This window comes from Psychromonas sp. KJ10-5, assembly GCF_055808325.1.
In genome coordinates, this window is the sequence record NZ_CM147864.1 from 749,730 (window position 1) to 865,072 (window position 115,343).

The 115,343-nt window shown below is 38.1% G+C and carries 92 protein-coding genes (2 of these 92 cut by a window edge); 68 read left to right on the top strand and 24 right to left on the bottom strand.

Translation table 11 applies throughout. The features are described from left to right. The 6 genes in view from fadR to serS are tightly spaced (at most 57 nt apart) and all read left to right on the top strand, a layout consistent with a single transcriptional unit that may run on beyond the window. Positions 1 to 332 carry the end of a fatty acid metabolism transcriptional regulator FadR gene (fadR, locus tag AC0L3W_RS03530; RefSeq protein ID WP_409439662.1) on the top strand. 373 nt of this gene lie to the left of the window's left edge, so only the last 332 of its 705 coding nucleotides appear in the window; its start codon lies off the left edge, out of view; the stop codon is at positions 330 to 332. A 57-nt stretch (positions 333 to 389) separates the two neighbouring features. Continuing rightward, entirely contained in the window at positions 390 to 2,921 is a 2,532-nt protein-coding gene (locus tag AC0L3W_RS03535; RefSeq protein ID WP_290039173.1) for a DNA translocase FtsK 4TM domain-containing protein, read from the top strand. A 2-nt stretch (positions 2,922 to 2,923) separates the two neighbouring features. After that, positions 2,924 to 3,538 carry an outer membrane lipoprotein periplasmic chaperone LolA gene (lolA, locus tag AC0L3W_RS03540; RefSeq protein WP_290039174.1) on the top strand — a complete coding sequence of 205 codons (615 nt, stop codon included), beginning with the start codon at positions 2,924 to 2,926 and terminating at the stop codon, positions 3,536 to 3,538. Then, entirely contained in the window at positions 3,538 to 4,866 is a 1,329-nt protein-coding gene (locus tag AC0L3W_RS03545; RefSeq protein ID WP_290039175.1) for a replication-associated recombination protein A, read from the top strand. The genes lolA and AC0L3W_RS03545 overlap by 1 nt, the downstream gene beginning before the upstream one ends. 41 nt (positions 4,867 to 4,907) lie before the next feature. Continuing rightward, a complete protein-coding gene (gene crcB, locus AC0L3W_RS03550; protein WP_113819150.1) occupies positions 4,908 to 5,294 on the top strand; it encodes a fluoride efflux transporter CrcB in 387 nt (128 codons plus the stop codon). 8 nt (positions 5,295 to 5,302) lie between these two features. Beyond that, complete coding sequence (gene serS / locus AC0L3W_RS03555; protein WP_290039176.1) at positions 5,303 to 6,589, top strand: serine--tRNA ligase; 1,287 nt, start codon at positions 5,303 to 5,305, stop codon at positions 6,587 to 6,589. A 104-nt stretch (positions 6,590 to 6,693) separates the two neighbouring features. Here serS and AC0L3W_RS03560 read toward each other — a convergent pair whose 3' ends face one another. The 3 genes from AC0L3W_RS03560 to rdgC form a co-directional block, all read right to left on the bottom strand. Next, the gene (locus tag AC0L3W_RS03560) at positions 6,694 to 6,897 is read right to left on the bottom strand and encodes a YaeP family protein (protein ID WP_290039177.1); all 204 of its coding nucleotides are present in this window, start codon (positions 6,895 to 6,897) and stop codon (positions 6,694 to 6,696) included. Between the two features lie 271 nt (positions 6,898 to 7,168). Further along, the gene (locus AC0L3W_RS03565) at positions 7,169 to 7,585 is read right to left on the bottom strand and encodes a SulA-like leucine-rich domain-containing protein (protein ID WP_290039178.1); all 417 of its coding nucleotides are present in this window, start codon (positions 7,583 to 7,585) and stop codon (positions 7,169 to 7,171) included. A 323-nt stretch (positions 7,586 to 7,908) separates the two neighbouring features. Then, the gene (rdgC, locus tag AC0L3W_RS03570) at positions 7,909 to 8,817 is read right to left on the bottom strand and encodes a recombination-associated protein RdgC (protein ID WP_290039179.1); all 909 of its coding nucleotides are present in this window, start codon (positions 8,815 to 8,817) and stop codon (positions 7,909 to 7,911) included. A gap of 365 nt (positions 8,818 to 9,182) precedes the next feature. Here rdgC and AC0L3W_RS03575 point away from each other — a divergent pair, with 365 nt between their 5' ends. The 19 genes from AC0L3W_RS03575 to AC0L3W_RS03665 all read left to right on the top strand — a co-directional run bounded on the left by AC0L3W_RS03575 (position 9,183) and on the right by AC0L3W_RS03665 (position 32,877). Beyond that, a complete protein-coding gene (locus AC0L3W_RS03575; protein WP_290039180.1) occupies positions 9,183 to 11,198 on the top strand; it encodes a TonB-dependent receptor plug domain-containing protein in 2,016 nt (671 codons plus the stop codon). 79 nt (positions 11,199 to 11,277) lie between these two features. After that, entirely contained in the window at positions 11,278 to 11,754 is a 477-nt protein-coding gene (locus tag AC0L3W_RS03580) for a YfiR family protein (RefSeq protein WP_409439661.1), read from the top strand. After that, positions 11,751 to 13,805, top strand: coding sequence for an EAL domain-containing protein (locus AC0L3W_RS03585; RefSeq protein WP_409439660.1), 2,055 nt, complete (start codon positions 11,751 to 11,753; stop codon positions 13,803 to 13,805). Before AC0L3W_RS03580 ends, AC0L3W_RS03585 begins: the two co-directional genes overlap by 4 nt. Positions 13,806 to 13,934: 129 nt before the next feature. Continuing rightward, positions 13,935 to 14,618: a phosphate regulon transcriptional regulator PhoB gene (gene phoB, locus AC0L3W_RS03590; protein ID WP_290039183.1), complete on the top strand. Its 684-nt coding sequence runs from the start codon at positions 13,935 to 13,937 to the stop codon at positions 14,616 to 14,618. A 72-nt stretch (positions 14,619 to 14,690) separates the two neighbouring features. Then, the gene (gene phoR, locus AC0L3W_RS03595; protein WP_290039184.1) at positions 14,691 to 15,980 is read left to right on the top strand and encodes a phosphate regulon sensor histidine kinase PhoR; all 1,290 of its coding nucleotides are present in this window, start codon (positions 14,691 to 14,693) and stop codon (positions 15,978 to 15,980) included. 266 nt (positions 15,981 to 16,246) lie between these two features. After that, positions 16,247 to 17,158, top strand: a complete 912-nt coding sequence (locus tag AC0L3W_RS03600) for an AAA family ATPase (protein WP_409439659.1) — start codon at positions 16,247 to 16,249, stop codon at positions 17,156 to 17,158. Beyond that, positions 17,159 to 18,151: a DUF58 domain-containing protein gene (locus AC0L3W_RS03605; RefSeq protein WP_409439658.1), complete on the top strand. Its 993-nt coding sequence runs from the start codon at positions 17,159 to 17,161 to the stop codon at positions 18,149 to 18,151. It begins immediately after the preceding gene. A gap of 1 nt (position 18,152) precedes the next feature. Continuing rightward, positions 18,153 to 20,141, top strand: coding sequence for a transglutaminase TgpA family protein (locus tag AC0L3W_RS03610; RefSeq protein ID WP_409439657.1), 1,989 nt, complete (start codon positions 18,153 to 18,155; stop codon positions 20,139 to 20,141). A gap of 4 nt (positions 20,142 to 20,145) precedes the next feature. After that, positions 20,146 to 21,903, top strand: coding sequence for a NosD domain-containing protein (locus tag AC0L3W_RS03615; protein ID WP_409439656.1), 1,758 nt, complete (start codon positions 20,146 to 20,148; stop codon positions 21,901 to 21,903). Between the two features lie 58 nt (positions 21,904 to 21,961). Next, positions 21,962 to 22,717, top strand: a complete 756-nt coding sequence (locus AC0L3W_RS03620) for a Nif3-like dinuclear metal center hexameric protein (RefSeq protein ID WP_290039190.1) — start codon at positions 21,962 to 21,964, stop codon at positions 22,715 to 22,717. 776 nt (positions 22,718 to 23,493) lie between these two features. Next, positions 23,494 to 25,125, top strand: a complete 1,632-nt coding sequence (locus AC0L3W_RS03625; RefSeq protein ID WP_290039191.1) for an ABC transporter substrate-binding protein — start codon at positions 23,494 to 23,496, stop codon at positions 25,123 to 25,125. Positions 25,126 to 25,250: 125 nt separating this feature from the next. Next, positions 25,251 to 26,171 carry an oligopeptide ABC transporter permease OppB gene (oppB, locus tag AC0L3W_RS03630; protein ID WP_113817703.1) on the top strand — a complete coding sequence of 307 codons (921 nt, stop codon included), beginning with the start codon at positions 25,251 to 25,253 and terminating at the stop codon, positions 26,169 to 26,171. A gap of 11 nt (positions 26,172 to 26,182) precedes the next feature. Next, a complete protein-coding gene (gene oppC, locus AC0L3W_RS03635) occupies positions 26,183 to 27,085 on the top strand; it encodes an oligopeptide ABC transporter permease OppC (RefSeq protein ID WP_290039192.1) in 903 nt (300 codons plus the stop codon). 19 nt (positions 27,086 to 27,104) lie between these two features. Continuing rightward, complete coding sequence (gene oppD / locus AC0L3W_RS03640; protein WP_409439655.1) at positions 27,105 to 28,070, top strand: ABC transporter ATP-binding protein; 966 nt, start codon at positions 27,105 to 27,107, stop codon at positions 28,068 to 28,070. Continuing rightward, complete coding sequence (gene oppF / locus AC0L3W_RS03645) at positions 28,070 to 29,059, top strand: murein tripeptide/oligopeptide ABC transporter ATP binding protein OppF (RefSeq protein ID WP_409439654.1); 990 nt, start codon at positions 28,070 to 28,072, stop codon at positions 29,057 to 29,059. The genes oppD and oppF overlap by 1 nt, the downstream gene beginning before the upstream one ends. Before the next feature lie 213 nt (positions 29,060 to 29,272). After that, positions 29,273 to 30,376 carry a 3-isopropylmalate dehydrogenase gene (leuB, locus tag AC0L3W_RS03650; protein WP_409439653.1) on the top strand — a complete coding sequence of 368 codons (1,104 nt, stop codon included), beginning with the start codon at positions 29,273 to 29,275 and terminating at the stop codon, positions 30,374 to 30,376. 71 nt (positions 30,377 to 30,447) lie between these two features. Continuing rightward, on the top strand, positions 30,448 to 30,981 hold the full coding sequence (locus AC0L3W_RS03655) for a YaeQ family protein (RefSeq protein WP_290039196.1): 534 nt from the start codon (positions 30,448 to 30,450) through the stop codon (positions 30,979 to 30,981). Between the two features lie 91 nt (positions 30,982 to 31,072). Beyond that, complete coding sequence (thiI, locus tag AC0L3W_RS03660) at positions 31,073 to 32,527, top strand: tRNA uracil 4-sulfurtransferase ThiI (protein ID WP_409439652.1); 1,455 nt, start codon at positions 31,073 to 31,075, stop codon at positions 32,525 to 32,527. Between the two features lie 167 nt (positions 32,528 to 32,694). Next, a complete protein-coding gene (locus tag AC0L3W_RS03665; RefSeq protein ID WP_220149623.1) occupies positions 32,695 to 32,877 on the top strand; it encodes a DUF1737 domain-containing protein in 183 nt (60 codons plus the stop codon). 47 nt (positions 32,878 to 32,924) lie between these two features. Here AC0L3W_RS03665 and AC0L3W_RS03670 read toward each other — a convergent pair whose 3' ends face one another. Further along, the gene (locus tag AC0L3W_RS03670) at positions 32,925 to 33,728 is read right to left on the bottom strand and encodes an ElyC/SanA/YdcF family protein (RefSeq protein WP_409439651.1); all 804 of its coding nucleotides are present in this window, start codon (positions 33,726 to 33,728) and stop codon (positions 32,925 to 32,927) included. A 277-nt stretch (positions 33,729 to 34,005) separates the two neighbouring features. On the opposite strand from AC0L3W_RS03670, the gene AC0L3W_RS03675 reads away from it, so the two are divergent. The 6 genes from AC0L3W_RS03675 to AC0L3W_RS03700 all read left to right on the top strand — a co-directional run bounded on the left by AC0L3W_RS03675 (position 34,006) and on the right by AC0L3W_RS03700 (position 40,509). Beyond that, complete coding sequence (locus tag AC0L3W_RS03675; RefSeq protein ID WP_409439650.1) at positions 34,006 to 34,776, top strand: methyltransferase domain-containing protein; 771 nt, start codon at positions 34,006 to 34,008, stop codon at positions 34,774 to 34,776. Continuing rightward, complete coding sequence (locus tag AC0L3W_RS03680; RefSeq protein WP_290039200.1) at positions 34,776 to 35,000, top strand: DUF2835 domain-containing protein; 225 nt, start codon at positions 34,776 to 34,778, stop codon at positions 34,998 to 35,000. The genes AC0L3W_RS03675 and AC0L3W_RS03680 overlap by 1 nt, the downstream gene beginning before the upstream one ends. 271 nt (positions 35,001 to 35,271) lie before the next feature. Beyond that, a complete protein-coding gene (gene wecB, locus AC0L3W_RS03685; RefSeq protein ID WP_409439649.1) occupies positions 35,272 to 36,393 on the top strand; it encodes a non-hydrolyzing UDP-N-acetylglucosamine 2-epimerase in 1,122 nt (373 codons plus the stop codon). Between the two features lie 2 nt (positions 36,394 to 36,395). Then, positions 36,396 to 37,646 carry a UDP-N-acetyl-D-mannosamine dehydrogenase gene (wecC, locus tag AC0L3W_RS03690; RefSeq protein WP_290039202.1) on the top strand — a complete coding sequence of 417 codons (1,251 nt, stop codon included), beginning with the start codon at positions 36,396 to 36,398 and terminating at the stop codon, positions 37,644 to 37,646. A 45-nt stretch (positions 37,647 to 37,691) separates the two neighbouring features. Further along, a complete protein-coding gene (locus AC0L3W_RS03695; protein ID WP_290039203.1) occupies positions 37,692 to 39,092 on the top strand; it encodes an undecaprenyl-phosphate glucose phosphotransferase in 1,401 nt (466 codons plus the stop codon). A gap of 616 nt (positions 39,093 to 39,708) precedes the next feature. Next, complete coding sequence (locus tag AC0L3W_RS03700) at positions 39,709 to 40,509, top strand: hypothetical protein (protein ID WP_409439648.1); 801 nt, start codon at positions 39,709 to 39,711, stop codon at positions 40,507 to 40,509. A 302-nt stretch (positions 40,510 to 40,811) separates the two neighbouring features. On the opposite strand, the gene rsmF is transcribed toward AC0L3W_RS03700, so the two are convergent. The 4 genes from rsmF to AC0L3W_RS03720 are packed head-to-tail and all read right to left on the bottom strand — an operon-like array spanning position 40,812 to position 46,196. Then, positions 40,812 to 42,257, bottom strand: coding sequence for a 16S rRNA (cytosine(1407)-C(5))-methyltransferase RsmF (gene rsmF / locus AC0L3W_RS03705; RefSeq protein ID WP_409439647.1), 1,446 nt, complete (start codon positions 42,255 to 42,257; stop codon positions 40,812 to 40,814). A gap of 55 nt (positions 42,258 to 42,312) precedes the next feature. Continuing rightward, positions 42,313 to 44,988: a PqiB family protein gene (locus AC0L3W_RS03710; RefSeq protein WP_409439646.1), complete on the bottom strand. Its 2,676-nt coding sequence runs from the start codon at positions 44,986 to 44,988 to the stop codon at positions 42,313 to 42,315. Beyond that, a complete protein-coding gene (locus AC0L3W_RS03715) occupies positions 44,978 to 45,610 on the bottom strand; it encodes a paraquat-inducible protein A (RefSeq protein ID WP_409439645.1) in 633 nt (210 codons plus the stop codon). The genes AC0L3W_RS03710 and AC0L3W_RS03715 overlap by 11 nt, the downstream gene beginning before the upstream one ends. Next, the gene (locus AC0L3W_RS03720) at positions 45,603 to 46,196 is read right to left on the bottom strand and encodes a paraquat-inducible protein A (RefSeq protein WP_409439644.1); all 594 of its coding nucleotides are present in this window, start codon (positions 46,194 to 46,196) and stop codon (positions 45,603 to 45,605) included. The genes AC0L3W_RS03715 and AC0L3W_RS03720 overlap by 8 nt, the downstream gene beginning before the upstream one ends. A 190-nt stretch (positions 46,197 to 46,386) precedes the next feature. Here AC0L3W_RS03720 and AC0L3W_RS03725 point away from each other — a divergent pair, with 190 nt between their 5' ends. Further along, a complete protein-coding gene (locus AC0L3W_RS03725; protein ID WP_409439643.1) occupies positions 46,387 to 46,650 on the top strand; it encodes a YebG family protein in 264 nt (87 codons plus the stop codon). A 37-nt stretch (positions 46,651 to 46,687) separates the two neighbouring features. On the opposite strand, the gene AC0L3W_RS03730 is transcribed toward AC0L3W_RS03725, so the two are convergent. Beyond that, positions 46,688 to 47,569 (bottom strand): glycosyltransferase family 2 protein, encoded by an 882-nt coding sequence (locus tag AC0L3W_RS03730; protein WP_409439642.1) that lies wholly within the window; start codon positions 47,567 to 47,569, stop codon positions 46,688 to 46,690. A 247-nt stretch (positions 47,570 to 47,816) separates the two neighbouring features. Between AC0L3W_RS03730 and thrS the strand changes: the two genes are divergently transcribed. From thrS to nlpI, 14 genes are all read left to right on the top strand, one after another. After that, a complete protein-coding gene (gene thrS, locus AC0L3W_RS03735; RefSeq protein WP_290039211.1) occupies positions 47,817 to 49,724 on the top strand; it encodes a threonine--tRNA ligase in 1,908 nt (635 codons plus the stop codon). Positions 49,725 to 49,734: 10 nt separating this feature from the next. Next, positions 49,735 to 50,292, top strand: a complete 558-nt coding sequence (gene infC / locus AC0L3W_RS03740) for a translation initiation factor IF-3 (protein ID WP_290039212.1) — start codon at positions 49,735 to 49,737, stop codon at positions 50,290 to 50,292. A 97-nt stretch (positions 50,293 to 50,389) separates the two neighbouring features. After that, on the top strand, positions 50,390 to 50,587 hold the full coding sequence (gene rpmI / locus AC0L3W_RS03745) for a 50S ribosomal protein L35 (protein ID WP_025564055.1): 198 nt from the start codon (positions 50,390 to 50,392) through the stop codon (positions 50,585 to 50,587). 16 nt (positions 50,588 to 50,603) lie between these two features. After that, positions 50,604 to 50,960 (top strand): 50S ribosomal protein L20, encoded by a 357-nt coding sequence (gene rplT, locus AC0L3W_RS03750; protein WP_028862951.1) that lies wholly within the window; start codon positions 50,604 to 50,606, stop codon positions 50,958 to 50,960. Positions 50,961 to 51,322: 362 nt separating this feature from the next. Further along, on the top strand, positions 51,323 to 53,548 hold the full coding sequence (locus AC0L3W_RS03755; RefSeq protein WP_290039213.1) for an ABC transporter permease subunit: 2,226 nt from the start codon (positions 51,323 to 51,325) through the stop codon (positions 53,546 to 53,548). Between the two features lie 16 nt (positions 53,549 to 53,564). Beyond that, a complete protein-coding gene (gene pstA, locus AC0L3W_RS03760) occupies positions 53,565 to 55,223 on the top strand; it encodes a phosphate ABC transporter permease PstA (RefSeq protein WP_473574578.1) in 1,659 nt (552 codons plus the stop codon). Positions 55,224 to 55,315: 92 nt separating this feature from the next. Beyond that, positions 55,316 to 56,134, top strand: coding sequence for a phosphate ABC transporter ATP-binding protein PstB (gene pstB / locus AC0L3W_RS03765; RefSeq protein WP_473574580.1), 819 nt, complete (start codon positions 55,316 to 55,318; stop codon positions 56,132 to 56,134). A gap of 13 nt (positions 56,135 to 56,147) precedes the next feature. Next, the gene (gene phoU / locus AC0L3W_RS03770; protein ID WP_290039215.1) at positions 56,148 to 56,852 is read left to right on the top strand and encodes a phosphate signaling complex protein PhoU; all 705 of its coding nucleotides are present in this window, start codon (positions 56,148 to 56,150) and stop codon (positions 56,850 to 56,852) included. Positions 56,853 to 56,980: 128 nt separating this feature from the next. Beyond that, positions 56,981 to 58,030 (top strand): tRNA preQ1(34) S-adenosylmethionine ribosyltransferase-isomerase QueA, encoded by a 1,050-nt coding sequence (gene queA / locus AC0L3W_RS03775; RefSeq protein WP_409439640.1) that lies wholly within the window; start codon positions 56,981 to 56,983, stop codon positions 58,028 to 58,030. 93 nt (positions 58,031 to 58,123) lie between these two features. Continuing rightward, entirely contained in the window at positions 58,124 to 59,248 is a 1,125-nt protein-coding gene (gene tgt / locus AC0L3W_RS03780; protein ID WP_290039217.1) for a tRNA guanosine(34) transglycosylase Tgt, read from the top strand. A 61-nt stretch (positions 59,249 to 59,309) separates the two neighbouring features. Beyond that, entirely contained in the window at positions 59,310 to 59,648 is a 339-nt protein-coding gene (gene yajC, locus AC0L3W_RS03785; RefSeq protein ID WP_113817674.1) for a preprotein translocase subunit YajC, read from the top strand. A gap of 110 nt (positions 59,649 to 59,758) precedes the next feature. Next, positions 59,759 to 61,621, top strand: a complete 1,863-nt coding sequence (secD, locus tag AC0L3W_RS03790; RefSeq protein ID WP_290039218.1) for a protein translocase subunit SecD — start codon at positions 59,759 to 59,761, stop codon at positions 61,619 to 61,621. A 12-nt stretch (positions 61,622 to 61,633) separates the two neighbouring features. Continuing rightward, complete coding sequence (gene secF / locus AC0L3W_RS03795; RefSeq protein ID WP_290039219.1) at positions 61,634 to 62,581, top strand: protein translocase subunit SecF; 948 nt, start codon at positions 61,634 to 61,636, stop codon at positions 62,579 to 62,581. A 172-nt stretch (positions 62,582 to 62,753) separates the two neighbouring features. Continuing rightward, positions 62,754 to 63,692 (top strand): lipoprotein NlpI, encoded by a 939-nt coding sequence (nlpI, locus tag AC0L3W_RS03800; RefSeq protein WP_290039220.1) that lies wholly within the window; start codon positions 62,754 to 62,756, stop codon positions 63,690 to 63,692. 99 nt (positions 63,693 to 63,791) lie between these two features. Here the strand turns inward: nlpI and nspC are convergent, their stop codons facing one another. The 4 genes from nspC to AC0L3W_RS03820 all read right to left on the bottom strand — a co-directional run bounded on the left by nspC (position 63,792) and on the right by AC0L3W_RS03820 (position 69,228). Further along, positions 63,792 to 64,931: a carboxynorspermidine decarboxylase gene (gene nspC / locus AC0L3W_RS03805; RefSeq protein ID WP_409439639.1), complete on the bottom strand. Its 1,140-nt coding sequence runs from the start codon at positions 64,929 to 64,931 to the stop codon at positions 63,792 to 63,794. Positions 64,932 to 65,004: 73 nt separating this feature from the next. Then, positions 65,005 to 66,225 (bottom strand): carboxynorspermidine synthase, encoded by a 1,221-nt coding sequence (locus tag AC0L3W_RS03810; protein ID WP_409439638.1) that lies wholly within the window; start codon positions 66,223 to 66,225, stop codon positions 65,005 to 65,007. Between the two features lie 115 nt (positions 66,226 to 66,340). Continuing rightward, on the bottom strand, positions 66,341 to 67,816 hold the full coding sequence (locus tag AC0L3W_RS03815) for a pyridoxal phosphate-dependent decarboxylase family protein (protein WP_409439637.1): 1,476 nt from the start codon (positions 67,814 to 67,816) through the stop codon (positions 66,341 to 66,343). Continuing rightward, on the bottom strand, positions 67,816 to 69,228 hold the full coding sequence (locus AC0L3W_RS03820) for a diaminobutyrate--2-oxoglutarate transaminase family protein (RefSeq protein ID WP_409439636.1): 1,413 nt from the start codon (positions 69,226 to 69,228) through the stop codon (positions 67,816 to 67,818). The genes AC0L3W_RS03815 and AC0L3W_RS03820 overlap by 1 nt, the downstream gene beginning before the upstream one ends. A 584-nt stretch (positions 69,229 to 69,812) precedes the next feature. Between AC0L3W_RS03820 and AC0L3W_RS03825 the strand changes: the two genes are divergently transcribed. From AC0L3W_RS03825 to AC0L3W_RS03835, 3 genes are read left to right on the top strand one after another with little or no spacing between them, the layout of a single operon-like run. After that, entirely contained in the window at positions 69,813 to 70,538 is a 726-nt protein-coding gene (locus tag AC0L3W_RS03825) for a response regulator (RefSeq protein ID WP_290039225.1), read from the top strand. Positions 70,539 to 70,554: 16 nt separating this feature from the next. Further along, complete coding sequence (locus AC0L3W_RS03830; RefSeq protein ID WP_290039226.1) at positions 70,555 to 71,982, top strand: ATP-binding protein; 1,428 nt, start codon at positions 70,555 to 70,557, stop codon at positions 71,980 to 71,982. Then, positions 71,982 to 73,241 carry an ABC transporter substrate-binding protein gene (locus AC0L3W_RS03835; protein WP_409439635.1) on the top strand — a complete coding sequence of 420 codons (1,260 nt, stop codon included), beginning with the start codon at positions 71,982 to 71,984 and terminating at the stop codon, positions 73,239 to 73,241. Before AC0L3W_RS03830 ends, AC0L3W_RS03835 begins: the two co-directional genes overlap by 1 nt. Before the next feature lie 54 nt (positions 73,242 to 73,295). Here the strand turns inward: AC0L3W_RS03835 and AC0L3W_RS03840 are convergent, their stop codons facing one another. Both AC0L3W_RS03840 and AC0L3W_RS03845 read right to left on the bottom strand, forming a co-directional pair. Next, positions 73,296 to 73,811, bottom strand: a complete 516-nt coding sequence (locus tag AC0L3W_RS03840) for a hypothetical protein (RefSeq protein WP_409439634.1) — start codon at positions 73,809 to 73,811, stop codon at positions 73,296 to 73,298. A 164-nt stretch (positions 73,812 to 73,975) separates the two neighbouring features. After that, positions 73,976 to 77,263, bottom strand: coding sequence for a glycoside hydrolase family 3 protein (locus AC0L3W_RS03845; RefSeq protein WP_409439633.1), 3,288 nt, complete (start codon positions 77,261 to 77,263; stop codon positions 73,976 to 73,978). A 782-nt stretch (positions 77,264 to 78,045) separates the two neighbouring features. Here AC0L3W_RS03845 and AC0L3W_RS03850 point away from each other — a divergent pair. The 9 genes from AC0L3W_RS03850 (at position 78,046) to AC0L3W_RS03890 (ending at position 90,921) form a co-directional block, all read left to right on the top strand. Further along, the gene (locus AC0L3W_RS03850; RefSeq protein ID WP_409439632.1) at positions 78,046 to 79,125 is read left to right on the top strand and encodes a BMP family ABC transporter substrate-binding protein; all 1,080 of its coding nucleotides are present in this window, start codon (positions 78,046 to 78,048) and stop codon (positions 79,123 to 79,125) included. A gap of 79 nt (positions 79,126 to 79,204) precedes the next feature. Then, positions 79,205 to 80,161: an isopenicillin N synthase family dioxygenase gene (locus AC0L3W_RS03855; RefSeq protein WP_290039231.1), complete on the top strand. Its 957-nt coding sequence runs from the start codon at positions 79,205 to 79,207 to the stop codon at positions 80,159 to 80,161. Positions 80,162 to 80,286: 125 nt separating this feature from the next. Further along, positions 80,287 to 81,819 (top strand): ABC transporter ATP-binding protein, encoded by a 1,533-nt coding sequence (locus AC0L3W_RS03860; protein ID WP_409439631.1) that lies wholly within the window; start codon positions 80,287 to 80,289, stop codon positions 81,817 to 81,819. Beyond that, complete coding sequence (locus AC0L3W_RS03865) at positions 81,812 to 82,942, top strand: ABC transporter permease (RefSeq protein ID WP_290039233.1); 1,131 nt, start codon at positions 81,812 to 81,814, stop codon at positions 82,940 to 82,942. Before AC0L3W_RS03860 ends, AC0L3W_RS03865 begins: the two co-directional genes overlap by 8 nt. Before the next feature lie 13 nt (positions 82,943 to 82,955). After that, positions 82,956 to 83,150, top strand: coding sequence for a hypothetical protein (locus AC0L3W_RS03870; protein WP_409439630.1), 195 nt, complete (start codon positions 82,956 to 82,958; stop codon positions 83,148 to 83,150). Between the two features lie 142 nt (positions 83,151 to 83,292). Continuing rightward, positions 83,293 to 84,549 (top strand): tyrosine-type recombinase/integrase, encoded by a 1,257-nt coding sequence (locus AC0L3W_RS03875; protein WP_409438750.1) that lies wholly within the window; start codon positions 83,293 to 83,295, stop codon positions 84,547 to 84,549. Continuing rightward, the gene (locus tag AC0L3W_RS03880) at positions 84,546 to 88,358 is read left to right on the top strand and encodes a tyrosine-type recombinase/integrase (protein WP_409439629.1); all 3,813 of its coding nucleotides are present in this window, start codon (positions 84,546 to 84,548) and stop codon (positions 88,356 to 88,358) included. Before AC0L3W_RS03875 ends, AC0L3W_RS03880 begins: the two co-directional genes overlap by 4 nt. A gap of 11 nt (positions 88,359 to 88,369) precedes the next feature. Continuing rightward, the gene (locus tag AC0L3W_RS03885; protein WP_409438753.1) at positions 88,370 to 90,427 is read left to right on the top strand and encodes a hypothetical protein; all 2,058 of its coding nucleotides are present in this window, start codon (positions 88,370 to 88,372) and stop codon (positions 90,425 to 90,427) included. Beyond that, a complete protein-coding gene (locus tag AC0L3W_RS03890; protein ID WP_409438754.1) occupies positions 90,427 to 90,921 on the top strand; it encodes a hypothetical protein in 495 nt (164 codons plus the stop codon). The genes AC0L3W_RS03885 and AC0L3W_RS03890 overlap by 1 nt, the downstream gene beginning before the upstream one ends. Before the next feature lie 21 nt (positions 90,922 to 90,942). Here AC0L3W_RS03890 and AC0L3W_RS03895 read toward each other — a convergent pair whose 3' ends face one another. Then, positions 90,943 to 91,803: a thymidylate synthase gene (locus AC0L3W_RS03895; protein ID WP_409438755.1), complete on the bottom strand. Its 861-nt coding sequence runs from the start codon at positions 91,801 to 91,803 to the stop codon at positions 90,943 to 90,945. A gap of 93 nt (positions 91,804 to 91,896) precedes the next feature. Between AC0L3W_RS03895 and AC0L3W_RS03900 the strand changes: the two genes are divergently transcribed. After that, positions 91,897 to 92,178 (top strand): hypothetical protein, encoded by a 282-nt coding sequence (locus tag AC0L3W_RS03900; RefSeq protein ID WP_409438756.1) that lies wholly within the window; start codon positions 91,897 to 91,899, stop codon positions 92,176 to 92,178. Positions 92,179 to 92,658: 480 nt separating this feature from the next. On the opposite strand, the gene AC0L3W_RS03905 is transcribed toward AC0L3W_RS03900, so the two are convergent. Then, on the bottom strand, positions 92,659 to 92,871 hold the full coding sequence (locus tag AC0L3W_RS03905) for a helix-turn-helix domain-containing protein (protein ID WP_409438757.1): 213 nt from the start codon (positions 92,869 to 92,871) through the stop codon (positions 92,659 to 92,661). 97 nt (positions 92,872 to 92,968) lie between these two features. On the opposite strand from AC0L3W_RS03905, the gene AC0L3W_RS03910 reads away from it, so the two are divergent. The 8 genes from AC0L3W_RS03910 to AC0L3W_RS03945 all read left to right on the top strand — a co-directional run bounded on the left by AC0L3W_RS03910 (position 92,969) and on the right by AC0L3W_RS03945 (position 105,906). Next, positions 92,969 to 93,532 carry a response regulator gene (locus tag AC0L3W_RS03910; RefSeq protein ID WP_409438758.1) on the top strand — a complete coding sequence of 188 codons (564 nt, stop codon included), beginning with the start codon at positions 92,969 to 92,971 and terminating at the stop codon, positions 93,530 to 93,532. Then, positions 93,523 to 94,926: a DEAD/DEAH box helicase gene (locus AC0L3W_RS03915; RefSeq protein ID WP_409439628.1), complete on the top strand. Its 1,404-nt coding sequence runs from the start codon at positions 93,523 to 93,525 to the stop codon at positions 94,924 to 94,926. Before AC0L3W_RS03910 ends, AC0L3W_RS03915 begins: the two co-directional genes overlap by 10 nt. A gap of 142 nt (positions 94,927 to 95,068) precedes the next feature. Then, on the top strand, positions 95,069 to 97,522 hold the full coding sequence (gene hsdR, locus AC0L3W_RS03920; protein ID WP_409438760.1) for an EcoAI/FtnUII family type I restriction enzme subunit R: 2,454 nt from the start codon (positions 95,069 to 95,071) through the stop codon (positions 97,520 to 97,522). An 80-nt stretch (positions 97,523 to 97,602) separates the two neighbouring features. Next, on the top strand, positions 97,603 to 99,093 hold the full coding sequence (locus AC0L3W_RS03925) for an N-6 DNA methylase (RefSeq protein ID WP_409438761.1): 1,491 nt from the start codon (positions 97,603 to 97,605) through the stop codon (positions 99,091 to 99,093). Then, on the top strand, positions 99,093 to 100,850 hold the full coding sequence (locus AC0L3W_RS03930; protein ID WP_409438762.1) for a restriction endonuclease subunit S: 1,758 nt from the start codon (positions 99,093 to 99,095) through the stop codon (positions 100,848 to 100,850). The genes AC0L3W_RS03925 and AC0L3W_RS03930 overlap by 1 nt, the downstream gene beginning before the upstream one ends. A gap of 2 nt (positions 100,851 to 100,852) precedes the next feature. Next, complete coding sequence (locus AC0L3W_RS03935) at positions 100,853 to 102,754, top strand: AAA family ATPase (protein ID WP_473574588.1); 1,902 nt, start codon at positions 100,853 to 100,855, stop codon at positions 102,752 to 102,754. Between the two features lie 151 nt (positions 102,755 to 102,905). After that, complete coding sequence (locus tag AC0L3W_RS03940) at positions 102,906 to 104,162, top strand: SIR2 family protein (RefSeq protein WP_409438764.1); 1,257 nt, start codon at positions 102,906 to 102,908, stop codon at positions 104,160 to 104,162. 13 nt (positions 104,163 to 104,175) lie between these two features. After that, entirely contained in the window at positions 104,176 to 105,906 is a 1,731-nt protein-coding gene (locus tag AC0L3W_RS03945) for an ATP-binding protein (RefSeq protein WP_409438765.1), read from the top strand. A 198-nt stretch (positions 105,907 to 106,104) separates the two neighbouring features. On the opposite strand, the gene AC0L3W_RS03950 is transcribed toward AC0L3W_RS03945, so the two are convergent. Beyond that, complete coding sequence (locus tag AC0L3W_RS03950; RefSeq protein WP_409438766.1) at positions 106,105 to 108,261, bottom strand: AAA family ATPase; 2,157 nt, start codon at positions 108,259 to 108,261, stop codon at positions 106,105 to 106,107. Next, positions 108,258 to 108,671 (bottom strand): VPA1267 family protein, encoded by a 414-nt coding sequence (locus tag AC0L3W_RS03955; RefSeq protein WP_409438767.1) that lies wholly within the window; start codon positions 108,669 to 108,671, stop codon positions 108,258 to 108,260. Before AC0L3W_RS03955 ends, AC0L3W_RS03950 begins: the two co-directional genes overlap by 4 nt. Positions 108,672 to 108,959: 288 nt before the next feature. Here AC0L3W_RS03955 and AC0L3W_RS03960 point away from each other — a divergent pair, with 288 nt between their 5' ends. Then, complete coding sequence (locus tag AC0L3W_RS03960; RefSeq protein ID WP_409439627.1) at positions 108,960 to 109,730, top strand: ABC transporter permease; 771 nt, start codon at positions 108,960 to 108,962, stop codon at positions 109,728 to 109,730. Between the two features lie 75 nt (positions 109,731 to 109,805). Here AC0L3W_RS03960 and AC0L3W_RS03965 read toward each other — a convergent pair whose 3' ends face one another. The 5 genes from AC0L3W_RS03965 to dbpA all read right to left on the bottom strand — a co-directional run. Next, entirely contained in the window at positions 109,806 to 110,930 is a 1,125-nt protein-coding gene (locus AC0L3W_RS03965; RefSeq protein WP_409439626.1) for a DUF2914 domain-containing protein, read from the bottom strand. 165 nt (positions 110,931 to 111,095) lie between these two features. After that, a complete protein-coding gene (locus tag AC0L3W_RS03970; protein WP_290039236.1) occupies positions 111,096 to 111,704 on the bottom strand; it encodes a DUF938 domain-containing protein in 609 nt (202 codons plus the stop codon). Between the two features lie 2 nt (positions 111,705 to 111,706). Then, a complete protein-coding gene (locus AC0L3W_RS03975) occupies positions 111,707 to 112,837 on the bottom strand; it encodes a GNAT family N-acetyltransferase (protein ID WP_409439625.1) in 1,131 nt (376 codons plus the stop codon). 222 nt (positions 112,838 to 113,059) lie between these two features. Further along, on the bottom strand, positions 113,060 to 114,466 hold the full coding sequence (gene ptsG / locus AC0L3W_RS03980; protein ID WP_290039238.1) for a PTS glucose transporter subunit IIBC: 1,407 nt from the start codon (positions 114,464 to 114,466) through the stop codon (positions 113,060 to 113,062). 350 nt (positions 114,467 to 114,816) lie between these two features. Further along, positions 114,817 to 115,343: the 3' end of an ATP-dependent RNA helicase DbpA gene (gene dbpA, locus AC0L3W_RS03985; RefSeq protein WP_409439624.1), read on the bottom strand. 862 nt of this gene lie beyond the right edge of the window; 527 of the gene's 1,389 nt are visible here — the last part of the coding sequence; its start codon lies off the right edge, out of view — the gene reads right to left on this strand; the stop codon is at positions 114,817 to 114,819.

Consider the following 115,343-nt stretch of genomic DNA (forward strand, 5'->3'; position numbering starts at 1 on the left):
TTTTAAAAGACGTGCCAGCGGTTGATGCTAGCAGCGAAGCATTCACTGAATTCGATTACCGTTTTTATCATCACGTAGCAGTATCATCGAATAATATGATTTATGTACTGATTCTTAATGGTTTACAGGATCTTTACCGTAAGGTTGGTATGTTCTATTTTTCGAACACTGAAGCGAAGCTAATTGCATTATCATTTTATGCCGATATTAAAAGAGTTTTTGAAGAAGGGAACGGCCAACAAATCATGCAAATAGTGCGAGAAACAGCTTTTGCAAGTGGCAAAATATGGCTACGTTTACGCGATCAACTTCCGGATGATTTTTTAGATTAATCGTATTATTATTTTTTATCATGCCTCTGGGCAATTTTTATATTTAGGGTTATTTTCTTGTCAAATAGCAAATTATTAAATCACCTGTCTGGGGTGCAAAAACTACTGGAAGTGGGCATTATCATTAGTGCCTTCGTTGCCATTTTTATCACTTTATCCCTATTCACGTTTTCGCCTGTCGATCCAAGCTGGTCTCAACAACAGTGGGTGGCAGAAATTCAAAACTCAGGTGGGCGAGTAGGCGCTTGGATTGCCGATATTCTGTTTTTTGGGTTTGGTTTCATGGCCTATTTAATCCCCGTCATTATTGTTTCCTTTACTTGGGCTATTTTATGGAAGCCTTCTTTTACATTAGACGTTGATTTTTTAAACTTAAGTCTGCGAATTGTTGGTTTTATTTTTACTTTCTTTAGTTTAAGCGCATTAATAGCATTGAATGTGAGTGACTATTTTTACTATCCATCGGGTGGTTTAGTTGGAGATATTTTAGCTCAGAGCATGTTGGGCTTTTTTAGCTTAGTGGCCGTTAACCTCATTTTATTAACTTTTTTAATCTCTGGTACCACTCTTTTATTTGGGTTTTCTTGGATACGTTTAATCGACGGAATAGGTGAGTACACACTTAATTTTATTGCTTGGTTAGGTAACTTACCTGCTATGTTGAATGAAATGAAAGAAAAGCGTGCGGAAGGTGAAGACCAACGATTATTTGAAAAACAGCAAACTTTACAAGATAAGTTAGAGAAGAAACAGCAAAAACAAGCAGAAAAAGAAAACAAAAGGTTGGCTAAAATAGCTGAGAAAGAATCAGAAACTGAACTTGATGAGCAAGATGAGGTGATCGATTTCAGCCATTCATTTGATCAAGAGAGTCAAGCTGATGATGCATTTCTTGGTACAAACTTCATTGATCAACAAGAAGATCAATTACCTGAATTGAATATTGATAATATCGAATGGCAAGCTGAACCTAATGAGAAAAAGGTTGAAGTTGAAGAAGTGCCTGTGGTTGCAAAGAAACAGGCGAAAACGGACTTTTCACACTTACCAGAGCATGCTCGACCTGCAGAAAGGTTTGTCGCTGAAACAAATATCGCACCTCTCCCTAGCATTGACCTGTTGGATAGACCTGACAAAAAAGAAAATCCAGTGTCTCAACAAGAGTTGGACAATGCTGCTCGTTTAGTTGAATCAAAACTACTTGAATTTAAAATAAAAGCTGATGTGGTTAACGTTTTACCTGGGCCTGTTATTACTCGTTTCGAATTAGATTTAGCGCCGGGGATGAAAGTAAGTACAGTTAGCAGCTTAGAAAAGGATTTAGCACGTGCTTTATCTGCAATGAGCGTACGTGTTGTTGACCAAATCCCAGGCAAATCAGTAATTGCATTGGAGCTACCAAACCGACATCGTGAGATAGTGTATATCTCGGAAGTACTGGACTGTACAAAATTCCATGAAAATAAATCTGCGTTAACCATGGTCCTGGGGGCTGATATTTCAGGTTCTCCTGTGGTCGTTGATTTAGCAAAAATGCCACATTTATTAGTGGCGGGTACAACCGGTTCAGGTAAATCTGTTGGTGTGAACTGTATGCTAGTGAGTTTATTGTATAAATCTTCTCCTGAAGATTTACGCATGATCTTAATCGACCCTAAAATGTTGGAGTTAAATGTTTACGAAGGCATCCCTCATCTACTTACCGAAGTCGTAACCGACATGAAAGATGCAGCCAACGCTTTACGCTGGTGTGTTGGTGAGATGGAACGTCGTTATAAACTATTAGCTGAAATCGGTGTCCGAAACTTAGCGGGTTACAACTCAGCGATTAAAAAAGCCAAAGCGGCTGGCGAGCCTATCTATGATCCGTTGTGGAAGCCAGGCGATAGCATGGCTGAAAGTGCACCGGAGTTAGAAAAGCTACCGACGATCGTAGTTGTGGTCGATGAGTTTGCTGACATGATGATGATTGTAGGTAAAAAGTGTGAGGAGTTAATTACACGTATCGCACAAAAAGCACGTGCTGCAGGTATTCACCTTATCCTTGCTACACAACGACCATCTGTCGATGTTATTACTGGTTTGATTAAAGCAAATATTCCAACACGTATTGCTTTCCAGGTATCGAGTAAAATTGACTCCCGTACTATTCTTGGTCAACAAGGTGCGGAAACACTATTAGGCCATGGTGATATGTTGTACATGCCACCAGGTTCAGGTATGCCGACTCGTGTACATGGTGCATTTGTCGATGATCATGAAGTACATAAAGTGGTTGCGGATTGGAAAAAACGTGGCCAACCAAATTATATTCAAGAGATTTTAGCTGGCGATGCAGACCTTGATATGCTGTTGCCTGGAGAACAAGCTGAAGGTGAAGAGGAAATCGATCCATTGTTTGATGAAGTGGTTGCTTTTATTACTGAAACCAGAAAAGTTTCTATCTCTAGTATTCAACGTAAATTCCGCATCGGTTACAACCGTTCTGCGCGTTTAGTTGACCAATTACAAGCTCAAGGTGTGATTAGTGCACCTTCTGGCGCTAATAGTAATCGTGATGTATTAGCTCCACCACCTGTTAAGGATTAAAAATGAAAAACAAATTAATTATCGCATTGACTCTATTGTTTTGTACCTTGTCTGCTGCACATGCGGACACTGACAGTGAATTATTACAACAAAAATTAGCTAAAGTGAGCACCATGCAAGCCGACTTTTCACAGCAGGTGATTAGTGCTCAAGGTGATTTAATTCAACAGAGTGTAGGTAAATTAACCATTGCGCGCCCAGGTAATTTTCATTGGCAGGTAACATCACCAGATGAAGAGTTGATAGTCTCTAATGGCATTGATATGTGGTTATACAGTCCATTTATTGAACAAGTGACGATTATGAACTTTTCTGATGCGATTGCAGGTACGCCGTTTGCTTTATTATCAGGTGCAGATACATCTGAATGGCAAAACTTCGATGTTAAAAAAGTAAATAACACATTTGTTGTGACTAATAATCAGAATAAAGTAAATGCGAATCAGTTTACGTTTATATTTGATAAAGCAGATAATATTAGCCAATTTAGCGTAAAAGAAACGCAGGGCCAAACCAGTACTTTTACATTAAGCAATAATAAAACTGCAACTAACCTTGCTGATGATTTCTTTGAGTTCGATATCCCTGCAGGTATTGAGATAGACGACCAACGCTAATGCAAGATCTGTTCTCCTTCGAAAATCAATTTCAGCCCTTGGCCGCCCGCATGCGGCCTAAAAACTTTGACCAATATATTGGTCAATCTCACCTTGTTGCAAAAGATAAACCACTACGTAAAGCATTAGAAGCGGGTTACGCGCATTCTATGATTTTATGGGGGCCACCAGGAACAGGTAAAACAACACTTGCAGAACTGATTGCAGAATATTGCGATGCACATGTGGAAAGATTATCTGCGGTTACTTCGGGTATTAAAGAGATTCGTGCAGCTATTGATATTGCCAAACAAAACCAAGTTGCAGGCCGCCGTACTTTATTATTTGTCGATGAAGTACATCGTTTTAATAAAAGCCAGCAAGATGCTTTCCTCCCTTATATTGAAGATGGTACCTTTTTATTTATTGGTGCTACTACTGAAAACCCTTCATTTGAACTGAATAACGCATTACTTTCTCGTGCTCGTGTTTATCTATTAAAAAAGCTAACAGAAGCTGAAATAGTCGAAGTGATTATGCAAGCATGTCAATCATCAATTGGTTTAGCAGAACAGAATATTGAATTTGCTGAAGGCGTATTAGATAAGCTAGCTCAGCTAGTACAAGGGGATGCACGAAAGGCATTAAATTATCTAGAATTATTAAGTGACATGGGCGAACAACATAATAACAAACTAGTTATTGATGTATCTTTATTAATGGAAATAGCAGGGCGAGAAGGTGTTAGCTTTGATAAACAAGGCGATCTTTTTTATGATTTGATTTCTGCTTTTCATAAGTCTGTTCGTGGTTCAGATCCAAATGCAGCTTTATATTGGTATGCACGAATGCTTGCTGGTGGTTGTGACCCTTTATATGTGGCGAGACGTTTATTGGCCATTGCTTCTGAAGATATTGGTAATGCGGATCCAAGAGCGATGCAAGTAGCTATGTCTGCTTGGGACTGTTTCACTCGAATTGGGCCTAAAGAAGGTGAACGAGCAATTGCACAAGCTGCGGTTTATTGTGCCTGTGCAGCTAAAAGTAATGCAGTTTATACGGCCTTCGCACAGGCTAAGCAAGCAGTAGAGGCTTATCCTGATTTAGACGTGCCAGTCCATTTACGTAACGCACCAACAGAGTTAATGAAATCATTAAACTATGGTGAAGGTTATCGTTATGCGCACGATGAACCTGGTGCTTTTGCTGCTGGAGAAGTGTATTTACCTGAAGCATTAGCTGGAATGGAGTTTTATCATCCAGTAGAGCGTGGCTTAGAAAGTAAAATTGCAGAAAAACTACGCTATTTAAAGAATAGTGATCAACAAAGTGATAAAAAACGCTATTAATCCATACTCAGTTATCAATGGTTTGTGTTTAAGGATGTAAAATGAACAATCTTATGGTGAATATTGCTTTTGTTGCTTTTGGCGGGGCATTTGGGGCAACTTTCCGTTATTTAATTGGTATTGGTATGGTTAGCCTCTTTGGAAAAGGTTTTCCTTTTGCTACACTTACAGTCAATGTGATTGGCTCGCTGATAATGGGCTGTATTTATCAGTTAGTTCAACAAGAAACAATCTCCTCTTCACCTTGGTGGCCATTAATTGGTGTAGGTTTTTTAGGTGCATTAACCACATTTTCTTCATTTTCCATGGATAGCCTGTTGTTAATCCAGCAGGGTGAGTTATTGAAGGCGATGTTGAATGTGGTGTTAAATGTGATGGTATGTTTATTGGCAGCATACCTAGGTACTTTATTAGTTTTGAAAAGTTAGGGAATAAGATGTTAGACGCAAAGTTTCTACGTAATGATATTGAGCAAACTGCAGAGTTATTAAAAAAACGCGGTTTTGATTTAGATGTTAATTTACTCAGTGAGTTAGAAGAAAAGAGAAAGTCGTTACAAATCAGCACTGAAAACTTGCAATCTGAGCGTAACACTCGCTCTAAAGATATTGGTCAAGCGGCAAAACGTGGTGAAGATATCAAGCCATTACGTGAAGCAATGAATGAATTAAGTGATGCGTTAGAAAAAGCAAAAGAAGAGTTTGCTGTGGTTAGTGAGCAAATCAAAACGATTTCTGACCGTGTCCCTAACTTGCCACATGAATCGGCACCTATCGGTAAAGATGAAAGTGAGAATGTTGAAGTATTAACGTGGGGAACACCTAAGCAATATGACTTTGCAGTGAAGGATCATGTTGAGCTAGGTGAAGCTTTGGGCGGTTTAGACTTTAAATCAGCAGTTAAAATTTCTGGCTCTCGCTTTATTGTGATGCAAGGACAAATTGCAAAATTACATCGTTCACTAGCACAATACATGCTTAATCTGCACACTAATGATCATGGTTATACTGAAATGTATGTTCCTTATTTAGTCAATGCAGATAGCTTATACGGTACTGGCCAGTTACCAAAATTTGGTGATGATCTATTTAATACTAATCCAGCAACGGAAGAGGGTATTGGTATGTCGTTGATTCCAACGGCTGAAGTGCCATTAACAAATATGAGCCGAGATGTGATTTACGATGAATCAGATCTACCAATTAAAATGACCGCACATACTCCTTGTTTTCGAAGCGAAGCTGGATCTTATGGACGTGATACGCGCGGCCTGATCCGTCAGCATCAATTTGATAAAGTTGAAATGGTGCAACTTGTTCACCCTGACAAAAGCTTTGAAGCATTAGAAGAGTTAACAGGTCACGCAGAGCAAGTGTTGAAAAACTTAGAGTTACCTTACCGTAAAGTAGTATTGTGTACTGGTGATATGGGGTTCAGTGCGACTAAGACTTACGATTTAGAAGTCTGGTTACCTGCTCAAGATACTTACCGAGAAATTTCTTCATGTTCTAACGTGGGTGATTTCCAAGCACGTCGTTTACAAGCAAGATTTCGTCGTTCTGGTGCGAAAAAGCCTGAATTGTTACATACATTAAACGGATCTGGTTTAGCTGTAGGTCGTACATTAGTGGCTATTTTAGAAAACTATCAATGTGCAGATGGTCGTATCGAAGTCCCTGCTGTACTGCAAAGCTATATGGGCGGTTTAACACATATTGGTTAAATTAGTCTAAAGCTAAAGGTATTAATTCATGAAAAAAGGAGCGTAATGCTCCTTTTTTTTCAGTGTTTTTTTATTTATAAAGATCAGCTTTTCTCAGTTATTCGCTAATCATCATCGTTATAATCACTCAATACTAAGTTTGCTGCTGCAAATGCAGCCGATTCTCTTACTTTTTCTGGTAAATTTGTATCCTGCGCAATTTCATCCAATGTATTAACCGCACAAGAAATTGCTTTAGGCACATAAGCTGTATCGCCACTACCAATAAGGTTAATGAGATTTTTAGTTTTTTCGCTATATTTGAACATAGTAGATCCTTATTACAACACATTTAGCTAAATTTTGATTCAGTCTTCTAGTGTAATTAATTTGCTGTTTTTTACAAAACTTACACGAATAAAACAGCCTATAAAGCGAGTATAAACAAGGCAACTTAGTAGCAAATGACCTGGGTCAAGTTTAGCTACATTAAATGACTTTTTACCATTGTTTACTTGTTGTTAATACTTCATGTCGACTAAGTATGCACATAACTTTGCAATGTCTGTTAGTAATAAAGTTTTTAATTTATAACATTGTTTATTGATTACAGTAGATAAAGCAACTTGTGTTGGTTTGTTGTGCATCTGTTTCGATGATCGAACGAGCTTGTGTAGACAACTCATTAACCCAAGTTACTACAGTGCAATAATTGTTACTTTTTAATAGCGCCGATAACAGCGTTAATTGATCATTTACTTTACTTGAATCAATCATCAACACACGACTTTTATCGATGCCTGCTGCTTGAAAGAATTGTGTGTTTGGCTTCCCCGGTGGAGCTAGAAACAGTATCCAGCCTTGATCTTCACCTGCTTGTATATGCGACAACAATTTTTGATAGTTGTTTTCTTGATAATGCACATTCACTAACTCAGTATTTACTGCCGTTGCTGGCTCATAATCCTGTAATAAAAATGGGTTAACTTGTGTTGTTGTCATTAATCTAGATAGCATATGATTCACCTGTATAAATAAACACTGTATGTAACAACAGTATTCTTATTTTTTGCATTGATCAAGTAAATTTTGTCTATATTGCTCATTTTTTGTGTTTTTTGATTAAATGTTCGACTAATTTACTGTGGTGGCGAGGTGTTTAGTGATCAGAATAGTCAGTAATTGGTTTAAAAATAATAAACGGTTGGATGGTTTTAGTATTTTAGAAGAGTATTTACGTTTAAGTATGTATATTAATCACGCAAATTAGTGGGCTTATTAGATATAAAAAAACCTGCTCAGGAGCAGGTTTAGTTGGATTAAATTAATGCTTTTACTGTTTACAAGCTTTGTTCGCCACCGAAAATTTCCACTAATGAAGGGACAAGTTGTTTTATCTCTCCGGTCATCAATATAAAGTCGGCATCAAAACGTGCTGCATAATCATCTGCTTCGATGTGTTCATTTTGTTCTTGCAATACGTCAGAGAATTTTAGACGTTTTAGTGCAAACTCTTCTCCAATCACAAAGGAGATACTATCAGCCCAATTTAATGCTAGTTTAGTAACAAACTTATCTGAGTCTAAATGTTTTTTAATCTCATCCGACAGAAGATCCTGTTGCTTACAACGAATAATACCGCCGCCTTCCAAGGCTGAGCATAGTTCTGCTTCATCTTCTAGTTGGAAGTTTGCAGGAATATTGCCTTCAACTAACCAATCGGTCATTACAACATCCGTTTGGTTTTGTAATTGAACAGGAACCACTGGCAAACTACCTAAGGTTTTACGTAGTAGCGAAATAAGTTCTTCTGCTTTACGAGCACTCGAACAGTCAACATATAACATGTTGGTTTCATTATCTATCCATGCGAAAGTTTGAGAGGTACGACTAAATGCGCGAGGCAGCAGTTGCATAATAATGTCTTCTTTCAAACTATCTTTTTCTTTTTTCTTTAATGCTCGACCTTGCTCTAACTCAATAGCTTCAACACGTTCATTCAATTGATCTTTAATGACGCCGGCTGGCAACATCTTTTCTTCTTTTTTAAGGCATATCAAAATTTGTTTTTGGTGAATGTGTGTGAACATGCTGCCATTTTTCCCCATTGGAAAAACCCAGCCTAGTTTTGAAATATCTTGGCTACCACAAGGTTTAAATTTAAATTCCTCTAGGTTTCTTTCTAGTGCGCTGTCGTCTTGTTCCATAGGACGAGTAAAACGATAAACTTGAAGGTTTTTAAAAAACATGAAATGCACCTTAATATGTAAGAGGTTAAATAGCTCTCGAGTGTAAATGATTTTATAACAAGCATCAAAACTTGCTTTCATGAGGTAACAAATATTTCATTATTGATTACCTATTTTGATATATTAATTTGGTTTTTATATATTATTTATGCCTATACTAGTGCAACAAGTTCTTTTTTATTTGGTAAATGATTAAACCTTACTCTTAGCTTCTCTTCGCGCCAGTTTAGAAAGTAAGTGGTTATTAATATGTCATAGAACAATTAAATGCATTATAAACTTAAATAAAATAGTGCTATCTTAACTGCATGATTTTATTTAGTTATTATCAGAGTTGTTATTTTATCAAGATACGGATTTTTTATATGGAAATTACTAAAGCAACTATCATGTCGAGTGTGAAACGTTATCAATATTTTTATACTGTTTTATTCGCACTATCTAGTACTGCATTCATTACTCATCCCGCTTACGGGAAGTCAGAGGAATATAATGAAGCCGATGATTTACCGAGTTTAGATTTTGATAGTCTAATGGCAGCGGATATTCAAGTGACGTCTGCTATGAAGCGTTTACAAAATAAATCTGACACTGCCGCTTCTATTTATGTACTTACTAATCGAGAAATAATCCAATCAGGTGTTACTTCCGTTGCTCAAGCATTGACTTTAGTACCCGGTATGCAAGTGCGAAAATTAGATAATAACCAATGGGCTATTACCACTAGAAGTACTGCGGGAAGACATTCTAGTAAATTATTGGTGATGATTGATGGTCAAAGCATTTATAACCCTGGTTTTGCAGGTGTGTATTGGGAAGCTATTAATGTTCCTCTGTATGATATAGAACGTATAGAGGTTATACGTGGTCAGGGAGGACTACTATGGGGAAGCAATGCGACCAACGGTGTGGTTAATATCATTACTAAACATACCGCGGATACGCGCGATAATATAGTGCAATTGGCTACTGGCACAAAGCAAGATTATAAGGTCGATTTTAGAGTCGGTGGCGATTTAGTCAATTACAGTTCCTTTAGAATTTCTGGTGGTGTTGAGCAAACTGATGAGTCGAGTAAAAGCGAAAAGGACTTGTCTGCACATGATGATGGCAAAAAACAAAATCTAAATGGGCGAGTTGATTTTAATATTAATGATGATTTAAGTTTATTAGCGCAAGTTTGGTATAACAATATTGATATGGGGCAAAACTTAAGGTTAGCTGATGTTAATACGAATCTATCAAGTTATGTTTATGACCAATATACCCTCGATTATTTACAATTAATGACACGGTTAGATCACCGTATATCCCCTGTTTCAAATCAAATGCTACAGGTTTCCTTTAGCTCTCAACGCGGCGAACAAGCTTATTATAGAGATAAATTTTTAACCACAGACATTGATTACCAAATGAATACGTTAATCAAACATACTCAGTTTGATTGGGGGGTAAACTATCGTTACAGCGATGTGTTTATTGAGGAGAACGATTTTTTTAGCAATCTCAGTAATCTCAATCATTATGATCACTTTGGTGGATTCATCCAATTTCAATTTAATCTGGTTCCTGACAAATTTAAACTGATTATTGGTAACCGTTCAGAAAAAAATAGTTTCACCGGGTGGGAGCATCAACCTATGGTTCGTTTTTTATGGACTCCTGAATCTCGTCATACTATTTGGGGAGCTGTTTCTCAGGGAGTACGTGTACCTTCATTTCTTGAATACAATAATATTGCTCGTGTTAATTCATCTTTAGGTATTAGAAGTGACATAATAGGTAATAATGATATTGATGCAGAAAAGTCATTCTCTAAAGAATTGGGGTATCGATACAGTGAAGATAACTGGGGAGTTGATATATCTCTATTCCATACGAAAGCACGTAATGTGTTGGTGATTGACCCAGACGTTAACGATACCTTTACTTACATTACCTATAATTTTGTCTCCGATGGTGAGCTAACAACCTATGGTGGAGAAGCAACGTTAAATTGGAGTCCTAACCGTAAACTTAATACTGAAATTGGCTATAGTTTAACTTCTTATCAATATGATCTGCCAGCAGGTACAACAGAAGCGATCGGTCATGATGCTTATATGCGTCAACTTATTGCAAAAGCCAATATTACTTTAACCGATAACCATCATTTGTCTTTAACTTATAGGATTGAAGATGGCGAGGCCTATGATACAAAAGATTACGCAGTATTAGATGCTAGCTGGCGATGGCAAATTAATGATACCGTTACTTTTTCATTAACGGGTAACAACTTGTTATATGGGAAACATATTGAATATGGTAATAGTAGTGAAGCTTATACGGTTGTCACTTTTATTGAGCCTAGTTATTTAGCTCAAATAACGGCAAAATTCTAGGTATATACCCATGTTTATTTTACGTAAGACTAGTCTTATATTGATATCGCTATTACTTTTCCTTATATCAGGAAATACTATGGCGAACTCAAGAGAAGATGCTATAAAATCTGGTTTTATATACAATTTTGCGCGCTATTCGCAAGGAAGCTGGTTTAACGCCAGTCAACAAAACAGTTACAACATTTGTAGCTTTAATCCTGACTTTATTGTTTCTGCAGCTAAAACATTGAAGGCGCTTTCTATAGAAAATCGGCCTGTTGAGTTAGTCCTGTTAACAGATGATAATCCAAGTCTGACTAACTGTAATACTCTATTCATATCAAAAGCAGATGCTGATGTTTGGCATGCTATATCGAAAAATGAAGTGATATCTTCCTTAATGCTAGTAGGAGAATTTGATGGATTTTTATCTTCTGGAGGTCATATTAATTTTTTTATAATTAGTGGCAAAGTCAGGTTTGAAGTATCACCAAGTCGATTAAGGAAATCCGGTATAAAAATGAGTTCTAAAGTGCTGCGTTTAGGTAGGATTTATCAAGGAGGAGAACAATGATTTTTCCTCGCACTTTGACAGGATCTTTGAATGCTAAATTATTAATGATTTTAATGATGGTCGCATTATTTAGTAGTATGACTATTGCTGCAATGTTTACTGTTTATGAGTTAAATTCAGTCACTAAAGCAGAAGAGTCAAAGTTAAATTCCATTGCCAAAATACTTGCCCCTAATCTTACCGCTACCCTTATATTCCAAGATGAAACAAGTGCTGCTGAACAATTAGAGTCATTATTAGGGCAAAGTAATATTGTCAGTGCCGCAATCATTGATAAAGATGGCGAGCAATTTGTAGGTGTGTCTACAGAAAAAAATAATAAGATAACGATTTTTAACAAATTGATGGTAAGTTCGACTCCTTTAATGATGAAAGGTGTTGAGTACGGCTTATTGACAATTAGTGCTGATTATTCAGTGATCGAACGTAGCTTACTGTTTTTCAGTTTCTTTTTACTGGCAATTTTAGCCTTAATTTTACTGCTCAGTTTTTTACTTTCTCTTTTCTTAAGAAAAATTCTTATTTATCCATTAACGCATTTAGCCAGTGTTGCAGAGCGTGTCACTAACACTAATAACTATAATTTACGATCTAAAGTGTTATCCAGTGATGAAGTGGGTAATCTCGCTAACTGCTTTAACTCTATGCTAGAAACTATAAAACAGCGTGATAACTCATTGGAAGAAACAGTACAGCAACGGACAAGTGCATTAGAAGTTGCTAATAATAAGTTAACCACTCAGGCTTTTAGTGACCCCTTATCCGGTTTACCGAATCGACGTTATATTTTAGATAAATTAGCCAACTTAGTGAGCTGTTCTGAACAGCATGAATTTGCATTATTAGGTTTAGATTTAGATGGCTTCAAAGAGATTAATGACACTATGGGGCACGATTATGGTGATTTACTGCTCATTGAAGTTAGTCGTTGTATTACACAGATTCTTGATAATGGATCCACATTAGCCCGTTTAGGTGGGGATGAATTCCTGATTCTAGTAGAAGGAAATGTAAGTGAAGCAGGTTTAAGCTCTTTAGCAAATACCATTAACCAGGAACTTGCAAAAGGATTTTTGATTGAAGGTAAGCATGTATTTGTAACCACAAGTATTGGTATTGCGCTATTTCCTGTAGACGGTCAAAGTGTCGAGAACTTAATCAAATATGCTGATCTTGCTATGTACAAATCTAAAGAAGCTGGACGTAATAGCCATCATTTTTTTGAGCAAAATATGCTTAATGCTGTTATTCAAAAACATCAACTAGTTGAGGATCTTCGTCATAGCTTAGCCAATGAACATTTTGAGTTATATTACCAACCTATTGTTAACCTTTTAACTAATAAAATGTGCAAAGCGGAGGCCTTGATTCGCTGGAATCACCCTGAGCGAGGCTTGATTCCACCTAATGAGTTTATTGCGATAGCTGAAGAGGTGGGGTTAATATTAGAGATGGGTGAATGGGTTGCTCGTACGGCTGCTCGTGATCTCGCTCAGTTTAAAAAGTTAGGGGCTGCAGACGATTTTCAAATTAGTATTAATGTTTCTCCAGTACAGTTTAAAGGCGATGGTCAGTGGATTTTGGATTGGTTTAAATACACAGAAACATTAGGTTTACCACGTGATGCGATTATCATAGAAATTACTGAGAACTTATTAATGGAAAGCGAAGACTCAGTCCGAGCTCAGCTTACTAAGTTAAAAAAACGTGGTATTGCGATTGCGATTGATGATTTTGGTGTCGGTTACTCTTCATTATCTTATTTACAGAAAATGGATGTCGATGTATTAAAAATAGATAAATCATTTGTTGATGAATTAGAAAATGAAAAAAATAGTCGTGAACTTTGCCAAGTGATTATTATGATGGCACACCATTTAGATATTCAAGTGGTTGCTGAAGGAATAGAGAATGCAGCCCAAAAGCAAATTTTAACCAATGCGGGTTGCGAGTTTGGACAGGGTTATCTATTTGCCAAACCACTACCCATTGAAACCTTTAAAAGACAGTATTTTATCCATAGTTCACCTATAGATTTAAGTTTGATATAACATTGTAATTATCTGCTTTAACTACAGAAACAACACTTTTATGACAGTTAGCATACAGTTGTAATATAAATGTAATAGTCAGTGGTAATAATACCCTTATTTAATATACATAATGAGTAGGTGAATTGAATGGCGAGTCGAATTTTAGTAGTTGAAGATGAAGTAGCAATTAGAGATATGTTAAGTTTTGTTTTAGAGCAACATGGCTATGAAACGTTAGAAGCTGATAACTACCAAGCTGCATTGACTCATTTACATGAACCTTACCCAGACCTTATTCTATTAGATTGGATGTTTCCTGGTGGTAGCGGTATTCAATTATTAAAATTTCTAAAACAAGATGAAATTTTACGTCAAATCCCAGTAGTAATGTTAACTGCTCGTGGTGAAGAGGAAGATAAAGTACGCGGTTTAGAAAATGGTGCCGATGATTATGTGACTAAGCCTTTTTCACCAAAAGAATTAATGGCACGTCTTAAAACCGTTATGCGCCGCGTTAACCCAACATCATTAGATGACACATTGAAAGTGGGAAAACTAAAGTTAGACCCCGTTTCTCACCGTGCTACATTAAATAATTCAGCGCTAGAAATGGGCCCAACTGAATTTAAATTACTACACTTCTTTATGACCCATCCAGAGCGAGTTTATAGCCGAGAGCAGTTATTAAATAACGTATGGGGGACGAATGTTTATGTCGAAGATCGCACTGTTGATGTGCATATTCGTCGCTTGCGAAAAGCACTAGTTGATCATGACCATTTAGTGCAAACTGTGCGTGGTGCGGGCTATCGTTTTTCAACTCGCTCATAACCTGCTTATTTGCAGTGGTTCATGATAGGAATAAATGACGAATAACAATCGTCCCAATGTAGAGTAGTGCATTTGAAAGTATATACATGGAAACAATTATCCTGGGCAATTTTCTTAATTTATGTGCCTGTTATTATTCTAGGTTTATTAACCGGTGTGTTAGTTGAATTATTATTAGTCTCTACAATAGTGCATATTGGCTGGCATTATTATTTCTTAAAAAAATTAAATGACTGGTTATGGGTCAGTAGAAGTACAGTGTTACCACAAGGCAAGTCTGTTTGGGAGCATGCTTATATTGGTATTCATAATATGCAACAAAGAAACCGTAAACGACGTAACCGTTTAGCGAATGTTATTAGTCGTTTTCGTGAAGGCTCTGAAGCATTACCAGATGCTGTTGTGGTATTTAAAAGTGATGGTGAAATTGTTTGGTGTAATCGACTTGCACAGTATCAGTTAGGTTTTAAATGGCCCGATGATGCTGGGGATAATATTACCAACTTAATTCGACATCCGGATTTTGTTGAATACCTTCGCAGCGAAGCTTATAACGAACCGTTGGATCTCATTTCGCCTATTAATATCGATAAAATTCTTGAGTTTAGGGTCATGCCTTATGCAAAAAATCAGCGCTTGTTGATTGTGCGTGACGTTACAAGTTATCGTCAAATGGATGAAACTAGGCGTAATTTTGTTGCTAATGTTTCCCATGAGTTACGCACGCCATTAACTGTATTACAGGGTTATATTGAGATTTTAGAGATGAGTGCTCAAGATAATAAAATGCAGTTAAAGACTATCAACGTATTAGATCAACAAACGGCAAGAATGTGTTCATTGGTTGAGCAATTGATGACATTATCGAAAATTGAAGGGGCAGCAACCTTAGATTTTTATGAGAGTATTAATATCCCAGCTTTATTAACTCAAATAGAGAATGAAGCTGTGACTTTAGGACGTAAAAAATCCCAATCAGTTCAATTTAAGGTTGATCCTAAATTGTCTGTGGTGGGGGATGAAATGCAATTACGTAGCGCCATGTCGAATCTAGTTTATAACGCCATTAACTATACACCGGAAGGCGGTAGTATTAAGGTATTATGGAAGAAGTTACCCGAGGGTGCTTATTTCTGTGTAATGGATACGGGTGATGGCATTGCCCCTGAACACATACTACATTTAACTGAGCGTTTTTATCGTGTTGATGCATCTCGTTCACGAGACACAGGTGGTTCGGGTTTAGGCTTATCGATTGTTAAGCATGCTTTATCGCATTATGACACACAACTGCAAATTGAAAGTAATGTGGGTGAGGGCAGTCAGTTTTCATTCATCATCCCTAATAGTTACGTTCATTAGACTAGAGTAAGGATTGATCACAATTAGTTGAATAGGCTTATCTACTATTTTTTGTATGGTAAATAATCATTATTCAACTAACTCTGACATACCTTAAGCATTAATAAATATCCTCATAAATAGATCTCTTATTAATTTTCAATTATTTAAATCACTTCATTAACGATAACAACTACTCTATTATGATTAGTATTATTTACGTTTAATATAACTTTAATACCGTTCATTAAATGCGTAGATCGGTATCATCATGATAGGGATAATCAATGCAACCATTGCTGAATGATATCGTCACAGCTGTTAGTCACGTTTTATTGGGAAAAGAAAAACAGGTAAAATTAGCCGTTGCCTGCTTGATTGGTCGAGGCCACCTCTTACTAGAAGATTTGCCAGGAATGGGGAAAACCACACTCGCTCATTGTTTAGGTAAAGTACTAGGCTTAGATTATCAACGCGTACAATTTACCAGTGACCTATTACCCGCTGATATTTTAGGTGCAGCGGTGTTTGATAAGCATCAATCACAATTTACATTTCACCCTGGCCCTATCTTCACACAGTTACTATTAGCAGATGAGATAAATCGCAGCACCCCCAAAACGCAAAGTGCTTTATTAGAAGCAATGGAGGAAGGTCAAGTAAGTATTGAAGGTGAAACGCGTTTATTACCTTCACCGTTTTTTGTGATTGCTACACAAAACCCTAGCTCTCAATCTGGTACTTTTATGTTGCCTGAATCGCAATTAGATCGCTTTTTGATGCGCCTCAGCTTAGGTTATCCTGATCATCAATCAGAGCGTTTATTGTTGCAGGGTATTGACCCTCGCCAACGCATTACTGATATGCAGCCTGTTATAACCCATCAACAGTTACATAAATTACAACAAGAGGTCAGCGGGGTGCGTTGTAGCGATGCGTTACTCGACTATTTACAAAAATTAGTTACCTTTACTCGTGAAGATGGACACTTTACCTATGGTTTATCTCCACGAGGGGCACTTGCATGGTTAAGTGCTGCAAAGGCATGGGCCTTATTAGCAGGACGTGATTATGTCATTCCAGAAGATATACAAGAAGTTGCTGCTGCTGTATTAGGACATAGAGTTCGAGGTGGTGACGTTGAGCATGAACATGATCTTATTGATTACTTATTAACATCGGTAGCGGTAATTGTTTAAATGAGTAAACAAAAAGAAGATTTTTCCGCCCCAATATCCGCTTTACAAAAGCGCTTTTTTAAATGGGTAGATAAACGTAACCCGATGGCAAAAGAAGTGCTTCTTAACAGAAAAAATTTATATATATTTCCAAGCCTAACTGGATTATGTCTATTTGCATTAAGTTTTATTCTTTGGTTACTTGGCACTAGTTATCAAAATAACTTGGTGCTGGCGTTAAGTTATTTATTATTAAGTTTAATGATAGTGGCGATCTTCCATACCTATGCCAACTTAGCTGGATTAACCATTAAAATACTTGGGGTTAAGCCTGTATTTGTTAATGACATAGCTCATTTTAGTTTACAGCTCAGTGGCCACCGTCATAGAAACTATGAAAACCTAATGGTTCGCTGGAGGCAAGGAGAGCCTGCTTGTTTTGATCTGCAAGGTGGTCAAATACTGTCGGTACAAATACCTTTACTTGCCAATAAGCGAGGCATATTACGACCTGGAAAGTTGCTTATAGAAAGTGCCTTTCCTTTAGGGGTGATCCGTTGTTGGACATGGGTAAATTTACAAACCTCAGCTGTTGTTTTTCCTCAACCAATCAAAGGGCCTTTTCCGACACAATTAAGTCGCGGTGAAACTGGTGAGCAAGGAAGTGGAGGGCAGGGGACTGATGATTTTGATGGTTTGAGAGTTTATCGGGCAGGTGATCCTATAAAACATATTGCTTGGAAACATTATGCGCGCGAACAAGGTTTATATTCTAAGCAATATACTGCGCAATTACAGCGTGATTGTTGGCTCAATTGGGATGAATTTAGTCTGTATCAGGGAGAACAAAGGTTAAGTGCTCTTTGCTATTGGGCTCTACATTTTGAAAGTATTCAACAACCCTATGGTTTATCCCTGCCTAATAAACAGATTAAACCGAACATAGGTGAACAGCACCGTTTAAATGTACTAACTTCATTGGCTCGTTTTAATATTGATGGAGGTACTCTGTAATATGCAAAATCCACAGGATATTTTCCAACAACAGAAATTGATCCGACATGATAACTTGCTATGGTTATTAGTTGCGCAAGGTGTGGTTATTTTACCTTTATTAATGCAACTCCCAATGTGGTTATGGGTGATATGGGGCGGATCCTTATATTGGAGATGGAAAATTCATGCAGGGCAACGTCAGTTTCCTGGCAGTATAAGTAAATTGGCTATTAGTATTGCAGCAATTGCTGGGTTGCTTCTAACTTATCAAGGTGCTTTTGGTGTGGAGGCTATGGTCGGCTTTTTGGTCTTTACTTTTATTATTAAGTTATTAGAGCTACGCAGTAGAAAAGACGGCTTATTAATCATTTTTATTGGTTTTATTGCAGTAGCGGCACAGTTTCTTTTTATTCAGTCTATCTGGGCTACTTTATATGCGGCTGTTTCTTGCATGGTATTGATCACCGCTTGGAAAACTATTTATGCCACGCGTGAATTAGCTGTAAAGCATAAATTAACAAGCGGTAGTATTTTATTGTTACAAGCGATACCGTTAATGTTGGTAATGTTTGTAGTGATGCCTCGGCTTGGCCCTTTATGGCATACGCCTTTATTAAATCAACAAGCACAAACAGGTTTTAGTGAAACTTTATCACCAGGTGATATTGGTAGTTTAGTGCAATCTACTGGCACTGCTTTTAGGGTAACTTTCCTTGATGATTCAACGCCAAGACAAAGTGAATTGTATTGGCGAGGGTTAATACTTGAAAACTTCGATGGACGAACTTGGACACGACCAAGACACCCTCACTTTACAGATATAGCCCCTATTGCTAAACAAGGTGATGTAGAAACGGTTAATTATGAAGTACTGATGGAAGCGCATCGTTACCCTTGGTTGTTTAGTTTAGCAAACCCTATCAAAGCGAATACCGGTGCAGTCCGTTCTCGAATAACCAGCAATGGTTTATTGGTTGCACGAGAGCCGTTAAACACTCGTTTACAATACCAAGTGGCGAGTGTGAACCCTCGAGATACTTTAATTCATGAATTATCTTCACAACAACGCGAGCAATTAACTACTTTGCCAGAAGGGTTTAACCCTAAAGCGGTGGCTCTGGCAAAAACGTGGCGTAATACCTTAGGCTCACCTGATGCAATTATTGCCAAAGCTTTAGCTTTTTATCATCAAGATTTCTACTATACGTTAAGTCCACCGTTACTGGGGGAGAATAGCGTTGATGACTTTTTATTTTCTTCAAAGCAGGGGTTTTGTGAGCACTTCGCTAGTAGCTTTACGGTGCTAATGCGTGCAGCTGATATTCCAGCAAGAGTTGTGGTGGGTTACCAAGGAGGTCGTTATGATGCTTCTGAGAATTATTGGAGTATCCGACAAGCCGATGCACATGCATGGACAGAAGTGTGGTTAACTGGGATTGGTTGGCAACGTGTCGACCCAACGAGTGCCGTTGCCCCACAACGTGTGGAGCAAGGAATTGATAATGCATTACAAGCAGCAGATAGAAGTCGTATAGCAGCAGGGCAATTTAGCGCGCCACAATGGTTAACTCATTTACGTCATCGTTTTGATGCTGCAAACTACTTATGGAGTCGTTGGGTACTTAGTTACGATGCGCAACAACAAAACCAATTACTTAAACAATTATTTGGTGGCAAAGAGCCTTGGCGGGTTGGTTTAATATTTTTAGCCATTATTTCATCGTTAATGGGCTGTTATATTACTTTGGTTATTCGCCCCAAATGGCAAGCTCGTAGCCCGTTACAAAAAAGCTTGTCTCAATTTGATAAAACCTGCCAGCAATGGAAATTACAACGTGCAGATCATGAAACCTTAGCACAGTTTTGTTTACGGTTAGGGACGAAACAGCCGCAATTATTAGAGGCTTGTCAACGCCTTGGGGCTTTATCTCAAGCTGCTTTGTATGACCCTAAGGAAGATAATCAGCAACAGTTAATGACAGCGTTAAAACGGTTTCCCAAGGAGTGATGATATGCTCAATAAATTTCATTTTTTGCTCTTAGGTCATCTATTTTTGTATATGGCGTTGATGAGTTCTCCTGTGAATGCTAATTCATTAATTTCAACATCTTTGAACAAAGTAATTGAACGTTTCGCTGTACCCGCATTCACACGTAATATATTTGTCGATCAACAGCTTCAGCAGGCTTGCCAACATTATGATCTGAATCGTCGTCAATGTGCCAATGATAAAAGTTTGCCCTTAGCTGTACCCAGTCTTACTGAAGCGACGGCAATGGCTAAGCCGGGAGATCTATTCTTGATTCGTGCTGGTCGTTATCAGCAAGTTTTACACTTGGTCCAAAACGGGACTGCCTTGGCTTATATTGGTTTTAGCGCATTTCAACATGAACCTGTCATTATCACTGGTGTTAACTCTCAAGATCAAGGCGAACAATACGGTGCTATATGGTTAGATGAAGTGTCTTATAATTTAGTTAATGGATTAACAGTAGAAAAGAGCATTGGATTTGGGCGCTTTATTAATGCCCATCACAATATTTTTTCTGATAACCACTTCAGTGGTTCTAGTCTTTATAATAACGGTAAAGGGGCAAGTAAACGTGGCGGTTTATACATTGCTTTTAGCCATCACAATAGCATTCTTAATAACCACTTTCAGAAGGGCACGGACCTATTAGCCTTAGTGCACTCCAACTACAATTTAGTAGAAGGTAACGAGATGTCATTAGCTGGCCATGATCTATGGAATATAAAATGTGGCAGTTTTAATGTCATTAGAGGTAATATATTTAGCAATAAAAAACAGAAAATTGGCTCTGTATTTGATTGTGAATCAGCAACCATGAATTGGCATGGCAATGGCCGCTTTAAACAAGTTCAGCCTGTTTTAGATACAAGTCAATATAATGTTATTGAGCACAATATTTTCAAAGACGCCGTACGCTACTATTCAGCCAGCGGCGGTAACGGTATTCAATACGCGGGGCAAAATGGAATTATTCGCTTTAATGTTTTTTACCACACCAACGTTGGTCTTAGTTTAGCGAGTTATCAAACAGAAGCTGCCTATAATTATGGTAATCGTATTTATAACAACACCTTCCATGATAATTGGTGTGTTGGTATCGCCGTGGGTCGTTGGCAAAAACGCTTTGAAGATAACCAGTTTGTTAATAATATTCTCTGGAACAACCAAGGGTTAAGTGCAAATCAATGCAAAGACATCAGTGCGAAGCAGGTTTTATTTATTGCTGGTGAAGGAGACCAATGGTTTTTAAATAATAATATCGGTAGTGAGCAAAGTAATAAAGTGATTGGGTTATGGGGTAGCAACAAACAAATGAGTGTGTATGATTTTGAAGGTAGTTTTATCCCTGTACAGTTTAAAGGTACTTTAGCGATTGACCCTCTATTTGTAGATCCGGTTGAATCTAATTATCACCTCTCCACGCACAGTCCGATGATCGATGCAGGTGTCTTATTAACCGCAATCCGTAGTGCCAGTGGGGCGGGTAAAGTCATCGAAGTTAGTGATAGTCAGTTCTTTTTTGACGGACAGGGGATCGCAGGCGTACACGGTGATAAGATCGTAGTTCGATCAAGATCCACGGGTAGATTACAATATGCGACGATTGTTAACATTACCCCTGAACAGCGTCTAATTCATCTCGATAAAGCAGTCACATGGCAAAAAGGCGATCAGGTTTCATTAGTTTATCACGGAGAAAATCCTGATATTGGTGCCTTTGAATATGTTCAAAAGTAATCTTTACCTTTATCATGATAGGTTATAACAACAGTCCTCTAATTTAAAAGTGAAGCCTATGAACAATCGTAAACTTGCTAACAAGCTAGATCAATTTTTAGAAATCCATCAATTTAAAGATTATTGCCCTAATGGTTTGCAAATTGAAGGAAAAGAGCAAGTAAAAAAAATAGTAACCGGAGTAACGGCCAATCAAGCTTTAATTGATGCTGCCATCGAATTAAACGCCGATGCCATTTTAGTTCATCATGGATATTTTTGGAAAGGTGAAGCGCAACAGATTGTTGGGATGAAATATAATCGTATCAAGGCATTAATCAAAAATGATATTAATCTGTATGCTTACCATCTCCCTTTGGATGTGCATCCTGAACTGGGCAATAATAAACAATTAGCTAAATTATTAGGTATCACAGATAGACGCCCATTAGAGCCATGGGACAAACGTAGTGTTGGTCGAGTGGGTAAGTTTGAACAAGCGATTACGCCACAGGCTTTATCAGAGACCATTACTCAGCAACTCGATCGTGAACCTTTATGGATCGACGGTGGCAAACCTGAGATTAAAACTATTGCTTGGTGTACGGGTGGTGGACAAGATTATATTACGATTGCTGCTGAACAAGGGATTGATGCCTTTATTAGCGGTGAAATATCGGAACGCACAGTACATATCGCTAAAGAGATGGGGATTCATTATTTTGCTGCAGGCCATCATGCAACAGAACGTTATGGTGCTAAAGCATTAGGTGAGTGGTTAGCCAATGAAATGGGGTTTGAAGTCACATTTATTGATATTGATAATCCTGTCTAAGATTCAAAATACTTTTATTTTATAATGGATAATGCATTTTTAATTATGCATTATTCACTCATGTTTTCTTTTATCCCCCCTTATAATTCATAGAGATAGTTAACCTTTTTATAGGTGTTTTATTCTTGTTTTATAGCTGAAGTGAGATAAACATAACAAAATATTATGATTCCTATAATAACTTATTATTATAAATGCTAGTTTGCCCAGTGTAAGTTCTTACACCAATTATATTAAATAAGTGATCTAAATTTTGCGTGGGAAAATGTCTTAGTTCATTCTTCAATGGCTATTTCCTTTATGAAATGTACAACGAAGAAATAAGCCATTTTAACAAGCAAAATAGATCAGTTAATTAGTGTGATTGGTTTTATTCAGTAAGGTGCTATTCAACCTTATTGTAGGGAATTTATCTCTATGCTAATCGAACTGGGTGATTGTAAATATCAGGATAATACAATCCCTTAACATTTTTTACATCATGGAATGATATTAACCATTATCGTATAGCAGTTAATTTATAAGCAGTGCCATCAACTGAATATGGCTTATCCATCTATTGGTTGAAATACAGGCGATTCTCATTACTATAAATTAATATGCCTCCCTATTTTGGTGCAACTTATCTTTTCTATTATGTGTTTTGTTTTTATCTTTATGATTTATATGTGTTTTCTATTTGACTCTTATCTTGCTTACCTTACTGGAGTTAATTAAATATAAACTGAAATATATCTTCAAAATGCACAAACCGAATACAATTAAAGGAATTAAGCGTGAATAAAAATAATATAACAAAAGCGTTACTCGCCGGTTTAAGCCTTTCTTTTGCAGCTTCTTCATTTACAGCGATTGCTGCTGACGTACCGGCTGGTACTAAGCTCGCTGAGAAACAAGAACTAGTAAAAGGAAATGGTTCAGAGGTGGCGTCAATTGACCCACATAAAACACAAGGTGTACCTGAATCTAATGTTATTTTAGATTTGTTAGAAGGATTGGTGACACAGGATGCTGAGGGAAATACTATCCCTGGCGTAGCCGAAAGTTGGGAAACTACGGACAATAAGACCTTTATTTTCCATCTCCGTAAAAATGCTAAATGGTCTAATGGTGATCCCGTCACAGCGCATGATTTTGTATACAGCTTTCAACGTGCAGTCGATCCCGCAACAGCGTCTCCTTATTCATGGTATTTGGATATGACCACCATGTTAAACGCTGCAGATATCATTGCCGGTAAAAAAGATAAAAGCACATTAGGTGTTAAAGCAATAGATGACTACACCTTCGAAGTTAAGCTCGCGACACCTGTTCCTTATTTTGTCATGATGATGGGACATACCACCATGATGCCAGTACATAAAGCGACGGTTGAAAAGTATGGTGAGCAGTGGACTAAGCCTGAAAACTTTGTAGGTAATGGCGCTTTTGTGATGAGCAAATGGGTGGTGAATGAGCGCATTGAAATGACACCGAATAAAAACTATTGGGATAATGATAAAACGGTTTTGACTAAAGTGACTTATCTGCCATTAGAAAACTATGTCGCTGAAATGAATCGTTTTCTTGCCGGTGAAATAGATATGACTTACGACGTGCCAAATGAGCATTTTAAACGTTTAAAGAAAGAGCATGCAGAGTCACTCGCGATCAAAGGCGACCTGTGTACTTATTATTACAGTTTAAACACGCATAAAGCGCCTTTTGATGATCTACGTGTCCGTAAAGCAGTGTCTTATGCCATTGATCGTGATGTAATCGCTAAGTTTTTACTAGGTAAAGGCGAAAAGCCTGCTTATGGATTAACGCCTGAAATTGTGGCGCATTTTGATCCGGTATTACCCCCTTATGCAAAACTCACTCAAAAAGAGCGTAATGCAGAAGCTAAGAAATTATTAGAAGAAGCCGGTTATAACGCAGCTAATCCACTTAAGTTTTCGCTACTTTACAATACCAGTGAAAACCACAAAAAGTTAGCCGTTGCAATCGGCTCAATGTGGAAGAAAACCCTAGGTGTTGAAGTGACTTTAGAAAATCAAGAGTGGAAAACTTACCTAGAAACTAAAAACCAAGGTAACTTCCAAGCTGCACGTGCTTCATGGTGTGGTGACTACAATGAAGCTTCTACTTTCACTTCGTTAATGGAAGGTAACAACACCACTGGTGGTGTACATTATAAAAGTGCAGAGTACGATAAGCTAACGGAACAAGCGATTCTCAGTACTTCAGAGGAAGAGCGCCAGAAGCTATATTATGCACAAGAAGCATTACTTGCTAAAGATATGCCGATTATTCCAATCTACCAATATGTTAAAGCTCGTCTACTCAACCCGCATGTCGGCGGTTATGCCCATCATAATGCCGAAGATAAAAACTATTCTAAAAATATGTATATCATCGCAGATTAATCGCTGAGGTTTTATACCATTTAAGGTGAGAGGTTAACGCCTCCCATTATCTATTTTGTATCATATCAAGCACGCTGATCAACATGATTAGTGTGCCTGTTGTGATCTATTAAATTGAGAATGTTATGTTTAAATTTATCTTAAAGAGAGTGATCGAGGCTATTCCTACACTGTTAGTTTTAATTACTGTTTCTTTCTTTTTGATGCGCTTTGCACCAGGAAGTCCTTTTTCCAGTGAACGTGAACTACCCCCGCAGGTAATGCAAAACATCAATGCAAAATATGGTTTGGATAAACCTGTTTTTGAACAATACACCACCTACTTAACCAATGTGCTACAGGGTGATTTAGGGCCATCATTTAAATACCAAGACTTTACCGTTAATGAGCTGGTGGTTGCTGCTTTACCCGTTTCAGCAAAAATTGGAGCTTTTGCTTTTATCTTTGCCCTCGTGTGTGGTGTTGCAATTGGTACCATCGCGGCACTAAAGCAAAATACGTGGCTTGATTATGGCTTAATGTCAACGTCGATGCTCGGCATTGTCATGCCATCCTTTGTATTAGCACCTGTACTTATTTATATCTTTTCCATTGGCTTAGGTTGGTTCCCAGCTGGTGGATGGTTTGATGGATCGTTGAAGTACATGGTGTTGCCAGTGTTAGGGATGGCGATGATGTATGTGGCAACCTTTGCGCGTATTACACGCGGTAGCATGATTGAAACACTTAATAGTAACTTTATCAGAACTGCACGTGCAAAAGGCTTAAGCTTCTCTTATATCGTACTGCGCCACGCCTTAAAACCTGCCATGTTACCTGTTGTTTCTTATATGGGGCCTGCCTTTGTGGGGATTATTACTGGTTCCGTTGTTATTGAAACTATCTTTGGTTTACCTGGTATTGGCAAACTATTTGTTAACGCTGCATTTAATCGAGATTACTCGTTAGTAATGGGGATCACCATTTTAATTGGATTATTGTTTATCGTATTTAACGCCATTGTAGATATTTTATTGGCGTATGTTGATCCAAAAATTCGCTATTAAGGACTGAGTAGATGTTTACAAAAAAACAAAATGTGGAGGCGGTGGAAGCCTTTTCTAGCAACCTAGAAATACAAGGTCGTAGCCTTTGGCAAGATGCACGAATTCGTTTTATGCGTAACAAAGCGGCGATGGTCAGTTTAGTTATCTTAGCCGCGATTGTATTAGCCGTTATTTTTGTGCCGATGATGGCTGAGTTTGCCTATGATGATACCGATTGGTACGCGTTACATGAAGGACCATCTGCAACGCATTTATTTGGTACCGATAGCTTAGGCCGGGATCTCTTTGTTCGTACCTTTATTGGCGGACGCATCTCCATGATGGTAGGTGTACTTGGAGCGGTTGTTGCTGTGATTATTGGTACTGTCTACGGTGCAACGTCTGGCTTCATTGGCGGTAAAGTTGACCGAATTATGATGCGTGTTTTAGAAATCCTCTATGCTATTCCTTTTATGTTCTTAGTGATTGTATTAGTCACCTTTTTTGGGCGCAATATTGTACTTATTTTTGTGGCTATTGGTGCGATTGCTTGGTTAGACATGGCGCGTATCGTGCGTGGACAAACACTGAGCTTACGTAGCAAAGAGTTTATTGAAGCGGCACATGTATCGGGTGTGAGTAAATGGAATATTATTCGCCGCCACATTATTCCTAATGTGTTGGGGATTGTTGCCGTTTACTCCACGCTACTAGTACCTAGTATGATCTTGACTGAATCCTTCTTAAGCTTTTTAGGGCTTGGTGTGCAAGAGCCAATGACCAGTTGGGGAGCGTTATTGCAAGAGGGAGCACAAAGTATGGAAGTGGCAATTTGGCAATTAGGTTTTCCGGCTGCTTTTATGGTGATCACGTTATTTTGTTTTAACTATATTGGTGATGGTCTACGTGATGCGTTAGATCCAAAAGACCGATAGTTGCATTAAGGAAACAAAAATGAGTTTATTAGATGTACAAGATCTCCATGTGGAGTTCACTACCCAAGACGGTAATGTTACAGCCGTTAACGATTTAACGTTTTCACTGCAACCAGGCGAGACACTGGGGATTGTTGGTGAATCGGGTTCAGGTAAATCACAGACAGTGTTTGCTTTAATGGGATTATTGGCAAAAAATGGCATTATTTCTGGTAGTGCAAAATTTGAAGGTAATGAAATTCTTAATCTACCGGAGAAACAATTAAATAAAGTCCGTGCTGAGCAAATTGCGATGATTTTTCAAGATCCAATGACATCATTGAACCCTTATATGAAAGTCAGTGCGCAAATGATGGAAGTGCTTATTTTGCATAAAGGGTTAAGTAAAAAAGCCGCTTTTGAAGAATCCGTTGAAATGCTAGAAGCGGTTAAAATACCAGAGGCACGCAGTCGTATTAATATGTACCCTCATGAGTTTTCTGGGGGGATGCGTCAACGTGTAATGATTGCAATGGCGCTACTGTGCCGCCCTAAATTACTCATTGCAGATGAACCAACAACAGCACTCGATGTGACCATTCAAGCGCAAATTATGGATCTCTTAAATGAATTAAAGCATAAATTTAATACGGCGATTATTATGATCACCCATGACTTAGGCGTAGTGGCAGGGAGCTGCGATAAAGTGTTAGTCATGTATGCCGGACGTACGATGGAATATGGATCGGTTAACGAGATATTTTACCAACCAAGCCATCCCTACACGGAAGGGTTATTAAAAGCGATTCCTCGTTTAGATAACCAAGCAGATGAATTACCCACCATTCCTGGTAATCCACCTAACTTATTAAACTTACCACAAGGCTGCCCTTACCAAGATAGATGTCATCGAGTGGTACAGGGGGAATGCGATCAAACTCCACAGTTAACGGCGTTTGCTGAAGGGCGTTCACGTGCTTGTTTTTCTAATTGGGAGTCATGGTAATGGAAACAGATAAAAAATTAATACTCGATATTAAATCATTAAAAGTACAGTTTAATATCCCTTCTAAATCACTGTTACCTTGGGCAAAACCGATCCCTTTAAAAGCAGTGGATGGTATTGACCTTAAACTCTATGAAGGTGAAACATTAGGTGTAGTAGGGGAGTCTGGTTGTGGTAAATCAACACTCGCTCGAGCCATTATTGGGCTAGTGCCAGTAAGCTCAGGGCAAGTGGTGTGGTTAGGAGAAGACCTAGCTACCTTAAGTGAGCAAGCAATGCGTGATAAACGTAAACAGATTCAGATGATTTTCCAAGACCCACTCGCGTCGTTAAATCCGCGCATGAACGTGGGAGATATTATTGCTGAGCCATTACGGACTTTTTATCCTAAGTTAAGTAAACAGGAAGTGAAAACACAGGTGAAAGAGATCATGGATAAGGTCGGTTTATTACCTAATGTGATCAATCGCTACCCACATGAATTCTCTGGTGGTCAGTGTCAGCGGATCGGGATAGCACGTGCCCTGATTCTAAAACCAAAAATGATTATCTGTGATGAGCCTGTGTCTGCTTTAGATGTATCAATTCAAGCACAGGTGGTGAATTTACTGAAATCATTACAGAAAGAGTTAGGGTTAAGCCTGATCTTTATTGCTCATGATTTATCTGTCGTGAAACATATCTCTGACCGTGTGCTAGTGATGTATCTCGGTAATGCTGTCGAGTTTGGTACTTGTGATGAGTTATTTGCCGATCCGAAACATCCTTACACTAAAGCACTGATGTCTGCCGTGCCAATTCCTGATCCTAATATTGAACGAAATAAAAAAGTACAAATGTTAGAGGGGGATTTACCATCACCGATGAATCCACCATCGGGTTGTGTATTTAGAACACGTTGCCCTATTGCCGTTGATAACTGCAGTCATTGTGAAACACCGCTTAAAGGTAGCGAAACTCACGCAACTGCTTGTATTTTAGAAGTGTAATTTACTAACCGGTATTACCACGTGATCTAAAGCAAGATGATAAACACCAATCAAAGTATTTTGTGATTGGTGTTACTTCCCTATTTCAAACATCAAATCTTCTTATTATTTTCATTAAATTGTAAAAAATGTCTTCATGCATTGAAATGCTCGCCATTTATACCTTATTATGTGCCCCAAGAAATACAATCGAATATCATTTAGGGAATTATAATGACTACATATAACATTGCTTTATTAGCTGGTGACGGCATCGGTCCTGAAGTTATGAAGGAAGCGGTAAAGGTTTTAAAATTAGTTGAAGAGCGTAACGCTGACGTTAACTTTGAATTAAACGACGTATTATTTGGTGCTGCTGCTTACTTTGCAACTGGCAAATCTTTCCCTGAAGAAACAAAAGCGGCTTGTGATAAAGCAGATGCTATCTTAAAAGGTACGATTGGTTTAAATCACGAAGACTCTCAAAAAATCCCTGTTGATGAACAACCTGAACGTGGTGCATTATTACCATTACGTCGTCGTTACAATACTTATGCTAACTTCCGTCCTGTTTACTTACCAAAAGGCCTAGCACACTTTTCTCCATTAAAAGAGTCGGTAGTGGGTGAAGGTATCGACATCATGCTAATCCGTGAATTAGTAGGTGGTTTATACTTTGGTGAGAAAGAAACAGGTGTTGATGCCCAAGGCAAGCGTTTCGTACGTGAAGTTTTAGAATACGATGAAGATCAAATTCGCCAAATTATCCGCGTTGGTTTTGAAGTTTCAATGAAACGTAAAAAAGTAATGCACAACATCCATAAATCAAACGTATTGAAATCAAGTGTTTTATGGAATGAAATTGTTGAAGAAGAAAGCAAAAACTTCCCTGAAGTTGAAGTAATCAACATTCTTGTTGATGCTGCTGCAACTTACCTATGTCTAAAACCAACTATGTTTGACGTAATGGTAATGGAAAATATGTTTGGTGACATTTTAAGTGACCAAGGTGGCGGTATCTTAGGTTCTCTAGGCCTTATGCCTTCTGCTTGTAAAGGTCCTGAGAAATCTTACTACGAACCATCACACGGCTCTGCACCAGATATCGCTGGTAAAGGTATTGCTAACCCATACTCAATGATTGGTTCTGTTGCACTAATGCTAGAAATGAGCTTTGGTATGGAAAAAGAAGCGAAAAACCTGTGGGCTGCAATGCAAAGTGTATTTGCAAATGGTTACTCAACATCAGACCTATCTAAAGAAGGTGAAGCGAACTTAGTAAGTACTGCTGAATTCGGTGATATGGTTTGTGAAGAATTAGCTAAAATGCCTGTATAATCATTTTTAATAAATGATTAGATAATGTTAAACCACGTTATATAACGTGGTTTTTTTTTGGAGAAAGTAAAATGGCATTAAAGCCGACTATTATTAAAATGAACATCAATGTGTCTAATTTAGATGATGATGTTTATGAAACGATCCCATTGACGATTGCTCAACATCCATCGGAAACCACTGAGCGTATGGTTACTCGTACGCTTGCTTTTGTATTGAATAATCAAGAGTTTCTTAGCTTTACTAAGGGATTAAGTGAAGCCGATGACCCTGATATTTGGGCAAAAAACTACAGTGATGAATTTTTGTGTTGGATTGATGTAGGGGAGCCTGCATTTGAGCGAATTAGAAAAGCCTGCCATCAAGCCAAAAGTGTGAAAGTGTATACTTTTAATACTAAGTCGAATGTGTGGTGGAAACAGTCAGAGAAAGAGTTCAACACAACTAAAGCGCAGGTATATCAATTTGAGTTTGAGCAAATTCAAGCCTTTGCTGCATTAGTAGAGAGAACGATGGATTTTAGTATTACCATGACTGATAATGTGTTCTATATTGCCACTGATAAAGGCAGTTGTGAAGTTAACCTAGTGACATTAAAAAGTTAGTCATAGGTAAAACATTGCACACTACAATTCACAGCGTATAATCCGCACTTCTTAAAATTAACACAGTCCTGAATCCAAGAGTGGTACCCCCATGAAATTTATCGTTAAGCTTTTTCCTGAAATCATGATGAAAAGTAAACCTGTGCGTAAGCGCTTTAGCAAGATGCTACAGGGAAACATTCGTAATGTACTAACTCGCCATGATCAAGATATTAAGGTAATTCTAGAGTGGGATAAAATCATTGTTCGTAGTGAAAACAATGATCCAGATAATAAAGCGAAGGTGATCCATTATCTGAAAAGCACGCCAGGTATTGCACACTTTTTAGAAGTTACTGAATCCACTTTCACTGATATTCATGATATTTATGAGCAAACAAAAAACTGTTTTGGCGATAGCTTAGCAGGTAAAACATTCTGTGTTCGTGCTAAACGAATAGGGACACATGACTTTGGTTCAAATGAAGTTGAACGTTATGTTGGTGGTGGTTTAAATCAACATACTGAAGCGCTTTCGGTTAAATTAAAAAATCCAGAGGTGACCGTTAATATTGAAATAAACGAAGATAAATTGTTTATGATTGACCAACGTCACCAAGGTTTAGGTGGATTTCCTCTAGGGACACAAGAGTCAGTATTATCGCTTATTTCAGGTGGTTTTGATTCTGGCGTATCCAGTTACAAGTTATTGAAACGTGGTTCACGTGTACATTACTGTTTCTTTAACCTTGGTGGGGCTGCACATGAAATTGGCGTGAAACAAGTGGCTTATCATCTGTGGGAGCGTTTTGGTGCTTCACATCGTGTTAAATTTGTTTCTGTGCCTTTTGAACCGGTTGTAGCAGAAATTCTTGAAAAAGTAGATAACGGTCAAATGGGCGTTGTGTTAAAACGTATGATGATGCGTGCCGCGAGTAAAGTGGCTGATAATTTAGCGATTGAAGGTCTAGTAACCGGTGAAGCCTTAGGGCAAGTGTCAAGTCAAACACTTCGTAACCTTTCAGTGATTGACCAAGTAACGGATACCTTAATTCTGCGCCCATTAGTGGCCACTGATAAACAAGAGATTATCGATTGTGCTCGTGACATTGGCACTGCTGAAATATCTGAAACGATCCCTGAATATTGTGGTGTTATTTCACAGCGTCCAACAGTTAAAGCTGTGATGAGTAAAATTCAGAAAGAAGAATCAAACTTCAATATGGATTTAATTGATCAAGTAGTTGCTGATGCAGTGACATTGGATATTAAAGAGATTGCTGCAGCTGCTAAACAGCAAGTGCCTGAAGTTGAGTCTGTTTCTGCATTCGCAGAAAATGAAATCTTACTCGATATTCGCTCTGCAGAAGAGGAAGATGAAAAACCATTAGAGATTGACGGTGTTCAAATTAAACATATCCCTTTCTTTAAACTCGCGAATCAGTTTGAAAAGTTAGATCAAAGTAAAACTTACTTACTTTATTGTGAACGAGGCGTGATGAGTCAGTTACAAGCTTTGTACTTAAAAGAAGCGGGTTATGAGAATGTGAAGGTATATAGACCTTAGTCAGTCATAAGATTAAATCAGTTTATGAGATAAAACGGCATTAAATATGCCGTTTTTTTATTCAATCAGCTTTTTAATTCAAAGTTTTTTAAAAATTAATAGGTGATTTAATATAAAAAGTCGTATCCTGAAGCTACTTCCATAAATCATTAAAAGGATATCCAAATATGCCACATTCAATTGATAACTATAGATTAATTACTGGTAAAGATGATTCAGAGTTTTGTAAACGTATTACTAAAGCGTTAAGTGAAGGTTATGAGCTTTATGGGTCTCCAACAATGACATTTAATGGGCAACATGTAGTCGTAGGCCAAGCTGTCATTAAAAGACCTTCTCAACTGGTATAAATAGCTAACTACCCCAAGTAAGCAGGCCTAGTTAAACTAGGCTTGTTTTATTCTACACTGCTTTGTACTGGTAATATCTCTTCTTTGCGCAATTTCTTAAGTATCCATTGCTGTAACTGTCCCAAATATTCATGCATCGAGAGCTCTGATTTATAAAGCTGATAAGCTGATGGAATGTAAGTATACCAAGGTAAACCATTCGTATCGTCTTTGGCAAGGTACATCGCCGGAGCCGGGGTTGGAGACTGATGGAAACGTTTAAATAACTGCATTGCTCGTGGCATATGTGTTGCAGAAGTAACTAACGCTGCTTTCTTACCATCGATAATTAATGACATTACTTTCGCTTCTTGTGCTGTATCTTGAGTGTAATCTAATCTAATAATCTTCTGTTTTGGTATGTTTAACTCGGTGGCCAATTGCTCTAATAGTTGTGCATGGCTTTTCGTATCTCCAAAACCAGATCCAGAAACAATAATCATCGCATCAGGGTTTGCATAGTGTAAACGAAGCACTTCACTAAAACGGCTTAAAGCAGTCGCTGAAAGTTGTCCAGTAACGGGTAAGTTCGGGTCATCTATGCCAGAAGATCCTAGCACTAAGATATAATCAAAGGATTGGTCAGCTGCTAGCAAAGGTGGATATTGACGCTCTAAAGGTTTAGTTAAATGGTATGCAGCAGGCAGTAAACTGAATGAAAGTAAGATCAGAAAGCTACAAAGTGTGAGTATTTTTGCGACCACCTGACGGTCACTAAAAAACAACATTAAAAGGCTGACAAACAGTAATAATAAAGCGAAGGGGAGAGGCATTAATAATCCACCAACCCATTTTTTTATTATAAATTCCATCGAGATTCCTTTTGTTATTTATTGTGTTGTGAAATGATATTTATCAATAACCTAGCGTAAATACACCTGTGATTAGATTGATACGGTTCATGTACCAATTTAGCTCACTCACTTCTACCTATTTAGTTGAATGTTTGCGTTACAATATCATTATTTATTGTGTGAAGTGAACTGAAATTATTTGCTGACTCCGTGAGTATTGCTCTTATCAAGATAGATTATTTTTGGTTAAAATCACGTATAATGGACTATTGAATTAGAGAAAAGAGACATTGCAGTGAATGACCATAACTTCGACCCAATTGCAGAAAAATTTGTAAAAAATATTTATGGCAGCGACAAAGGTAAGATCCGTAAAGAAGTGGTTTGGCGGGAGTTACAAGATTGTATTAAACGTTTAAATAAACCGTGTCTAAGGGTTTTAGATGCTGGTGGTGGCTTTGGCTTTTTTAGCCAAAAAATGGCGGCATTAGGTCATCAAGTAGTATTATGTGATATTTCCGGTGAATTATTAAAAGTTGCTAAAACACAACTTGATGGTCAACCTTATCAACAGAATGTCACCTTATTACACTGTCCTATTCAATCATTATCTGAGCATGTTACTGGGCAATTTGATCTGATTTTAAATCATGCTGTTTTAGAATGGCTAGCCGATCCGCAAGCGACTTTAACTAGTTTATTACAGTGGCTTAAAGATGATGGATTAATGTCATTAATGTTTTATAACAAAGAAGCCCAACGCTTTTTTAATTTAGTCTCAGGTAATTTAAATTTTGTAGAATTGGGTATGCCTCGCAAAAAAGTAGTACGTTTATCACCAACTAATCCGTTATACGAAAGAGATGTGTTAAATTGGCTTAAGCAAGCCCGTATGATGACTGTGCAGAAAACAGGTGTTCGGGTTATTCATGATTACATGAAGTCACCTGACGTTGCTGAAAATAGTTTTGAACAACTATTAAAGATGGAAATGAATTATTGCCATCAGGAGCCATATGCTTCATTGGGCAGGTATACGCATTTAACCTTAAAGAGGGAAGGATAATGCAGTCCTACCATTTCAGAATTAATATTAATTATCAAGAGTTTGAAAAACTATATAGAGTGCCTAATACGGTGGTTAAAGTCCGCAGTGAGCAAGGAAAAACCATTCAGTTACCTGCGATGCGCTTTGTACCATTTTTTACACAACTAGGCGTAAGAGGGTACTTTGAGTTACAACTAACTGATGAAAATAAATTTCAACAGTTAATTTTTCTCCATGCTTAGTGTTTTCTTCATTTGACTTTTATTTGCTATTTTTTGTCTGGGTAATTGTTGTACCCTTAACTGAGTAGTTGCTCTGGTTAGTATAATTATCATGCGTCTTTACTTTGAATTTGACTTTTTTTATATATAATACAAGGAGTTTTCTGTTACTAAAGTAAATTAAGTTTCCCCTCATATTGGTTTTCAGTTGTTTTTGGTTGGGAAGCATTATCAATTTTTCCCAAATTATTTGCTTTATTAGTACCGCCAATATCGTTTTATAGGATTTTTCATGAAAAAAGTATTAACCGTTTTTGGAACTCGTCCAGAAGCGATTAAAATGGCGCCATTAGTACATAAACTAGCGGCGGAGCCAACCATAGAGAGTAAAGTCTGCGTCACAGCACAACATCGTGAGATGTTAGATCAAGTGTTACAACTTTTTTCTATCAAACCTGACTATGATTTGAATATCATGAAAGCCGGGCAAGATCTTTTTGATGTCACTGAAAATATTCTACATGGTTTAAAGCAGGTCTTGGATGATTTTCAACCTGATGTGGTGTTGGTACACGGCGATACTACTACCTCTTTTTCTGCTTCATTAGCGGCTTTTTATAAACAGGTCAACATAGGGCATATAGAAGCAGGTTTGAGAACTGGCGACCTTTCTTCACCATGGCCAGAAGAGGCGAATCGTCGATTAACTGGTGTGTTAACACGATATCATTTCGCTCCTACGGAGTTATCTAAACAGAACCTATTGAAGGAACAGGTTGATGAAGCGCACATTAGTGTGACAGGAAATACAGTGATTGACGCACTGTTATGGGTGAAAGATAAGTTAGAATCAGATAGGGCTTTGCAACGCAGTTTAGACGTTCAGTTTCCCTTTTTAGATGCCAATAGAAAAATGGTTTTAGTAACAGGTCATAGACGTGAAAGTTTTGGAGGTGGATTTGAACGCATTTGTGAAGCGTTATCAAATATTGCCCAAGCCCAACCGGATATACAAATTGTCTATCCAATGCACCTTAATCCTAATGTTCGAGAGCCGGTTAATCGTTTATTGAGTCAGTTTGATAATATTTACTTAATTGAACCTCAAGATTATTTACCTTTCGTATATTTAATGAATCGTTGCTATTTGATCATTACTGATTCAGGCGGAATTCAAGAAGAAGCCCCTTCATTAGGAAAGCCTGTATTAGTCATGCGTGACACTACGGAAAGACCTGAAGCCATTGTAGCTGGCACAGTTAAATTGGTTGGGACTGATGTACAATGCATCACAGAACAGACACTTGCACTATTAACAGAAGTTAACAGTTATCAAACTATGGCCAAAGCCCATAACCCTTACGGAGATGGTTTAGCCAGCGCTCGAATAGTAAATGAATTATTAAAGGATTGATTATGCCATTTCAAACGGTTTCAGTTATTGGCTTAGGATACATTGGATTACCTACCGCTGCAGTGATTGCTTCACGTGGTATTGATGTAATCGGTGTTGATGTTATTAAAGAAGCAGTAGAAACAATTAATGCAGGGAAAATCCATATTGTTGAACCCGATTTAGATATCGTTGTTCGCAGTGTTGTGACCACGGGTAAATTGCGTGCAACAACGCAAGCTGAACCGGCAGATGTATTTATGGTGGCAGTACCAACTCCTTTTAAACAAACTGCAGACGCAATACACTCTCCTGACTTATCTTATATTGAGTCTGCTGCAAAAATGATTGCCCCAGTATTAACCAAAGGTAATCTCGTCATTTTAGAATCAACATCCCCTGTAGGCACCACTGAAAAATTAGCGGGATGGTTAAAATTAGCTCGTCCAGACTTGTCTTTCCCACAGGATAAAGGTGACCTAGCTGATATCAAAATTGCGCATTGTCCTGAACGCGTGTTACCCGGGCATGTCTTGCAAGAGTTAGTCTCTAATGACCGAGTGATAGGTGGTATGTCCAGTGCTTGTAGTCAATTAGCGACTCAGCTTTATCAGAAATTCGTACGTGGTGAATGTATCGTCACTAATGCGCGTACGGCGGAAATGGCTAAATTAACAGAAAACTCATTTCGTGATGTCAACATTGCTTTTGCCAATGAATTATCAGTAATTTGTGATAAATTGAAAATCAATGTTTGGGAGTTAATCAGGTTAGCGAATCGCCATCCTCGAGTGAACATATTAAACCCAGGGCCTGGTGTCGGTGGACACTGTATTGCCGTTGACCCATGGTTTATTGTAGATAGTTGCCCTGAAGAGGCCAAAATAATTAAGCAAGCGCGTTTAATCAATGATGACAAGCCACATTATGTTGTTGAACAAATATTACGTGCAGCAGATGAGTTTAAACGTCCGGTTATTGCTTGTTTAGGCTTAGCGTTTAAGGCGGATATTGATGATTTACGTGAAAGCCCTGCTTTAAATATTGTTGAAGATCTCGTAGCAAAAGGGTTCGCTGATATTATTGCTGTTGAGCCTAATATTAAAAAACTACCTGAGTCACTATCAAAATCAGGGCTACAATTAACTTCACTTGAAGAGGCATTAGACAAAGCCAATGTAATTGTGGTGCTAGTTGACCATAAACAATTTAAAGCGACGGATCGTACTAAATTTGCAACAAAAGTCGTCATTGATACTCGGGGTATTATTTAGCTTTATAGGCTATTACTTCCCTGTAAAGTATTTAAAGGGAAGTAAATGTCAGGACAACAGCATGTAAAAGACAGTGAAAATGTTTACTCGGCCTTATACCGAGTCATTGATTTTTTAACTATCCAATTAAGTTTGTTTTTAATCTTATCTATAAGAGAAGAGGCGTTTACTAACACTTATTTAGTGGTTGGCTTGATTGCTTCAATAGGTTTCTTTTTCGCCGCTGAAAGTTATCAATTATACCGTTGTTGGCGTCTCGGTGAATTTTCTCGCCTTTCCAGTTCGACCTTTATATGTTGGTTTGCTGGTGTATTTTGTGTTGTTGTCTTTTTGTTCTTTAGTAAAACTAGCTTAGATATCTCCCGGCTTATTGTCGGCTTATGGATCCTATTTAATTGCATTGCATTAGGTGGCTGGAGATTATTGCTCTATCTCTTTATCTATAAACGTCGCAAAGCCGGGTTTTATACTCGCAAAGTCGCGGTTTTTGGATTAACACGATCGGGCGAGTTATTGGCGGAACAGTTTATTAACAAGCCTGAAACAGGCTATATTTTAGCTGGATTTTATGATGATAGAGCCGATCCACGTTCACCCAATAAATATAAAGAGCACCTTATCGGTGGTATCAATCAAGGAGTCGAATTAGCTAAAGCAGGTGGTATTGATGTTATCTATATTGCTCTACCATTAGCGGCTCAAAAACGCATAGAAGGCGTATTGAGATCATTAGGCGATACTACGATTGATGTGTTTATCGTTCCTGACTTTTTCACCTTTAATCTGCTTAATGCGCGTTTATCACACCTCGGTGCTATTCAAACCATTAGTGTTTATGAGTCACCAATGACCGGTCCTTCAAGATTATTAAAACGCCTCGAAGATATTCTAGGATCAATGCTTATTTTATTCCTCATTTCATTGCCTATGCTGTTAATAGCTCTCCTGATAAAAATAGACTCGCCAGGGCCTATACTATTTAAGCAATTACGTTATGGCTTAGATGGTCGTGCTATTAAAGTCTGGAAGTTCCGCTCTATGAGCTCCATGGATAACGGAAAAGTGGTTAATCAAGCAGTCCAGGGGGATGCGCGCGTCACCAAGTTAGGGGCTATTTTACGTAAAACCTCCCTCGATGAATTACCACAATTTATTAATGTGCTGTTTGGTAGCATGTCTCTAGTGGGCCCCAGACCGCATGCTGTTGCGCATAATGAGCAATATCGTAAGTTAGTTGATTACTACATGCTACGCCACAAAGTTAAACCAGGCATTACAGGTTGGGCGCAGATTAATGGTTGGCGCGGAGAGACCGACACCTTAGTTAAAATGCAAAAACGTGTTGAGTTTGATTTAGAATATATTCGAAATTGGTCAATTAGTTTTGATCTTAAGATTATCTTTCTCACTATCATTAGAGGCTTTACGGATAAGAATGCTTATTAAAGACATTATTGGTGATAGATAAAACACCTCACTTAAAGCAGTGAACTATTTTCAGGCAGTTAAACAGTTAAACAGTTAAACAGTTAAACAGTTAAACAGTTAAACAGTTAAACAGTTAAACAGTTAAGCCGTTATACCAACATCTTAACTTAGTATTTAGCCCATGATGTTTGGTTTTCGGGGCGCTGGCTTCAGCCTGCTTGTTTTGACTTTTCCTCGTCCCCATGGTCCTTCGTGGTAATGCATCTCTATCTAAAGCGCTACATAGCATTAAGTACTGATTAATGCCTAAGCTCGTACAGTCTGCTTTAACCTTATCAACAGTAAAAAGCGGTAATATTATAGTGAGTACGCAATGGCGAATGCATTGTCTTGTTCATAATATTGAGAAGTTAAGGAATAGTTTACATTAATCCAAGTGCTAAGCCCTTAAACCGCAATAATCCAACGTAATTAACCTCGTAAACACTCTTACAGCTCAATTTAATCAATCATTTATTGAAAAGTTAATAATCTATTTGAATCTCAAGTAAATATAAAATATTGTGTTTTTATAATTAAAATTCGTGCTGAGAATGAGAAATTCCACAGCCTCGTTGGGTTTCTAGGAGTAGTTTTGGATATCGAAGAATACGTGCCTAGCATAGAGGGTACAAAAGACAAAACACATAGAGCTATTCGTGCAGCAATAGGGTTATGTCCTGCAGGTAGCGGAATATTGTTAGAAATTTTTAACATGTTATGGCAACCTCCCGCTGAAGCAAGAGCAGAAAAGTGGATTGCAGATGTTATTGATTCTCTAAATATACTCTCAGAAAAGGTAGACAACATAGAAAACCTGATAATTGATGAAGAATTTCAAAGTTTGTTAATAACCGCTAACCAGCTAGTTTTAAAGCATCATCAGATCGAAAAAATTAAATTTTTTAGTAATGCTGTAGTTAATAGTCTTACAACACCAACTTTGAGTTATGACAAAAAAATTATCTTTATGAACCTTATTGATGAACTAACTGTATCGCATATTAAAATTCTTGAAATGTTACGGAATGGAATTATTTGGGGGGTTGATAAGGAAACAACAGAGTCTCGTTATACTTACTATTTATCTAGGGAGTTATTTAAACTAAAGCCTGATTTAGTGGGAGAAAGTTTGTTTGTTAAAAAAATTGTTCAGGATCTTTCACAGCACAATTTGTATTTTGAATTTAAGTTACTTCTTCCTAATGTTGGTGATGTAGTTAGATCTGGCATTATTACGAATACAGATGCAGGGACAATAGGGTTAGAAATTCCAGTTTCAACCTTACCTGATAAAAAATTTGTGTTTAAGTCTAGTTTGAATGGTTTAGGGCTTGAATTTCTCAATTATATTAGTGAACTAAATCATAGTAAAAAGCCTGAGAAAGGTATTTAAATGAAACTTAGACAGAGGATTAGTTTTTTACTCCACATATTAACCCCATTAGGACGGTGTTATACATTAGAAATATTACAGGTTCTGCTAAGCAGTGTTGGTCAAAAGTAGATTGTTTGCTAACTCACTTTTCAGGTGAGACAAACCATCCTATAAGCCTTCAATAAAGCTCAATCGACATAGTCGCATTAAACAATGTTAATAAACAATACTTGGCTGCTTGATGCTAGTTATTTTAAAGTTTGCCGGCTATTAGTAGCCGGAAAACTTTAGGTCTGATTTGAGATAGGTATTTTCAGCAGCTAAAAATCAAATAAGTTTTGGTCGATAATCAGGTCTCTAGGTCGGCTATTTTTAATACGATTATCTAATGATTTACCTAAACCAATGACATGCTCTTGATAGGTTAATAACACTTCACCTTTATTATTTTTTGTTTCAATGTCATGAATATCACGACCTTGATAATAAAGCTTTGCTTGTTCAGCTGTTAAAGATACCTTGTTATTTGAAGCTTGTTGGCCATAACAAGTCGCAAACTCATGGGTTGCTCTGAAACCTGATTTACGGCCTTTACCAAACTGCTCAGCTACTTTTATGCCTAAACGAGAAAAGCGTAATTCAGTAATTAATGGGATTATATTCTCAGGGAAGATCCAAAATTCATCATCACGTTGGTAGAGAACACCACTGAACTGATTAATTCCAAATTGAGTATTAAAGTAATCTAATAAATTTTTCTTAATGCTTGTTGGTGCAGCTTGAAAAGGAAACTTTCCTAAGCGTTTATTGGCTGGTTCACTTTCAACTAATCCTGTTTTTTGAATGGCTGCAACAAAAAATCCTTCGGTGTCGTATATTTGAGGCCAAATATGTAGAAATCCTTCTTGGGTCAAGGATTGCTCTGCGCCTTCGAATAAGTTTTCAAGCGATAAAAACTTAACTTGTTCAGGGTAGGTTTGTTGAAGTAAATGACAGACTTCTTGGTTTTCTTCCAGGCTTAATGTACAAGTTGAGTAAACCATCACACCGCCTGCTTTAAGTGCTTGAAAAGCGCTTTGTATTAGTGATTTCTGGGTCACTGCAATTGATTCAATTGCACTTTGTTTCCAGTTTTTCATTGCATGTTTATCTTTACGCACGGTTCCTTCACCAGAGCAGGGTGCATCTAATAAAATGGCATCGAATGTATTAGGTAACCATTGACCAAATACTGCCGCATCAAAGTGTGTTAACGCGACGTTTTGGATCCCACATCGTTGTATATTGGCATGTAACATTTTGATACGACTTGATGAGTATTCATTGGCAATCACTAAACCTTGGTGATTAGTCGCTGAAGCAAGTTGCGTTGTTTTTGAGCCGGGTGCAGCGGCGGCATCTAACAAAGTAGACTGATGGTTTGGTTGGAAGTGACTAAGCAATGCAGATACTGGCATCATGGAGCTGGCTTCTTGAATATAAAATAAACCAGCTAAGTGCTCTGCACTATTGCCCAGTGGAATTGATTCATCTTCTATCTCAATCCAAAACCCTTCTTTACACCATGGTACTGGTGTTAATGACCAATGGTGTTTGTCTGCGATAAGTTGGAAGTCTTCAATACTTATTTTAAGTGTGTTAACTCTAATAGCACGACGCAAAGGGCGTCGACATGCGTTAAGCAAATCATCGATATTTAACTGTTCAGGTAAAATACCGATCATTTTATCGATAAAAGCTTGAGGTATAAAAGTATTGTTATCCATTGGGATCCTTACAAAACGCGCACGATTAATGCGCGCAAGATACCATAATCTGATTTTAATTAGGAATGTTAAGTTTCCAATCTAACCAATCTTCATCTAATCCAGACTTTAGTTTAAAGGTTGAGTAGTTTGTTGCTGCTGGTTGTAATGGTTTTTCATCGGTAGTACTCATGCTTATTCCACCTTTTAATAGCGAAGTTAATGAAGCGGCTTTGAGCGCGGCACCGGTTATGCCGATATCGAGGTTAAAGCCAGAGGCAGGCCAAAAAATGCTATTTTCACGAATAAGGTGTGCAAATTCAGGGTAGATGTTAATCATGATCTCTACTCCTGATGCATTGCTATTTAAGCGTTTATCTGTGACCTCTCCGATTTGTATTTGGCGATGATAGATCGGGCTACTAATGTTAGTAGAGCCAGCATTATCTGCATATAAAATGAGTGATAGTCCCACTTTATCTGCATTTAGTAGAGGGGCGGTTGTTTCGCCTTCAAATTGATTTTTTGCCGCGCCTTGCCCTGGTGCTACGTTAATGAATACGCCACTGATCAGTGTTGAAAGGTGTTTGGCTCCGGATAATGAGATATCACTACGCACAACCCAGAAGCGACTGCCTTGCTTTGCAACCTTATCAAAATAATTATCCATAATATCTAAGGTAACGACTACTCGGTTATTTTTATTTAGCGTTAATGCGCTAATTTCGCCTACTTCTAAGCCTTTTAACTTAACTTTATTGCCAACTTTTAAGTCAGAAGCATCGTCATAGAACAAGGTGACTTGTTTTGTGGGCTGTGTTGCATGTTGGTAATTATCATAAAGGCGGTATGTGCCATCTTGGGTTTTATTATTTACCGCATCTGGTAGTAATTCAAGCGCAATGCCGCCCGTTGCGATGGATAAAAGTGATTGAGCGTTAACTTTAATGCCTGATAAACCGGCATCAACGGCAAAGCCACTGACATTCCAAAAGATCGTTTGATCAGTGATTAAGTGTTTAAATTTAGGATTAATATTGATAGTGGTTTGCATCAAACTCGTATCATGCAACGTTAACTCACTGACTTCACCGATAGCGAGTTTATGATAATAAACAGGGGAACCGATACTGACAGAAGGTAACTCTTTACTTAATAATTTGACTTGTAGTGGTGTGGTAAATGCGTCTTTTCCTAATTTCGCCATCTCTTTAGAAGTATACAAATAGAAGCTATGACCTTGTTCAATAGTGCTTGTTGTTTGTTTATCTACTGGCTTTTCATTGTATAAGGCAACACCGCCTTGAATGATGTTTTGGATTGGTTTGCTATTAACTTCAACACCTTGCAAAGACGCTTTAACATTAACGCCACTTAATAAATGAAACTTACTTTGTGAGTTAACAAGGTAATTAAATGCTTGGTTAATTTGCATTGTGACTTGTACATGCTCACTGTCGTTAGTTAAGGTTAAAGCATTAATCTGGCCAATGGTTAAGCCTTTGTATGTTACTGGGGCATTTTCACTTAACCCGTCAGCACTATCTGCTATTAAGGTAAGGCTTAGGTTATCTTGTGACTGAGGTTGATGTGATTGCACCATAAATTGTGTTTTTTGTGCTTCATCAAGATAATGCTCACCATGTGAAAAGCTGATGTAATCACCGGTAATCAAATTGCTTAAGTTCTTTATGTTAGCAAAAGACAGAGAGGCTTGCTCGACCCAAAACTCGGCACTTTCAGTGACTAGTTCACTGAAGGCAGGATTGATGGTCGCTTCTGCAACAAACAACTGGCTGGTGGTGTCGTAACGAATATTATCAACGCGTCCAATGCCGTGGCCTTTAAATAGAATACCCGCTCTTTTCGGTAAATTATTGGTATTATTAAGCTGTAAGGTAATACTCAGCCCTTGTTTGCTGTCTGCAATATTATCAAACAATTGATATATTTGATTCTTTTCAGCAGGCTCCGAGTCATCGGGGCTATTAAACGTAATACCACCGGCAATTAAGGTGGTTAAACTATCTAGTTTAAACTCAACTCCTGAACGCGATAAATTGGCATTCAAACCACTAATATTCCAAAATTTACTCTTTTGTTTTACTAAATTGCTGTATTTTTTCTCTATAAATGCCTGGATATTGACGCGTTTGCCTGATTTATCCAATCTGACACGTGCTATTTCACCCACTTGGATCTTCTTGAAAAATATAGGTGTGCCAATAGTGATGGAATCCGCATTCGTGCTACTTAAATTTAATAATAATGCATTATCAGGAATAGTGATTGGCTGTTCTGCTGTTGCCATAAACTCTGTGGCATCATCACCTTCTCCGGGCAATATATTGATATAACTACCTGAGAATAAGGTATCTAACCCCGTGATAGAGGTTAAAGAGGCTTTAGGTGATACTAACCATAATTTACTTTTCTCTTTTAGAAGGAAGGTCGCATGCGATTCAATTTCAGCGATCACGTTTACCCCATCAACTTCATCTAATTCGACTTTTTTGACGGTACCTACAATAACTCCTTTGTAACGAACTTTGGTTTTATCAACAATGATCCCGCCAGCATTAGTAAAATGAATACTAATTTGAACATTCCGATGGGTAATGTTTTGAATTAGGATCCAAATTGCTAATACTGCTGCGATAAACGGCAAAAACCAAATCGGTGAAATTGATCTTGAAGGAGCAATCACTGGCTGTGAAGTTGAGTCAGTGCTGGAGTTTATATTAGTTGGCATCGAGGTTAGCGTCCCATATTAAGCGAGTATCGAAACTTTGTGCTGCGAATAAGGTAGTGATCACTACCACAGTAAAAGAGGTTGCGGCAATTCCAGGGTATACAGATAAAAAGTTACCTTTATCAAATACGGCCATCATAATTGAAATAACAAACAGATCGAGAATTGACCAGCGTCCTATCCAATCGACAATAGTATAGGCAAGAAGTTGCCTTTTAGGGTTCATCTTCCATTTGAAATGAGCGGCTAAAGATATCACAGCTAAAGCAATGATTTTTAGTACGGGCACTAGCATTGAAGCGACGAATACTATAATCGCGATACCAGTCATTCCTGTAGATACTAAGGTCATGATGCCAGAAAAAATGGTGTCTGGATAAGCTTCATTGTTTTTGAGTAAATACGTTATTGGATAAATGTTAGCGGGAAAGATAAAAATAAACGCAATGCATAATAATGCCCAGGTTTTTTGGATACTGTGCTTCGTTCTCACTGAAATAGGGGTGCCACAATGCGGGCAGTGTGTTTTATTTAGGCTAATGGATGACGCTCGATCACACACTTTACATAGCTGTGTGTCTTGCTGAATCGCACTTAAGCCACTTTTTAATGGTTTATTCATTGGTTAAGAAGTCCCAATAATAAGCATTGCTGTATTCACATATCATACTCATGTTAAGAATTAACAAAGCGACTAAAAAGAATAGTCCATTATCGTAGTAGAGATCAGCATAACTATTTAGTTTGAACAGGGCGACCATGAAGCTGACGATGTAGACTTCTAACATAGACCAGTGAATGAGTAGACTGGTCATTTTAAGCACTGGACTTAATAAGCGAGGGCGCTTATTTAATACAATACAAGCGCTGCTAAAACACATACAAGCCGCAAGTAGCACAGGAGCGACTACGGCACAAAAAATAACTACAAAAGCGACAATAGGCGCAAAATCTATTAATAATAATGCCCCTTGTAATAAGTTAGTTTGTTCAGTCACTCCGAGTAAATGCACGGAAACTAAAGAGAATGAAAAAGCGGGAGGAGCAAGTAATAATGCCGTGAGTGCTAAGGCTAATATTTTCTTGGCATTAGCGGCTTTCGCTTTATACAAAGTGTGTTGACAACGAGCACATTTGGCAACATAACCCTTTGTTAAAACAGGGCGTTCTGAGACTAGGTCGCAGTGCCTACAAATAATTGTATTCATACTTACTTATCAGTAATTTGAGATACTGAATAAGATAGCAAACTAAATATAAGATGACAAAATTTGCATTCTTAAAGTACAAGTAGTACTGTATGTATACCCATGTTATTTTGCTGTGTCCATATTGACTACAGAATTAAAGTGAGTATGGGCATAAACCATCTTTAATTGTTATAACAAAGAGGCCACCGTGGCAGTCATCATTAAATACATTGTAGAAAGAAAGGGTGTTGAAAAAATGACCTTTACCAGTAAGAAAGAAGCCGATGCATACGATAAGATGCTAGATAGCGCTGATCAAATCGCATTATTTCTAAGTGATAGTCCAGTCTCATTGGATGATCAGCAACTGGAAGAGCTAGGTCTATACATAGCGAGTAATAAAGATATAGTACAAAGCCTATTCAAAGGTAATAACTTTGGTACTGAAAAGACTTCTGAAGCAGAAGGTTAATCGGTATTTGATGAGTTAAATATCAACTTCTGATTTATCAAACAAGCTTACTTGTAAAGCCCAATTTTGTTTTTATTTTTTCATAACACTTTTTGACTATGACATTTAAAGTAGCAGATAGACCCGCTTCTCTAATAGAGTAATAAATCCAATCTTGAGGCTTAGGTTTTGAAAATGCGTAATATAAAATTTGCTTTGCGAGTCTTTTTTTATATTTATGCTCTCCCAACCAATGACGATGTTTCTTAATCGCTGTTAGTCTAGACTCATAGTTTTCAATATTAAGTTTAGTTAAGCTACTTATTATTCCACTGTGGTTACCTTGTCGATAATAAAATAAAGGTTGATGTAAATAGTGAATTTTACCGACCTGATTAAGTCGTATATAGATATCCCAATCTACTCCACACTTTAGCGTTTCATCAAAGAGCAAAGGAAGTATTGCTGCTTTAGAAACAATCAGCCCTGACGTGCCACAATATAGGTTACCTAGTCGGAGCTGTTTATCTTCTACAAATTCACCGACATTCGGTTGATGTATTTTTCCTGTCTCTAAATGCTCTAGTGAAGATAAACATGCGATACACTTATATTTTTCAATCGCTTTTATTTGTAATTCAATTTTATTGTCAAACCAAATATCGTCGTCATCTAAATAAGCTATCCATTCACCTTTGGCTAATTTAGTACCTTGGTTCCTAGAATAACCATTACCCATGTTTTTAGTCGATTTATGATAATGAATTCGCTTGTCTTCAAAAGCTGAAATAACAGGTAGTAGATCAGTGGTTGAACAATCATCAACAATGATAATTTCTGTAATAGGGTAGGTTTGGCTCAATACGCTTTTAATCGCGCTTTCTAAATAGTCTGGGCGGTTGTACGCAGGAATAACGGCAGAAACAGAAACATTTATCATGTGCATGACCTTCCATAAAAAACTATTCGGACATTAAACATTATTAGTATGTATCAGTCTCAACACTACCAAAAATATAAGATAAGAGCGAAGACTTAATTTATTTACTATTTCTGCGGTTAAACTTTTGCGATAAGGCTAATTCAGGCTTTTAATATGCTTATTATTTGTCTAGAATGCCTGCTCGTTTTAAATTACTAAAATACATATGCTTTTTGGTTGGAAGCATCACTGTGAGGAAATTAGCATGCCAATTATTACTCTTCCCGATGGAAATCAACGTCAATTCGACAACACTACTTCTATAATGGAAATCGCTGCAGATATCGGCCCAGGCTTAGCAAAAGCTTGTATCGCTGGTCGCGTTAATGGTCAACTTGTTGACGCTTGTGATCCTATTGAAACCGATGCTGAAGTGGCGATCATCACCAGTAAAGATGATGAAGGTTTAGAAATATTACGTCATTCATGTGCTCATTTATTGGGGCATGCAATTAAACAATTGTACCCTGAAGCAAAAATGGCAATCGGTCCTACCATTGATAACGGTTTCTACTACGATGTTGATCTAGACGTAACCATTAATGATGAAGAGTTAGCAAAAATTGAAAAACGCATGCAACAGTTAGTGAAAACTAATTATAACGTTGTGAAAAAGAAAGTAAGCGTTGATGAAGCTATCGCTGTATTTAAAGAACGTAATGAACCATACAAATTAGAGATTCTTGAAGGTATTGATAAAGATGATCGTCCTGGTTTATACCACCACGAAGAATATATCGATATGTGTCGTGGACCACACGTTCCAATGATGAAATTTAGTCAATGGTTTAAATTGATGAAAGTGTCAGGCGCATACTGGCGTGCCGATGCAGACAACAAAATGCTACAGCGTATTTACGGAACGGCTTGGGCGGATAAAAAACAGCTAAATGCTTACTTAAAACGTCTTGAAGAAGCTGCAAAACGTGATCACCGCAAAATTGGTAAGCAGTTAGACCTTTACCATATGCAAGAAGAAGCACCGGGTATGGTGTTCTGGCATCCAAACGGTTGGACTATTTTCCGTGAGCTAGAAAGCTATATTCGTGAACAAACCGTTGCCTTTGGTTACCAAGAAGTAAAAGCACCACAAATTTTAGACCGTTCATTATGGGAAAAGTCTGGTCACTGGGATAAATACAAAGACGGCATGTTCTGTACTTGTAGTGAAAACCGTGATTACGCAATCAAGCCTATGAACTGTCCTGGCCATGTTCAAATCTTTAATCAAGGTCTAAAGTCATACCGTGACTTACCATTGCGTTTATCTGAATTTGGTTCATGTCATCGTAACGAGCCGTCGGGTTCTTTACACGGATTAATGCGTGTTCGTGGTTTTACACAGGATGATGCACATATCTTCTGTACAGAAGAACAAATTCTTGAAGAAGTATCTGCTTGTATCAATATGGTATTTGAATGTTATAAAACATTCGGATTTGAAGATATTGTGGTTAAGTTATCTACTCGCCCAGAAAAACGTGTTGGTGATGATGCAACATGGGATAAATCTGAAGCAGCATTAGCACATGCACTAGATGAAAATGGTGTTAAATTCGAGTATTTACCAGGAGAGGGTGCTTTCTATGGTCCAAAAATCGAATTTACTTTATATGATTGTTTAGGTCGTGCGTGGCAATGTGGTACAATACAGTTAGACTTCTCAATGCCAGGTCGTTTAGACGCCACTTATGTGGGCGAAGATAACGAACGTCATACGCCTGTTATGATTCACCGAGCGATTTTAGGTTCTTTAGAACGTTTCATCGGTATTTTAACAGAAGAGTATGCGGGTATTTATCCAACTTGGTTATCACCTCAACAGGTGGTTGTAATGAATATTACTGATAAACAGTCTGATTTTGTTACAGAAGTAGTCAATAAAATGAAAAAAATGGGTATTAGAGCCATTTCGGACTTGAGAAATGAGAAGATAGGCTTTAAAATCCGCGAGCATACATTAAAGCGTGTTCCATACTTACTCGTAATCGGCGACCAAGAGGTTGAAGCGAACGAAGTAGCAGTAAGAACACGTAAGGGTGATGACCTTGGTAAAATGCAGGTTGATAATTTCATCGACCATGTGAAACAAGAAATCATCTCCCGCTCATAACATTAATTACTTGGAGGAATTTGTTATAAAAGGTGCAAAAAAAGCCCCGCAAACGGGCAACAAACATCGTTTAAACGATGAAATAACTGGTACTGAAGTACGTCTTTCTGACGCAGAAGGCAAACCTGTTGGTATTGTTTCTTTAGAAGAAGCTAAAGATATGGCATTTGAAGCAGATCTGGATTTAGTTGAAATCAGTCCAAACGCTGAGCCGCCAGTTTGTCGCATCATGAACTATGGCAAATTTCTCTTTGAAAAGAGTAAATCCGTTAAAGAACAACGGAAGAATCAGAAACAGGTTCAGTTGAAGGAAATAAAATTCCGTCCTGGGACTGATGATGGCGACTATCAGGTAAAACTACGCAGCCTGGTTCGCTTTCTTGAAGAGGGTAACAAAGCCAAAGTAACGCTACGTTTTCGTGGTCGTGAAATGGCGCATCAATCACTTGGGATGGAATTATTAAATCGCGTTAAAAACGATTTAGTAGAAATCTCGACTGTCGAATCTTTCCCTAAGTTGGAAGGTCGTCAAATGGTGATGGTACTTGGCCCTAAACGTGCTAGCTAAGGCATAAAGAAGTATTGAAGTGCGAATATGAAAGTATTCACATTATTTACTCGCCTTACTGGTTTAATTTAAATATTTTAACAATGCGGAGTTCGCAATGCCTAAAATGAAATCTAACAAAGGTGCTGCAAAGCGCTTTAAAAAGACTGCTTCTGGTGGTTTTAAACGTAAGCAATCTCACTTACGTCATATCCTTACTAAGAAATCTACTAAACGTAAACGCCACCTACGTGCTCAAAGCATGGTAGCAAAAGTAGACGTACCTAGTATTAACAGAATGTTACCATTCGCTTAAGTAAGGAATATATAAAATGCCAAGAGTAAAACGCGGTGTACAAGCTCGTGCACGCCATAAAAAAGTCTTAAAACAAGCTAAAGGTTATTACGGAGCTCGCTCACGTGTTTATCGCGTAGCAGTTCAAGCAGTAACTAAAGCTGGTCAATACGCTTACCGTGACCGTCGTCAACGTAAACGTCAGTTCCGTCAACTATGGATTGCACGTATTAACGCTGCATCTCGTTTAAGCGGATTATCTTACAGCCGTTTCATCAATGGTCTTAAAAAGGCTTCTGTTGAAATCGATCGTAAGATCTTAGCTGATATTGCTGTATTTGATAAAGCAACATTTGCACATTTAGTAGAAGTTGCTAAAAAAGCGCTAGCTTAATCATTATTGATTAACTGTATTGAAGGGGAGGCATTTATGTCTCCTTTTTTTTGTCTAAAATTTGCCTTTACACTTCATTAATACCAACCCCAGCAACTAATATCTTTTCGTCGATTGTTCAACAGGCGATGAAGAAAATCAATCTTCGAAATGTTTTAAAGTAAGCCATTTTTTCTGAGCAAAATCTAGCGCACTGATTTAATATAATTACGAGAACAAACCTCTTAATTTAACACTCCTATATATAATTTAACCTATCTTATTCGTTTGTCTCTTTTAAATAGCAGGAATATGACAGCTGTAATATAACTGTCACAAAAGAGAAATATAATCTTCGCCATCAATTATGTTGGAGATAGTAAATGGAACGTGATTTAGCGACCACGCTACAAGCGAATAAAAAGCGAGTGGTTAAGGATAAATTAGTCAAATATGGGGTAACAACAGGCGGCTCGTTAGTGCTGGTCACGTTGTTGCTAATTTTCGGGTACCTTTTATACGTGGTTTTACCTATTTTTGCGCCGGTAAGTATTGAAGAAACCCAATCCTTTCAACGTAAAGACGCGACACCTATTTATGCTCAGGGTATAGATGAACAAAACGAAGTTGCTTACCAAATGGATGAGCAAGGTTTATTGCGGTTTTATTCCTTGAGAGATGATGATTTAGGTCAGACTTTACTCCAATATCAAGCCTTTGAAGATACTAACGAGATAACTAAAACAATGCCTGCAAAAGGCATTTTTGCGTTAACTAATATGAAAGGTGAAGTGAAAATAGTTAAACCTAGTTTCGGAACTACCTACCCAAATGATAAACGTTTAATTACACCTGAATTGGATTTTCCTTTGGGAGAAGATGTTTTTGTTGTTTCAGAAAATCAACAACCTTTACATCATTTAGCCTTTGAAATGAACGAAGAGAACGCGGGTATTGCTGCGGTAAATACTGATGGTGAAGGTGTCTACATGCTCATCTCAGGTGAAGAAAACTTCATGACGGGTGACGTTGAATGGTCTCAAGAGTTATTTACATTACCCGGTTTTCCAAACAAGGTTGACCAGTTATTGTTAACGCCTAATCTACGTAAATTATTTGTACGTAGCGCTAATGACCTAATGGTCTACGACATTAGTGATACCGATGATATCCATATTGAGTCGGCGTTTAAAGTGAATGCTAAAGGCAGTAACGTTAATAATGTTCAGTTACTTACTGGTGCAAGCTCATTATTAGTAGCGAATGAAAATGGTGTGATTAGCCAGTGGTTCGAAGTGTTAGGTGAAAATAAACGTGAATTTACTTTTATTCGTGATTTTAAAGCGCCAGCTAAAGTGACTCATATTGTTCCTGAGTTTTACCGTAAAGGATTCTTAACAACCACTGAAGCAGGTGAGTTGTCGATTTTCCATACAACAGGTGAGACTGAATTATTAACTGAGTCTATCTCTAAAGCAGGTGCGTTGAATATTGCTATCTCTCCACGTGCTAATGCAATTCTAGTATCAGATAAAGACGTTATCAAACTGTACTCTGTTGATAATGAACATCCTGAAATTACATGGTCAGCACTATGGCAGGAAGTTTGGTATGAGGGTTATCCAGAGCCACAATATATCTGGCAGTCAACCTCTGCAAGTGATGATTTTGAAGCAAAAATGAGTTTAGTGCCTATTTCATTCGGTACTATCAAAGCTGCTTTTTATGCCATGTTATTTGCGGTACCTATTGCTATATCAGCGGCGATTTACACGGCATACTTCATGTCTCCGGGGATTCGTTCTTACATCAAACCAACCGTTGAAATCATGGAAGCATTACCAACGGTTATCCTAGGTTTCTTAGCAGGGCTATGGTTAGCACCAATCGTTGAAAATCAGTTACCGGGTATTATTCTTCTATTAATTACTTTACCAGCCAGTATTTTAGTGGCTGCGATAATTTGGACGAATTTACCTAAATCAATGAGCGATAAAGTCAGTGAAGGTGTGTTACCACTGGTACTACTTCCTATCTTAGTGGCGACTGGTTACTTCTCAATGGCCTTTAGTGAAACCTTGGAGTTATGGTTATTTAACGGAGATACACGTGTCTTCTTAACCAATGACCTAGGCATCAACTTTGACCAACGTAACTCATTAATCGTAGGTATTGCGATGGGCTTTGCGGTTATTCCAACTATATTCTCAATTGCTGAAGATGCCATTTTCAGTGTGCCTAAAAGTTTAACCATGGGTTCACTGGCATTAGGTGCGACGCGCTGGCAGACATTGGCTAAAGTGGTTATTTTAACTGCTAGTCCAGGTATTTTCTCTGCCGTTATGATGGGTATGGGACGTGCTGTGGGTGAAACAATGATTGTATTAATGGCAACAGGTAACACACCTATTATGGATTGGAATATATTCGAAGGTATGCGTACGTTATCGGCTAACATCGCCGTAGAAATGCCAGAGTCAGAAGTAGGTAGTTCACATTATCGCGTATTGTTCCTTGCTGCATTTGTGCTGTTTATCTTCACCTTCTTCTTCAACACGGTCGCTGAGTTTGTTCGTCAGCGTCTGCGTGAAAAATATTCAAGCCTATAAATAGGAGTTAGTTATTATGGGTAAATGGTTTAAATCAGGCACACCGTGGATTTGGATGACGGGTGGTGCTGTAAGTTTGAGTTTAATCGCAGTAATTGGGTTAATTTTATTAATAGGTTGGAGAGGGTTAAGTTTCTTCTGGCCTGCCACTGTGTATGAGTTTTCAATTGAAAATCAGCAGGCAGAAAAGTCGGTATTAATCGGTGAAATTTACGATACTGAACATGTATTAAAGCAACAACTGATCGATGGTGGCGTGACTGGGTTAGAAGATGAAGCTGATTCATTAGATCGCTTCTTACTTAAAATTGGTAACCGTGAATATGTTGATTTAGATTTCCAATGGATTCTAGAAACTTATATTAAAGATAAAAAAGTAGCACATGATATTGTGGTCTTTGAACGTACTAAAAATGGTAATTTCTACGGATATCTAGAGGCGTTGAAAGAGGGTGAACAAACCTTACCACTTACTAAAGATCAGTTAATTGATGAGCTACATGTTCGATTAGACCGAGCACTTGAGTTTCGTGATAAAGAGCACGATTTATTAACCGGTGATATTGGCCGAATCAATAATGACCTAGCGAATATTCGTCTAGAGCAACGTAAAGTTGAATTAGATGGTGAATTAACCGAGGCTAAAATTGCTGAGTTTAAAGCACAAAGTGATGCATTACGTGCTGAATACTTAGGCCTAGAGAATGAGTTATTTGGTTACCGTGACCAAGCTAAACGCGATACTGTCGTTGTAAAAGACATGACAGGGCGCTCGGTGAGCATGCCGTTATCTTATGTATTAGATTTTTATCAACCAAACGATATGAGCTTCTTACAAAAGATAGGTCATTGGTTACACCAGGTTTACAAATTTGTACATGATGACCCACGTGAAGCGAATACAGAAGGTGGTGTTTTTCCTGCTATCTTTGGTACGGTATTCATGGTGATGCTAATGGCGGTCATTGTGACACCATTTGGTGTAGTTGCCGCTATCTACTTACATGAGTATGCAGGTAAAAACAGTATCACTAAATTCATTCGTATCGCGGTAATTAATTTATCGGGTGTACCTTCAATTGTATACGGTGTATTTGGTTTAGGTTTCTTTGTTTATATCTTGGGTGGCAGTATCGATCAGCTACTTTACCCAGAAGCGTTACCATCACCGACTTTTGGTTCACCGGGTGTGTTATGGGCAGCGTTAACATTGGCTATACTTACTTTACCTGTTGTGATTGTATCAACAGAAGAGGGTTTAAGCCGCATTCCAAGTACATTACGTGAAGGTTCATTAGCACTAGGTGCTACAAAATCAGAAACCCTATGGAGAATTGTTATTCCAATGGCTAGTCCTGCGATTATGACAGGTCTTATTTTAGCGGTAGCACGTGCTGCCGGTGAAGTTGCACCATTGATGCTGGTAGGGGTGGTAAAAATTGCACCGACATTACCCGTTGATGGCAACTTCCCATACTTGCACTTAGAAAGAAAATTCATGCACCTTGGTTTCCATATCTATGATGTTGGTTTCCAAAGCCCGAATGTAGAAGCGGCACGTCCATTAGTTTATGCAACGTCATTCTTACTAGTGACAGTGATTATCGGCCTAAACTTAGCAGCTATCGCAATTCGTAATAATTTACGTGAAAAATACAGAGCATTAGAACATTAATAGGTAAAAGTGATTAAACAGTTAACACTAACTATTAACGTATTAGACATTACAAAATCACGCACATTAGTGTGCGTGAATAAAGAGTAGGAATGACAATGATTGATTTATCAAACTTAAACGCGAAAACAAATGATTTAAATACGCTAACGCCTGAGAATACAGCGTTAGAAATTAAAAACTTAAACCTGTTTTACGGTGATAAACAAGCTCTTCACAACGTATCAATGAAAATACCGAAAGGTAAAGTAACTGCGTTTATCGGCCCATCAGGTTGTGGTAAATCCACGTTACTACGTTGTATTAACCGTATGAATGACCTAGTGGAAATCTGTCGTGTGGATGGCAATATCGAACTACAAGGCATTAACATTTACGATAAGTCAGTTGATGTAGCATCACTACGCCGCCGTATCGGTATGGTATTCCAGCGTCCGAACCCATTTCCAAAGTCTATTTATGAGAATGTCGTATACGGTTTACGCCTTCAGGGGATTAATGACCGTCGTACATTAGACGAAGCATGTGAAACGTCTTTACGTGGTGCAGCATTATGGAATGAAGTTAAAGATCGTTTGCATGATAATGCATTTGGTTTATCAGGCGGTCAGCAACAACGTCTTGTTATTGCACGTGCGATTGCTATCGGGCCAGAAGTCTTATTACTTGATGAACCAACATCAGCACTAGATCCAATCTCAACGTTAACTGTTGAAGAGCTGATTACTGAACTAAAGAAAAAATTCACGGTTGTGATTGTAACGCATAACATGCAGCAGGCAGCACGTGTGTCAGACCAAACAGCATTCATGTATATGGGTAAGCTAATTGAATATTCTGATACAAATACACTATTTACTTCACCAAAACAAAAACAAACAGAAGATTACATTACCGGACGTTACGGTTAAATAAGGAGCTAAAATGGAAAACTTAAATTTAAACCGTCACATTTCAGGTCAGTTTAATACTGAGCTTGAAAGTGTGCGTAACCAAGTTATGCAAATGGGTGGTCTAATTGAGCAGCAATTAATTGATGCATTAACAGCAATGGCTGATAACGATTTAGAGCTAGCACGTGAGGTAATTGTAAAAGATAACGAAGTTAATCAATTTGAAACACGTGTTGACCAAGAATGTTCTCGTATCATTGCTAAACGTCAACCTGCTGCATCTGATTTACGTTTAATCTTAACGATCATGAAAACCGTCACAGAGTTAGAGCGTGTCGGAGACAGTGTTGCCGCTATCGCAAAAATGGCGATTGAAAACCATGGTAAAAAAGTACCGTCACTGATTGGTTTAGAAAACATGGGGCAGATTGTTATAAAAATGCTGCATAATTCACTGGACTCATTTACGCGTTTAGATCTTAATACCGCGATTGCAGTGCATAATGAAGATAAAAAAGTAAATCGTCAGTATGAAAGTATTTTACGTGAATTAATGACTTTTATGATGGAAGATCCACGTTCTGTGCCGTTTGTACTTAACGTATTAGCGTCAGCGCGTGCTATTGAGCGTATCGGTGACAGATGTCAAAACATCTGTGAACAAGTTGTTTACTTAGTCAAAGGTATCGATGTACGCCATGCAACAGAAGAAGAGATCAATTCACTGATTGAATAAAGCGCTGGTTTGAACACTTCAAAAGCGTAGATAATTTGATTATCTACGCTTTTTTCATTTTAACGACAAACCTTTGCAGCCTATGTAGCATCAGGTATACTGCGCCTTTTATTTACTGGAACCGTTACATGAAAGTTGCTGATTTTTCTTTTCACCTCCCTGAAGAATTGATTGCGCGTTATCCAATGCCTGAACGTACTAATAGCCGTCTACTTTCATTAGAGGCTAATAGCGGCCAATTACAACATTTAAATTTCACTGATATTATCGACTTAGTGAACGAAAAAGACCTGCTGATCTTCAATGACACACGTGTTATTCCAGCGCGTTTATTTGGTACTAAAGAAACAGGTGGAAAAATAGAAGTACTCGTAGAGCGCGTGCTCGATGAAACGACTTTTCTAGCACATGTACGCAGTTCAAAATCCCCAAAACCAGGTTGTAAATTATTACTTGAAAACGATGTCAAAGCAGAGATGGTGCAACGTCAAGGTCCTTTGTTCGAAATCAAAGTAGACAGTGATGAAACTGTGTTACAAATACTAGAGCGTATCGGGCATATGCCATTACCTCCTTATATTGATAGACCCGATGAAGATGCAGATAAAGAGCGTTATCAGACTGTCTATAACAAAAATCCAGGTGCGGTAGCTGCCCCAACGGCGGGTTTACATTTTGACCAAGCTATTCTCGATAAAATAGCAGCTAAAGGTGCTGACTCTGCTTTTGTTACGTTGCATGTTGGTGCGGGCACATTTCAGCCAGTAAAAGTAGATAATATACTCGATCATCAAATGCACAGTGAGTATGCCGAAGTATCGCAGCAAGTAGTGGATAAAATTATTGCAACAAAAGCCGCTGGTGGACGAGTTATTGCTGTAGGCACTACCTCTGTCAGATCCATTGAAAGTGCGGCAAGTGTTACCTTAGCAAAAGGGCTACCATTAGCGCCGTTCTTTTCTGAAACTAGTATTTTTATCTATCCAGGGTATGAGTTTCAACTGGTTGATGCAATGGTGACTAATTTCCATTTATCGGAATCAACTTTGCTGATGTTGGTTAGTGCTTTTTCTGGTAAAGAGAATATTGACCATGCATACCAAACAGCAATACAAGAAAAATATCGTTTCTTTAGTTATGGCGACGCCATGTTCTTAACTAAAAAAACGGCATCATAAAATAAAACGCTAAATGCTAACTCATTGTATCGATGAGCCATAAATTAGCGCTTGTTCAATAAAAATCAGACTGTTTCTCTGATAAGGAAAACCATGAAATACGAATTAATTACAACTGATGGCCGCGCACGTCGTGGTCGTTTAACCTTTGACCGTGGCACTGTTGAAACGCCAGCATTTATGCCTGTTGGAACTTACGGTACGGTAAAAGGGATGACACCTGAAGAAGTGGATGCAACAGGTGCTGAAATTTTATTAGGCAACACTTTCCATCTTTGGTTACGTCCAGGGCAAGAAGTGATCCGTCAACACGGCGATCTCCATGACTTTATGAACTGGAAAGGCCCGATCTTGACGGATTCAGGTGGTTTCCAAGTATTCAGCTTAGGTAAAATGCGCAAAATCAAAGAAGAGGGGGTTTACTTTAGAAGCCCTGTAAATGGTGACCAAGTCTTCCTATCTCCAGAAGTGTCAATGGATATTCAATATGACCTTGGTTCTGATATTGTGATGATTTTTGATGAATGCACTGCTTACCCTGCCACTGAGCAAGAAGCTGATGTATCAATGAAATTATCATTACGTTGGGCAGAACGAAGCCGTAAACGTTTTGATGAACAAAAAAACCCGAATGCACTGTTCGGTATTATTCAAGGCGGTTGTTACGAGCATTTACGTGATGTGTCTTTGGATGGCCTAACGAAAATTGGTTTTGACGGTTATGCCATTGGTGGGTTAGCTGTAGGTGAGCCAAAAGAAGATATGCACCGCATTTTAGAATATATTGCACCTAAGATCCCTGAAGATAAACCTCGTTACCTAATGGGCGTAGGTAAACCTGAAGATCTTGTTGAAGGTGTGCGTCGTGGTGTTGATATGTTTGACTGTGTAATGCCAACACGTAATGCACGAAATGGCCATCTATTTACTACTGACGGTGTGGTTAAAATTCGTAATGCTAAGCATCGTGAAGATAAAAGTCCATTAGATGCAGAGTGTGATTGTTACACTTGTAAAAACTATTCTCGTGCTTATTTATACCATCTTGACAAGTGCGGGGAGATCCTCGGTGCTCGCTTAAACACGATCCATAACTTACGTTATTACCAACGTTTGATGAAAGGTTTGCGTGATGCCATTTCAGAAGGTACATTAGACGAGTTTGTTGATATATTTTACAAGCGAATTGGAAAAGAAAAACCAGTTCTAAATAATTGATAACACAACATTATTACCAAACCATTAGATAGTTTAATTTTTATACAATAAAGGATATAACATGAGTTTATTTATCTCTCAAGCACATGCAGCAGCTGAAGGCGCACCAGCAGATGGCGGCGGCATGCAAATGATTTTTATGTTGGTTGTTTTTGCAGCTATTTTCTACTTTATGATCTACCGCCCACAAGCGCGTCGTACTAAAGAGCATAAAAACCTGATGGAAAGCATCAGCAAAAATGATGAAATATTAACAACGGGTGGTTTAATCGGCCGTGTTGCTAAAATCAGTGCTGAAAGTGAATACGTTCAAATAGAGTTAAATGAAAATAACACTATCGTAATCAAAAGAGATTTTATTACAGCTGTATTACCAAAAGGTACGCTGAAATCAATCTAAATTAAAAAGGCAGGTTATCCTGCCTTTTTGACGACTAACATCGTAATAAAGTATTTCTCTATGCTGTGATGTTAGTCTTTTACCTTTAGCGTCAATTAAAGGACATTATCGTGTTAAACAAATACCCTCTTTGGAAGTATTTACTACTCGGGTTTATCGTTTTATTTACCCTAGTTTATGCTGCTCCAAATCTTTATGGTGAAGATCCTGCTGTACAAGTTTCGGCCACTCGTGGTGCTAAAGTTGAACTATCTACTTTAGACAAAGTACAAGATATCCTTAAACAAAATAATATCTCACCAAAATCTACCGTTTTAGAAGATGGACAAATTCTTGTTAGATTGACTTCAAGTGAAGATCAATTATTAGCTAGCGAAGCAATCAGTGCGAATATTGGTGATGGCTTTGTGACAGCGCTTAACTTAGCCGCAGCAACTCCTGCATGGTTAGAAGCCATTGGTGGCGGGCCATTAAAGTTAGGCTTAGATTTACGTGGTGGTGTTCACTTCTTAATGGAAGTGGATATGGACGAAGCGATTAGTAAAGAGCAAGATCAGCTAGTTCAAGATTTACGCTCTGAATTGCGTGAACAAAAAATCCGTTATCGTGGCATTGAAAAAGCATCAACACAAACGGGCGTGATTGTTCGTTTTACTTCTCAAGATATCTTAGATGATGCGGTTGATTACTTGAAGCCACTGAACCCAGGTTACAGCTTTGCAGAAAAAGAGACGGGCGGGACTTTCTACCTCACCGTTAGCATGACAGATGAAAAACTCAAGTCTGCAAAAAATGATGCATTGGAGCAAAACTTAAGTATTTTACGTAACCGTGTTAATGAATTAGGTGTAGCTGAACCATTAGTACAACGCCAAGGTGAAGATCGTATTGTAGTTGAACTACCTGGTATTCAAGATACTGCTCGTGCTAAAGAGATTTTAGGTGCGACAGCAACGTTAGAATTCCATGCGGTTGATTCTGATACTGATGTGTCTGATGCATTAGCTGGACGAATTCCTGCATCTTCTGCGCTATATAAAGAGCGTGATGGTTTACCTGTTGTTGTTAAGAAGAAAATTATCTTAACGGGTAATCACATTGTTGATGCACAGTCTGGTGCAGATGAATATGGCCGTGCACAGGTTAATATTTCTTTAGATTCTCAAGGCGGCAGTAAAATGTCTCGCTTTACTAAAGATAATATTGGCAAGCCAATGGCAACGTTATTTATTGAGTATTTACCAACAGGTAAGAAGAAAGCAAACGGTAAAGCTGAAACTGAAAAACGTATTGAAGTTGCAAACGTAGCAACTATTCAAGCTCAATTAGGCCGTAGTTTCCGTATTACTGGTTTAGATAACACTGCTGAAGCACATAACTTAGCATTGTTACTTCGAGCAGGGGCTTTAACAGCACCAATTCAAATCGTTGAGGAGCGTACTATCGGTCCAAGCCTAGGTCAGCAAAACATCGATAATGGTGTTAAAGCGATGATTTATGGTTTATTAGCCGTTGTGCTGTTCATGCTTATTTACTACCGTAAATTTGGCGTAGTCGCAAATGCAGCTTTGATCTTAAACCTCGTCATGATTGTTGGCTTCATGTCGCTTATTCCAGGGGCAACATTAACACTACCAGGTATCGCAGGTATTGTACTAACGATTGGTATGGCGGTTGATGCTAACGTGCTTATTTTTGAGCGTATTCGTGAAGAGCTAAAAGCAGGTAAATCTGTTCAGCGCTCAATAAACGAAGGTTACTCAAATGCATTATCAACTATTGCAGATGCAAACATCACTACCTTTATTACAGCGGTTATCTTATTCGCAGTAGGTACAGGACCAGTGAAAGGTTTTGCGGTAACACTAGCAATTGGTATCTTAACTTCAATGTTTACATCTATCTTCGGTACACGTGCAATTGTTAATGCCGTGTGGGGTGGACGTAATGACATTAAAAAACTTTCTATCTAAGCAGGGGGCACTATGTTTGAAATAATTAAAACGAAGCAAACAATTGGCTTCATGAAATTTGCAAATCCTGCAACCTGGCTATCTTTATTTTTGGTATTAGCCTCTATCGTAACCTTAAGTATTAATTGGTTAAATTGGGGATTGGACTTTACCGGTGGTACATTAATTGAGGTAGGTTTTGAACAGCCTGCAAATCTTGAAAATGTACGTACAACTTTAGCGGATGCTGATTTCCCTGATGCAGTTGTGCAACACTTTGGTAGTAGCCACGAAGTGATGGTGCGTTTAGCTCCTCGCGAAGGTGTAAAAGGGCAAGTTATCGGTAACCAAATATTAGATGCATTAACTAATGCAGATTTTGGTAACGTAGATATGCGTCGTATCGAGTTTGTTGGTCCAAATGTAGGTGATGAGCTAGCTGAGAATGGTGGTATTGCTATCATTATCGCACTGGTATGTATCATGTTATACGTAAGTATGCGTTTTGAGTGGCGCTTAGCAATGGGCTCTGTATTAGCACTTGCACACGATATCATTATTACATTAGGTGTTTTCTCGTTATTCCAAATTGAATTTGATTTGACGGTATTAGCAGCATTACTGGCGGTAGTTGGTTATTCGTTAAATGATACGATTGTTGTATTTGACCGTATTCGAGAGAACTTCCGTTTATTAGCAACAGATACGCCTTCTGATATTGTTGATAAATCTTTAACGCAAACATTGAGCCGTACTATTATTACGTCTGGCACGACTATCTTAACGTTAGTTTCATTGTTTGTGGTCGGTGGCGAACTTATCCATGGGTTCGCAACTGCTTTATTGATTGGTATTTTTGTTGGTACTTATTCATCAATCTATGTAGCAAGTGCATTAGCAATCAAATTAGGGATTTCTCGTGAGCATATGATTCCAGAAGTGGTGGAAAAAGAAGGTGCTGATCAAGACGCAATTATGTAATTGTTAAGATTATCTTTAATATTAAAAAAGCACTGCATCGCAGTGCTTTTTTGTCATAGCAACACTATTTTCAAACGTAATTGATTGATTAATTGTTCAATTGCAGGGCTAAAACTTTACATTATCTTAGATATAGTACACTCTTGAAACTCTTGTTTAGAAGGGTTAAATCATGCAAATATCTTTAAAAGCATTATTTCTAGTTTTCTCAGTTGTTACACTCACTGCTTGTTCAAGCTTTAATAATGAAAATGACAGTTACACACTAGCCGCCACGGGACAAGGAAATTCCGTCTTTCCAATTGCAACTCCAGTACAAGTCACTTATCAAGATGAAGTGAAATTGTTGCGACTTACTCAACTTATTTCAGATAAAGAAAATATTGATGATAAACAGCGTGCGGTGCTTCTGTACGAACGTGGTTTAATCTATGACCGTATGGGACTCAGTGCTCATAGTCGCTACGACTTTACTCAATCGATTAATTTAGATCCTACTCTTGCTGAGTCTTATAACTCACTAGGTGTCTATCTATTAATGGGCGAAGCTTACGATGAAGCCTTTGATGCTTTTGACTCTGCCATTGAACTGTCAGATACCATGCAATACAGTTACCTTCACCGGGCAATTGGTTTGTCATTAGTTGGGCGTTTAGATGGAGCACAGCAAGATATAGAACATTTCTATGATCTTGATAAAACGGACCCATATCGTGTTCTTTGGCGTTATATTATTAATTCTCAAGTTGATTTGCCGTCTGCAGAACAGCAACTAAATACAGTACAAAGAGAGCCGGAAGATAAACGTTTTGCTTGGGCGATTGTGGAAGTGATTAATGGTGATTTATCAGAGGAAGATTTCTTCGATAATATTGCTAATGGCATCCAAACCAATGAAGAATTGGCACAACGTTTATGTGAAGCTTATTATTATTTAGCGCACTGGCATATGAATAACAATGCTTTAGATAAAGGCATTTATTATTTAAAACTAAGTGCGGCAACCAATGTAAAAGACTTTATTGAATATAAATATTCACTGATTGATTTAGGCAATATTCAGAAAAAATTACAAGCTCAAGTGCAGAAAGCACAGCAAGCTGCTGAATAAAGCATAAATATAAAGATCAAAAAAATACCCGTAAAGCCATTCAATTTACGGGTATTTTTAGTTTTATGGCTGATATTCAATTAAATATCAGTTGGGTTTCTACCGACCTAAAGTCCCTTTAAAGTCTTCATAACCAAATTCATTCAATACTTCAATCTGCCCATTTACCTTTTCAAAGTAAATGCTCGGCATCTTCAAGCCATTAAACCAATTAAGTTTAACCATGGTATAACCGGCGCTGTCTAATAGGTGTAATTTTTGACCTATCTGTAAGGGGTGTGGAAATTGAGTTTCACAAAATTGATCGCCTGCTAAACAAGAACAAGATCCGATCACATAGGGGAACTGGCCATCTTTTGACGCTTCTTTTACCGAAGCGGGTTCATTATAAATTAATGTATCTAAACGATGTGCTTCTGTTGCGCTATCTACGATCGCGGTTTTCTTCTCATTCTCAACTATATCGATGACGCTGACGACCAGATCTGCAGTACGTGTAATGATTGCTTCTCCCGGTTCAAGGTAGACTTGTAGGCTATGTTTTTCAGCAAATGCTTTTAACGCTAAGCCAAGCTTTTCAATAGGGTAGCCTGGATAGGTAAAAAAGATACCTCCACCTAAACTCAACCAAGATAATTTATCTAAGTAAGCCGCAAAAGTAGAGGAGATATGATCCAATACAGCAATAAAAGCATCAACATCTTTATTTTCACAGTTCATGTGAAACATAAAGCCATCTACTTTATCGGTAACAGATAAGTCTAATAATGATTGTTTAACACCTAAACGAGAGTATGGGCGTGCTGGGTTCGCTAAATCTTGGCCTGCCACACTCATTTCTGGATTGATACGTAGGCCTAGCGAGGCATCATCTTTACATTTTGGGTAATGGTGAGTTAACTGTGATAATGAGTTAAAGATAATTTTATCTGACAGTGGTTTAACTGCTTCGATATCGGCATCGGAATAACCCACACTATAGGCGTGTGTTTCCCCTCCAAACTTTTCATGCCCTAATCTTACTTCATAAGGGCCTGAGCTGGTTGTGCCGTCTAAATAAGGTTTGATAGTGTCAAAGGTACCCCAAGTTGAAAAGCACTTTAAAGCTAGGACTAATTTAGCACCTGAGATATTTTTTAACTGTTTGGCTTTTTCAAGGTTATTGATTAACGCTTGCTCGTTAATCATGAAATAAGGTGTGTTTAAACTGTCTTTTGATGATTTATCAAGTACTGTCATAGTATTGTATTTACTCAGATAAAATGATGGCGAAGTGATCTCTTCGCCATAGTAAATAGAAAGGAGTTACTGATTATTCAGCTACTAGCTCCATCACTTCCCAAGTTAAGCCAATTTTTGGCATTAAGTCTAAGAAATGATCAGGGTTTAACTGTTCAACATTAAACAAACCTTTGTCACTCCATTTTCCTTGGAAGTAAAGTAATGCTGCAGTGATCGCTGGTACACCAGTTGTATAAGAAATCGCTTGGTGCTCGACTTCATTGTATGATGCTTTATGGTCACAAATGTTGTAGATAAATACGCTTTTTGCGACGCCATCTTTTTTACCACGTAACCAAGTACCAATACAGGTTTTACCTGTGTAACCCGGTGCTAATGATGTTGGATCTGGCAAGATCGCTTTTAATACTTTTAGTGGCTCAACAGTAATACCATCACATGTGGTTACTGGCTCTGTACTTAATAGGCCGATAGTACGCATAACATTGAAGTAGTTTAGGTAGCTATCTGAGAACCCCATCCAAAATTCAATACGTTTAGCTGGGATATATTCAGCCATTGAACGTACTTCATCATGTGCCATTGAATAGACTTTTTGCTTGCCTACGACTGGAAAATCAAACTCCATCATACGGCTATGGCAAGGTACTTGATGCCATTGCTTGTCTTCGTAATAAAAAGAGTCGCCTTGAATTTCTAGCATGTTTGTTTCTGGATCAAAGTTTGTTGCGAACTTTTGTCCATGGTCGCCTGCGTTGACATCCATCACATCTATACTGTCAATTTCATCAAAGAGATGTTTGTGTGCATAGGTAGCAAATACACTAACAACACCAGGATCAAAACCTGCACCTAAAATACCTGTGATGCCTGCTTCTTTAAATCGCTCAGCAAAAGCCCATTGGGGGTCGTAAGCTTCAGGAACTTGTTGGCCCGGGCTACATAAATCAGTCGCTACTGAAGTGTCTAGGTAAGCCGTTTTAGTCTGTACGCAGGCTTCCATGATCGCTACGTTAACCCATGGTGGTCCAGCATTAATCACTAAATCAGGTTGTACTTGATTGATTAATGCGACCAGTGCCGAAATATCATCAGCATCGACTTTAATGGCATTGATTGATTTACTGCTGTCTTTTAGATTATTACGACCTTTAATAGAAGTAATGATTTTCTCACACTTAGATAAAGTACGAGAGGCGATAGTTATATCGCCAAAAACATCGTTATTTTGTGCACATTTATGCGCTATCACCCATCCTACGCCACCGGCGCCTATTTGTAGTACAGACATGTTGATCCCTATATTTAATTCTTTCGTGTATTGCTTAGCTAACCACTACCATTAAAAGGTAGTGTTAGTAATCTCAGTTATAGTCTGTTGTTGTATTAAAACGACTTTTAATTTTTTACTGATTGATTAACCGCAAAGCAGTGGTTTCAATCTTAGTGATTAATGAATCAAAATCTGCGCTGGTTAAACATGGGTTTAATAACGTAAATTTAAGCACTAATTGACCATCAACTTTGGTTTCAGCAATAACCGCTTCACCGCTAGTTAATAGTTGTAAACGTAAAGTTTGATGTAATTTATTAAACGCGACATCATTAAGCTCTCCTTGGATTTTACCTGATAAGCGAAACAATACCGTTGACAGTAATGGCGTACAGCATAATTCAAAATGCGGATTTTGATTGATCTTATTTGCCACATCTTGTGTTAAAAAGAGTAGGTGATCGTAAAATTCACCAAACTGTTTCACGCCGACTGCTTTTAATGTCATAAACATTTTTAATGCATCAAAACGTTTAGTGGTTGCAATACTTTTATCCACCAAGTTAGGCAATTCGTCACCTTCGCGATTTAAATAATCAGCGTGATGTAAAAGGGTATTGAAGTTAGCTTTATCTTTAATCAATAAAGCACCACAACTGATTGTTTGATAAAACAGTTTATGGAAATCAACACTCACAGAATCTGCAAGTTCAATACCTTTAAGGCGATCTTTATGTTTTTCGCTTAATTGTAACGCCGCTCCATAAGCACCATCTACATGTGACCAACAACCTGCATTACGTGCGATATCAACCACAGCCTGTAAGTCATCGATTGCACCATGATCAGTGGTTCCCGCCATAGCTACTACAGCAAATGGTAGTAAATCTTGAGCTTTTAATGCATCAATGGTTAATTGTAATTCATCAACATCAATTTGCCCTTGCACATTAGTTTTAACTAATACTACACTGCGTTCACCTAAGCCCATTAACGAGGCTGATTTTTGCACTGTGAAATGACTTTTATCAGAGCATATAATTCGCATTTTTTGTGCGTAATCAGGCAAACCATCTTGTTGAACATCATGCTGTGACTGTTGGTACGAAAACCAATCTCGCGCTAATAATAAACCCATTAAGTTACTTTGTGTGCCACCGCTAGTGAAAACTCCATCGGCACGCTGACCAAGTTGGTAAGTTTCACATAACCAATCTACCATTTGTTGTTCAACAAAAGTGGCCGCAGGAGCTTGATCCCATGAGTCCATTGATTGATTTAACGCGGCAATAAAGTGCTCAGCTACAATCGACGCGATTAAAGGCGGCGTATGTAAGTGCGCAATGGTATGCGGGTGTTGTACCAATAATGAATTTTTAGCGATCAACTCGTTAGTGGTGTTGATCACCTCAGCTAACGGCGATGGTTTTGAAAAATCTACGGCATCAAGTTGCTGTTTTAATAATCTAGGCTCAAGACCAGAGTACGGCTTAGTTGCATGTTGAAATAAGCCATCAATAGCTGCTTTAGTCTGTGCAGTTGCTTGCTCAAAAGCTTGGTTTTCACCAAGCTGAGCAAAATATTCTGACCAGTTACTGGTTGCTGTCATTATTGTGCTTCCACTGCAATTTTGATTGCTTTTTCAATCGTTTCAATTACAAAGTTAATCTGTATTTCACTTATCACTAATGGTGGTAGGAAACGTAATACGGCGCCTTGACGTCCACCTTTCTCGATAATCAAACCTAACTCTAAGGCTGCACGTTGGATAGCAATTGCTAATTTAGGATCCGCTTCTGCTTGTCCTAGAGCATTCATTTCGCCTGGTTTAATAATTTCAATACCATTCATTAAACCACGACCACGTACTTCACCAATGTGTGGGAAGTTTGCTTGAACACGGCGTAAACCTTCACGAAGTTGTTCACCTCGTTTCGCGGCATTATCTGCTAAATTATCGCGTTGGATAATTTCTAATGTTTTAGCGCCACTTGCCATTGCTAATTGGTTACCACGGAATGTACCTGTGTGCTCACCTGCATTCCAGCAATCGAATTTCTCATGATAAAGAATAATCGACATTGGCATACCACCACCAATTGCTTTAGATAGAATAAGAATATCAGGTTCAATACCAGACTCTTCAAAAGCGAAATGATCACCACTACGGCCAATACCACATTGAACTTCATCAAAAATCAGTAAAATGCCGTGTTCTGTAGTAATACGACGCAGTTCTTGTAACCATTTTTTAGGAGCAGGTATTACGCCGCCTTCACCTTGGATTGGTTCAACAATAATTGCTGCAGGTTTAGTGATACCTGACTCGTCATCGCATAAGACTGATTCAATGTAACGAATGCTTTGTTTTGCACCTTCTTCACCACCTAAGCCAAATTTACAACGGAAATTGTAAGGGAATGGCATAAAGTGTACGTCAGACATTAAGCCTGTACGACGACTCTTAGAACCTAAGTTACCGGTTAACGCTAATGAGCCGTTAGTCATTCCGTGGTAGGCACCTTGGAACGACATCATCGTATTACGCTTAGTGTATAACTTCGCTAATTTAATTGAAGCTTCAACAGCATCGGCACCAGATGGGCCACAAAATTGAATACGTGCTGTTTTAGCGAAATTAGCCGGTAAAAACTGCATAACAGCTTTAATGAATGCATCTTTACTTGGCGTGGTTAAATCTAATGTTTGGTAAGGTACACCCATGTTGATTTGATTAATCAATACTTGGTTAATTTCGCTGTGGTTGTAACCTAATGGTAATGCACCTGCACATGCTAAACAGTCTAAATACACTTGACCTTTAGTATCCTCTACGATCGCACCACGACTACTTTTTATCGCAATTGGTAAACGACGTGGGTATGAACGCACTTCAGATTCATAGTGTTCTTGACTTAATAACACTTCATCGGGTGTTAAGTCATATGGTGAAGTGACAACAGGTACTTCTGAATCGTTTAAAGAGTGACATTCTGGTGCTAAATTTAGGACGTTTGGCATTTTACGCTCCACTAAATTGGAAAAATTAAAATACATCAATTTATGAAAATAAATTGAGTAAATAGGGTATAGCAATAAATTAATTACAAATATTCGGTACGGATTTACAGTGCTTAAGGCTAATTGCTCAAGGTTCGACTGTACGTTCTCGATGTTGTAATGAGTATTGTTTTTGGGGGTTAAAATAACGATTCAGAGATCTAGATGAGTCAATGTTAAGTGTTTGCATTGTATAGGCCTCCGTTTAATAGTTAATCGTTAAAATAATTTGAGTTGAATTTGAAAACGCGCGCATTTTATCATCGTTTTTAGCCAGTGCAAGCTTAAAAAACAGGTTTATTTAAATTAAAATTGTCCATGTTTTTATGTTGTTGATATTAAATAGGTTAACTTATATATTGCTTGAATAATAGACTTTTTATTTGTGTGCTTTTTTAGTGATTTTGTTGTGTTTTTGAGGGGTGAATCAATACTCTACAACAAAACTCTGCGGTTTATTGTTTGCAATTGCTTGTTTAGTTTAAAATGGTTCTCCTTTTGGTCATATTTTTATTATCAAATTTTTCTGTAATAAGCGAGTTCATGTGTCAAACAGTAAACAAATTTTAGTGGTCGATGACGATAAAACAATCCGGGAGTTATTATCGGAGTATTTAAGTAAAGTTGGGTTTTCAGTTATCTCGGCTGAAGACGGCATTGAGATGGAAAAACAGTTAGCTGTACATCAACCTGACTTGATTGTATTAGATATTATGATGCCCGGTGATGATGGCTTTGTTTTATGTCAACGTGTTCGTCAAACCTCCAATGTACCTATTATTATGTTGACTGCTAACTCCGATGAAGTGGACCGAGTGTTAGGGTTAGAAATTGGTGCAGATGATTATATGGCTAAACCATTTAGCCCACGTGAATTACTGGCACGTATCAAAGCTTTATTACGTAGAAGTGCATTCCATAAAGCGGCGATTGATTCAGTGAAGCCTCGCTTTATAAAGTTTGCACAATGGAAACTGGATGCATTACAACAAACCTTATTACATGAGAATGGCGAGAGTTTGCCGCTAACTGGCGCGGATTTTCAATTGTTAATGTTATTTTTAGAAAACCCAAATCAAGCTATTTCCAGAGATAAAATTTGCCAAACCTTACATGGCCGAGATGCTTTCTCTAATGAACGCGCTATTGATGTCCATTTAAGTCGTTTGCGCCAAAATTTAGGTGACGATGCAAAGCACCCGCAAATTATTAAGACAGTACGCGGCGCTGGTTATGTTTTCATTGCAGAAATACAACCACTCATAGAATAATCATACTTGGTAAAACATGGCCTATATTAGAAAACTATTTGGATCCTTGATCTCGCGAATGCTGTTACTGACCATTGTTTCGGTGGTTTTGGCACAAAGCTTGACCAGTCTATTTTGGGTAACGCAAATTGCTGATACTGAGAAAAATGCGGTGATAGCCAATGCCCAAAACTTAGCCAATAGCGCAGTGAGTACTATTTCCTTTTTTCAAAAATTACCCAATAGTTATCGCCACTTGGTTTTAGAGCAACTTCGCGACCTAGGTGGCTCTCGTTTCTTTGTGTCTTTAAATAAAAAGATGATCGATATTAATCCTATTAACGACAGTGATTTAAAACAGCAAGTGCTAAGGGATATGAAGAGCATTGTGCAGAAGAAGTTGGGAGAACATAGAACCTTGTATTTAGAGTTTTCTAGCCCAGATGACCTACATGTTATTAATAATAATATTCTACTCAAAGATTTACCGCCATCTTGGGGTGCCTATAGTTTAATGATTCCGTCGGTAAGCCCGCCAATTTTGGTGTTGCAAATGGAGTTAGGTGAAAACGAATGGTTATATCTAGCAGCTGTATTACCGCCTCCGTATCTATTAGATGATCCTTCTCCAATCTCAACACAGCAGTTTGTGTCAATTACGGTTACTACTTTTATTCTATTAACTTTTATCTATCTGATCTTTTATTGGCAAACACAGCCATTAAAGAATTTAGCGTCGGCGGTTGGGGAGTTTAGTATTGATTTCACTAAGCCACCTTTAGTAGAACAAGGGGCGACGGAAATTGTTGCGGCTACACGTGCCTTTAATCATATGCAGCAAAAGCTACAAAGTTATATCAAAGATAGGGAAGAGGTATTTCGTTCAATCTCCCATGATTTAAAAACACCAATCACCCGTTTACGTTTACGCGCAGAATTATTAGAAGATGAAAAACAAACGGATGCTTTTAATGTTGACTTAGAAGACCTAGAAATGCTGGTTAAAGCGGCATTACAAACAGTGAAAGATACCAATATTCATGAAAACATCGACAATATTAATATTGATAAGCTATTAAAACAGATCGTCGGTACACAAAAAGATTTGATTCGATTGCATATTAATACCAAGGATACGTTTCGAGGAAAACCTCATGCACTAAAAAGAGCGTTATCTAATGTCATCGATAATGGCGTGAAATATGGCGGAAAAGTGGATGTGTTTGTTAAAGACTCTGCTCATTCATTAGTCATTACAGTGAGAGATCAGGGCCCTGGTATTGCTGAATCAGATTTAAGTTCAATCTTTACCCCTTATGTTCGTTTACACAATGATAAACAAGGGCATGGTTTAGGCTTAGGTATTGCTCGTAATATAATCCAAGCACACGGAGGGGAAATTCATTTGTTTAATCATCCACAGGGTGGCTTAGCTGTATGTGTTATTTTACCGAGAGCATGCTAATGAACAAAAAAAACTTAATTTCTGTTTCTTCATTTGCTTGTATTAGTGCTTTTGTTTTAAGTACTACAGTAAGTGCTGCACCTTTTGAAGTCTTACACTGGTGGACTGAGCCTGGAGAGTTGCAATCAAAACAGGTGTTAGTTGATCATCTTAAAGTGAACGATATTGAGTTTGAAGATTTTGCGATTGTTGGCGGTGGAGGTGACGGTGCGATTCATGTGTTACAAATGCGCGCTTTATCAGGCACGCCACCTGAAGCCGCACAAATTAAAGGCCCAGATATTACAGAGTGGAATAAATTAAGCATGTTAGTGTCCATTGATAAACTGGTGGACACACGAGCTTGGACTAACTTTTTGCCTGAAGTCGTTATTGATCATGTCTCGGTAGACCATGAATATATGGGCGTGCCCATTAACATTCATCGTGTGAATTGGTTATGGTTAAATACAAAGATTTTTAAGCGTTTTGGGTTAGCAGCACCCACTACTTGGAAACAATTTTTTGCCGTGGCTGATTTTATCCAAGCTAAAGGGGTAAAACCCTTATCGATGGGAGGTACACCTTGGCAGGATGCTTTATTATTTGAGTCTGTGGCAATTTCTGTATTAGGCCCAGAAAACTACATCAAAGCCTTTGTTCACTTTGATAATAACGTGATTAACTCAGTTGCTATGGTTGATGCATTCAAGCTATTCAAACGATTACATCGTTATACGTCCATTGCTCAACAGGGGCAAGATTGGTTTTGGGCTTCTCAATCCTTTATCAATGATCAAGCGGCTATGTTCTTTATGGGGGATTGGGTTAAAGGCAGTTGGACAGCCGCGGGCAAAGAAGCGCTGAAAGATTATCGTTGTGTGCCAGCACCGGGTACGGATGGGGTCTTTAGTTATAATATTGATAGTTTTGTTTTGTTCAAAAAGGTTAATACGGATATCGAGCAGGCTAACCAAAAAATCTTTGTTGACACATTAATATCACCGGAGTTTCAAATAGATTTTAGTGTGGCAAAGGGATCTATTCCTGCACGTCAAAATGTTGATTTAAACCGTTTTGATAGCTGCTCAAAACAATCAGCCTATGATTTTGACCATAAGACAAAAGTACCATCATTCACTCAAAATATGGCAACCAGTAGTCATCAACAGGGACAAATCATTCAGTTGATCAGTGATTACTTCAATAGTGAATCACTGAGTGCAGAAGAAGCTGTGCAACAATTAGATGTAATGGTGAAAGCCTTAACTTCTAAATAAATAGGTTGATAGGCTTCGGTTGTGGCAGAGTGGAAGTCAGTAATAAAATGATACTTAAGCAGGGCAGCCGGCTAGGGTTAGTACTGCTTTACCATTGTTATCAAACGTCGCCCGAATTGTTTCATTTCCCTTAATTGTTGCACTGACATTACCTTGTGCAATTTCTGAACTAGTCACACGAATGTTACCTAGTTCACTGTTGCTTAATGTGTCATCAACATCAATGGTAAAACTAAGAACTTCATTGGCATTCATCGATACCCACAAAGGCAGTTGTTTATCACCATCGTTCACTTTATTGCCAGAATGCAGAGAGATATTACCCGATGTCACTTCAAAGGGTTGAAAAACTTCTACACCTTGACCTGATGCAGTGGTATCAAAAATTAAACGTCCTACGCTATTAGTTAAGTCAATATTTAAAGCCATCTCTTGTATGTTACATTTGCTATTATTACTGATTGAAAATTTATCTTTTGGCGCGCCATCGCGAAATTGGATTTGAATATTAGCGAATGCACCGACAGAGGTGATGCATAATATTAGTGCAGATAATAAATGTTTAAACATAATTTTAATCCTTTAAAAATGGCTACTAAATATTACGTTTATGAAGGTGACTAAGATCAGTTTAAGTAAAGCCTGCAGCAAAGGGAGAGAAGGATAACTAGAGAAACCTTTAAAGTACCGACAGATTTGCTAGTACTTTAAAGGTGAGTACAACTAACTTTGAATTATTTCGCTAGTTGAATGTTTTTTACTTTAAAGCTAAATCCAGCTTGAGAAGAACCCCAAGAAGCGAGTAATGCCAATGGTTTATTGACAGTGGTTATATCCAAACTGCCGGTATTTAAATCATTAATATTAGTGGTAACAGTATGCCATTCACCTGCAGCATAGTTGGCTTTTGGTAGTAGGTAATCATTGCCTACCCCATTTTCAGATTCCATTTTGATCACTAATCCCTCCGTGGCGGTTTCTCCATCATTTGCTGGTTCGCCGTAATTTTCAATAAATAAATCAAATGTTAATGTCCCTTCTACATAGTTTGATAGGTTTTGCGCATCGCCCTCAATATTAACAATACCTTTATAGCTTTCAGGGCTAGTGGCATTGTAAACAATGGATAATATGGTTTCATCATTGACGGTTTCTTCACTATAGGTGACGTGTCCTTCGATAGTAGACCAATCATCTGTAGTGGTTTGGTATGTACTTAGGTTAAGCCAAGTATCTTGGACAGTAACTTCATTACTGTCCAATGGAGGTAACGCATCTTCTTGTAATGCGTCACAGCTGATTGCGTCTGCGGCAGTATCTATGCTACTTGGGACGTAACGAATCTCACCTAAGTTAAACTCAACGGCTTCTGTTGAATATAATAGGAAAGGTGTATTTACTATTGAGAAGTCCATACCTTCGTCCACTAAGCAAGATAATGGCACTTTGATGGTTGTCCAGTTACTTTCATTTGCAGTGCTTGCTTCGGGTAAAGCTTTATTGATTGCCACTTCACCTAAACATGGCCACTCACAATGTGTGGACAGGATAAGACTTTCTGGAGCAGCTGTTTTCATATCGATATCAAATTGCAGAGTTGCATCGGCATTAACGTAACTGTATTTATCAATACCATTGGTATCGCTGGTCTGTAAATACACTTGAGCAGGTGATTCCCCACTAAAGCTAACATGGATTGCATCTTGTTGATGTAAGTAGTTAATTGGGGTGGTAGTGATCGAGCCAATGGTTGTTTCAGAGCCATTTGATACTTCTACTCCAGCCCATCCATTTGCTTCACCACTAATACGAGCGGTGAATTCACCAGAAGATTCTCGGCCGTATATCTCTAAATTGACGGTTGCTGTATCCGTGTCTGGCTCCGATTGACCACAACCATAATCTCGTTCATCAAGTTCGATATTGTCTAAATCAGTAGTAACTGATTGTGTTTCAATTGACGCATAAGCTAAGCCATAGCCGTAAGGAAACAGTGGTTTATGCTCTCCTTCAATATCTTGCTCAATCAATATGCCTGTTGTGCCATCTACTGGTGTGCTGTAATCGGCAATATTCGGTGCATGACGATTAATAGTGGTTGAACACACGGTCATTGGCCATGAGTAGGAGAGGCGACCTGTAAAATCCATGCCGTTATTAGCAAATAACACATCGGTGATGCCGCCTGCCTCTGTGCCAGGTAACCAAGCAGCAATAAATGCATCCGACGCATTGATCTCTTCATTTACGTACAAAGGGCGACCAGAATAGAATACAGTTACCACTTTATGACCCGCTTCTTTCATCTCTTGCACTGTTGCAAGGTCAGCTGCATAGGTTGCATCTAATGAAGAAAACGCTAAGGTTTGTGTAGATTTAATATCACCAAACATTTCTGCATAAGGATCTTCACCAATGACGACGATAGCAATTGCATCCTCTGGCGCTTCTGAAGCATTTGTAAAGACTTGTTCCGTCCCGACTACATCTTGAAAAGCCATTAATAACGTTGTTGAACCAGGAAAGTCATCTTCAATGGTGTTTTCAGTACCTTGCCAAGTTAAGCTCCAACCACCGGTTTGCTTTTGAATATCATTGGCTGCGCTACCGGTTACTATGTAACTTGCTTCCTTGCTTAATGGTAAAATATTATCTTTGTTTTTAAGTAATACTAGTGATTCACTCACTGCTTGTCGTGCTAAAGCTCTGTGTGCATCAGAGCCTAAGATATCAGCATCTCCAGCGAGTTCTCGTTGTGATGGTTTAGGTTTATTCCAAAGGTCTGCACGCATTTTGACACGTAAAATACGAGTAACTGCATCATTAATACGTTCAATGGCTATGGTGCCATCATTGACTTGGTCAATCACATTGCTGTAGAAAGCTTGCCAATCACTTCTTGAAGTAACCATGAATACATCGTTACCTGCATTCACCGCTTCAGGACAATTAGATGCAGTGCAACCAGTGATCTCTTGTTGACCATTCCAGTCAGTAACAATAATCCCATCAAAGCCCATTTTATCTTTTAAGATATCATTCAATAAATATTTACTACCGTGCAGTTTATAATTGTACTCACCGCTTTCTGTTTGGTCATAATTGGCTTGGTTGTGCCACGAATTAAAAGAGCTCATGACGACTTGAGCGCCAGCATCTAACCCAGCGAAATAGCCTGTCGCGTGGATATTACGAAGGTACTCTTCGCTATAATGATTCTCACCACGGTCTTCACCATCGAAGGTTCCACCATCTCCGACCCAATGTTTTACATTAGAGATAACATTGGTTTGACCTTTTAATCCTTCCGATCCACCTTGAAGGCCAGCTACCATTTGTCCTGCAAATTGGTAAATAATCTCAGGATCTTCTGAGTAGCCTTCATACACTCGACCCCAGCGATAATCACGAGGTGCCGCTACAGTAGGCGCGAAGGTCCAATCTAGGCCAGTTGCTACAATTTCTTGTGCGGTGGCGATACCAATTTCATAGATTAATTCAGGATTATTGGCCGCGCCTAAGCCAATGTTATGCGGGAAGACTGTTGCACGGTAAACATTGTTATGGCCGTGAACCGCATCGGTTGCCCACATAAAAGGAATCTTAAAAGGTCTATCTTCGTAGGCTTCTGCTAATGCATCATAATATTCGTCTGCTTTTTCTGCCCAATCTGCTGCGGTTGCATATTTATCATCATTAGGCCAAGCACCGCCGCCGTTTAATAACGAACCTAATTTATATTGTTTAGCTTCTTCAACAGTCACTTCACGGAGATCGGGTTGAATCATTTGACCTACTTTTTCTGCTAACGTCATTTGTTCCAGGATAGTGGCTATGGCTGCTTCAATACTTGGGTCAACGGCGACGGCACTATTGATTTTCGGCCAGTCTTGAAAATAAGGGACTTTCGAATCAACAGTTGTTATAGCGTTGTCGTTTGTAACTTCTTCCGTATCATTATTGCAGCCAGACAGTAATGCCATAGAGACAACACATGAAATAATCGATCTTTTATAATACATACATCTTCCTTGTAGTTTCCTGATAAAACACCTTTTCTCAGTTCTTCAATAAAAAATGAATGATTAACTGAGTTACCTAAGATGAAAAAAGTCAGCTTTTATAGATAAATCCTATGAGCTTTATGACTCTGTTTTATCTTTAATTTATCTGCTGTGTATTTTTAATTCGCTGAGCATTATAGGAAAAACTGCTAGTGAAAAAGCGATCAATATCTCTTATGTAATTGATTTTATGTAACAAAAGGTAACTAGTTTGTAACGCCTTTAATCTAATTATAGGGTTTTCAGTTGCAGGAAGTAGGGAATAAATAGATAACTCATTAGAGTTAATCAAATTTTTTAAAGCAAGGCTTAGTACTTCATTTACAAGGTAATCTTGGAGGCTAAAAGATGGTCATGTTATGGCTATATTGATGCCCTTTTTACTTTGTAACAAAAATCATCATTCGGTTACAAAGTAAAAAGTGGTCTTGCAAAAATTAAGACGTAATATCAAGAATATTCCATTTCTATTTGATCTTTAATCACGATTTATTACTTATGTTTAAAATGGTTTAGCATTTTCCAACTAGATCTTACAATTTGTGCAAATGGTCAGGAAACTGCACCAAAAGAGTACAAACTTTAATTTTTTTTAATGATTTCTGATCCAAATAAATTATTTAAAACACTGTTTAGCTAGCTATGGTAGGCATTGTTAACGTTTAAGTTTTTATTGGTCTGCTTTTTGCTAACTAACTGTAGTTAAGTGTTATTTGATGTTAAATAAAAGGGAGTTATTTATGAAGTTCAACAAATTAGTGACGGTTGCTGCTTTGGCTGTTAACGCGTTCTTGTTACCGACAACACAAGCTGCGGATGATCCATTAAAAGTGGGGTTTGTGTATGTGGGACCTGTGGGCGACCACGGTTGGAGTTATGAACATGATCAAGGCCGATTAGAGTTAGAAAAACACTTTGATGGTAAAGTAGAAACAACTTATGTTGAGAATGTACCCGAAGGTGCTGATGCTGAACGAGTTATCACTCAGTTAGCTAAGTCTGGCCATGATGTTATCTTCACGACCTCTTTTGGATTTATGAATCCAACCATTAAAGTGGCAAAACGTTTCCCTAAAGTGCATTTTGAAAACGCAACGGGTTACAAACGCAGTAAAAATGTGGGTACGTACTTATTAAGTACTTATCAAGGCCGTTATGTTTCTGGTGTTGCAGCAGGTATGGAAACAGAGTCTAACGTATTGGGTTATATTGCCTCTTTCCCAATTCCAGAAGTTATTCGTGATATCAATGCCGTTTATTTAGGCGCTAAAAGTGTTAACCCTGATGTAAAAATGAAAATTGTTTGGGTAAGCACTTGGTACGATCCAGGTAAAGAAGCTGATGCAGCAAATGCCTTAATGGATCAAGGTGCTGATGTGATTTTACAGCATACAGATAGTCCAGCACCGCTTATTGCTGCTGAAAAACGCGGTAAAATGGGGGTTGGCCAAGCCTCTGACATGAGCCACTTTGCACCTACTGCGCATATGTTCTCGGTACGTGATCATTGGGGACCTTACTACATTGATACCGTACAAAAGATCATGGATAACACTTGGAAACCTGAAGATTACTGGGGCGGTTTCAAAGAAGAGATTTTACAAATCGTCTCTGTTAATCCAAATCTGAGTGATGAGATTAAAACAGCCATCAGTGAAACTGAAGCAAAAATTAAATCGGGTGAATTCCATCCATTCACAGGGCCAATGAAGGATAACCAAGGTAATGAAGTTATCCCTGCTGGCAAAACACTAACTGATGAAGAGTTAGCTGGTGTGATGTGGTATGTAGAAGGCATCGATGCAAAAATTCCACAATAAATAGCCTCCTTACTTAGTGCTAGTTCGCTAGCACTAATTTTCCTCGCTCAATTAAATACCCAATTTTAGGATATACACTATGACCTTAAACTTACCCATCATTGATATAACGGCACTGCAAAGTGATGATATTAGCCAGTGGAGTGATGTGATCACTGCCATTGATAAAGCATGTCGTGATACTGGATTTTTTTACGTGACAGGTCATGGCATTCCTAAACAGCAGTTTGATAACGTACAGTCGATGGCAAACACTTTCTTCTCTTTACCTGAGTTTGCTAAACAAAAAATTAATATTCAGCATTCAAGCAATCACCGTGGGTGGGGGCAAGTGAGTGCTGAACAACTAGATCCTAATGGACCTAGTGATCATAAAGAAACCTTTGATATGGCCTTAGACCTTAGCCCATATCATCCTCAAGTAGCTCGTTGTGGGCAATTATATGGACCAAATCAATATCCTAACGTCGATGGCTTTATTCAATTAATGCAACAACAATATCAATTGAGTATGGAGGTTGCCTTAAGAATTTTAAAAGCAATGGCTTTAGCATTATCGTTACCAATTGACTTTTTTAGTCAACATTTTAGTTATCCTGTGAGTGTCTTACGTTTAATTCATTACCCACCTCAACAAGGCCAACAAAATGGTGCTGGAGCACATACGGATTATGGTTGTATTACCTTGTTATACCAAGATCATATTGGTGGATTACAGGTCCAAGATCGCCATGGTAATTGGCTAGATGCTACACCGGTTGAAAACAGCTTTGTGGTGAACATTGGTGATTTAATGCAGCGTTGGACCAATGACTGCTATAAATCAACCAAACATAGGGTAACAAGTCCAACTTCTCAAACAACGCGTTTTTCAATGCCATTCTTTGTTGAACCAAACTTTGATACGCCGGTGGCAACAATAGAATCATGCTTACAACCTGGTGAAGCACCTGTTTACCAAGATGTGACTGCTGGTGATTGGATTTTGTCACGCTTCGCGGATACTTATGAATACCGTAATGAAGAGATAGAGTAGCGGCAATCTACTTTGGCTAACAAAGTTAGTAATTAAGCAAAAATTTGCCCAAGGAGACAAGGGTAAATACATGCATTAATGGATCAAAATAGTGCATGAGAGATCAATAAGGAACAAACGATAATATGGCAAATTTTCCCCTACTCAAACTATGGAATGTGAGTAAAATTTTTCCAGGTGTCATTGCAAATGACAATGTCAATATGAGCCTCAATAAGGGCGAAATATTAGCATTATTAGGTGAAAATGGCGCAGGTAAGTCCACCTTAGTGAAAATGATTTATGGGGTCAATCAACCCGACACTGGTGCTATTTTTTGGAATAATCGAGAAGTCGATATTCACTCTCCAAACCAAGCTCGTGCCATGGGAATTGGCATGGTATTTCAGCATTTTTCTGTGTTTGAAACTTTAACTGTTCAAGAAAATATAGAGTTGGGTTTAGATAAAGAGTTTGTGCAACAACTAGATGATCTGCGCCAAGAGATTATTGATATTAGTAAAAAGTATGACCTACATGTTGACCCTGACCGCTATGTGCACAGTCTGAGTATTGGGGAGCGTCAACGCGTTGAGATTTTGCGTTGTTTGATTCAAAACGTAAAGCTACTTATTTTAGATGAACCTACTTCAGTATTAACACCTCATGAAGTCTCTGGTTTATTTAGAGTATTAAAAAAACTCGCCAGTGAAGGTGGCAGTGTTTTATTTATTAGTCATAAATTAAAAGAGGTCACTGAATTATGCGATCGGGCCGTTATTTTGCGCGGCGGTGTAGTGACAGGTGAATGTATTCCAGCACAAGAAACACCTGAATCGATTGCAAGAATGATGGTAGGGAGTGAGGCAATACTTTCTGAAAACTATCCAAAAACACTCACAGAAGACTCTATATTTACTGCACAGCAATTAACATTAGCACCAACTAACCCCTTTGGATGTGGTTTAACTGATGTCTCTTTAACACTTAGAAAAGGTGAAATATTAGGTGTTGCAGGTGTTGCTGGTAATGGACAAGAGGACTTATTAGAAGCATTAAGTGGTGAAGATACACGTGCAGATAAAGCCAGTATCACTTTTGCAGGGCAACAGATTGGTAACTTAAATGCTGGAGCAAGAAGGGCATTAGGTATGGCGTATGTCCCAGCGGATCGTCTCGGTCAAGGTGCTGTACCTGAAATGAGTTTAACCGATAATACATTATTAACAAATACAGCTTCGATCATTGAGCGAGGTTTTATTATGGGTAATAAGTTAAAAGCCTTGGCCAAGAAGATTATTATTGATAATAACGTCAAATGTCACAACCAAAACTCACAAGCCAAAAGTTTATCTGGCGGTAATTTACAAAAATTTATTATTGGGCGAGAAGTCCAACAATCTCCAACAGTATTGATTTGTGCTCATCCTACCTGGGGGGTTGATATTGGTGCTGCCAGTGCTATACACCGTCAATTAATTGCATTACGCGATCAAGGAGCGGCTATTTTAATTATCTCGGAAGATATTGATGAATTGTTTGTGGTCTGCGATAGATTAACCGCTTTGTATGAAGGCCGCTTGTCACCGATTGTTGAAACGCAACATACGAATATCGAAGAGATAGGTAAATGGATCGCTGGTGGCTTCATTGAACACAAGGAGGCGAACCATGCTTAATGTTCAACCTCGTATAGAAAGTGCGAAATTAATGGCTTGGTTATCGCCTTTTATTGCGATCTGCTTAACCATGTTAGCGTCTAGTTTGATGTTTATCTTATTAGATGTGAGTCCACTAAGAGCCTTTGAAGTGTTTGTGATCATGCCGCTTAGCGATAGTTATAATATCGGTGAATTAATGGTAAAAGCTGCACCCTTGATGTTGTGTGCGACCGGATTAGCTATCTGTTTTCGCGCTAATGTTTGGAATATTGGGGCGGAAGGTCAATTATTAATTGGCGCAGTGGTCAGTAGTTATTTTGCAATACAAGCAGGTGAAAATGCAGGCGTTGGAATGATGATCTTGATCTTGACTTCAGGGGTGATTGCCGGTGCTTTTTGGGCTGCTATCCCTACAGCATTAGACCGTTTTTTCAAAACCAATATTATTCTTTCCACCATTATGCTTAATTACATTGGCTTATATACTTTGTTATGGGCAGTGCATGGACCCTTAGCAGATCCACAAGGTTTTGGTTTTCCTGAATCGGCTATGTTTGCTGATGCGATCCTGTTGCCATTAATTCAAGAAGATGGGCGAGCTTCCATTAGTATTGTCATTGCTATTATTGTTGCACTTATTACTGGCCTTGCTTTGTTTAAAACATTGCCAGGCTTTATTGTGCGCGTTTATGGAGAAGATAAAGCAGCAGCGCGTTACGCTGGTTTTAGTAGTAATAAAGTCGTATGGGGCGTGATGTTATTTGCTGGAGCATTAGCAGGTTTTGCTGGTGCGGCAGAGGTTACAGGGCCCATTGGCCAGTTAATCCCATCGGTGTCACCTGGTTACGGTTATGCAGCAATTATTGTGGCTTATCTTGGTCGATTAAATCCTTTCGGTATTATTATTTCTGCGTTATTTATGGGCTGTTTGTATATGGGCAGCGACTTAGCACAGATAGAGTTAGGTCTACCGACGGCTATCACTGGTTTATTTCAAGGTATTTTATTGTTCTTTATGCTCGCATGTGATTTTTTAATTAATTATAAAATATCATTTTCGTCTAAAAAAATACCTGAAAAACCAGTACTAGCATCATCCGCTGACAGTGAATTAGTCTCTAGCAGCGAAAGCAATAAATAGGAAGGAACGGAACATGGATATGGAACTCATTCAACAAATATTAATTGCTGCACTGAAAACAGGAACGCCTTTATTACTTATCGCATTAGGTGAACTGGTAACCGAAAAATCAGGTGTCCTTAATCTAGGACAAGAAGGGATGGTACTGATGGGCGCAATGGCAGGTTTTGCTGGCGCGTATTATACAGGTAATTTGTTTTTTTTATAACCCTGGTCACAAAATGCACACTTCGTAATTGAATCTATCCTTTTCCCCTTCTTTTTCTTGACTTTATTGTGCTATGTTAAACTTGCACAGTATGAAGCTAAATAAGTCTTTTAGTAAATTTAATGCATAGTTCGGGGGGGGGATGGATAAATCAGTCGTAATATCTTCTGGTGAGAATATTGATACATCAAACTCTGTCGCTCATGAAAATTCTGATGAGTATCCAAACGCACTTCTACTTGTTGCTGAAGGTGTGGCGGTTTTTAATGATAAAATGGAATTGCTGCCACTCATCTCCGACTTTCTTACCCACTACAGAAGTGATCATAGTGATTACTCCGTAAAAACCTACGCAAACAACTTACGTTATTTAGTTAAATATCTGACTACGTATGATGAGTATCACATTGGTTCGAAACGAGACGATTGTTTGTTGACTGTACATGTAACTGAAATTCAGAAATATTTTAATTATTGTAAAAGTGATAACAACAAGGATGGTACAAAGAAACAGCCGATAAGTGGAAAAACAATATCAAACAGAGACGCTACTTTTGGCAGATTCTTCTCTGATTTTCTATGTAATCCTCCCTCTGGCTATAAACTCATTAGACAAGAAAATCCTTATGAGAATGGTAGCCTAACAGTTGGGGCTAAAGAGTCGCTAATTAAGCCTGCACTTTTTACAGATATTGAAGCCTTGATTCGAGTTGCTAATCATGAAAGAGAGAAAAGCCTCATTCAATTCATGTTCGACTCAGGTGTTCGTAGACAAGAAGTAGAAGATATATGCCAAGAAACAATTTCACAATTATCGAGTGTAGCTCGGAAAAGTATAATCGAAGATGAATACACGTTCAAAATACCTAGCGAATATGTCGCAATGGAAATTAAGGGCAACAAAGGGCGAGGAAGGGAAGCTAAATTCCGAAATACAGTTGTTTCAAAAGAGACTATCAATAGAGTTCAAAGATATCACTCAAGCATCGAATATAAAAAACACAAGCGAAAGTGGGGAAGCAATCCTGTTCCTGCCTTCTTAAATGAAGAAGGTAATCCTTATACTGCAAGGGCTGTTAGTAAACTAATAACAAAGCTATCTAAAAGAGCGTTAAAACTTGGGTTAATCAAAGCCCTACTATCACCACACAAAATTCGACATGGTTTTGGCGCTATGATTCTAAATTCTGAGGATCTAGGTAAGACAAAGTTGGACAGGCTTTTACTGTTGCAACAGTGCCTTGGGCATGAATCTTTAGACACAACACAAAAGTATACAAAAATACCAGTCGGGGTGTGGGAAAAATTTGTAGATCGCAATGGTGTGGAACTCAAAAGATATCTGTTGATGAGAAAACTAACGGATAGAACCAGAGTTAAGAAAGGAATGGTGAAATGAAATATGAGGAATACAGAAGGCGTCTACTGAATTGGTGGCAGTCATTGACGGATGAGCAAAAAATGGTGCTCCCAACCGCAAACAACACCATCGACCTGCGTGATCTCTTTAGTGATGCGCCGATAAGCTATTACACAATACGCAGAAACCTAAAAGAAGATGTTAAGAAGATAGAAGCAGAGCTTAAGGTGTTAGGTGTTTTGTTCGATGTTGATGCATACAGAGAACGTTTGCTTAATTGGTGGCAGTTGTTGTCAGATGATCAAAAAAAGGGACTCCCAACCGTAAATAACACCATCGACTTGCGTGATCTATTTGGTGGAGTACCTTTAAGCTATGGTTCGATACGTCAATACCTGCAAGAAGATATCAATAAGATAGACGCAGAGCTTAAGGCATTAGATGTTTTATTCGATGTTAAAGCATACAAAGATCGCCTGCTCAATTGGTGGGGGGCGTTGACGGATGAACAAAAAAAGGCGCTTCCAACCGTAAAAAACACTATCAACTTACGTGATCTATTTGATGGTGCACCGATAGGGCATGGTGCGATACGTCAATACCTGAAAGAAGAGATTGATAAGATAGACGCTGAACTTAAGGCGTTAGGTGCTTTCTTCAATGTTGAAATATGTAGAAAGCGCCTGCTCAATTGGTGGGGGGCGTTGACGGATGAACAAAAAAAGACGCTTCCAACCGTAAATAACACCATTGATTTGCGTGATTTTTTTAGTGATGCTCCGATAAGCTATTACACAATACGTAAAAACCTAAAAGAATATGTCAAGAAGATAGATGCAGAGCTTAAGGCATTAGGTGTTTTATTCGATGTTGAAGCATACAGAGAACGTTTGATTAATTGGTGGGGGGCGTTGACGGATGAACAAAAAAAGACGCTCCCAACCGCAAGCAACACTATCGACTTGCGTGATCTATTTGATGGAGTACCTTTAAAATATGCTTCGATACGTCAATACCTACAAGAAGACATCAAGAAGATAGACGCAGAGCTTAAGGCATTAGGTATTTTATCCGATGTTGAAGCATACAGAGAACGTCTGATTAATTGGTGGCAGTCGTTGACGGATGCTCAAAAGAGGGTGGTCCCAACTATAAACAACACAATTGATTTTAGAGATCTATTTAGTGATGCACCGACAAGCTATTACACAATACGCAAAAACTTAAAAAAAGATGTAAAGAAGATAGATACAGAGCTTAAATCATTAAATATTTTATTTGATTGTGAAGCATACAGAGAGCTTCTCCTCAATTACTGGCAGTCTTTAACGGATGAACAAAAGAAGGCTGTCCCAACCCAAAAAAACACAATTGACTTGCGTTTTCTATTTAGTGAAGCACCGATAAACTATCCCGAAGTACGCAAACACTTAAAAGAAGATATCGAGAAGATAGTTGCAGAGCTAAAAACATTAGGTGTTTTACTCAATGTTGATGAAGAGGTGGTTGCTACATTGATGTGTGGCTTTATCTCTGAATGTAAAGCTAATCCAGACTTGTTATGGGATATTGAGCTAACATCTCATATGGTCTTACACTCAAAGGTGGTAGCTGGAGATCCTGACAGGTACTTTGAGGAATTTGGACTTGTTTCTAAAGCATACTTGATGAACAAGTTTTCGTGCTCATCCAAAAGTCTTGATAAGCCTGCTTTGCTTGATCTTAGAAAACAGCTTAACCAACTGCTGTTGAATTATGAAGTATCACTTCCATACCGTCAAATCAAAGATAGTAGTCATGCTGTCGGTCATGATCTTAATAATCGAAGAATGTTCCTTCAATGGAAAAATAGCTTAACGTATGAAGAAAAACAGGCACTTCCAATGCTTGGAAATACAATTAAGCAAGAAGCATTCAGTAACGTAATTCCAACCGAACATGGAGCAACGAAACGTCCATTACTAAAAACTGAATATCAACGTTTCTCAAGGGAGGTTGCTGAACTCAAAGGCATCAGCACCTGTTACAAAACAGTTAAAGAACGTGAAGCAATACGTAAAGAAAATGCTTTAAACAAAGAAGAAAGCAAGTTTTTGGCATTTATCAAATTGCGGTATAAAAAACTGGTTTCCATTGATGACTTTAGCTCTAAAAAGGGGGGCTGCAAGGATGTGCAGCATGCATTTGCAGTTGGATCTTTAAAGGCTACATCAAAATCAGGAATCATGAATTACTATATCGGATACAAGCATTATTGTGACTTCTTAGAAAGTAAAGGGGGCTCGCCTGATAGCAGTTATAGAGCTAGCTTTAACTCATGGTCTCTGAAAGATTTTAAAGAGTATTTAGGCGATAAAATTGCTGAAACTGCGCTATCGACATCATCTGCAACCACAATATTATCGGCGCTGCGAATGACGTTGAACAAATTGAAAAAAATTCGAAATTTCGAATTCAGTTATTACCCTGCCGACGGATTTGAAATCGTCAGAGAATCTATAATATATAAGCCATACTCACCTAATGAACGAAAGCAAATACACGAAATGCTAGAGCAGGAAATGGTGTTAGCTAAAAAGAAACTAGCCCCATACCAAAAATTAGATAGAAAGAATGCCGATCTTGATGATCCAAAGATCCAAGCAAGGGTCATTTTTGAAGATGATTGTAACTGTATAATCACCTACAATGGCTCTAGGGGAAGGGCAGCAAAAGATCGTATAAAAGGACATAATAAACTTATAAATTTTGTTTCTGCAAGAAGGATTTCTCTAGTTGAACTTTACAAAGAATGGGGGGTGTTAACTCGGAAAGTGATAAGTCGTGATATCGGCGTGTATATATTAAAAATGGCGCAAGTTCTGGGTATGAATTTAAATTCCATTCTTGACCTAGAATTGGATGATTACCAAGAACACCATTCACTTACTAACAAGCCCTGCTTAACCTACTGGAAAGAGCGTTCAACAGGGGAAAAAATGTTACATCTAGACTTATTTCATGCTGATCTGCAATGGCTAACAATAAGCCAGAAGCACTTTGTTGAAAAGGTGTTTGATGAAGTTACTCAATTGACTTTGGAGACAAGAAAATATGCGCCAGATGAAATATCAAACAGGCTTTTTATAACATTTCACAAGAAAGTTACTACGATAACCGAAAACACTATGCCTCAATTATACTCTGAACTGATCGATGAATATCAGCTAAAAGATGATAATGGTGAACCGTTGACGCTCACTACAACCAGATTCAGACCCACCCTCGTGAGTGAGTTAATCGAAGCTGGCGTATCAATAAGAGAAATTCAATATATGTTAGGACACTCTTCCATTTTTACAACAATAGGTTACATTGATAAATTAGAACTTGATAGGGTCATAAGAGGTAAAGCAAGAAAGGCAATAGAAGACATTTATAGTAACACTGTTCACGCAAGAGAACAGGATTCTAGTAAGAAACAACCGCGTAGATTTGATGAAAATCAGATTATCATGAAAACCCCTTTAGGGGGCTGCAAAAACATATTTGATCCACCCGACTTTATTAAGAAATCATCTTTGTACGTTAAGGGAAAACCCTGTTCTCAATACAATAAGTGCATATCTTGTGACAATGTGATGCTGACAGAGAAGCATCTTCCTGAACTATTTGCGATGCAAAGAGACTATTTGGCATCACTAGAAAGTAGTACCGTTATCAATACGCCCTACCATATCGTTGTGCTAGAAAATATCTCACTGCTTGACGATATTTTGAATCCCGAAACTTCGGAGTTTGAAGAAGATATTTTGATACAAGCGAAAGAAGACTCGTTATTTATTGAAACTACTATATTGGATAACTAGGGGCGTTAACAATGGAACAACAAAATATAGATCACTTGGAGAAAATAAATCAATATTGGCAAGAGGTTTTTTCCAATCTGTTAATTTTGAACAATATTAATAATGATAAAGTTAGTGGTGAGGTTATACCATATATCGCGCAACTTGCTCTTTTGCCAGTATCCAAGAAGAGCATTTTTAGCGATATGCTGTGGGATTACGATTGGGATACTCGAAATCGAGCTGCCTCAGTTACATTAACACGCGTTCAGCTTGATTTTGTCAAATATCAGCACATACCGCTCGGTGTGATAACCGAAATTAAGTGCCTATTTTTAGCAGTTAAAGCATCCCCAAAAGATTTTGGTCATAGAAAAAACGAAATAAAGCCTCATACTTTGATTGCCGTATTCCAACTTGGACTGGTATTTTTGAATTTTGTTTTTTCTGAAATGGAGAGACTACTTGGCAAAGAGTATGTGCAAGAGCAGTGCAGTAAACTCTCTGGAATCACCTTGCTGGATTTTGAAGAGGCAGCAAAAAAGACCACGTTGAAAATATCAAGCGAGAAAAGAACACAAAGTAGCTATAAAACTTTTTTTGACTACTTAAATACTCATAAAGCAAAAGATGAAATCGGTATCGAATGTAACGCCGATTATGGTGCAATAAAAAAAGCGTATGAGGAAAATTCTAAGAAGAGTAATTATAAGAAAAAAAAGAAGCTCCCCTATCTTGAAACAAAAGAGTTCGATTTAGCTCTCAAGAAAGCTTCATTTAATGTAGTGAGCTTCTTAAAAGCTGTTGGTGAAGAAGAGAATGATCCTGTTATGGCTAAACATTACCAGACGCTAGCCACAAAGTATGAAGAGTTCTCATACTCAAAACAAGAATTCGAGGACTATGGCGCTTATCGTTTACATCGTAAAGGATACTCACTGGCAGATATCAACACTATTTTCCCTGATAACCAAGTAGCAAAATTTGATTCCAGTATAGAACCAACTAATGCAATGGTAGAGACAAAATATCGGAAAAAATTTAACTATATCGGACCTCTCAAAATTGCAATTAATAAAGCGTTTTATTCGGCGCTATGGGTTATCGGCTCCCTCATGGGAGCAAGACCAAATGTGTATTCGGCTTTGAAGATTGATGACTGTCTGGATTTGAAAGACAACACTATAGTCTCTGAAGAGCACAAAGGGCGAGATAATCGTTGGAATTTGTTTAATGATCGTTGGGTAGCGATACCAATCATGATCGATGCAATAAAAGTAGTTGAGTTGATAGGTGGTAAGGTTTTTCAGAACACATATGTGTTTGGAAATATTTTTACATTAAAGCCAGATGAAATAAACACACCTATGACAGCCCTTTCTCAGGCTATTAAAAATGGTTTTCAGGCTTTCACGGGACGATCTCCAGATGATATTAACAGCAAACTCAATGGGTATGTATTCAGGCACAGTTTAGCGCACCAAATGTATCGAGCAGATGTCGGTTTACCAGTCATTTCTTACCAACTCAAACATGTAGTATCGATAACAGATGCGCTCGCACGTAAAGGTAAAGTTAGTCAAACAACACTCGGGTATGGGGGGATAGCTAATCAATTAACAACTGTTGATAGCAAGTCGTTAAATTTAAGGCATATTGCTGAATTAGAAGCGGTTAAAGCCAACTTTGATCCTCACGGTAAATACATGGGTGGAAAAGCCGAGGAACACCTTTCTAAGATCAAAAAATTCTTCAATGGTTGCATGGAAGCGGGCTATACAGAAGAAGAAATATATGAAGCAATGGTTGAACAAGGTTTGGCAATCATCAATGTGGGTAGTGGTTATTGCTTCGGCGGAGTCGAAGACTTCGATGAGACCTTGCCATGTATTGGTAGTTTAAGGTGTAACCCTAACCGTTGTCGCAATGCCATAGTAACCAAAGCAAATGCGCCTAAATGGCGAGAAATATACCTTTCTAATTTAAAATTGGTCGGTGCTGAGGGATACGAAGATAGACAAGATCAGATTGGTGAAGCTATAGACGAATCGAAAAGGGTTTTAGAATATTTGGGCGAGGAACTGATCTGATGGCTGAATATGATAAAAAAAATCAAGAAGTTTACGATGAAAATACCGATAAAATCTGGTCTGCATTGGATGCTATAAGGCAAGATAAGAAGCTAAAGGCAACTAAAGCTCAAGTGGCTACGTTAACTGGACTTCATCGTAATAATTTTGGTGGTGAAAGCTCAAGGGCTTGGGTTAGTTCTGAGCTTGATCTAATTAAACAGCAACGACAAGAAGAATCAAAGCGCACCCAAATAACTAAAAAACAACAAGAAAAGAACTTGCAGGAGTTACTTGATCAGTCAAAGCTAGAAATTTTACATTGGTTCACTAAATACTCAGAGTCAGAAAGAGAGTTAAATAAATTAAGAACACGCTCTAAACGTGATTATGAAAGTCTCGAATGGCATAAAGCAGCTATCGAAAAAGAGCGGAAAGCCAAAAAATTGCTTGAGGAGAGGATTGAACTATTGGAGAGCTTATTAAATGAGGAATCAGTGAAGAATGGAGCTTAACGCCCCATAACTGTGACTAAACTAAACCGAAAATGGGTATTTGATTGGTTCGTGATGTCGGTAGTCAACCACTTCGAAATCATCGATTGTCACCCACGTTTCCAAGTCCTCTAGTGACTTGATATTAGGGTTGATAATGAGCTTAGGTGGTGCGTAAGGCTCTCTCTTAATCTGCTCTTTCATTAGCTCTAGTTGGTCTTCATAGATATGAGTATTGACGATCTTATGGAACGCCTTGCCAGCCTTTACCCCTGTGATCTGAGCTGTGATCTGAAGCAGCCAAGCCACTTGAATTTGGTTGAATACTAAGCCAAGAGGGACGTCACAACTGCGTTGAGTGCTGTTTAAATATAGGATATCACCGAGTAGTGAAAAGTGGTGGCTATACATGCAGGGACGCAAACATCCGATGTGGAATTCGCCTGGGTTGTAAAAGTTAAGGATTTCACCTCGGTCATCAATGCCTTTACTTAGATGCTCGATGATCTTTTTATATTGATCGACAAAACCACCATCAGGTTTTGACCATTTACGTCCCTGAACGCCGTATACACGGCCCATATCATCTTCACCTTTACGGTGCGGGTTATTAAGCCAGGCTTCATTGAGGTTGGCGTTAGCGTCCCAAGTCTTGGTTCCTACTTTTCGGAAGTCAGCAGCGTTGTCATACCCACGTAAGTAGCCAAGCATTTCTGCAATAGCGCTTTTCCAAAAAGTTTTTCGTGTTGTTACTAGAGGAAATTCATTAGCGGCCATATCGTATTCTAAATCCGCATTAATAACAGTTAAACAGCGTTTTCCTGTTCTTTCGTTCTTAATCCAAATTCCTTCATTGATAACTCGCTTACACAAGTCTTCGTACTGGCTGTGTTTACTATTCATTATATTTACCAAGTGTCTTTTCTGTTCATAATCATATTATCACATTTAGAACTTATTCTACTATGCGTCAATAAAAGGTTAGGAAGTGATAATTTGAGGCACAGTAACATAAAATATAGGGTGATGTTACTGATCTTCCCTCAAATATGGATTCAAGATAATCAGAACGGTTATTCGGAGTTACAGTCCTTAGCTAAAGCAAACAACGAGCATTACGACTCCCAAAAAGTTGAAGATATACTGCTAGCTTTAGATATTGCCTCATTGTTCGCTAATGCAGGTCTTAGCGAGAGTGATTATCGCCAGCTAATGGTGACGCCGTTTGTGGATGAATGTGTTCATTTAGTAATGAAGGGGATCAAAAACCTGAAATAGTAATGGTTAAATCAACCATAATAGTACCTTATCAATCGTGATTTTTTGTGATAGCAAGTTTTTAAGAGTGACTTAGTGTGGTGGTAATCTCATTTTAGCCATACTTTTGTAATGCGAACTATATCCTTTTAAGTTTTAACTCTAAGCCATTTATGTCCAGGGGGAGGTACTAGTAAAGCTACCAGCATTGTTTTTGTAGCAAACTCAAATAAAGCGACTCTAAATTAGGGGCGAATTTTTGGTATGGCGAAATGACGTTGCGAATAGTCGATAGTTTAAGGAAAAAATTGATAAAGGTCTTGCCAAGAGCAGAGTTGTTTTATCGCAATCATTTACCAAAAAGGTTGGACTAACTATGAGTTAGATGGAATGGTTACAAAAACTGTTTAAATACTATTGAACTTAGCGTTTATTATATTTTTGCAATATTTATTTGGCGACGCTTTTAAACGAATAACCAAACGAAGTACGCTATCTTAATTAGCAATAAAATAACGCTTCTATATTCGCTCCCAAAGCTTCAGCCAATAACTCCACTTCAACATCAGTAACACGCCTCACTTTAGCCTCAATTTTTGCCAAAGTTCCTCGGCTTATATTCCACTCTAACAAATTACATCTCGCTGCTAATTGTTCTTGAGTCCAGTCATTTTTTTCTCGGATTTTTCTAACATTCTTACCAACAATATTCATCGATTTTTTGCTCCGTTATCAGAACTTGATTGTCACAGAGAAAAATCCTAGAATTGCTCCGCTATCGGAGCGTGTTGAATTTGGTATGATAAAACTTATGAAAAATATAAAAATGAATGTTCTTCTTACTAAGATTTTAGAAGATGAAACATTTGATAAATTTACAGTAATTAATCTTAGAGATAAGTACCTGCAACATTCACAGGTATCTCTGTGCTCGATTGAAGCTCGTAAATATGTTTATAAACATATTCTGAGATTGGTTAAATGTGGTGTGTTAAGTAAAAGTGGTAAAAAAAACTCACACAAAATAATGTACAAAAAAACTGATTTATTTAATGAAGTAAATTTTATTTCTGGGGAATCTTCCCCTCCAAAGAAAGATTCCTATAAAAAACCTTTACTAATACCCAGTGAAAAAATTCTAGAAAATTCTGCAATAGAAAAATTGAAAGAAACCTTAAATGAATACAAAGTTGACATGATGTCCGCTATTGGCGAATCGGAAGAATACATCCGTTTATTAGACTCTGTTCCTGAAATGAAAGAGCAACTTAGTGAGAAGTACCACCTAGCTCGTGATAAAAGCTCAAAACTTTTAGGAAAAATAAAAGCTATCCAAACAATCATAGCGATTCAATCGGAAGCACAATGCAATTAAGAAAATGGCAAGCCGAGAGCATTAAGTTAGCACTGGATCATTATCAAGAAATCAGTAAGCATTTTTTATGCTTAGCCACACCAGGAGCAGGAAAAACCGTAATGGCGGCTGAAGTGGCTGCAAAACTATACGAACAAGATAAAATTGATTTTGTTCTTTGTTTTTCTCCTTCAAGTACAGTATCTCAAAGTATCACTTACACTTTTACTAAAAGGTTTGGCGCTCGATTTGATGGTGTGATAGGTGCTATTGGTTGCTCTTATACTTACCAAAATATAATGTTTTTTAAAGAAGATTTTTGGCAATTGCTTAAAAATAATCGCGTATTGGTCGTGTTTGATGAAATCCATCATTGTTCAGGATCTTCACTGGAAAATGCAAATGCATGGGGTGAAGAAATAATTCAAAACATTCAACAGCAAGCAACGTTTACCCTTGCGTTAACAGGCACACCATGGCGATCTGATAATGCACCAATAGTTTTATCGAACTACAGCGATCCTGATGGGTTAATTCAGTGTGATTATATCTATGGTCTAAAAGATGCGGTGCAAGATCGTGTTTGCCGGATACCTACCTTAGTATTAATCGATAACGAAAAAATATCTGTTACAGATGAAGATAACCAAAAGAAGGTATTTACAGGTCTTCAAGAGTTATTAAATCAATCAATCGTTTCGTATCAGTCAGTTATTACTAATGATTATGTAATGAAAGATATCCTCAAGCGAGGGTGTGATAAGTTAAAGCTAATACGCAGCTGTAACCCCAATGCAGGAGCGCTAGCCGTAGCATCATCCGTAGAGCACGCAGTTCAAATTATTAAACTACTTCGAGAAACATTTAACCAGACAGCTGTTTTGGTGACCTATAAGCAGGTTAAACCATCTGAAATTATTGATCAATTTAGGTATTCCAATACTCAATGGATTGTAAGTGTTGGAATGGTATCTGAAGGCACGGACATTCCCCGTTTACAGGTTTGCTGTCATTTGAGTCGAATAAAAACAGAATTGTATTTTAGGCAAGTATTAGGTCGCATCTTACGAATTAATGAAGCACAAAATCAAGAAGCATGGTTATACACCTTTGCCGAAAAAAAACTTTCTGAATTCGCTAATCGTATCAAAGATGATTTACCTGATTACAATGTTGTTATTAATGAAGATTTTTCCATTGAAGAATTTGACAAGTCAGGTACCACTCGTAAAAAAACAGAGCAATTAAGAGAACAACCATTTGAATGGGATGAACCGGCAAATAATGAATCAACTGATTTAAATAATTCCGAAAAGTCCTTCGCAGATCAAAACTCAAACGTATTTCAACATTCGATTGAAATGCTCGGCATGTTCAGAGAACAAATTATTGCAACGTTTGAATCTCCTCTTTGATTTTATTGAGCGGAAAATACAGAGTTAGTACTATCTTCCTCCTACATCCCATCATAAAGCGTGCTCAATTTCATGTAAAAGACATCTAAAATCATGCATAATACAACTCATTGAAGCTTAAGCGATTTGGTGGTTTTATTTCATGCAGACAAAGACAATTAAAAAATCAAACCTCACTGAAACAGATATCATTACAAAATTCATTCTCCCAAGCATAAAAAATGCAGGTTGGGATGATATGACGCAAATCCGCCAAGAGGTGAAACTGCGTGATGGTCAAGTGATTGTGCGTGGTCAAATCGGTATGCGAAAAACCGTAAAATCGGCTGATATCGTACTCTACCACAAACCTAATATGCCACTGGCTGTCATTGAAGCCAAAGCCAATAAGCATGATGTTGGTAAAGGGATGCAACAAGGGCTAGATTATGCGCGTCTGCTTGAGGTGCCATTTATCTTTGCTTCCAATGGTGACGGTTATATTTTTCATGATAAAACCAACCCTGCGCAGTTAGAAACTGAAATTAGTTTAGAACAATTCCCAACGCCCACTGACTTATGGAATAAGTATTGTGTCTTTCGAGGTTTTAGGGAGGAGCAGCTACCACTCATTACCCAAGATTATCATGATGATGGCAGTGGCAAATCACCACGTTATTATCAGCTTCAAGCGATTAATAAAACCATAGAAGCAGTATCTCGTGGTCAGAAACGTATGTTATTAGTGATGGCAACGGGGACAGGTAAAACCTATACCGCTTTTCAAATTATCTGGCGTCTATGGAAATCGCGGCAAAAAAAACGCATTCTATTTTTAGCTGACCGCAACATTCTGGTTGATCAAACCAAAACTAATGATTTCCAACCCTTTGGAGAAGCGTTAACCAAAGTCACCAAGCGCACCGTTGATCCCGCCTATGAAATTCACCTTGCACTGTATCAAGCACTAACAGGACCAGAAGAAGAGCAAAAGGCATTTAAGCAAGTCGATCCTGACTTCTTTGATCTGATCATTATTGACGAGTGCCACCGTGGTAGTGCGGCTGATGACAGTGCATGGCGCGAAATTTTAGAATACTTCAGCGCAGCAACGCAGGTTGGTTTAACGGCAACGCCTAAAGAAACAGAAGAAGTGTCTAATATCGATTACTTTGGTGAGCCTGTATATACCTACTCATTAAAAGAAGGAATTGAAGATGGTTTCCTTGCTCCCTATAAAGTGGTGCGCGTTGATATCGATGTCGATCTACAAGGGTGGCGACCAACAAAAGGTCAGACAGATAAAAATGGTGAACTGATTGAAGATCGCATCTATAACCAAAAAGATTTTGATCGCACCTTAGTGATTGATGAGCGTACTCAGTTAGTGGCTGAGACCGTAACCAGTTATCTAAAACGTACCGACCCCATGGCAAAAACGATTATCTTTTGTAACGATATTAATCATGCCGAGCGTATGCGCCGTGCTTTAGTGAATTTAAATCCAGAGCAGATCGCTAAAAACGAAAAGTACGTCATGAAGATCACGGGTGATGATGAAATCGGTAAAGCGCAGCTTGATAACTTTATTAATCCTAAAAAAGCTTATCCGGTGATAGCCACAACCTCTGAATTAATGACCACGGGGGTTGATGCTCAAACCTGTAAACTGATCGTGCTTGATCAAAATATTCAATCGATGACTAAGTTTAAACAGGTTATCGGTCGAGGTACGCGCATTAATGATAAATACAATAAACTCTGGTTCACTATTTTAGATTTTAAAAAAGCAACTGAACTGTTTGCCGATGAAACCTTTGATGGCGAGCCTGTACAAATAATGGTACGAGCGCCTAAAGAGATTATCGAGGGTGATGGTGATATTGAGACTCCGCCAGAACATCCCGATGACGAAAACACGATAACAGAAAATCCTCCCTCAGATTATGACGCACAAACGGATGGGACAACGGATGATCAATTACCAATCAACAACGATGATTGGGGTGAAATAACCGATGATGATGAAGAAAAACGTTTTATTAAGTTTCATGTCTCTGGTGTGACCGTTAAAAAGATGGCCGAGCGTGTGCAGTATTACGACACCGATGGTAAATTAGTGACAGAATCATTTAAAGATTACACCCGCAAAACAATGGGCAGTCAGTTTAGTTCGCTAGACGAATTTGTTAAACGTTGGAATACGGCAGATCGCAAACAAACCGTGATCGATGAGTTAGAGGAGGTAGGGATTATTTGGGAAGCATTGACCCAAGAAGTAGGAATGGAGCTCGACCCCTTTGATATGATCTGTCATGTTGTCTATGATCAACCTGCATTAACTCGCAAGGAACGAGCAAACAACGTTAAAAAGCGTAATTATTTCACCAAATATTCTGACACAGCACAAACCGTGTTAGATAATCTTCTTAATAAATATGCTGATGTTGGTGTGCAAGAGATTGAAAGTATGCAAGTGCTTAAAGTTCAGCCTTTTAATCAAATTGGCAGTCTCAGTGAAATTATCAAAAAAGGCTTCGGTGGTAAATCACAATACGAGCAGGCAATCAGTGAATTAGAAGCGGAAATTTACCAGCCGACACAGCAAACCGCGTAATTTAACATACAAAATAAACGTCTAGTGTGTTGTTAACTAGCAACATACTCGACGATCATACAATAATTAAAGAGAAGTTTATGTCAGTCAGTTCAGCAATCAAATCCATTCAAGATATCATGCGTAAAGATGCCGGAGTCGACGGTGATGCACAGCGTTTAGGGCAAATGTCCTGGTTATTATTTCTCAAAGTATTTGATGCCCAAGAGGAAGAATTAGAACTGGAATTAGATAACTATAAAGCACCGATCCCAGAGCAATATCTATGGCGTAGCTGGGCACAAGATGCAGAGGGTATTACTGGTGAAGAGTTATTAGACTTTGTTAATGATGATCTTTTCCCAAGTCTGAAAAATATAACGGCACCAATTGCGCTTAATCCGCGTGGTCATGTAGTCAAGGCTGCATTTAGTGATGCCTTTAACTATATGAAAAACGGTACGCTATTGCGTCAGGTGATCAATAAACTCAACGAAATAGACTTTACAGATTCTAATGAACGGCATCTGTTTGGTGATATCTATGAGCAAATATTAAAAGACTTACAAAGCGCAGGAAATTCGGGCGAATTTTATACCCCCCGCGCGATCACGAAATTTATTGTTGAAGTCACCGATCCAAAATTAGGAGAGACAATTATAGATCCCGCCTGTGGTACGGGTGGCTTTTTGGCTTGTAGTTTTGATCATGTAAAAGAAAACTACGTAAAAACCACCGAAGATCACCAAACACTACAGAAGCAAATCCACGGCGTAGAGAAAAAACAGCTGCCACACTTGTTATGTACCACCAATATGATGCTTCATGGTATTGAGGTTCCCGTACAAGTTAAACACGGCAATACATTAAATAAACCGCTGTCCAGTTGGGAGCAAGAATTTGATGTGATCGTTACTAATCCACCCTTTGGTGGCACCGAAGAAGATGGTATCGAGAAAAACTTTCCAAGCGAGATGCAAACCCGTGAAACGGCAGATCTATTCTTACAGCTAATTATTGAAGTACTCAAAGACGGTGGTCGTGCAGCCGTGGTTCTACCCGATGGCACGCTATTTGGTGAAGGTGTTAAAACCAAGATCAAAAAAATGCTGACCGAAGAGTGTAACTTACATACTATCGTGCGTTTACCAAACGGTGTATTTAATCCTTACACAGGCATCAAAACCAATATCCTGTTTTTCACCAAAGGCACACCGACGAAAGACGTTTGGTTCTATGAGCACCCGTATCCAGAAGGCGTGAAAAACTATAATAAAACCAAACCGATGAAGTTTGAAGAGTTCAGCACCGAGCTTGATTGGTGGGGTAATGAACAAGATGGTTTTGCAAGCCGAGTTGAAAACAATCAGGCGTGGAAGGTCTCAATTGATGAAATCATTAAGCGTAACTTTAACCTCGATATTAAAAACCCTTATCAAGGTGAAGTGATCAACCATGATCCGCAGGAGTTATTAGCCAACTACAAACAGCAGCAAGCGGAGATCAGTGAACTGCGCAATCAGCTTAAAGATATCCTTAGTGATGCGCTTTCATCATCGAACAGTTCAATAGAAAGTAATGAGGCTAAATAATGGCGATTGAAAACCTTATTACTGACAATATCAATACCTGGACTGCGGCGATCAATACAAAATCAGCAACTGGGCGTGGCTCAAGCAAAAAAATAGAGCTATATGGCATTAAAAAACTGCGTGAGCTCATTTTAGAATTAGCCGTGCGAGGTAAGTTAGTGCCGCAAGATCCTAATGATGAGCCTGCATCAGTTTTGCTTGAGCGAATAGCTGTCGAAAAAGTACTATTGGTTAAAAATAAAAGAATAAAGAAACCCAAAAAATTACCAGTAATAACAGAAGACGAATGCAAATTTAACTTACCTATTGGTTGGAAGTGGTGCCGATTAGGCGAAGTCGTTGAAATAATTCGAGGTATTACTTTTCCTGCAAGTGCTAAAGAGTTTACACCTTCAGGTGATAATATTGCTTGTTTACGTACTGCAAATGTACAAAAAAATATTGATTGGGATGATTTGATATATGTCAAAAAATCATTCATAAAGCAAGAGGAACAGAACCTAGAATTTGGTGACATAGTTATGTCCATGGCAAATAGTAGGGAGTTAGTTGGCAAAGTCTCGTATACACATTCGATTCCAACTATTAAGGCCACCTTTGGGGGTTTCCTTAGTGTCATAAGGCCTTTTGAAATAGACTCTTCATTTTTAATGACCTTATTAAGAACACCGAATATTCGTGAAACGCTCATAGGAAGTGCCAGTCAAACAACAAATATCGCTAATATTTCACTGGAAAAACTTAATCCCCTAGTGATCTCCATTCCCCCACTAGCTGAACAACACCGTATCGTTGCTAAAGTTGATGAACTGATGGTGCTTTGTGATCAGCTTGAACAGCAAACAGAATCAAGCATTGATGCCCATAAAACCTTAGTGGAGGTGTTACTGGCCACCTTAACCGACAGCAAAAATGCTAACGATCTAAATCAAAACTGGGCGCGTGTCAGTGAGTTCTTCGATACCCTGTTTACCACAGAGAACAGCATCGACCAGCTGAAACAAACCATCCTGCAACTCGCCGTGATGGGCAAACTTGTCCCGCAAGATTCAAAGGATGAGCCAGCTTCAAAACTACTGGAACGCATCGCCGCCGAAAAAACGCAGTTAATTAAAGACAAGAAAATCAAAAAACATCCACCTGTAACTCCCATAGGAGAATTGAAAAATATCCCATTATCATGGCAAAGTATTGTTGTTCAAGATTTTGCCGATATTAGGCTAGGTAGTACCCCTAGTAGGCATGAAGCAAAGTACTGGAAAGGTAATATACCGTGGGTATCATCTGGTGAAGTTGCAAATAATATAATAACTGACACAGCAGAAAAAATTACTGAGGATGGTTTTAATAATTCAAGTACAACAATTATTCCTTCCCGTAGTGTACTAATGGCAATCATAGGTCAAGGTAAAACTAGAGGACAAACAGCTTTACTTGGTATTGATGCTTGTACAAACCAAAATATTGCTGCATTTGTTTTCAATGAAAAATATGTGATTCCAGAGTACGTGTTGTTGTGGGCGCAGAGTAAATATGAATCCCATCGAAGAGGGGGACATGGAGGAGCACAACCTGCATTGAATGGCAAAAAAGTTAGAAGTTTTGCTTTCCCTCTTTCCCCAACTTCGGAGCAAAAACGAATTGTAAGCAAGGTTAAAGATTTAATGGATATTTGTGAACAACTAAAATCACGAATAAGCGAAGCTCAACAAACCCGGCTTCACCTTGCTGATGTAATTGTTGAAAAGGCTGTTTAATAATGCGTTTAAATTCTATTTTTATAAGTGAATACAAAAACTTAAAAAATCTAAATCTAGATTTTGAATCAGCGTCATTTTTAGAACTTTTTGTTGGTAAAAATGGTTCTGGGAAATCTAACTTTTTTGAGGCTTTATTAGATATATTCCGACATATATATGAAGTCAAAATAAAAAATAGAACAGAACCTTTTGCTCCCAGTTTTGCGTATAAATTAGGTTACAGTATTAATGAGCAATATGTTTATTGGGAGTACGACCAACAAAAATTATCTTCTAATATAGATGGGGGTGATATTAACTACTTCCCTGACAATGTGTTGGTTTATTATTCAGGACAAAACTCAAATATTTCGGGATTATTAGATAAATATGAACGTAATTATCGTAGAAATATTGATAAGGTAGAAATTGACGATAGCCGAATATTCATTGGTATTGGAACAGAGTATAAGCAACTTTTATTATCCTTAATTATTTGTTTGCCATCAGATAATCAAGCAAGAAAATTTGTTTTCGAGAAGCTTGGATTACGCGAAGAGCAAACGTCCATTACTCTTAAGCTTAAACGGCCACGAAAAACTTATGCAAAAGATGTAACAATAGAAGAGTTTGATACGAGAACCCATTATTGGGGGCTTAAAGCCTTGCCAAAAGAGTTCGTAGATCGCCTACAGAAATGTATCAGGGGAGAGTTTCAACATAGAGATATCTATAACGGTGTAGAGCGGCATTATGAACTTAAGATTGATATTACGTTGTTCCAAGAGGAATTCTCAGGCTTAGATTCAGCAAGTTTATTTGGTATGTTTGATAACTTGAAGACACTCGAAATGTTAGATGATATTCAAGCAGATTTGATGCTTACAGACGGTACGGAAATTGATTTGGATTTCTTTAGTGATGGTCAATTCCAGTCAGTTTATATTTATTCGTTAACAGAGATCTTTAAGTCAAAAAACAGTATTACATTGTTAGATGAGCCTGATTCATTTTTACACCCAGAATGGCAATTTGATTTTCTTTCACAAATGGAGAGTATTTCTGATCCGGCTGCATCAACCAATCAAGTGCTTATGACTAGTCATAGTGCCGCAACTCTAATGGCGTCGTCGAAACCTACACTTAATAGTATTCAAAAAGCAGAAAATGGTGATTCTGAAATTGTTACAATATGTAAAGGGGATGCAATTAAAGCTCTGTCTGGAGATAAAATATTATTAGATGAAAATGAAACGATAATGAGTATCTCGACATACCTTAAGAATTCAGACCAACCAGTATTGTTTACTGAAGGAATTTCAGATGAGTACATATTAGATATTGCTTGGAAAAAACTCTATCAAGATGAACCAAGGCCATTTTGTATTCACAATGCATTTGACCGACAGTTTCTAAGAAATTTGATGTCTCGTGAAGAGCTTAGACAAAATCATCCGGAAAGAAAGTTTTTTGCTCTTTTTGATTTTGATGAGGCATTTGATGATTGGAATGGAATATCCAAGAAAGGGAAAGATATCGAGGTTGATCCTTTTAAGGGGCTGACTAGGCAATTGAAGTTTAAAAACGTAATGACTAACCAGTTCGCTATGTTATTACCAGTGCCAAACATTGCCGCTGTGAAAGAACAGGTTTTACAGGAGGATAATACTCCTTGGGGTAAAGGTTCTGACTCTCATATGGCTGTGGAGCTACTTTTCTATAAAGAAGATTTATTAGATATATATTTTAAGAAAGAACAAACATCTTGTGGCGGGGAGCGAATCGTATTTAATAGCAATAAAGTCCAATTTGCCCAAGATTATGTTCCTCAATTGGAAGAGCATGCCTTTGAAATTTTCAAACCTATGTTTGAATTAATCAAGTCAATTATTGCTGAGGATGAAAATGTTGAGGCCGCTTAAGAACAACTTCTAATGACGATTTAGAAGCATATTTCATCTTAAAAATTTAGGGTTATTATTGGTGAATTATGTATGTAATTTCAGTCCTTGTTATGCACAAATGTAATTCAATTTTTTAGCTAATAACGTGAGAATAGACTTAAGGATAAGAATGAACATTCAATCAAAAGTGAAATTTCTTTCTTCAGACGTAAAAAAAGATAATGTTTCAGGTCGCAGAGAACCTTTTGAAATTGATTTAAATAATGAAGATGAAAACGATGAATTAAAACTATTCTTTCGTTTTATTAATAAAATTCTCGATATCGATAACTTAGTAATATTAGCTGGTTCGGGTACATCTTTGACATTTAATAAGCCAAACGTAGAACCACCAATAGCACCTAGTATGTGGCACTTGTGGGAATATTGTCGTTTAGCAGATGAGCAGTTATTTAAGCTCGTACTTAAGGCGACAAAGTACGATGATTTGCAACCACTTAAAGAAGATAATGGCAGTGCTAAGGCTGATATTGAGCTTTTGTTATCTCTATGTGATTCATCTCTAGCTGTTGGGAATTTGTCAAATGCGAGAACAAATCAAGTAACAAAATTCTTAGAGCAAGCCAAGCAAATAATACTCGATAAAACTAATTTTACTGATTTAATCCCCCTACCCGCCGAATGGATAAGCCATGATAAATTTATTCGTGCCGTTGGACGAAGAGGAGCTCAGCAACAGAGGTTAAAACTCTTCACGACTAATTATGACTTAGCATTTGAACATGCTGCATCAAATACAGGGTTTGTTGTCATAGATGGTTTTGAATATTCAAATCCTTCCTATTTTAATCCGATGTGGTTTAACTATGACATAGTGAACAGAGCGCAATCATTAAGTAGTGAAGGTGCATACCTTCCTAATGTTTTTCAGTTATACAAAATGCACGGTTCTGTTGATTGGCGAAAAGTGAATGGTAGGATCAGGAAAATATCTGCGGATAGTACAACTGGCTCTCCTGTTTTTATTTATCCCAGCAGCAGCAAGTACCAGACCTCATATGACTCACCATATTTAGACATGATGACATCATTTTTAGATGCAGTTAAAAAGCCTAGAACAGGTGTGCTTTGTTTAGGTTTTGGTTTTAATGATAAACATATCAATAATGCTTTAACGATGGCTTTACGAACTAACCCTGAGTTTATGTTGATGGTAGCGACTAAAGATCCTTTTAATGAAAATGGTTCTTTTAATAGTGAGATTAGACAGTTGCTGAAGTCGGCAATAGATCATGGTGATGGTAGGATAGCGATTTTAGATTCAACCTTTGAACAGTTTTCAACTTTATTACCAGAACGAAGATCAAAAAGCCCTGAAGACGATCTATTCAAGTTATTTGAAAATCTAGCTGCAAAAATGAAATAAGGTGATGATATAAATGGACTCACAAGAATGGTTTTCACCTTACGACTCTACAAGAAGAATCGGTAGTGTCATCAATGTCTCTGCGACTGAAATAATTGTTAACTTGTCAAAAGCGGGTTCTGGTGAGCCTAGTTGGTCATTTGGTAATAGAATTGCCGCCGGAGAAGTAAATGAGTTTGTTTTTATAGATGTCGGTGAGACAGCAATATTGGGACGTTTAGTTAAAGTCTGGATTGAAGGTGGTGAACGCCTCAGTGTGGATGGGTTGGCAGACAAACCTACTGAAAATCATCCCATTGGATTAGTTCAAATATTAGTTAGTCTAAACCCTTCAAATGGCCTGAATTACAAAGGTATAAAACAACACCCTCGCTTAGGCAGTCAGATTTATTCTGCACACCCATATTTAGTATCATTACTTGCAGAAGGTAAACAGGATGATTTGATTAATCAGATTCATCTTCCTTTAGCTAATTTGCCCCATGATGACTCGGTCACTATTCATGTTACACCGGAAAAACTTTTTTCACGGCACTGTGCGATTTTAGGTGCGACAGGGGGCGGGAAAAGCTTTTCAATGACAAACATTATAGAGCAAGTGCAAAAAGCAGGTGGTAAAGCGATTATAATAGATCCAACTGGTGAATATAGCTCATTACCTTGCTCGAGTTATTATGTTGGCGATCACCCAAGTGCAACCGCAGAAAATAAAGTCACTTTCCCACATTGGCAATTTACTGATTCAGATATTCGAGCTTTCTTAAGACCATCGGCACAAAGCCAAGCTCCAAAATTAGATGCAGCAATTGAAAGTCAGAAAGTAGTTACTCAATATTATCAACAACCAAACCATGGATTAACTATGACGCCTAATTGGCTTTTAGTTAAATCTGGTCAACCTAAATTACCATTTGAAAATTCGCTATTGGCTATGAATGGCTTAATGCACAAGACTCCTTGGAACTTCAAAAATATTGCAGATCAAATAGTAAATGAGTGTGTATGGCCTAATGGTGGATATGCAAATAATCCAGATCAAACTATTTGGGGAAATCGTGCTGATAATGATGTTGGGCATTGTCTTAATCTTATTTCTAGAATTAAAGCTTATGCGAGTAATCCTAATTTGAAATGGATGATAGATGTTGCTCCGGCGCTTACAACAATTCCAAATTTAATTGATAATTTTTGTTCTCCTCAAAGTAATAAAAAGGTAATTCGCTTAGATTTATCTGAGGTTCCTTTTGAAGCAAACTCGCGTGAAATATTGGTTAATGCTATTGGTCGAAAACTCTTGTCAGCCGCAAGAAAAGGTTTAATTAACCATGAGCAACCTTTATTAGTATTTATCGATGAAGCACATCAATTTCTTAATAAAAAAGTTGGTGAAGATACAAATCGATTTGAACTTGATGCTTTTGGTAATATTGCTAAAGAGGGGCGTAAATACGGCTTGAATACTGTAATTGCCACTCAAAGGCCACGCGACATACCAGAAGATGTACTGAGCCAAATTGGTACGCTGATCGTTCATAGGTTAACGAACCAGTTGGATCAAGACATTGTTAAAAAAGCTGTTGGGGCAATAGACCAACGTTCAGCTTCTTTTTTGCCTGTGTTAGGGCAAGGTGAGGCACTACTTCTAGGTGTCGACTTTCCATTCCCGATGACAGTAAAAATGAAAAAACCAGATAATGAACCAACATCTAAAAGTGCAAGCTTTTCAAGTAGCTGGAGAATTTAGAATGGAGATTGAATTGATAAATGGTTACATTTGGAGTTACGGAAGGAAAATCAAGGCTAACAATTCATTGTAATGTTAATGATATTTCAATCGCTTATAAAAAATTGGGTGCAATGATCCACGACTTTATGGTAGTGGTAAAAATTACAAACCTTACTGTTTGTAATGTAACGGATAATCATGAGCAGCATATTGCATTTAATAAGAAAGTTGAGTCTCTTTTAAAAGCGTAGCTAAATAGGTCTTACGGATATGATGGGCGCTAAGACTACGTACAGCCTGTTCAAAGCGCGTTCTTGTGCCAACAATGTGAAGTTCAAGTTCTGAACGCGTGATCGCTGTATATATCCATGCTCTGTCCTGCATCTTAGTTTTCCCAAGGGCAACAATCACCCGTTTGAACTGCGATCCTTGCGCCTTATGCAAGGTAATGCAATAACCTGCATCTAGAGAGTCTAAAAGCGATTTAGTTAATGGTATATCTGCACCATTATCATCAAGCCGCACAATACCAAGGCTATTATCTGTTTGCTTAATGGATATTAGTTTGCCAAGGCTACCGTTCTGCACACCTGCTTCATAGTTATTTTGAGTAAACAACACGGGATCATTTAATCGCAGATCTGTTGTGAATTGATCGCCATACTCCATAAATTTAAGAATAGGGTTCGTTGCATTCAGTTGTGTTTGGCACTGTGTATTGACTTCAAGGGTGGTTTTCTTGGTCGCCGCGATAACTCTACTTTCGCTCGGATTTTGGCGATATAATTCGACACAGGTTTCAGTAACACAATCAAGCGCAACTTCATGGAAATGGATATTACCAATGGATAGCTCAGAAGGTACTTGTCCCTGACACACTAGACGCGAATACTCTGGAATGCCCGTTGTCGCATCTTGTCGCTGCACAATATCCAGTTCGGTAGTCGTGATCACACCTGATTTCACGATATCAGCAAGGATCAAGCCTGCGCCTATTGGTGGTAACTGATTCGGATCACCGACAAACAAAAACCTTACGCTTGGATTAGTGTGAAGCACTATGCGGTACATCGTACCCAAATCAACCATACTTGCTTCATCAATAACCACAATACACTTAACATCATCCTCAATAGGATCATCTCTTAAGAATCGGGCTATTGTTGACGTTTCAAAACCGATACTTTGATGTAAACGCATGGCAGCCCTGCCTGATAGTGCAATCGCCTTTATATCATATTCAAGAGCGTGATATCCCCTCAATACAGTACGTAATACAGTTGTTTTTCCTGTACCTGCGCCACCTGTAATGCATGACACTCGCCTATCTAATGAAAAGCGGACGGCATCTACTTGTTTTTCAGCTAAAGGAAAGGGTAACTCTTGAGTTGCTATATCGTAAGCCGTCAAAAGGGCTTGGTTTGTAGCATAAGAAGGTTGTTGAGCCAGTTTAAGTAACCGCTTAGCTACAACTTTTTCCATGATCAACAAAGAGGTATGATGATAACTACCGGTTTCGGGATTGAGAATGTAAGTATGCTTTGAATGACCACAAACCAATGCTTTATTGGTCAATTTGGTATCTTTCAATAAGCCTTGTACAACGGGTTTAATATTGTTTTGATATGCAACGGTATGACCGCCTTTACTCGCGTATTTTTTAAGAGCAAACTCGACGGCAGCTACTAAGCGTCTTTCATCCTCAAGTGTAACGTCAAAGCTCGCCTGTGCAATGCAATCTACTTGTTCAAAACTCATACCAAACGTGATCAATAGATAAGGATTCGCTTTAATCGCATCAATGGAACTTCCTTGATGGAACTTAAATAACCTGTGCTGAATTTGCGGTGATATTTTTCGGTCAGCAAACCAAGTGGCATACCTTAAATTAGCGTACTTTTCATAACCATCAAACAAGCTATTAATGGCTTTGTCAGTAAGTATTCCACTAAGTTTACTAGTATTTCTCGCGCCCAAAACAGGAAATATGCCTGAGCCAAAAGTAGACCAAAGTTCTCTCGCCTTGACCTCTCCAATTCCTTTGAAAGCAGCTTCTTTGGCAATAAAACGGATAAAACTTTCACCATCATGTGGCAAGGTTACTTCAAGTTTTTCTGGTTCGATAAAATGTAGCTCAGTGATAATAAAATCGCCGTGTGTCGCGTTACGGGATTCCATAACACCCGTAATACGCCAATGCTGACCAGTGACAGGTTCCATAGGCAAAATATCAGGCTTGGTTTTAACAACCACAATACATTTTGCAGTTTTAGCTTTGAAGCTACCAGCCTGTAGTGGAACACCACTAAAACAAACCCATTTTTTATCATATTGATACACACTGGTAACACGGAAATCCATTTTAGTTATCATACATCGATTCCCATTTCTAAAAGCACTTCTGAAAGCTCTTCAAAGCGTTTCAAACGGGCTGCTAGCTCTAAGACCTTCTGCTCCAACTCTGCCACTCTTTTGGCTTCCCTGATACGTTGAGAAGCTGTTTTATCGTATTGCTTAGGCTCTGCTTTAGTAATTTTCGCTTTTTCACTAAGTTGAGGTAATACATTCCGTGCTCGCAAATCATCCTCAAGTGTTTTAAGGGCTGATTTTATTTGCGGATTTTGATTAAGAGCTGACTTACCAAAGCCACACGCCTTCGCAATTTCACCACGATTAAGACCGCCACGGAAAACAATTTGTCTAAACCCATCATCAGTCATAGTCGCTTGCCAGATGATAAATGAACTTAGGTTTTCGGTTGCTTTTTGTTGTCCGTTAGCCATTAGTTACCTCACTTTTGAAATGCACATGTATATAATATCAACTACTTTTCAATAATACTAAGTTCTAACAAATAGCTAAGTCATTCTCCAAATAAAAAATATAAGAGACCATAACAGTTTGTGACGCGGTCACGAAGGGAATTTATACTGATATAGATCCAAGTTTTTCTAAGCACATAAACTTGTGTTTTTCGTGGTGCTATTTTACATTGATCATAATATGCTATGTGCTAAGTTAAAAATGCACATAGCAATTTTTTTGCTTTCACTCACTCACTTAGGCGTAATATGCATTTTTTAGGGGGTTTAAAGCCGCTAGGTATGTCTTTAGCAATGGTTGCTGGCATGACCATGGCGTTATTGTTTGGTGCGCTAGCGTTAAGCCTTAATACTAGTCAAGTGGCGACCGGTTTAGCATTAACTATTTTTAGTATTGGATTAAGTTCATTTTTAGGCGGTAGTTTAGTAGGCTCTACTATCCCGGGCTTTAAGTCGATTGCTATCCCATTTTTAAGTGATATTCCTTTCATTGGCAACTTACTATTTAATCAGGATATTTTAATCTACTTCAGTTTTGCTATTGCCGGTGCTACTTGGTGGGTATTACACAAAACGCGTGTAGGATTAACAGTAAGAGCCGTAGGAGAAAATCCACATTCAGCTAATGCATTGGGCATTAAGGTAATTAAAATCAGATATCTAGCAACTTTATTTGGTGGTGCAATGGCTGGTTTGGCTGGTGCTTATTTATCTTTGTCTTACACGCCTATGTGGATGGAAAATATGAGTGCAGGGCGAGGCTGGATTGCACTTGCATTAGTTGTGTTTGCTTCATGGCGAGTAGGGTATTTGATGCTAGGTGCCTATTTATTTGGCATTGCGTCTATCTTACATTTAGTGATGCAAGGTTTTGGATTTGATATTTCACCTAACCTGTTAGCTATGATGCCTTATTTAGCTACCTTGATTGTGATGGTATTAATCAGTTCTGATTCTCTGAAACAGAAACTATCAACACCAATGAGCTTATCAAAGCCCTTTGATCCTAAGCTACATTAAATGTTATTTTGATATAAACAATCAAGCCACTGTTTAGTTTAGCAGTGGCTTTTTATTGGTTATTTTTATTTATTATTATGGCTCATAGGTAAATTCGTTAACTGCTAAGGTATCACCTTGTGCATTTTGTAACTTCACTGCCCACTGTCCTTTCATACTTGGCCCAATAAACTTAGTTGAATGACTTCTCCATCGATCTGCACCAATGGTAATAGGCACAGTGGCAACGTCCTTCCCATTTAAGTTCCAAACATAATAGAGCACAGTATCTTTTAGGTTGTAGACTTCTGAAAAAGCATAAACAGTCAATGTACCATTTTCAACTTCGATATCATTTATCGTGCCAAGGGGCTCATGATCTTCTACCATTGGGGTGATTTGGAAACGATTAATATTGTCAGATAAGCGTTGCACAGAACCTTGTATTAATAGGGTAGAAGGTGGCAGGGTGATATGTTCGGCAAATAGATGTTGCTCGTTGATACTTGTTTCATTATTGGTTGCAATAGGTTGATTACGTTCGATCTCTGACACTTGTGTTTCTTCTACAGTGCCAAAATCTGAATTCGTGCTTCCTGATACACTAAGGTCTGAAACATGAGTGCCTACATCTGTAAAGTTAGTGTCATCTATCGTTTCTTGTGTAGATGAGTCCAATGCTTGGTTTGTAAGGGCTAGATTATTGACCTCATTGACTGAGTTAGTTTCTAGATCCGCTTCTCCATCATTTCCTAAATAGTCTTTTAAGTCTGTATTTGTCGATTCTTCTGCTTTTAAATCAGTGACAAGATAAGCATTACTATCAGTGAAGGTTGTTGTTTCTGTATTAAGGGAATTTACCTCATTTATATCAACAACTAAGTTATTATTATCACTCTGCTGGTTGACTTGAGGCTCCACGGTCAAGGCTACCATCTCATTTGTAGCTTGGTTTTGTTCGATAGTTGAGGTATCGATAACAGGGTTAGCTTGGCTTGTTGTAGTTGTATTATTGGTTAATTGATCAGTGTTAACTAATGGTGTTGTGCTTTGTTCAGTAAAATATTGTTGAGCAAGCATCATTATTACAGCAATAATAAGCGCAACTATTAATAAGCAAGTGATGATCCTCCCCCAATGTAAACTGTGTTCAACTGGCGCAACAACATTTTGGTGCGGTCTAAAGTTAACTCGGACGGTGAAGTCTTCCGGCTCTTTCATCTTATCTCTCACTGCTATCTTGATCAGTTATATTTAAATTAATAAATGCGTTTATTATTGCTGAGTATTACATATTATTGTGATAATTATTTCATTTATTATGCCGATTTGACACATCACTGGCATTTAATTCATTTACACATAAGTAGTGTAAGGCAGATGCTATTATTGTACTTTTTCAAAGTGTAATAATTGATTGTTGGCAGGCATTTTGTGATCTTCTATCAATTCAAGGCCAACTGAATCGGCGAGCAATAGGATATCTTCGATATCACGAATGCCGCTGTTGCTATCCCTGTCTTTTAACCATAAATCAAACTCCGCATTACTGTCACTGGTAAATGCATCTTCATATTTAAATGGGCCATAAAAGCAAGCTTTCCCACCTAATGATAAGTTCTGTGATAATCCTTCAAATAACTTCACTACTAATGCCCAACTAATAATGTGTAGTGTGTTGGCAGTATAAACCCCGTCGATCGGTAAATGATTTGTTGGTGTTGGCCAAGTTTCATTTAAGTCGAGTAAAATCGGTGGTTGTACGTTGGTTAGGGTACTTTCATCTAACCACATGTTGATGCCCTGATGATTACTCAGTAAATCACTGGTTTGCCATAACAGATGCGGTAAGTGTTGCGCGAAGAATACGGCATGTTGACCTGTTCCAGATCCAATTTCTAAGATGTGCTTATTATCAGAAAAGACATTTTCTAATATCGCTAAAATTGGTATTTTGTTATTTTCAGAGGCTTGAGAGTATGGTTTGTTTGTCATAGTCATTCATCTAATTGTTTGAAGGGTAATAATTCACGACATTGCGCTTGGTACGTTAGCATATGAGTTCTCTCTTGTTGACAAAAATCTTTGATTGCCTGTTTAAAACCAGGATGCATAATCCAATGATATGAATAGGTTAGTACGGGCTCAAAGCCTCTTTGGATCTTATGTTCCCCTTGTGTACCTGGATTAAATCGACTGAGGTTATGTTCAATACAAAACTCAATCCCTTGGTAATAGCAAAGCTCAAAGTGTAAGTTATTGTAGTATTGAGTTGCTCCCCAATAGCGCCCGTATAACTGCGAATCATCATGAAAGAAGAGGGCACAAGCTACATCTTTTTCTTGATCACTTGCGATGATTAATAATATGTTATCTGGCATAGATGAGATAATTTGAGTAAAAAATTGCTTGTTTAAATGTGGTTGATGACCACGCTTTAAATAGGTTATTTGGTAGGTTAAATAGAAAAACTCAATCTCTTGTTCAGTAATTTCATGGCCATTTAAACGGCGAACACTTAATCCTTGTTTAGCAATGGATAACCTTTCTTTCCTTGTTGCTCTGCGTTTACGTGAGGTGAAGGTATTCATAAAGTCATCAATACTGTTGTAATCACGATTAAACCAATGAAATTGAACGGTGTTTCGTTGGTAAACATCTTCAGGCAAGGACGTTTGTATTTGTTCATTAAATAAGATATGCCAGCTGTTAATATTGTGTTGTTCACAATGCTCAATCAAGGTCGAGAATAAATCACTTACCTGTAAACTAGAGGATAATATTTTGTTACTTTCTACTGGTGTGAAAGGGATCGCTGCCACTAATTTAGGGTAATAATTTAAATTGTATCGTTCAAACGCATCAGCCCAATCCCAATCAAATACATATTCGCCCCAAGAGTGATTTTTCAAATACATCGGCATAATCGCAATACATTGTGCTTGTGATCTTGCAACTAGGTGATGTGCTTGCCAGCCTTTGTTGATACTAACGGATTGACTCGTTTCAAGTGCATTAAAAAAGTGATATTCGGCAAAAGGGTTATTCGAAGAGTTTAAATGTCGCCAGTCTTGCACATTGATTTTACTGAGAGCATCATTGAATTGAATAGTTATTGGTGAAGTCAATAGCGCATCCTTTATGGTGAGCGTAGAACAATAAACAATATGACTTTTTAACACACAATGTTGTAGTTTGATAGTTTAAGGTGTTAGGGGAGGTTAAAAATAGAAATGAGATGATGCTGAATGAAAAAGCGATCATTTATTCAGGGTTATCTGAATCAATGATCGCTTAGGTAGGTGACTTGCTATGATATTGAACATAGCAAGTGAGTTTAGTGGATTGGATTATTTACCTAAGTAAGCTTCCATATCCGTTTTCAAGTTATCAGAGCGAGTACCAAAGATAGCTTGTACTCCATTACCTGACACAACAACACCCGCTGCACCAAGTTTTTTAAGGCCTGCTTGGTCAACGAGCTTGATATCTTCAACGCTGATACGTAAGCGTGTAATACATGCATCTAGGTTTGAAATATTCTCTTTACCACCGAATGCTGTAACTAAAGCAGATGACATCTCTTCGTTGTTTAATACCGCAGATACTTCTTGCTCTTCGTCTTCACGACCAGGTGTTTTAAGGTTTAGCGCTTTGATTACAATTCTAAATAATGTGTAGTAAACCGCTGCGTATACTAGGCCAATAATCACAAAGTAAACGATTTTTTGAGCGTTTGCTGACAGTACTAAGAAGTCAATTAAACCGTGTGAGAAAGAAGTACCGTGAACCATACCTAACATGTTTGTTACAACAAATGCAGAACCTGCTAATAGCGCATGGATTGCGTATAAAACGGGTGCAACGAACATGAACGAGAATTCGATTGGTTCAGTAATACCTGTTAAGAATGACGTTAGTGCAGCTGATAGCATGATACCCATTACTTTTGCACGGTTTTCAGGCTTAGCTGAGTGTGCAATGGCAATTGCTGCAGCTGGTAGACCGAACATCTTGAACATGTAACCGCCTGCTAGTTGGCCGAAACCGTTACCTGCAGCACGACTTGCATCATCAGCAGATAAGTAACAAGTTAAAATACCGTTCAGTTGCTCACCATTAGCATTAATACATGAACCTGCTTCAAAGAAGAAAGGTACATTCCAGATATGGTGTAACCCAAATGGAATTAGTGAACGTTCAATCACACCGTATAGACCGAATGCAACTGTTGGATTTTGGTTTGCAGCCCAATGTGAGAATGAAGCGATGCCAGCGCCAATTGGTGGCCAAACTACCGCTAATATTGCACCCATAATAATCGCTGCAAAACCAGTCATAATCGGCACTGCACGTTTACCTGCGAAGAAACCAAGGTAATCAGGCAGTGAAATATTATAAAAACGATTAAACATGGCTGCTGCAATACCACCGGCAATAATACCACCTAGCACACCTGTGTTCGCGCCTGGCGCTAGTGTTTCAATAGTTTGCATCATGATGTAGTAACCTACTGCGGCTGCTAAAGCAGACACACCATCATTTTTAGTAAAACCAAGTGCTACACCGATAGCAAACAATAATGCCATGTTACCAAATACTGCGCCGCCAGCTTGTTCCATTAGCTGTGATACAACATCAGGTAGTATGCTAAATTTAGCGGCACCCACACCTAATAAAATACCTGCAATAGGTAATACGGATACAGGAAGCATTAATGACTTCCCTACTTTTTGTAAATTGCCGAATAAGTTCATGAGTGATTCTCCATTGTTGCTCATAATCGTCGTTGATTAAATTATTAAAAGCGATGCTTCTAAGTTGAGATGGAGTATATAGAGATAAAGCAAAGGCGTTATTGAAGCCAAACACTAAAATCGATTAAGTTACATTTAATTACTTTATTATTTTACGATGATACATTCTGTTACAAAAGAAATAATTGCTTGATTTTGAATGGGTAGGGAAAGGTTGATAGTTGGGTTAGGGTTGATGTTTTTGGCTGTATTTATGTGTTATCTGGATGAAAAAGTGCTAAAGATTATCGATAATTAGCTGTTGAGTAATTACCTCACTCAACAGCTAACTTGATTAGTAGCAAAAAAGGTTAACCACGTACAACCATCACACGGAATTTTCTGCCTTTTAATTTACCTTCGCTCAGTTTTTTGAAGGCAATTTTTAAATGCTCACGACTAACGGCCACATAAGACCAGAAATCAGAAACAGAAATCTTACCGACTTGTTGTCCTGTAATGCCATCGTTTCCAGTTAATGCGCCCACAATGTCACCAGGACGAATTTTTTGTTTTTTGCCACCCTCAATACGGATGGTAACCATTTCTGATGGTGCAGGCGCAACGTCTAAAAAGCTCGCATCAGGTAATTCACTGGCGCTAATATTACGATCTAAAATATCTTCTAATAACTTGATACGGTAATCATCTTTGTTGCTGTAGAAGGTAAATGCAAGACCTTTACTGCCTGCTCGTCCGGTACGTCCCACACGGTGAACGTGAACTTCTTGATCGTGTGCGACATGAAAATTAAACACTGCGCTTAAATTATCAATGTCTAAACCTCGTGCTGCTACGTCGGTTGCAACTAAGACACGTGCGCTTTTATTAGCAAAAC

Bases quoted from the DNA above. Each gene is read 5' to 3' on its own strand.
- rpmI (WP_025564055.1), top strand. From the start codon at position 50,390: ATGCCTAAAATGAAATCTAACAAAGGTGCTGCAAAGCGCTTTAAAAAG.
- nlpI (WP_290039220.1), top strand. From the start codon at position 62,754: ATGCAAATATCTTTAAAAGCATTATTTCTAGTTTTCTCAGTTGTTACA.
- rsmF (WP_409439647.1), bottom strand. From the start codon at position 42,257: ATGGATAACAATACTTTTATACCTCAAGCTTTTATCGATAAAATGATC.
- AC0L3W_RS03830 (WP_290039226.1), top strand. From the start codon at position 70,555: ATGGCCTATATTAGAAAACTATTTGGATCCTTGATCTCGCGAATGCTG.
- AC0L3W_RS03910 (WP_409438758.1), top strand. From the start codon at position 92,969: ATGAAAAATATAAAAATGAATGTTCTTCTTACTAAGATTTTAGAAGAT.
- AC0L3W_RS03605 (WP_409439658.1), top strand. From the start codon at position 17,159: ATGAGTAAACAAAAAGAAGATTTTTCCGCCCCAATATCCGCTTTACAA.
- AC0L3W_RS03820 (WP_409439636.1), bottom strand. From the start codon at position 69,228: ATGCCAAACGTCCTAAATTTAGCACCAGAATGTCACTCTTTAAACGAT.
- ptsG (WP_290039238.1), bottom strand. From the start codon at position 114,466: ATGAACTTATTCGGCAATTTACAAAAAGTAGGGAAGTCATTAATGCTT.
- oppB (WP_113817703.1), top strand. From the start codon at position 25,251: ATGTTTAAATTTATCTTAAAGAGAGTGATCGAGGCTATTCCTACACTG.
- AC0L3W_RS03620 (WP_290039190.1), top strand. From the start codon at position 21,962: ATGAACAATCGTAAACTTGCTAACAAGCTAGATCAATTTTTAGAAATC.
- oppC (WP_290039192.1), top strand. From the start codon at position 26,183: ATGTTTACAAAAAAACAAAATGTGGAGGCGGTGGAAGCCTTTTCTAGC.
- AC0L3W_RS03955 (WP_409438767.1), bottom strand. From the start codon at position 108,671: ATGGCTAACGGACAACAAAAAGCAACCGAAAACCTAAGTTCATTTATC.
- AC0L3W_RS03815 (WP_409439637.1), bottom strand. From the start codon at position 67,816: ATGACAGCAACCAGTAACTGGTCAGAATATTTTGCTCAGCTTGGTGAA.
- AC0L3W_RS03545 (WP_290039175.1), top strand. From the start codon at position 3,538: ATGCAAGATCTGTTCTCCTTCGAAAATCAATTTCAGCCCTTGGCCGCC.
- phoB (WP_290039183.1), top strand. From the start codon at position 13,935: ATGGCGAGTCGAATTTTAGTAGTTGAAGATGAAGTAGCAATTAGAGAT.
- lolA (WP_290039174.1), top strand. From the start codon at position 2,924: ATGAAAAACAAATTAATTATCGCATTGACTCTATTGTTTTGTACCTTG.
- AC0L3W_RS03905 (WP_409438757.1), bottom strand. From the start codon at position 92,871: ATGAATATTGTTGGTAAGAATGTTAGAAAAATCCGAGAAAAAAATGAC.
- AC0L3W_RS03885 (WP_409438753.1), top strand. From the start codon at position 88,370: ATGGAACAACAAAATATAGATCACTTGGAGAAAATAAATCAATATTGG.
- AC0L3W_RS03895 (WP_409438755.1), bottom strand. From the start codon at position 91,803: ATGAATAGTAAACACAGCCAGTACGAAGACTTGTGTAAGCGAGTTATC.
- AC0L3W_RS03585 (WP_409439660.1), top strand. From the start codon at position 11,751: ATGATTTTTCCTCGCACTTTGACAGGATCTTTGAATGCTAAATTATTA.
- queA (WP_409439640.1), top strand. From the start codon at position 56,981: ATGAAAGTTGCTGATTTTTCTTTTCACCTCCCTGAAGAATTGATTGCG.
- AC0L3W_RS03940 (WP_409438764.1), top strand. From the start codon at position 102,906: ATGAACATTCAATCAAAAGTGAAATTTCTTTCTTCAGACGTAAAAAAA.
- AC0L3W_RS03615 (WP_409439656.1), top strand. From the start codon at position 20,146: ATGCTCAATAAATTTCATTTTTTGCTCTTAGGTCATCTATTTTTGTAT.
- AC0L3W_RS03655 (WP_290039196.1), top strand. From the start codon at position 30,448: ATGGCATTAAAGCCGACTATTATTAAAATGAACATCAATGTGTCTAAT.
- AC0L3W_RS03695 (WP_290039203.1), top strand. From the start codon at position 37,692: ATGTCAGGACAACAGCATGTAAAAGACAGTGAAAATGTTTACTCGGCC.
- nspC (WP_409439639.1), bottom strand. From the start codon at position 64,931: ATGACAGTACTTGATAAATCATCAAAAGACAGTTTAAACACACCTTAT.
- AC0L3W_RS03610 (WP_409439657.1), top strand. From the start codon at position 18,153: ATGCAAAATCCACAGGATATTTTCCAACAACAGAAATTGATCCGACAT.
- AC0L3W_RS03925 (WP_409438761.1), top strand. From the start codon at position 97,603: ATGTCAGTCAGTTCAGCAATCAAATCCATTCAAGATATCATGCGTAAA.
- serS (WP_290039176.1), top strand. From the start codon at position 5,303: ATGTTAGACGCAAAGTTTCTACGTAATGATATTGAGCAAACTGCAGAG.
- pstB (WP_473574580.1), top strand. From the start codon at position 55,316: ATGACAATGATTGATTTATCAAACTTAAACGCGAAAACAAATGATTTA.
- wecC (WP_290039202.1), top strand. From the start codon at position 36,396: ATGCCATTTCAAACGGTTTCAGTTATTGGCTTAGGATACATTGGATTA.
- AC0L3W_RS03890 (WP_409438754.1), top strand. From the start codon at position 90,427: ATGGCTGAATATGATAAAAAAAATCAAGAAGTTTACGATGAAAATACC.
- oppF (WP_409439654.1), top strand. From the start codon at position 28,070: ATGGAAACAGATAAAAAATTAATACTCGATATTAAATCATTAAAAGTA.
- AC0L3W_RS03870 (WP_409439630.1), top strand. From the start codon at position 82,956: ATGGATATGGAACTCATTCAACAAATATTAATTGCTGCACTGAAAACA.
- AC0L3W_RS03840 (WP_409439634.1), bottom strand. From the start codon at position 73,811: ATGTTTAAACATTTATTATCTGCACTAATATTATGCATCACCTCTGTC.
- oppD (WP_409439655.1), top strand. From the start codon at position 27,105: ATGAGTTTATTAGATGTACAAGATCTCCATGTGGAGTTCACTACCCAA.
- AC0L3W_RS03950 (WP_409438766.1), bottom strand. From the start codon at position 108,261: ATGATAACTAAAATGGATTTCCGTGTTACCAGTGTGTATCAATATGAT.
- AC0L3W_RS03945 (WP_409438765.1), top strand. From the start codon at position 104,176: ATGGACTCACAAGAATGGTTTTCACCTTACGACTCTACAAGAAGAATC.
- AC0L3W_RS03680 (WP_290039200.1), top strand. From the start codon at position 34,776: ATGCAGTCCTACCATTTCAGAATTAATATTAATTATCAAGAGTTTGAA.
- AC0L3W_RS03850 (WP_409439632.1), top strand. From the start codon at position 78,046: ATGAAGTTCAACAAATTAGTGACGGTTGCTGCTTTGGCTGTTAACGCG.
- AC0L3W_RS03665 (WP_220149623.1), top strand. From the start codon at position 32,695: ATGCCACATTCAATTGATAACTATAGATTAATTACTGGTAAAGATGAT.
- AC0L3W_RS03845 (WP_409439633.1), bottom strand. From the start codon at position 77,263: ATGTATTATAAAAGATCGATTATTTCATGTGTTGTCTCTATGGCATTA.
- AC0L3W_RS03710 (WP_409439646.1), bottom strand. From the start codon at position 44,988: ATGCCAACTAATATAAACTCCAGCACTGACTCAACTTCACAGCCAGTG.
- AC0L3W_RS03930 (WP_409438762.1), top strand. From the start codon at position 99,093: ATGGCGATTGAAAACCTTATTACTGACAATATCAATACCTGGACTGCG.
- AC0L3W_RS03715 (WP_409439645.1), bottom strand. From the start codon at position 45,610: ATGAATAAACCATTAAAAAGTGGCTTAAGTGCGATTCAGCAAGACACA.
- AC0L3W_RS03855 (WP_290039231.1), top strand. From the start codon at position 79,205: ATGACCTTAAACTTACCCATCATTGATATAACGGCACTGCAAAGTGAT.
- AC0L3W_RS03880 (WP_409439629.1), top strand. From the start codon at position 84,546: ATGAAATATGAGGAATACAGAAGGCGTCTACTGAATTGGTGGCAGTCA.
- leuB (WP_409439653.1), top strand. From the start codon at position 29,273: ATGACTACATATAACATTGCTTTATTAGCTGGTGACGGCATCGGTCCT.
- AC0L3W_RS03835 (WP_409439635.1), top strand. From the start codon at position 71,982: ATGAACAAAAAAAACTTAATTTCTGTTTCTTCATTTGCTTGTATTAGT.
- hsdR (WP_409438760.1), top strand. From the start codon at position 95,069: ATGCAGACAAAGACAATTAAAAAATCAAACCTCACTGAAACAGATATC.
- pstA (WP_473574578.1), top strand. From the start codon at position 53,565: ATGGGTAAATGGTTTAAATCAGGCACACCGTGGATTTGGATGACGGGT.
- AC0L3W_RS03860 (WP_409439631.1), top strand. From the start codon at position 80,287: ATGGCAAATTTTCCCCTACTCAAACTATGGAATGTGAGTAAAATTTTT.
- thrS (WP_290039211.1), top strand. From the start codon at position 47,817: ATGCCAATTATTACTCTTCCCGATGGAAATCAACGTCAATTCGACAAC.
- rplT (WP_028862951.1), top strand. From the start codon at position 50,604: ATGCCAAGAGTAAAACGCGGTGTACAAGCTCGTGCACGCCATAAAAAA.
- AC0L3W_RS03970 (WP_290039236.1), bottom strand. From the start codon at position 111,704: ATGACAAACAAACCATACTCTCAAGCCTCTGAAAATAACAAAATACCA.
- AC0L3W_RS03580 (WP_409439661.1), top strand. From the start codon at position 11,278: ATGGCGAACTCAAGAGAAGATGCTATAAAATCTGGTTTTATATACAAT.
- AC0L3W_RS03960 (WP_409439627.1), top strand. From the start codon at position 108,960: ATGCATTTTTTAGGGGGTTTAAAGCCGCTAGGTATGTCTTTAGCAATG.
- yajC (WP_113817674.1), top strand. From the start codon at position 59,310: ATGAGTTTATTTATCTCTCAAGCACATGCAGCAGCTGAAGGCGCACCA.
- AC0L3W_RS03755 (WP_290039213.1), top strand. From the start codon at position 51,323: ATGGAACGTGATTTAGCGACCACGCTACAAGCGAATAAAAAGCGAGTG.
- wecB (WP_409439649.1), top strand. From the start codon at position 35,272: ATGAAAAAAGTATTAACCGTTTTTGGAACTCGTCCAGAAGCGATTAAA.
- AC0L3W_RS03720 (WP_409439644.1), bottom strand. From the start codon at position 46,196: ATGAATACAATTATTTGTAGGCACTGCGACCTAGTCTCAGAACGCCCT.
- AC0L3W_RS03935 (WP_473574588.1), top strand. From the start codon at position 100,853: ATGCGTTTAAATTCTATTTTTATAAGTGAATACAAAAACTTAAAAAAT.
- secF (WP_290039219.1), top strand. From the start codon at position 61,634: ATGTTTGAAATAATTAAAACGAAGCAAACAATTGGCTTCATGAAATTT.
- AC0L3W_RS03810 (WP_409439638.1), bottom strand. From the start codon at position 66,225: ATGTCTGTACTACAAATAGGCGCCGGTGGCGTAGGATGGGTGATAGCG.
- AC0L3W_RS03560 (WP_290039177.1), bottom strand. From the start codon at position 6,897: ATGTTCAAATATAGCGAAAAAACTAAAAATCTCATTAACCTTATTGGT.
- AC0L3W_RS03965 (WP_409439626.1), bottom strand. From the start codon at position 110,930: ATGAAAGAGCCGGAAGACTTCACCGTCCGAGTTAACTTTAGACCGCAC.
- AC0L3W_RS03915 (WP_409439628.1), top strand. From the start codon at position 93,523: ATGCAATTAAGAAAATGGCAAGCCGAGAGCATTAAGTTAGCACTGGAT.
- AC0L3W_RS03865 (WP_290039233.1), top strand. From the start codon at position 81,812: ATGCTTAATGTTCAACCTCGTATAGAAAGTGCGAAATTAATGGCTTGG.
- AC0L3W_RS03565 (WP_290039178.1), bottom strand. From the start codon at position 7,585: ATGCTATCTAGATTAATGACAACAACACAAGTTAACCCATTTTTATTA.
- rdgC (WP_290039179.1), bottom strand. From the start codon at position 8,817: ATGTTTTTTAAAAACCTTCAAGTTTATCGTTTTACTCGTCCTATGGAA.
- phoU (WP_290039215.1), top strand. From the start codon at position 56,148: ATGGAAAACTTAAATTTAAACCGTCACATTTCAGGTCAGTTTAATACT.
- AC0L3W_RS03600 (WP_409439659.1), top strand. From the start codon at position 16,247: ATGCAACCATTGCTGAATGATATCGTCACAGCTGTTAGTCACGTTTTA.
- thiI (WP_409439652.1), top strand. From the start codon at position 31,073: ATGAAATTTATCGTTAAGCTTTTTCCTGAAATCATGATGAAAAGTAAA.
- tgt (WP_290039217.1), top strand. From the start codon at position 58,124: ATGAAATACGAATTAATTACAACTGATGGCCGCGCACGTCGTGGTCGT.
- AC0L3W_RS03875 (WP_409438750.1), top strand. From the start codon at position 83,293: ATGGATAAATCAGTCGTAATATCTTCTGGTGAGAATATTGATACATCA.
- AC0L3W_RS03730 (WP_409439642.1), bottom strand. From the start codon at position 47,569: ATGATAAATGTTTCTGTTTCTGCCGTTATTCCTGCGTACAACCGCCCA.
- crcB (WP_113819150.1), top strand. From the start codon at position 4,908: ATGAACAATCTTATGGTGAATATTGCTTTTGTTGCTTTTGGCGGGGCA.
- AC0L3W_RS03670 (WP_409439651.1), bottom strand. From the start codon at position 33,728: ATGGAATTTATAATAAAAAAATGGGTTGGTGGATTATTAATGCCTCTC.
- AC0L3W_RS03575 (WP_290039180.1), top strand. From the start codon at position 9,183: ATGGAAATTACTAAAGCAACTATCATGTCGAGTGTGAAACGTTATCAA.